This is a genomic window from Citrobacter rodentium NBRC 105723 = DSM 16636 (assembly GCF_021278985.1).
In the GTDB taxonomy this organism is placed as follows: Bacteria; Pseudomonadota; Gammaproteobacteria; order Enterobacterales; family Enterobacteriaceae; genus Citrobacter_A; species Citrobacter_A rodentium.
This window is the reverse complement of the sequence record NZ_CP082833.1, coordinates 1,088,402-1,203,744: the sequence shown is the minus strand read 5'-3', so window position 1 is coordinate 1,203,744 and position 115,343 is coordinate 1,088,402. Positions and strand designations below refer to the sequence as shown.

The window sequence follows — 115,343 nt, the reverse complement described above, 5'->3', positions numbered from 1 at the left end:
GGAATTCAGCGGGACGGCGTCTAACAAGCGGCCCGACATGGTGATTACCCCGCGGCCTGCATGGTTGCCCACCACTCTGCAGCGGCTTCAATCTCGCCCTGCTGATTGACATGGGGATAAGGCAGACCCTTGCGCTTCGCCACTTTGGCTAATACCGGATAGCCGCCCTCAAACAGCAGGCGCTGCTGTTCAGCTTCCGGCAGCATACTGTTTTCACGCAGGTACATACCGGCGTTCTGCCGCTGGCGCTGTGCTTCGTAGAGGATAAGGGCGGAGGCGACCGAGACGTTCAGCGACTGCACCATGCCGATCATCGGAATGATAATATCCCGATCGGCAAGGTCTAACGCTTCCTGAGTAATGCCGGTTTTCTCCTGCCCCATCAGGATACAGGTGGGGCGGGTGTAATCAATTTCGCGGAAATCAACTGCGTTATCAGAAAGATGGGTCGCCAGAACCTGCATACCCCGGCCTTTGAGATGGCTGACCGCATCGCCGATGGTGCGGTGCGTTTTCACCTGCACCCAGCTGTTGCTGCCCGCCGCCGCGGAGGCCATGGTGCGCATACGGCTGCCCGGCCAGACGGCGTGAACTTCATGGACGCCAACGGCATCTGCGGTACGAATGATCGCTGAAACGTTATGCGGTTTATGGACCTGCTCCATGCAGACGGTCAGATCAGGCTGCCGCCTGGCGAGCATTTCGCAGATACGTTCATAACGTTGTTCATTCATAAAACTAGTTTCGGTTACGGGTGACTTTGATCACGTCCGGCATGACGCGGATTTTGCGCATGATATTCGCCAGATGCACACGGTCGCGTGCGGTAAGGCGAATAAAGGCGCTGTAGACGCGACCATCTTTTTCTTCCGTATTCAGGCTCTGAATATTGGAGGTGGTGGTATTAATTGCCGCCGTCAGGTTAGCCAGCGCTCCCTGATGGTTAAACATATCCACTTTGATTTCCGTGATGAATTCCTGCGCCGTCTCTTTATCCCATTCGACAGCCATAAATTTCTCTGGCTCTTTCTGGTAGCCACGGATGTTTCGACAGGATTCATGGTGGATCACCAGCCCTTTGCCCGGACTGACGTGGGCGATGATCGGATCGCCGGGGATCGGACGACAGCATTTGGCGAAGGTGATCAACACGCCGTCAGCGCCCTTGATCGGCAGATGCCCGTGGCCGGTGTTTGTCGGTTGCGCCGCTGGCACAGAGGCGTCGCCCTGCTGTAAATTCTTCGCCACCACCACGCTCATCGCGTTGCCGAGGCCGATTTCCGCCAGCAGATCGTCGAGCGTTGCCAGCTTCATGCGATCAAGCTCGCGCTGGATGCTCTCCTGAGGAATTTCCGCCAGTTTACGGCTACCGCCCAGCGCATGATTGAGCAGGCGGCGTCCCAGGCTGACGGAATCATCGCGTTTAAGGTTTTTCAGCAGTTGGCGAATCTTGGCGCGCGCTTTCGAGCTGACAACAAAGTTCAGCCATGCCGCATTTGGCCGTGCGCCCGGCGCGGTGATAATTTCGACGGTCTGGCCGCTGGTGAGCGGCTGTGACAGCGGGTAGGGTTGTCTGTCGACGCGCGCGCCCACGCAGGCGTGACCGATATCGGTATGCACCGCATAGGCAAAATCGACAGGCGTGGCACCGGCAGGCAGTTCGACAATGCGCCCTTCCGGCGTGAAAACGTAAATCTCATCGGGGAAGAGATCGGATTTAACGCTCTCGATAAATTCAAATGAGCTGCCCGCGCTTTGCTGCAGTTCAAGCAGGCTTTGCATCCAGCGCTGCGCGCGGATCTGCGCGGTGGTGCTGGTTTCGCCATGCTCTTTATACGCCCAGTGCGCAGCGACCCCCATCTCCGCCATCTGATCCATGTCTTCGGTACGGATCTGCACTTCAACGGGCACGCCGTGCGGGCCGATCATCGACGTGTGCAAAGACTGATAGCCGTTCGCTTTGGGGATGGCGATATAGTCCTTCACGCGTCCCGGGCGCGGCTTATACAGGCTGTGCATCTGACCGAGCACGCGATAGCAGGTGTCGGCGTCATGCACGATAACGCGGAAGGCGTAGATATCCATAATCGAGTGGAAGCGCTGCTCTTTAAGCACCATCTTGCAGTAGATGGAATAAAGATGCTTCTCACGGCCGCTCACGCGACAGGGAATCCCCGCCTCCTGAAGCCGCCCTTCGATTTCAGAGAGGATTTTTTGGATCATCTCTTTACGGTTGCCGCGTGCGGCTTTGACCACCTCTTTGATCACCCGGTAGCGGTTCGGATACAGTGCTTCAAAACCCAGCTCTTCCAGCTCGGTCTTGATGTGATGAATACCTAAACGGTGCGCCAGCGGGCTGTATATCTCAAGGGTTTCACGGGCGATGCGTCGACGCTTATCCGGGCGTAAAGATCCCAGCGTGCGCATGTTGTGGGTGCGGTCAGCAAGCTTGATGAGAATGACGCGGATATCCTGCACCATCGCCATTATCATCTTGCGAAAGTTTTCGGCCTGCGCCTCTTTCTTGTCGCGGAATTTGAGCTTATCAAGCTTCGATACCCCTTCAACCAGTTCAGCAACGCTTTTACCAAACAGCTGCTCCATGTCCTGGTAGGTGGCGGGGGTATCTTCAATCACGTCATGCAGCAGCGCGGCCATCAGCGTTTCATAGTCGAGTTTCATCTCGGCCAGAATGCAGGCTACGGCAACAGGGTGCGTGATATAAGGTTCACCGCTTGAACGTGTCTGGCCCTCGTGAGCGTCACGTGCAACAAGATACGCCTGCCGAAGACGTTTGATCTGGTCTTCCGGCAGGTAATGTTGAATCAGCTGATTCAGGCTTTCAAACAGATACAAGGGCGACCCGCTTTGTGATTAACGACGACCTTCAGCAATAGCGGTAACGGCTTGTAATTCAGCGGCTTCCTGCTCTTGCTGTTCCTGGCGTTCACGAACATCGAGGATCTGGCTGTTGATCAGGCCTTCTTCGATTTCGCGCAGCGCGATTACGGTAGTTTTATCGTTTTCTTCCGGTACGAGCGGATCCTTTCCGCCTACCTGCATCTGACGAGCGCGACGCGCGGCGACCAGTACCAGGTCAAAACGGTTACCAATTTTCTCTACAGCGTCCTGAACAGTTACGCGTGCCATACTTAAAATGCTCCACAGGTGAAGAAATGACTGGGCATAATACTGAAAGTGGGTTCAGTCTGCCAACAGTTTGCTGATTAAAGCGTCATGACGCTGCTTTTGGCGGCTCATGCGCAGACGTTCGGCGCGAATGATGGTTTTCAGATCGCCCAGCGCGGTATCGAAATCATCATTCACAATAAGATAATCATATTCGGCGTAATGGCTCATTTCTGCAACAGCCTGCGCCATACGTTTGGCAATAACTTCTTCGCTGTCCTGACCACGACCCCGTAAACGGCGGTCCAGCTCAATCTTCGACGGCGGTAAAATAAAGATGCTGCGCGCATGGGGCATTTTCTGGCGAATCTGCTGGGCGCCCTGCCAGTCGATATCCAGAAAAACGTCCACGCCTGTTGCCAGCACTTGCTCAATGGTCTCGCGCGACGTGCCGTAGTAGTTGCCGAACACTTCCGCGTGCTCAAGGAAGGCGTCCTGCTCGATCATGGTTCTGAATTCGTCGTGGTTAACGAAGTAATAATGTTCGCCGTGAACCTCACCCGGGCGCGGAGCGCGCGTGGTGTGAGAAACAGAAACTTGGGTGTCATACAACGGTTGGGTTTTTAATAAAGCCTGAATCAGGCTGGATTTACCCGCGCCACTGGGGGCTGAAACAATATAAAGCGTGCCTTGAGCCATGAGTATCTTACGTATGTGATTATCTAACAGAACCTACATACGGGCTTATTATACACGTCAGCGCTACGCGACGTAGCTTTTGTCACACTTTTTGCGCCAGTTTGTAGCGATTTGCGAGCCAGTTTCCTGATTTATACGTCATTCACTGCAACAAAGCGACTTTCCCGGAAGCCTGTACGCAAAAGCCGATTTTGCCGCTCGGCCTGGCTGTCGTTACGCGCTATACCTGCCAGCCAACGGACACTGGAGGCGGCAATGAAAGGATGGATAACGATATTGTTCGGGCTGATGTGGCAGACGCAGTGTTGGGCTGCCTGTCCGAACTGGTCATCGGCGAGGGCGCAGGAGGAAATCTCCCGTTTACGACAGCAGATCGCCCGCTGGGATGACGATTACTGGAAAAAGGGGAAAAGCGCCATAGAAGATGGCGTTTATGACCAGCTGCGTACGCGGCTTGGCGACTGGCAACGCTGCTTCGGCGGGGATGCTACGCCAGCGCTTCTGCCTGCCATTGGCGGCACGGTCGCCCATCCTGTCGCCCATACCGGTGTCAAAAAGCTTACGGATAAACGCGCGCTACAGCAGTGGATGGCCGGGCGTGATGATCTTTGGGTGCAGCCAAAGGTTGATGGCGTGGCGGTGACGCTGGTGTATCGCAATGGCAGGTTAACGCGGGCGATAAGCCGCGGCGATGGTCTGAAAGGGGAGGACTGGACGGCTAAAGTGCAGCAGATTGCCGCCGTACCGCAGACGGTGACTGGCGGGCTGGCGAACAGCGTTTTGCAGGGGGAAATTTTCTGGCCGCAGGACAGGCATATCCAGCAAAAAATGGGCGGTAAGAATGCGCGCGCGAAAGTTGCGGGTCTGCTGATGCGCCGGGAGACGACCAGCGAAATCGCCTCGCAGGGGATCTTTATCTGGGCTTGGCCCGACGGGCCGCAAAGCATGGCCGAAAAAGTCACGCAGCTTAGTCAGGCGGGATTTACGCTTACAGAAAGGTTCACTCTGGCGGTAAAAAATGCACAAGAGGTAGAGCGCGCCCGATCGCACTGGTGGTCATCGGGGTTACCTTTTGTCACCGATGGCGTAGTTGTGCGAACGGGCAAGGAACCGGGCGCCCGCTATTGGTTACCGGGGCAAGGGAACTGGTTAGCGGCATGGAAATACCCATCGGTCGCTCAGGTCGCAGAAGTAACGGCTATACGGTTTATGGTCGGTAAGAGCGGAAAAATAGCCGCCGTGGCGACGCTTATGCCGGTCATGCTGGATGACAAACGCGTGCAGCGCGTCAATCTGGGATCGGTGAGGCGCTGGCAGGAGTGGGATATTGCGCCTGGCGATCAGATCCTCATCAGCCTTGCGGGTCAGGGGATTCCGCGGATCGATAAAGTGGTCTGGCGCGGAGTCGATCGCACGAAGCCCGTACCGCCGAAAGATCGGTTTAACGCGTTAACCTGTTTTTACGCTACCGATGCGTGCCAGGAGCAATTTATCTCCCGGCTGGCCTGGGTTGGCTCTCGCGGCGTATTGGATATTGAGGGAACAGGCGAGGCGGGCTGGCGAGCGCTCCATCAACATCATCACTTTGCGCACATCTTTTCATGGCTTGGCCTGACCCTTGAGCAGATCCAGCTCACGCCCGGATTCACAAAGGCCAGAGGGGAAAAGCTGTGGCATCAGTTTAACCTTGCCCGCAAAAAACCTTTCAAACGCTGGCTGCTGGCGATGGGAATACCGCTTACGCAGGCCGCGTTGAATATCAGCGGAGACAGTTCATGGCCGCAGCTTGCGGCGCAGAGCGAAAAGCACTGGCGGCAACTTCCCGGAACCGGAGCGGGCCGCGCGGCGTCGGTTATTGAATGGATAAGGTGCGCAGAGATAGTTGCGCTGAGCCGTTGGTTAGATGCTCAGCGTATCGATGGTTTTGCTTCTCAATGACTTTCATGACGGTAGTAAAACACCGGCAAGCCCAGTTTAAGGCGCAGCGCCAGCAGTCGTGCGACAAAACCAAACATCAGCGTTGAGATGACGACGACGTCATGGCTGGAAACGTACTGCTGCAGAACGATTTAAAGTACGGCGGATGCAAAGGAGACGCCGGCATAAAGCTCTTTCTGGAATACGAGAGGTATACGTTTACAAAACATATCGCGCAGTACGCCGCCGAAGACGCCAGTAATGACGGCAGCAACAACGGCAATGACTGGCCCGTGGCCCATATCCAGCGCAACCTGAGCGCCGATGATTGAAAAGACCACCAGCCCTAAGGCGTCTAAAAGCAGGAATAGCTTACGCAGGTAGGGCATGACCGGCGCCATGATGGTTGTCAACACGGCAGCGGTAGCGACGATGATGACGTATTCAGGATGCTGAACCCAGCCGAGAGGATAGTGGCCGAGCAGGATATCGCGAACGGAACCGCCACCGATGGCTGTTGCGGTTGCAATAATAATTACGCCAAATGTATCCATTCGCCGACGACCCGCTGCCAGCGCGCCTGTCATGGCTTCAGCGGTAATACCGATAAGATACAAAACATGTAACAGCATGACTCCCCCTACGATTAGCGCGCCAGAGAGTAACGATTTGTGCGGGATATCACGATTGAGATTTTCTAAGGCGAGAGGGTTTTAATAAAACCTGCTTATGCGAAACGGCAGGTTATGCCACGTGTAGAATGAATATTACATTTTTTGAACAGAAAAGAGGATGAGAAAAAATAATGGCTAAAGTGGCGCATGATACTCGCGAACAGAAAACGTAGCGCCGCCGGATGCGGCGGGCTACGTTTGCTTAGTTTTACTCGATGTTCTGAATCTGCTCGCGCATCTGCTCGATCAGGACCTTCAGCTCAATCGCCGAATTGGTCACTTCAGCGTTGATCGACTTCGAGGCCAGGGTGTTCGACTCGCGGTTAAATTCCTGCATCATAAAGTCCAGACGGCGGCCTACCGCTTCCTTTTTCTTCAGAATGTTGTAGGTTTCTTTGACGTGCGCTTCCAGGCGGTCCAGCTCTTCCGCCACATCGATGCGCTGCGCCATCAGCACCAGTTCCTGCTCAAGACGGTTGTTTTCCAGCTGGACCTGCGCATCTTCCAGCTTGGCGACCAGTCGTTCACGCTGCCATTGCAGGATTTCCGGCATATGGGCGCGGACCTTCGCCACCTCGGTGCTAACGCCTTCCAGACGCTGTTCGATCAGGCTCTTCAGCGCCTGCCCTTCCGTTTCCCTGGCGACGATAAAGTCGTCCAGCGTGCCGTCCAGCGCGGTGAGGATATCTGCGGCAATCGCGTCAAGATCCTGCTCCTGCGCCGCCATTACGCCGGGCCAGCGCAGGATATCAACCGGATTGATTTCCCCTTCATCGCTCTGCATTTTGACCCAGTTTGCGGCGCTTACGAGCTGCTTTGCGAGTTTCTCATTCAGAATGAGTTCACTCTGTGCGCTGACGTCCGGCTCAAAACGCAGCGTACATTCGATTTTACCGCGCGTCAGGCGCGTACGAATACGCTCACGAACTACAGGTTCAAGGCTACGGAACTGTTCCGGCAGACGAAAGTAAGTTTCCAGATAACGCTGGTTTACCGAGCGCATTTCCCATGTGGCGCTACCCCATTCACCCTTGATTTCACGCCGGGCGTAGGCGGTCATACTGCGGATCATAGACGTTCCTGTTTTTAAAGGAGAGATGGGAGGATTATAGCCATCCCGGCCTTGTCAGGATAGGAATAACCACGGGAAGTCCGTATAATGCGCAGCCACATTCGTTTCAAGCCGGAGATCTCAATATGCGTCCAGCAGGCCGTAGCGCTAATCAGGTGCGTCCCGTAACCCTGACCCGTAACTATACAAAACATGCTGAAGGCTCGGTGCTGGTGGAATTTGGCGATACCAAAGTGCTGTGCACCGCCTCTATTGATGAAGGCGTACCGCGTTTTTTGAAAGGTCAGGGGCAGGGCTGGATCACCGCTGAATATGGCATGCTGCCGCGCGCCACCCATACCCGTAACGCGCGTGAAGCGGCAAAGGGCAAGCAGGGCGGTCGCACAATGGAGATCCAGCGACTGATCGCGCGGGCGCTGCGCGCGGCGGTAGACCTGAAAACGCTGGGTGAATTCACCATCACCCTGGACTGCGACGTGATCCAGGCCGATGGCGGTACGCGTACGGCCTCGATTACCGGCGCCTGCGTTGCGCTGGCGGATGCGCTGAATAAGCTGGTGGCGAGCGGCAAACTAAAAACTAATCCAATGAAAGGCATGGTTGCCGCGGTATCTGTTGGTATCGTCAACGGTGAAGCGCTCTGCGATCTTGAGTATGTGGAAGATTCTGCGGCTGAAACGGATATGAACGTTGTGATGACTGAAGACGGGCGAATCATTGAGGTTCAGGGAACGGCGGAGGGTGAACCGTTCAGCCATGAAGAACTCCTCACTCTGCTGGCGTTGGCCCGGGGGGGGATCGAATCTATTGTCGCGACGCAGAAGGCGGCGTTAGAAAATTGATTTTAAGGCGACCAGTGAGTCGCCTTTTTTTGTCCGTAAATTCCGTAAATGATGAAAGTGAAAAGAGGAGCGAATCCATGAAACCGTATCAGCGCCAGTTTATTGAGTTTGCGCTTAACAAACAGGTTCTCAAGTTTGGCGAATTTACGCTGAAATCCGGGCGCAAAAGCCCCTATTTCTTCAACGCCGGACTGTTTAATACCGGGCGCGATCTGGCACTGTTAGGCCGTTTTTACGCCGAAGCGTTGGTGGATTCCGCAATTGAGTTCGATTTGCTGTTTGGCCCGGCTTACAAAGGCATTCCGATTGCGACCACCACGGCGGTGGCGCTGGCGGAACATCATGACAAAGACCTGCCGTACTGCTTTAACCGTAAGGAAGCGAAAGATCACGGCGAAGGCGGGAATCTGGTAGGCAGCGCGCTGGAAGGCCGCGTTATGCTGGTGGACGATGTGATCACCGCCGGCACCGCGATTCGCGAATCAATGGAAATTATCCAGGCCAACGGCGCGACGCTGGCAGGCGTGCTGATCTCTTTAGATCGTCAGGAGCGTGGACGTGGTGAAATTTCAGCCATCCAGGAAGTGGAACGCGATTACGGTTGCCAGGTAATTTCGATTATCACTCTGAAAGACCTGATTGCCTATCTGGAAGAGAAGCCCGAGATGGCGGAGCATCTGGCTGCGGTGCGGGCATACCGGGAAGCATACGGCGTGTAATATCTTTGCCCGGTGGCGCTGCGCTTAGCGGGCCGGGCAATCTTCAGGCCGGATAAGGCGAAACCGCCATCCGGCGACGACGTTACTGCAATTGCGCGGCAATCAGCGGCCAGCGGGCATCGAAGTCCTCTGTGGGACGGTATTTGAATTCGCTGCGCACAAAGCGTGACAGCATCCCTTCACAGAAGGCCAGCAGCTGGCTTGCCAGCAGCGTTTCATCGGTAACGTATCCTTCGCCTTCGCGCATACGTTTTTCCCGCAGCACCTGACGTAATTGCGCCTCAATGCGTTCAAACAGCTGATTGATTCTGCCCTGCAAACGGTCCTGTTCAAACATCAGCGCGTGGCCGGTAAGGATACGCGTCAGGCCTGGATTGCGTTCGCCGAAGCCCAGAATCAGTAACACGATCAGACGCAGCCGCGCGCTAGTGTCTTTTTCATCTTTCAGTATCAGGTTGATACGGGTGATCAGGCTGTCTTCGATAAACTCAATCAGGCTGTCGAACATGCGAGTCTTGCTGGGAAAGTGGCGATATAACGCCGCTTCGGAAACGCCGACAGAAGCTGCCAGTTTTGCCGTTGTGATGCGTTGGCTTCCATCGCTGGATTCCAGCATCAGCGCCAGAGACTGAAGTATTTCTTCGCGACGGTTCCTTTTCGCAGTTTGTTTTTCTGCCATGTTACAAAATACCCCTGAAAATAAGCACTTGCCAGGCAAGCATCCACGCTATGGCCGCAAACATGGCGTTTGCGGCGATGTTATGACGTTATTGGGATGCGTGAATGCCTTATTTACGACCTGAATGGCCGAAACCACCTTCACCACGATCGGTGGCGTCAAACTCTTCCACCAGATTAAATTCAGCCTGCACAACCGGTACAAAGACCATCTGCGCGATACGTTCACCTGGTTCAATAGTGAAGCTGTCCTGACCGCGGTTCCAGACAGATACCATCAGCTGTCCCTGGTAGTCTGAGTCAATCAGACCAACCAGATTCCCCAGCACGATACCATGCTTATGGCCAAGGCCGGAACGCGGCAGGATAACCGCAGCCAGTGACGGATCGGCGATATGAATAGCCAGCCCGGTCGGCAGCAGCGTGGTTGCGCCCGGCGCCAGCTCTACGGCGTCATCCAGACAGGCTCGCAGGTCAAGTCCGGCGGAACCGGAGGTGGCATACGTCGGCAGCGGGAACTGCTTGCCGACACGCGGGTCCAGAATCTTAACGTCGATTTTTTTCATCATAACGGGTCACGATCTCGTCGAGTAATAATTGGCCCAGGAGCGCTTTCCGCTCAAGCGGTAAGACTTTATCTCCATCCTGCCAGAAAAGGTGTAATGCGTTGCTGTCGCTATTAAATCCTTGAGTTGATAGCGAAACGTCGTTAGCGCAGATCATATCAAGGTTTTTGCGGATACGTTTTTGCCGGGCGTATTCTTCCACATTATTTGTTTCCGCGGCAAACCCAACGACAAAAGGACGATGATCTTTCAGCGCGGCGACCCCGGCGATGATATCGGGGTTTTTAACCATTTTTACTGTTAATTCATCGCCCTGCGTCGCCTGTTTTTTTATTTTTTCACTGGCGACGGCGGCTGCCCGATAGTCGGCGACAGCCGCACAGCCGATAAAAATATGCTGTTGCTGTATGGTGGACTGCACTGCTGCTTCCATTTCCAGCGCGGTCATCACGTCAACGCGCTGCACGAACGGCGGCGTTGGTAAGGTGACGGGACCGGCAACCAGCGTAACGTTCGCCCCGCGTCGCGCTGCGGCGGCGGCAATCGCAAAGCCCATTTTGCCGGAACTGTGATTGGAAATATAACGGACCGGATCGAGCGGCTCACGCGTCGGACCCGCAGTAATCATGATGTTGAGATGTTGCAGAGTGGCGGCGGGTGAGAAATGCGCCGCGGCCATATCGACAATGGTTAACGGATCCAGCATACGGCCCGGCCCCACGTCTCCGCAGGCCTGACTGCCGCTATCCGGCCCCCAGATTAACAGACCGCGGGAGGCAAGCTGTTCCAGATTATGCTGAGTGGCCGCGGCGCGATACATCTGCTGGTTCATTGCTGGCAGGACAGCAACGGGCGCCGGTGTCGCCAGACAAATCGTGGAAACCAGATCGTTGGCCATACCGGCCGCAACCCGCGCGATGAGATCCGCCGTCGCAGGAGCGAGAATCACCAGATCGGCCCATTTCCCCAGTTCAATATGGCCCATTGCGGCTTCCGCCGCTGGATCTAGCAGGCTGTCGGACACGGGATACCCGGAAACCGCCTGCAGGCTGAGTGGGGTGATAAAGGCTTTAGCCGCCTCGGTCATTGCCACACGGACATCGGCGCCGCGTTCGCGCAGGCGACGCACCAGTTCAGGGGTTTTATAGGCGGCAATACCGCCGCTGACGCCGAGAACGATTTTTTTACCGGCCAGGCTCATCATGATCTTTCCTGTTGGATTACACCAGAAGGCGGCCATTTTACCACAATCCGTAAACTGTCGTGCGTTCCCCCATGCCGCACTTTGCGAGGCGCTACGCAGGTGTTGAAATTCCCCGTCGAATCCCCGCTGGCGCTGTGCCACTATGCGCGCTGGCATAAGGAGGTGTTGCTATGGAAAGGGTTGAGCGCGTACTTCCACGGGAAAAATTGTTAGAACAGGGAATCGAGACGCTGACGGATGCCGAGCTGTTGGCGCTCTTTTTACGCACCGGAACGCCGGGAAAAGATGTCTTTACGCTGGCGAAGGAGATCCTCGAACATTTTGGTTCTCTCTATAGCCTGTTGACGGCGGATTATTCGCAGTTCGTTTCGGTGACCGGCATTGGCGTGGCAAAGTATGCGCAGCTAAAGGGCATCGCTGAACTGGCCCGGCGCTTTTACGAAGCAAAAATTAAAGAGGCGAACCCGCTGCTCAGTCCCGAACTGACGCAGAACTTCCTGCAAAGTCAGTTTGCCGGTGAAGAACGGGAAATCTTCATGGTTATTTTTCTTGATACGCAGCATAAGGTTATTAAGCACAGCCGCCTCTTTTCCGGCACGCTGAGCCATGTTGAGGTCCATCCGCGGGAAATTATTCGTGAAGCAATAAAAATCAATGCATCAGCGCTGATCCTTGCGCATAATCACCCGTCAGGCTGTGCAGAGCCGAGTAAAGCGGATAAACTCATCACCGAGCGTGTAATAAAGTGCTGTCAGTTCATGGACATCCGCGTGCTTGATCATCTTGTCATCGGGCGCGGAGAATACGTTTCGTTTGCGGAGCGCGGCTGGATTTGACCTGCTTTGCGCGATCCATCGGGATCTTTGTCTGTTCGGGACTTGAGCACATCGCTGACTCAGCGTATACTACGCCACCTTTGAGAATCTCGGGTTTGGCATTTGGGCCTGGCAATCGAGAGTTCACTTAGACACGACATCATTCGGGTATCCACAGAGACAGCCTGAACGATACGTGTAGAACTGCGATGACCGGGCTGTAAAGCCTGACGAGGCGCCGATACCCCATACGAAGCTCGAGCTAATTTGATTTTTGGAGAATAGACATGTCCCGAGTCTGCCAAGTTACTGGCAAGCGTCCGGTGACCGGTAACAACCGTTCCCACGCACTGAACGCGACTAAACGCCGCTTCCTGCCTAACCTGCACTCTCACCGTTTTTGGGTTGAGAGCGAAAAGCGTTTTGTCACCCTGCGTGTATCTGCTAAAGGTATGCGTGTAATTGATAAGAAAGGCATCGAAACAGTTCTGTCTGAACTGCGTGCCCGTGGCGAAAAGTACTAAGTACTTAAAGAGGAAATAAATCATGGCTAAAGGTATTCGTGAGAAGATCAAGCTGGTTTCTTCTGCTGGTACTGGTCACTTCTATACCACTACGAAGAACAAACGTACTAAGCCGGAAAAACTGGAACTGAAAAAATTCGATCCAGTTGTTCGTCAGCACGTTATCTACAAAGAAGCGAAAATTAAGTAATTCTCGCTTTGCTGTAACGAAAAACCTCGCGTCTGCGGTAATGCCGTTCACTTAAGCGGTGCGGCATTGCGTTTCACCGGATAACGGGTTTTTGATATCTTAACCGCCCTCGGCCTTGATGGTCGGGGGCGTTTTGTTATGAACACCGCTTCCAGAGCCCCCCGCAGATGCTCCAGCCGTTTCGGGATGGTCCCCGGTGACACCGTATTTCCCAGCACTATCATTTCTGTGGCGATAAACTGGAACGCGAACTTAAAGCTGATTTCCGACGCCGCTTTTTTGTGTTTCTCCGTTGCTTTTGTTGCCTCACGCCGTATCAGATTATAAGCCAGCAACATGCCCCACACCTCCTGTTCCAGCAACTCAACCTTCCGGCTTCTCAGTACCAGAGCGTTATTCAGCAGGCTGCTTTTCAGGTTTCTGAACCCGACTTCGATTTCCCATCTTGAGTGATAAAGCTCTGCCACCTCTCTGGCCTTATAACGGTCTGCCTGAAGTGACGTCAGGACCGTTTTTTCCACTCCGTTCAGTTCATAAGTTACCGCCCGCGCATACCAGTATTCCGGCAGCGAAGGATTCTTTTTCCTTGCCTGTGGTGACACTTTCAGTTTCAGAAGCCGGTCTCCGGGACCGTAACTTTCTTCCGTTTCTGCTGCGATATTCTTCCAGGCGGGCAGCAGCCAGTGGCGGTTACAACCCTGCCGGTTCAGCGACAGCAACAGGTCTGCGCTGTAGAACAGCTTGTCAAACAGCGTAATGGAGTTATCCGGAATGGTGACGAGCATTGAGTGGGCCAGCAGGGTTTCGCTCCGTCGGTAAGGCGCGGTCGCGGCATCCAGCAGAATGTGACTACCCAGGTTCATTAAAGCCACCAGACGCATTACCGGGTATGCGCTTTGCCGCTCAGTGGATGTGTTGGCAGAGCCATAATGTTCACGCAGCTCAGGTTCATCAGGTGTCCTGAACTGTGCGCCATAGATGGCAAAAAGTTGCAGGCCATGCCAGTCATCTTTCTGGTAACGCTCAGTTCCCCATGTCTGCGCGGTCTGGCGGAAAAGCCATTCCACCGGTGCAGCACCCACGCGCTGACGCGCCTGGGTGACAGCGCTGCGGGCCAGCAGGTTCATCCCCGCTTCACCATCCGCGCTCAGGTTCAGACGACGAACCACATCGGTAATCGACTCATTACGGAAGAAGGCCATAGCCACGACCATCCAGATAACCATGTCGCCAGGTAAACGACGGCGGCGAACGGTCGCATGTGCAGAAAGAGTCAGGCAGTGTTGTATCCATTCGACGGGAAGATGCTGAGCAAACAGTTGTGCAGAAGGGGGCGGCATCAGCGGATGGTCGCTGAAATCGAGCAGGTCATTGAGAAGTGGCATAAGAAAACGGCTCCCTGTTGTGGAAGCCGTTATAGTGCCGCAGATTAAGGATCGGTCAACCGATCCTTAACTGATCGGCATTAGCGTCTGCGGGGTTTTTTGTTTTCTGGCCGTCCCCATATTAGAGAAACCTGATACACAGCCGGAGACGCTATGCCTGAATTACCTGAAGTAGAAACCAGCCGCCGCGGTATTGAGCCGCATCTGGTCGGGGCGAAGATTCTGCACGCCCATGTGCGTAATGGACGTCTGCGCTGGCCGGTATCAGAAGAGATCTACCGTCTTAGCGACCAACCGGTGCTCAGCGTTCAGCGACGCGCGAAATACCTTCTGCTGGAGCTTCCCGACGGCTGGATCATTATCCATCTTGGAATGTCAGGCAGTTTACGGATCCTTTCGGAAGAACTTCCCGCGGAAAAGCACGACCACGTCGATTTAGTCATGAGTAACGGTAAAGTGCTGCGCTATACCGATCCTCGCCGCTTTGGCGCCTGGCTATGGACGAAAGAGCTGGAAGGACACAACGTGCTGGCGCACCTGGGGCCAGAGCCGCTGAGCGATGATTTCAATGGCGACTATCTGCTGCAGAAGTGCGCGAAGAAGAAAACGGCGATTAAACCCTGGCTGATGGACAATAAACTGGTGGTGGGCGTCGGCAATATCTACGCCAGCGAGTCGCTGTTCGCGGCGGGCATCCATCCCGATCGCCTGGCGTCGTCGCTGTCCCAGGCGGACTGTGAGCTGCTGGTGCGGGTGATTAAAGCCGTTTTACTGCGCTCGATTGAGCAGGGCGGGACCACGCTGAAGGATTTCCTGCAAAGCGACGGCAAGCCGGGCTACTTTGCTCAGGAACTGCAGGTGTATGGTCGTAAAGGCGAGCCGTGCAGGGTCTGCGGAACGCCGATTATTGCGACAAAACACGCCCAGCGCGCGACGTTTTACTGTCGGCGCTGTCAGAAGTAATCGTGACGCCAGGGCCGGATAATGCGTGCGCGTCGCTATCCGGCAAAAGAGGGCTACCTGAGCTTCTCCATCAGCGCCTGATGAATATTGGCGGGCAGGAAATGAGTGACATCGCCTTCGTGACGCGCCACCTCTTTGACCAGCGATGAAGAAATGAAGGACCACTCCTTCGACGGCATTAAGAATACGCTTTCCAGTTCTGGCATCAGATGGCGGTTCATATGCGCCAGCTGCATCTCGTATTCAAAATCCGCGACCGCACGCAGTCCTCTGATGAGGATGTTAGCCTGCTGCTGGCGTGCGAAGCTCGCCATTAAATCGCTAAAGCCCAGCACTTCCACATTGTTCAAATGCGCCGTAGCCTGTCGGGCCAGCGCTACGCGCTCTTCCAGCGAGAACATCGGTTTTTTACCGGGACTGGCGGCAATAGCCAGAATGACATGGTCAAACATCTGCGTGGCGCGCGTGATGATATCTATATGGCCGTTGGTCAACGGATCAAACGTGCCCGGATAAATCGCCCGTTTTTGCATAACCGCCCTCAGTGCGTTTTCGGTGGCAGATAAGGTTCCAGCAGCTGCAGCAAGCGCTGGAGCGCGCCCTGGTTCTGGTACAGCACTTCAACTGCGTGACGACCATAAAAATTACGATAATCGGCATCGGTCAGTAAAGAGGAAACCTCTTTAACGAGGCTGGGGGCGTCTGTCACCGTAATCAGACCGCTGGCCTGCTCCAGACGAGCGCAGATGTCCTTAAAGTTAAAGGTATGCGGCCCCATTAACACCGGAATAGCGTGCGCGGCGGCTTCCAGCGGGTTATGCCCGCCGCGTTCAACCAGCGAGCCTCCGACAAACGCCAGATCCGCAATGCCGTAAAGCAGCATCAGTTCACCCATCGTATCGCCGACGACAACCTGCGTAGTGGCTGAGGGCACCTCTCCGGAAGAACGGGTGGTATAGCTAAGACCGGCTTCGCGTACGAGGTTTATCGCATCCGGGAAACGTTCCGGATGGCGGGGAACAAGGATCAGCAGCAGGTTGGGAAACTGGTGTAACAACGCCTGATGAGCGGCGATAACAATGCTTTCTTCGCCATCGTGGGTGCTGGTGGCGATCCATACCGGACGATGGGGCGCCCACTGACGGCGCAGCGTTACCGCTTTCGCCGCGAGCTGCGGCGTAACGGAAATATCGAACTTAAGGCTGCCGGTAACGGTCACCTGGTTATTCTTCGCGCCCAGCGTCACAAAGCGCTGACCATCTTCTTCATTTTGCGCAGCAATGAGCGTAATACGGCGAAGGATGCGGCGAATAAATTTCCCCAGCTTCGCGTAGCCCTTAGCAGAGCGTTCGGAAAGGCGAGCGTTGGCAATGACCAGCGGGATGTGGCGCTTGTGCAGAGCGGCGATCAGGTTTGGCCAAAGCTCTGTTTCCATAATCAGCACCAGGCGGGGATCGACTCTGTCGAGAAAGCGACCCAGCGCGTCGGGCAGATCATAGGGAAGATAGACGTGCTGTACATCGCTGCCGAAGGCAGACTGGACGCGCTCGGAACCCGTCGGTGTCATGGTGGTGACGGTAATCGGCAGATCGGGATAGCGATGCCGCAACGCGCGCACTAATGGTATTGCCGCCAGCGTTTCACCTACCGAGACGGAATGGAGCATAATTCCGCCGGATTTCAGAGGCTGGCGGTAGAAACCGTAGCGTTCACCCCAGCGTTTACGGTAGGCCGGGGCCTTACGTCCGCGCACCCACAGCCGTATCCAGATTAGTGGCTGTATAAGGTAAAGAATGGCGGTGTAAAGCAATTCGAGCATAGTAAATAGCTGACTTGTGGATGTGCTGGGGATTCTATGTATTTAGCCAGGGCTTTACCATTACTTTTCCTATTTTTGACTTAAATAGCGTTAAGTCTGGCTACTTAACGCGGTCAGACGTACATTTTTTGCATTTTTACGCGTTTTATTGATTTTTGCGGCTGGCTGCCGTCGTCGCCTGCGCGTTGAGTATGCGAGAAAGCGACGGAGTATTAATTATATGATTGATTTTATAAATAAAAAAATGGAATTTGTTTAATATTTATTCGAGTCGGATCGCAGCGAAAGAAGTGTTACACTAGCGAACAAAATGTCAGTGCGGTATCAGTAATCAGGTAGCTGTTGAGCCTGGGGCGGTAGCGTGCTGTTTTCTGCTTACCTTTACCGGACAATCACAATAAACGAGTCGCGTGTGGAAAAGCCTTTTCGAAAAATTCTGGTTATCAAGATGCGTTTCCACGGGGATATGCTACTAACCACTCCCGTTATCAGTACGCTGAAGCAGAATTATCCTGAAGCAAAAATCGATATGCTTCTTTATCAGGACACGATCCCTATTTTGTCTGAAAACCCTGATATTTCTGGCCTTTATGGCATCAGTAATAAGGGGGCGGGGGCCACAGAGAAAATTAAAAATGCGCTTTCGCTGATTAAAATATTACGTGCTAATCAGTACGATTTGGTCATTAACCTTACCGATCAATGGATGGTGGCGCTGATTGTTCGTTGTCTGTCCGCAAGAACGAAAATTTCGCAGCTGTATGGTCACCGACAGCGTGGTTTCTGGAAAAATAGTTTTACCTGCTTAGCGCCAATACAGGGTACGCACATTGTTGAACGGAATTTGTCTGTGCTGGAGCCTTTAGGTATTACTGATTTTTATCAGGATACAACAATGAGCTATAAGCCCGAGCGCTGGCAGAAAATCCGCCAGGAGTTGGATGCGTTTGGCGTTAAGGCGCACTATGTCGTTATCCAGCCGACGGCAAGACAGCTGTTTAAATGCTGGGATAACGACAAGTTTTCTCGCGTGATTGACGCCTTACAGCGTCGCGGTTATCAGGTCGTGCTGACATCGGGGCCGTCTGCGGATGATTTAGCCTGCGTGGAAGAGATTGCGCAGGGGTGTGAAATCCGTCCTGTTACCGGGTTGGCCGGTAAAACCAGTTTTCCTGAACTGGGCGCGTTAATTGATCATGCCGATCTCTTTATTGGCGTGGATTCCGCTCCTGGCCACATTGCCGCGGCAGTAAAAACACCTGTTGTCAGTTTGTTTGGCGCTACCGACCATGTTTTCTGGCGCCCCTGGACGGATAATATTATTCAGTTCTGGGCCGGAGATTATCAGGCCATGCCTGAACGCCATGAACTGGATCGTAACAAGAAATATATGTCGGTTATCCCCGCAGAAGATGTGATTGCCGCCACGGAAAAAATGTTGCCGCAGATTGCGCAACCTGGTGAAATGGAAGCGCCGGTATGATTATCGCTTTTTGCTTATACAAGTTTTTTCCGTTTGGCGGATTACAGCGAGATTTTTTACGTATTGCACAGACCGTAGCCGCGCGCGGTCATCAGGTTCGGGTTTATACCCAGTCATGGGAGGGGGAACATCCTGCGGAATTTGAGATTGTTCAGGTACCCGTAAAATCGCGCACCAACCACGGACGGAATGCCGAATATCATGCCTGGGTGCAGGCGCATTTGCGTGAGCATCCTGTTGATCGGGTTGTTGGTTTTAACAAAATGCCCGGTCTGGATGTCTATTTTGCCGCCGATGTATGTTATGCCGAAAAGGTCGCACGGGAAAAAGGCTTTTTCTATCGTCTGACGTCGCGTTACCGGCATTATGCAGCATTCGAACGCGCCACATTTGAACAGGGCAAAGCCACGCAGCTTATGATGCTGACTGAAAAACAGATTGCTGATTTTCAGAAGCATTACCAGACCGAAGCGGAACGTTTTCATATACTTCCACCGGGAATTTATCCCGACAGAAAATATAGCGCGCAAATCCCCGACGCCCGGGAGATATATCGCCAGAAGAACGGCATCACCGGGCAGCAAAATTTATTGTTGCAGGTCGGTTCTGATTTTACGCGTAAAGGCGTGGACCGTTCGATTATCGCGCTGGCCTCACTGCCTGAGGCGCTGAGGCACAACACGCTGCTGTATATTGTCGGGCAGGATAAACCGCGAAAATTCGAAGCGCTGGCGGAAAAGCTCGGCGTACGAAGCAATGTTCATTTCTTTTCCGGTCGCAATGACGTCGCGGAACTGATGGCTGCCGCAGATTTATTGCTGCATCCTGCTTATCAGGAAGCCGCGGGTATCGTTTTGCTTGAAGCGATTGCCGCCGGATTGCCCGTACTGACTTCGGCGGTATGCGGTTTTGCGCACTATATTGTGGATGCGAACTGCGGCGTCGCCATTGAAGAACCCTGGAAACAGGAAGCGCTGAACGACATTTTACGTAAAGCGTTGACCCAGCCGTCGCTGCGCGCGGCATGGGCAGAGAACGCGCGCCATTACGCGGATACGCAGGATTTGTACAGCCTGCCGGAAAAGGCGGCGGACATCATTACAGGTGGTCTGGATGGTTGAGCTGAAAGAGCCATTAGCGACGTTATGGCGTGGGAAAGATCCCTTTGAGGAAGTCAAAGCCCTGCAGGGTGAAGTTTTCCGGGAGCTGGAAACTCGCCGGACGCTGCGTTTCGAACTGGCGGGGAAAAGCTATTTTCTTAAATGGCATCGCGGCACCTCCCTGAAAGAGATCGTCAAAAATTTACTCTCTCTGCGAATGCCCGTCCTGGGGGCTGACAGGGAGTGGAACGCCATCTATCGGCTTCGCGACTTAGGCGTGGATACTATGCATGGCGTGGGCTTTGGTGAGAAAGGCCTCAATCCGCTGACGAAAACCTCGTTTATTATCACTGAAGATCTTACGCCAACGATCAGCCTGGAAGATTATTGCGCGGACTGGGCGACAAATCCGCCAGCGATACATGTTAAGCGGATGCTTATTGATCGTGTGGCTACCATGGTGCGTAAAATGCACGCGGGCGGTATAAATCATCGTGACTGCTATATTTGCCACTTCCTGCTGCATTTACCCTTCTCAGGGTGCGAAAATGAACTGAAAATCTCGGTTATTGATTTGCATCGGGCGCAAATCCGCAGCAGGGTCCCGCGCCGCTGGCGTGACAAGGATCTGATCGGCTTGTATTTCTCGTCCCTAAATATTGGCTTGACGCAGCGGGATATCTGGCGGTTTTTGCAGGTATACTTTGAGGCGCCGTTAAGAGCGATTGTACGGGATGAAACCAAATTATTAAGTGCAGCTAAAATTAAAGCAAAAAAAATAAAAGAAAGAACAACAAGAAAAGGGCTGTGATTTTTATGAAATTGATGAGAATAGTTAACAGCAAATGAAAATATATTTTATAAACTGGAAAGCTGATTATGAGACTCACATGATTAGCTATTTACATAAACATTACCCGGTCACAAATATAGATGTCCCATCACGATATGTCTGGTGGGGTAAGAAGTTAACAAAGATTGGTATTCAACCTGATTGGCTTGGTAAGAAATTTATTAATAAAACCATTGCAGATTTAAAGCCAACGGATGTCGCTGTCTTTAATGATAGCGTGATAAATAAAGGCCTGACTCCTTACATTATTAAAAATTTGAATTGTAGAAAGGTATTGTTATTGAGGAACACGGTAAGCATTCCTTTTTTGAAGGAGTGGAGTCATATTTTTGATGTTATTTATGATTTTGAAAATCGCGGTCACTTTAATGACAAATTAAAATATATAGGCCAATTCTTTCCTGTTGGTTTGAAAGAAATTGATAAATTTGTTTTGGCGAATAAAAAAACAAAAAAACCTGTATGCTTTTTTTTAGGTAGAGATAAAAAAAGGCTACCGGAAATAATTAAATTGGCAGACAAACTTGCATCCTTAAATTTGCAATTAGACTTTAATGTGGTTAAAGACTATGAAACAAAAGATGACTCTGAATTTCTGATCGACGAGCCATTATCTTATAAAGAAAATTTAGCGCGTGCACTTGCTTCAGATATTATTGTGGATATTACTCAGCAAAACCAGTCGGGTTGGACACTTCGGATTCTTGAAGCATTATATTTTAATAAAAAAATAATTACAAATAATCTCAGTGTGCTGGATTCAGAGGTATTTTCAAGAGATAGATTTTTTGTTACTGGGTATCACTCATGGAGTGATTTTGAATGGTTTTTACACTCATCGATTGCACCGTTGTCACCAGAAGTCCTCTATTCTTATAGCCCTGACCGTATGATTGAAAAAGTTATTGAAGACTTCCAAGCGTTATAATTAATCACATTCAATAGTGACAGTTAATCTGGAAATTTATGAGAATAGCATTTATTGGTGAGGCTGTTTCAGGTTTTGGTGGCATGGAAACAGTTATCCGGGATGTCATTAACCACTTACAAGAAAAACCCTTCGGGCATATGTGTGACATGTTTTTCTTTTGTCGAAATGACAAAATGGATAAAGCATGGTTGAATAATATCAACTTTTCATGCTCTTTCTCAAACACCCGACTCGGTTTTTTGCGTCGCGCAAAGCATATTAATGCATTTAGCCAGTGGCTAAAAGAAACACGGCCTGATGTTGTAATTTGTATTGATGTGTTATCTTGTCTTTTTGCCAGTAAAGCGCGAAAAAAATCGGGTGTGGATTTCACCCTCTTTTCCTGGCCACATTTTTCGCTTGATCATAAAAAACATGCTGAATGTGTGACCTGTGCAGACTACCATCTGGCAATCAGCAGTGGTATTAAACAACAGATTATGGCGCGTGGTGTTCCTGAATCAGCAATAAGCGTAATTTATAATCCTGTGAAGCCTAAGTCAGCTATTATTCCTGCGCCGGAAAAGAACGAACCTGCCAGCTTTATCTATGTTGGGCGTATGAAGTTTGAAGGTCAGAAGCGGGTGAAAGATTTGCTGGAAGGGCTGTCTCAGGTTGAGGGGCAGTGGCATTTACATATGATTGGCGATGGCTCTGATTTTGAGAAATGCAAAGCCTATGGCAGAGAATTAAAGATTGATGAGCATATCACCTGGTACGGCTGGCAGGAAAAACCGTGGGAAGTTGTACAGCAAGAAATTAAAAAGGTTAGCGCTTTATTGCTGACATCCTCTTTTGAGGGATTTCCAATGACGCTGCTTGAAGCGATGTCATATGGCATTCCTTGTATTAGTTCAAATTGTACTTCTGGTCCTGAAGACATAATACAATCTAACGTTAATGGACATATGTATCAACCGGGTAATGTTGAAGAGTTTGTACGATTAGTTAACCAATATATTTCTGGTGATATTATTTTATCTCATGACCGTATTCCATCGACCATTCGGGAATTTTATAGTTCAACCTATTTTGAACGATTAAATAAGATTGTTTTTTCTGCCGTTTCCCGGAGTAAATAATGCAGCAAGTCTACTTTAAAGAGACAGAATTTCTTACCTCGACTATTGATTTCAATCATCAGGATACGGCAGAAAAAGTTGTTCTGGATATAGCCTATGGGGTTGATCAAAATTTTCTGTTCGGTTGTGGTATATCGATTGCCTCTGTTTTAAAAAATAATACAGATAAGACTCTACATTTTCATGTTTTTATTGATGCTTTCAATGAAACCGATCGGCGAATGTTTGATAAACTCGCTGCGCAGTATAAAACACACATAACAATATATCTGATTAATTGTGAACATTTGCGTAGCTTACCGAGCACTAAAAACTGGACCTATGCCATTTATTTCCGATTTGCTATAGCCGATTATTTTATTGGTAAGACGAATAAACTTCTTTATCTGGATGCTGACATTATTTGCCAGGGGGGCATTGATGAATTAGTAAATTTCTCTTTCGCCAGTGATAAAATTGCTGCTGTGGTTACTGAAGGTAAAGCAGACTGGTGGGAAAAACGGGCGTTAAGTCTTGGAACCGAAGGAATCACGAAAGGTTATTTTAACTCCGGACTTATATTGATCAATCTCAATCAGTGGGCTATTGAGTGTATTTCTGCTCGTGCCATAAAAATGTTAAGCGACCCGGATATTGTCGGTAGAATAACCCATCCCGACCAGGATGTTCTTAATATCTTGCTTGCTGATAAATTACATTTTCTGGATATAAAATTTAATACACAGTTTAGTCTGAATTACCAATTAAAAGATAAATTTATAAATCCAGTCAATAACGATACTATATTAATTCATTATATTGGTCCAACAAAACCATGGCATAGTTGGGCAGGTGATTATTTGATATCAAAACCCTTTATCGATGCAAAGCAAGCATCGCCATGGAAAAACACGGCATTATTAAAACCTACAAACAGCAACCAGTTTAGGTATTGTGCTAAACATATGCTTAAAAATAAACGATATATAAAGGGAATGGTTGGCTATTTTTTATATTTTATGAAAAAAATCACAAATAGATAAAAACGGTTAAAAAGTGATAATAGAAGGATAGCCTTGTGGACGATTTTCCCGCAATTGATATTAGTGAATTTAAAGTTTTTGATTATAGCGTTTCTTCTAAAACTTCTACAGAAGTACTGAGTATTGCCTATGGCGTTGATACGAATTACCTCGATGGAGTAGGGGTTTCTATCACTTCAATTCTGATTAATAACCGGCATATCGATATTGATTTTTACATTATCGCTGATGGTTATAACGATACCTATTTACAAAAGATTCATGATCTTGCTGAAATGTATCGTATAAAAATTGTGCTTTATACTATAAATGTAGAAAAAATAGCTTGTTTACCGAGCACTCAGGTTTGGTCCAGGGCGATGTATTTTCGCCTGTTTGCGTTTAAATCACTGAGCACAAAATTGGATCGATTGCTTTATCTGGATGCCGATGTTGTATGCAAAGGTGATATCAGTAAGTTATTGACTGTCAATCTGGATAATGTGGTAGCAGCCGTTGTAAAAGACGTTGAGCCGATGCAGGAGAAAGCCGTTGTTCGTTTATCAGATCCGGAATTAAGAGGAAAGTATTTTAATTCTGGTGTTGTATACGCGAATTTACAGAAATGGGCTGAACACCAACTGACAGAGAAAGCGTTAGCTATATTATTGTGTAAAGACACTATATATAAGTATCCGGACCAGGACGTATTAAATGCTTTGCTGAAAGGCATGACGTTATTCCTGCCTGGAGAATATAACACAATCTATACTATAAAAAGCGAATTGCGTGACAGAACACACCAAAAATATAAGCGCATAATTTCAGAAGATACATTATTAATTCATTACACTGGCGCCACAAAACCCTGGCATAAATGGGCGGTATACCCTTCAGTTGAATACTATAGAAAAGCGGCGAAGTTATCACCGTGGAAGGATGAACCTGGGCGAGATGCTAAAACAATTATTGAATATAAGAAGCGCTATAAGCATCTGCTTGTGCAGAATCATTTCTTATCAGGTATCATCGCTGGAGTCTTATACCTGCGTCGAAAGTACTTTCATAAATAAATTTTTGGTCCGATCATGATAATAAAGAGTAAAATTAAAGATTTTGTTGTTTTTACAAATGAAAATAATTCAAAATATATTAACGTATTAAATGATTTTTTATCTTATGACATGAAGGTCATTAAGATTTTTCGATCAATTGATGATACTAAAGTATTCCTGATCGATACGGACTACGGTAAGTTAATTTTAAAAGTATTTTCGCCCAAAGTAAAAAAAACCGAAAGATTTTTTAAATCGTTAATCAAAGGTGATTATTACGAGCGTCTTTTTTCTCAAACAGAAAAGGTTCGCAGTGAAGGATTGCATTCTTTAAATGACTTCTATCTTCTTGCTGAAAGGAAAACCCTACGCTTTGTCCATACTTATATCATGATTATTGAGTACATTGACGGGGTTGAATTATCCGATATGGAAGATATTGATGATGAACTCCGTAATAAAATTAAAGAGTCGATAAAATCCCTGCATCAGCATGGAATGGTGTCCGGGGATCCGCATCGCGGTAACTTTATTATCGAAAATAATAAAGTCAGGATCATTGATCTATCAGGCAAACGGGCATCCGCGTCACGAAAAGCGAAAGATCGGGTTGATTTAGAGCGGCATTATAATATTCCTAATGATATTAAAGATTTTGGCTATTTGATGTTAATGTATCGTAAAAAGATCAGGGCGCTGATGAGACGGTTGAAGGGAAAACCGGTCAGGTAAGCATTCTTTTTTGTCCGATTCAGGTATATTTTTTTATTCACTATGTTGTTAAATTATAACAGATCTTACGTGGAGTCTTTTTCTCATTCACAGGTTCATCATGAAGAATATCGAATACATTGACAAAAAAGATGTTCAAAAGCTCATTGATAATAAAACATCTGATGATGTAATTATATTCCTTTCTGGCCCTACGTCTAAGAAAACCCCTTTGAGCCTGCTGCGAACGAAAGATGTCATTGCGGTTAATGGCTCGGCGCAATACCTGCTGAGCCATAATATCGTACCTTACATCTATGTGCTGACAGACGTCCGTTTCCTTCTCCAGCGGCGTGATGATTTTTATAAGTTCAGTCAGCGCAGCCGAGTTACGATTGTTAATATTGATGTTTACGAACAGGCCTCTGCGGAAGATAAGCTTTATATATTAAAAAATTGCCTGGTTCTACGTTCTTTTTACAGAAGAGAAAAAGGCGGCCTGTTTAAAAAAATAAAATTCAAATATCTGAAAAAGAGACATGAAGATTTATTGATCTCTATTCCTTTTTCTAAAAAAGGGCGATTGGTCGGTTTTAGTAAAGACATTAGTATTGGTTATTGTTCATGTCATACGATTGCTTATGCAGCCATTCAAATTGCTTATTCTTTGAAATATAAGCGAATAATTTGCTCCGGATTGGATTTAACCGGGAGTTGCTCGCGTTTTTATGATGAGGCAAACAATCCAATGCCATCTGAGCTTAGCCGGGATTTGCTGAAGATATTGCCCTTTTTCCGTTATATGAAAGAGCATGTAAAAGATATTAATATTTATAATTTATCGGATGATACTGCGGTACAATATGACATTATTCCATTTATTGATCCTTCTGAAATAGAAGAACCGGTCATTTATGGTAAAATTATTTAGTTCTTAATTGGTCATTAATTTGTGCCTGTATTTCCGCTAACGATTTTTCGTGTATCTCTGATATAACGTCCGGGTCTATTCTATCATGATCAATAAGATAATATTTACTGTTACGCCTATCTTTTCTATTCCCCCAAAAGGTGCCGCGGCAGTCGAGACATGGATTTATCAGGTTGCGAAGAGGACGACAATACCCACTACCATTGCCTGTATCCGTAATCCCGGATATCCGGAATATGCAAAGATTGATGATGGATGTGATATACACTATATCGGTTTTAGTCGCCTCTATAAAAGAATTTTCCAAAAATGGACGCGTATTGATCCATTGCCCTACTCGCAGCGAATATTGAATATAAAAAATAAAGTTGCTGGTTCGAATGATTCTGTGATTATTATTCATAACAGTATGAAGCTTTATCGACAGATCCGCCAACGAAGCCCAAATGCTAATCTGGTTATGCATATACACAATGCGTTTGAACCTGAGCAACTGGATCGAAATGCAAAGATCATCGTGCCAAGTCAGTTTCTGAAAGATTTTTATGAAAAGCGATTACCGGATGCCGAAGTTCGTATCGTGCCAAATGGATTTTGCTCTTCGACTTATGCAGAAAATAAAACAGATAACCTGCGGCAACAACTTGGTATAGATTCCGCTGATACTGTTTTGTTATTTGCAGGCCGAATTTCCCCCGATAAAGGATGTCTACCTTTACTGCAAGCTTTTGAAAAAATGCAGGAAAAACAAAAGAACCTTAAACTTGTTGTAGTCGGCGATCCTTATGCGAGCAAAAAAGGGGAAAAGGCCAGTTACCAAAAAGTCGTGCTTGAGACAGCTGAAAAAATAGGGCCGCGCTGTATTATGGTGGGTGGGCAGCCCCCTGAAAAAATGCATGAATACTACCGCTTAGCCGATCTTGTCGTTGTGCCTTCGCAGGTCGAAGAGGCTTTTTGTATGGTTGCTGTAGAAGCTATGGCTGCGGGTAAGCCTGTATTAGCCAGTAAAAAGGGCGGAATTTGTGAATTTGTCCTTGATGGTTCGACAGGTTACCATTTGGCAGAGCCTATTACTGTTGACAGCTTAATCGATGATATCGGCCGCGTGCTGGATGATGAAAAACGCGATGAAATAGCCGAAAATGCCAGACGCTATGTTTTTTCAAAGTACAGTTGGGAATCTGTTACTGAATCTTTTGAGAAACAAATATTTTCCTGGTTTGGCTCAGAATAAAAGTTCCTTATAAAAAAGCCCGCAGATAAGTAAGTTATCCGCGGGCTTTTTTATTATTTATTTCTTAACGCTAACAGAAAACCTGTTATTATGCCGAGTAAATCTGCATCGACCTGTTCAAAATTCCCGCGCAGGATATAGAATCCAATAAATGTCAGCAGTAATAATAACTGCCCATTGTATGGACTTATCTCCTTGTTCTTTAATGAACCACTTGCCGTTTCTTTGATAATTGCGCCGTAAACATACAGCAATCCAAGCAGGCCTGAAATACCCGCGGCGAACCAGATACACAGTATCAGGTTATGTGGACCAATTGATTGCTTGAAAGTCCATGACGGATAATCCTGAACGCGTTTATTATATACCTCATGATAGATATCATCGCCATATCCATAGCCTTTAAACGGATTTTCGGTGATGAGTATCCATGCAGTACCCTGCGTGCCGTTTGTATAACGATAAGAGCTATCCGTTTGTTGCAGTTTGAACAGAAGTCGTTCGTGGTCTGCATTATCAGTTTTTTGCGTCACAACAAAAAATGATGTGGCGGCAAACAGGATGGCGCCCAGGGTGAGGAGCTTCCACTGTCGATTACATATTGCCCAGAGAATGGCAACAATAAAAATTGCTAGCCATGCGCCACGCGATAAGGTTCCGAGAATTAAAAAAAGAAAAACAGCACTGAATACAAAGAATATTGCTTTATATGATTTCTTTTTAAATAACCATAAGTTCAGTAGCGCAGGGAATAAAAATACCATTGAGTCAGAAATGCTTCTGTGCTCAAAAGTGGTAAACGGCATTATACCTTTATTATAATCTTGCGCGTACAGAAATAGTTCGACAAGCGAGCGTAAACCTAAACTTGTGAGAAAAGAAAAGAGGATAAGTTTACCAACAGTTTGGCTATCCTCATCTTTTAATAATACAGGGATTAATAAAGTATAAAGTAAAAATCCTTTTAATACCGTATTATTAAACTCTTTAAAACTTATTCGCATATCCGGCGATATTAAAATAGCATAAATTAATATCAATGACAGCGCCAGGATGCTGTAAAACAGATGGTTATTAAAACGGCTGATGTATTTCTTAGGCGCACGCGAGAATTGATATATAACGGTTACAATCATCAGTGCAGAAATCAAATGTTTGTAACGTGTAATACCGTCAAGAAAGAAAGTAGCAATAAAAAGAAATACCAGTGCTCTGTTCCAGTAGGGCTTCCAGTTTTCTCTGTTATTTACATTTAATGATGTCGTTAACATCTTTTCTCCACAATATGGCGAAGCGAAATGGGTTTTTATGGATTAATTTTTTTGAATACATTAATCGCATCTAATTGAGCGAGATCCTTCTCCGGCGACCGACACGCCACCTGATTCTTCCCGTAACCACCAATTAACCCTGGATCCGTAGGGCCATATAACGTCAGGTTTGGTCGATCAAGCGCTGCCGTCAGATGGCTTAATCCCGTATCAACCGAAACCACAAATTTTGCGCCTGCCAGAACGTGCGCGACTTCCTCCAGGCTCATCTTCGGCAGCACTTCAACCTGCGGGAATCCCTCCGCTAATCTTTTTGCCCGCGCTTCTTCATGAGGCGCGCCCCACGGCAACTTAATTTTTATGTCGCTCTCTGCCAGTAAGCCAATCAGCGCTCGCCAGTTTGCTTCCGGCCAGTGTTTATCCTCGCGGGTTGTGGCATGCAAAAATACCGCGTAGGGTTGCGCATCAGCCTTGTCTGAGGTAAGAAAATGCTGCGCGATGGCATAATCGCCCTGAGCGTCAGGCTTTTGATATCCCAGGCTTTTAGCAAACAGTTCCCGGGTACGCTCAACGGCATGTTGCTGCCTGGCAATATGATGGCGGCGGTTGTAGAACAGGCTGGCCAGCGGCTCGCGTGCGCTTTGCCAGTCCATGCCATGCTTAACGCCATGCGCCAGACGCGTCACCAGCGCGGCGCTTTTCACCAGCCCCTGGGCATCAATGACGGCATCGTAACGTTCTGCCTGTACCGCTTCACGAAAGGCTTTGCGTTCCGCTTTAACCGCCGCGGAAAACCAGGCTTTACGCCAGCGACGAATCGCCACCGGAATAACCCGGTTGACTGCGGCATGCCACGAAGGGATTTGCGCAAACCCTTCTTCGACCACCCAGTCGAACTGAATGTCCGGTATGGCCTGCTGCGCATCGGTGAGCGCCGGAAGCGTATGCAATACGTCACCCATTGAGGATGTTTTGACGATCAGAACCCGCATTCGTCAGGCTTCCTCTTGTAATAACAGGCTGTTCAGCTCTTCCAGCACTCGCGCTGGCGTTATGTCGATCAGACTCTGGTGATAACCTTCCGCGGCATCGCCTTTACGTACTTTGTGATAGCCGGTGATCAGGCGAATCACGCGCGCTTTATGCGATAACGGCGGCGTGAAGTCGGGGCTGCTGGGGCCGTACAGCGCGACCAACGGACGGTCCAGCGCCGCGGCGACGTGCATCAGCCCGGAGTCATTGGTGACCACCGCTTTACAGGCGCCAATCAAAATAACCGCCTGATCCAGCTGCGTTTCTCCCGCCAGATTACGGCACCAGGCCTGCTGTTCCGGGCTTAACGCCGCCAGGATTTCATTGCCGGCTTCATGGTCTTTCGCCGATCCGAACAGCACAATCTGATAGCCTTCATCAATAAGCTGCTTCGCCAGTTCCGCGTAGTGATAGTGCGGCCAGCGCTTCGCGGGGCCAAACTCCGCGCCAGGGCAGAAGCCGATCAGCGGACGTTCATCGGAAAGGGAAAACTCACGGCAGGTGAGCGACTTCTCGCCGTCGCTCACCTGAAGCTGCGGCCATAGCAGCGGCTGTGGCAGATCTTTCGCCGAACGCATCACCCCTTTGTCATAGGCCAGCGCCACGTAGCGCTCCACCATCAAAGGCCAGGCCTGTTTATCCAGCATCCTTACGTCGTTCAGCAGACCATAGCGCATCTCGCCGCGCCAGCCGGTGCGCTGCGGAACACCCGCAAAAAAGGGGACAAGGGCGGATTTGAAAGAGTTGGGCAGCACCCAGGCGTGATCGTAACGCTTTTCACGCAGGCTATGGCCGAGCTTGCGGCGCAGGCCAATTTCCAGCGCCCCATGACCGAGAGGCATTGGAATCGCCTCGTTCACTTCCGGCATACGAGACAACAGTGGGCGGCACCAGGCGGGTGCCATCACGTCGATTATCGCCTGGGGATAGCGTGCCTTGAGCGTGCGATAGAGACTTTGCGACATCATCATGTCGCCCACCCAGGACGGGCCGATCACCAAAATTTTCATTCACTTCATCCTTCAAGCTGTCTCTGCGTTGGCTGCCTGCGTTCACTCCGGTCACTTACTTTAGTAAGCTCCCGGAGATTCACTTGGTTGCCGCCTTGATACCGCTCGAATGATTTTGTGAATTTGTATCGCTGTCGCGGTTCAGCCAGGCCATATACTCCGTTACGCCTTCGGCAACGGTCTTAAACGGCTTGTCGTAGCCCGCAGTGCGCAGATTCGTCAGATCCGCCTGAGTAAATGCCTGATAGCGGCCTTTCAGTTTTTCCGGGAACGGGATGTACTCAATCTCGCCTTTTTTATGGAAGGCCAGCGTCGCGTCAGCCACCGCCTGGAAGGATTCCGCGCGACCGGTGCCGAGGTTATAGATACCGGACACGCCGTTTTCCCAGAACCACAGATTTACATCAGCCACATCGCCCACGTAGACGAAGTCACGCTTAAAGTTTTCGCTGCCTTCAAACAGCTTCGGCGTTTCGCCGTTATTCAACTGGGTGTTGAGATGGAAAGCGACGCTCGCCATGCTGCCTTTATGCCCTTCACGCGGCCCGTAGACGTTGAAATAGCGGAAGCCCACGATCTGCGAATCGGCTTCCGGCAGAATCTGACGCACGTATTCGTCAAACAGAAACTTCGAGTAGCCGTAGACATTCAGCGGCTTCTCATATTCACGGGATTCAATAAAGTCGGAGGTGCGACCGCCGTAGGTGGCGGCGGAAGAGGCGTACAGGAACGGGATCTCGCGCTCCAGGCAATAGTGCAGCAGCTCTTTGGAGTACTGATAGTTGTTATCCATCATGTACTTGCCGTCCCACTCGGTGGTGGAGGAGCAAGCGCCTTCGTGGAAAATGGCTTCGATCTCGCCGAACTCTTCACCCGCCATAATCTGGATTAAGAAATCTTCTTTATCCATATAATCGGCAATGTTCAGATCCACCAGGTTAACAAACTTGGTGCCGTCTTTCAGGTTGTCCACCACCAGGATATCGGTGATGCCTTTATCATTCAGGGCCTTAACAATGTTGCTGCCGATAAAGCCCGCGCCGCCGGTAACGATGATCATAACTGTAACCTATGAATTATGGAGTCAGAGACAATCTCAGACACGAATATTTCTATCATATCATTACATAGCCCAGGCTTCAGCCATTCACCGACGGCTCGTGTGGGTACGCGTGATTTATCCTGCATTTTAAAGAAGAGATAATGCGTCATCTCGTATCAACGTCCAGGGTTAGGTAAGATGTGCTGAAATTTGCCCAGTCTGGAGAATCGCAATGCGTGGGGATTTTTACAAACAGTTAACTAACGATCTGGAAACCGCCCGGGCGGAAGGATTGTTTAAAGAAGAGCGCATTATCACGTCTGCTCAGCAGGCAGATATCACCGTGGCGGATGGAAGCCACGTCATCAACTTCTGCGCCAACAACTATCTCGGGCTGGCTAACCATCCGGAACTGATTGCGGCGGCGAAAGCGGGAATGGATTCGCACGGGTTTGGTATGGCTTCCGTACGCTTTATTTGTGGCACCCAGGACAGCCATAAACAGCTGGAGCAAAAGCTGGCTGCGTTCCTCGGTATGGAGGACGCAATCCTCTACTCCTCCTGCTTTGATGCCAACGGCGGCCTGTTCGAAACGCTGCTGGGCGCAGAAGATGCGATTATCTCCGATGCCCTGAACCACGCCTCCATTATCGACGGCGTGCGTTTGTGTAAAGCGAAGCGCTTCCGCTACGCCAACAACGATATGGTTGAACTGGAAGCGCGCCTGAAAGAAGCGCGCGAAGCGGGCGCTCGCCATGTGCTGATCGCCACCGACGGCGTGTTCTCGATGGATGGCGTCATCGCTAACCTGAAAGGCGTCTGCGATCTGGCCGATAAATATGACGCGCTGGTGATGGTCGATGATTCTCACGCGGTCGGCTTCGTGGGCGAGAACGGACGTGGCTCCCATGAATATTGCGAGGTAATGGGCCGCGTCGACATCATCACCGGGACGCTGGGCAAAGCGCTTGGCGGCGCATCCGGCGGTTATACCGCCGCGCGTAAAGAGGTGGTGGAATGGCTGCGTCAGCGTTCCCGCCCCTATCTGTTCTCCAACTCACTGGCGCCAGCCATTGTCGCCGCCTCCATCAAAGTGCTGGAGATGGTGGAATCCGGCGGCGAACTGCGCGACCGGCTATGGGCGAACGCTCGCCAGTTCCGCGAGCAGATGTCTGCGGCAGGCTTTACCCTCGCGGGCGCCGACCACGCGATTATCCCGGTTATGCTGGGTGACGCGGTTATCGCGCAGCAATTTGCCCGTGAACTGCAAAAAGAGGGCATCTACGTAACAGGGTTCTTCTATCCGGTAGTTCCGAAAGGTCAGGCGCGCATCCGTACCCAGATGTCCGCCGCCCATACGCCGGAGCAAATCACGCGCGCGGTTGAGGCGTTCACGCGCATTGGTAAACAACTGGGCGTTATTGCCTGAGGATCGAAGATGAAAGCGTTATCCAAACTGAAAGCGGAAGAGGGCATCTGGATGACCGACGTTCCTGAACCGGAAGTCGGCCACAACGATCTGCTGATTAAAATCCGTAAAACAGCCATCTGCGGCACTGACGTTCACATCTATAACTGGGATGAATGGTCGCAAAAAACCATCCCGGTTCCTATGGTTGTCGGTCACGAGTATGTCGGCGAAGTGGTCGGCATCGGCCAGGAAGTCAAAGGCTTCAAAATCGGCGATCGCGTCTCCGGCGAAGGCCACATCACCTGCGGTCACTGCCGTAACTGTCGCGCCGGTCGCACCCATCTGTGCCGCAACACGACCGGCGTGGGCGTTAACCGTCCGGGCTGCTTCGCTGAATATCTGGTCATCCCGGCGTTCAACGCGTTTAAAATTCCGGACAATATCTCCGACGATCTGGCCTCTATCTTTGACCCGTTCGGCAACGCGGTGCATACCGCCCTGTCGTTCGACCTGGTGGGGGAAGATGTACTGGTTTCCGGCGCAGGTCCTATCGGCATCATGGCGGCGGCGGTGGCGAAGCACGTCGGCGCGCGCAACGTGGTGATCACCGACGTGAACGAATACCGTCTGTCGCTGGCGCGTAAAATGGGCATCACCCGCGCGGTCAACGTGGCGCAGGAAAGCCTGACGGATGTGATGGCGGAACTGGGCATGAGTGAAGGATTCGACGTTGGTCTGGAGATGTCAGGTGCGCCGCCTGCGTTCCGCTCAATGCTGGATACCATGAACCACGGCGGTCGCATAGCCATGCTGGGAATTCCGCCGTCAGACATGTCTGTCGACTGGACGAAAGTGATCTTCAAAGGGCTGTTTATCAAAGGTATTTACGGTCGCGAGATGTTTGAAACCTGGTATAAGATGGCGGCGCTGATCCAGTCTGGTCTGGATCTGTCGCCGATTATCACTCATCGTTACTCTATTGATGATTTCCAGCAGGGCTTTGACGCTATGCGTTCTGGTCAGTCTGGAAAAGTGATCCTGAGCTGGGATTAATCGTAAAAGGCCGGTTTATCCGGCCTTATTTCTCAGCCAATTCTGGAAAGCTGTAAAGAAATGTCATTGACATAAATATTACGTAATTACGCTATCGTCTTATTTTTCTGTTCATCCCGACGCTTTACGCTGAATTCCCCGCCAGCTTTACCAACATTATTTAGCGGCCTTAATCGTTTCTTAACACAAAGGCTGTACAACTGCGGGTAACTTCAGAGGTAATCGGTAATTTATGATGAATAGTGAAAACAGACTCAGCGTCATTATCCCTCTTTATAATGCGGGTAATGATTTTAAAGCCTGCATGGAATCACTCATCGTGCAAACATGGACTGCCCTGGAAATAATTATTGTTAATGATGGTTCAACGGATATTTCTGTTGAAATAGCACAGCATTACGCCGAAAAGTATCCGCACATCCGCCTGCTGCATCAGGCAAACGCCGGCGCGTCGGTTGCCCGTAACCGCGGGATGGATGCCGCCACGGGTCGCTATATCGCCTTTGTCGACGCGGACGATCGCGTCTATCCGCAGATGTACGAAACGCTGATGAATATGGCGCTGACGGACAATCTTGACGTCGCCCAGTGTAATGCCGACTGGACTGAGCGTAAGTCCGGCGTCACCTGGCAGTCTATTCCTGGCGATCGCATTCGCTCAACGGGAGTATTAACAGGGCCAGACTGGTTGCGTATGGCGCTTGCTTCCCGCCGCTGGACGCACGTGGTATGGATGGGCGTCTATCGCCGTGAGGTTATTGAAAATAATAACCTTCGTTTTATTCCGGGATTACATCATCAGGATATCGTCTGGACCACCGAGTTTATGTTTAACGCTCAGCGCGCCCGTTATACTGAAGAGCCGTTATATCAATATTTCCTTCACGATTGCTCTGTCAGCCGCTTAAAAAGGCAGGGGAATAAGCATCTTCACTATCAGCGTCATTACATTAAAATCACCCGCTTATTAGAAAAGCTGAATCGTGATTATGCCGGACGAATTAAAATTTACCCTGAATTTCATCAACAGATTACCTGGGAAGCCTTACGGGTGTGCCATGCGGTGCGTAAAGAGCCGGATGTACTGACGCGTCATCGCATGATTGCCGAAATCTTCACTTCGGGCATGTATAAACGGATGATGATGAACGTGCGCGGCGCGAAGGCTGCCTACCAGGCGCTGTTATGGTCAACGAGACTCTATCGGTGGCGTGATAAAACACGCTCGCATCACCGCATTGCCCGCAAAGCGCTTAATCTGGGTTAACGCTGCGTTTTCCCCAGCCCTGCCACTGATGCTGATACCAGTTTACCAGCGTGCTCTGGCTGATGCCTTCGCTTAAGACGTTAAAGAAGCGGCGGGGGGTAACCGGTTCTGGCGGTTTTTTAGCTTTACACAATTTCACGCCGCGGAACGGATTACGCGGCGCCTCGTTGTTTTTCGGCGGCGGCAGATTCGGCGTGGAGGTATCCACCTGCGGTTCGTTGAGCAGGCTGCTCGGACGCACCAGGGTAATATCGGCTGGCAGGTTATACACCATCTGCTGCAACACGCGCACCGTTGACGGATGCGGATGGCCAATCGCAATGGCGGACCCATTGCTACGGGCAAGTTCTATGGCGCGGTTAAACTGACGGCGAATGTCCGCTTCGTTCTGCGTGTCGTCGAGGAACACTTTGCGTTTAATCACCTTCACGCCGGTGCCCGACGCCGCGCGCATGGCCTGGCTGTTGCCGATGGTCATGCTGTCGAGAAAATAGAGTTCGTAGCGCTCCAGCGCCTGCATCACTTTCTGCATACCAAACAGGCTGGAAGTCATTGCGCTGCCCATATGGTTATTAAGCCCGACGGCGTAGGGAACTTTGCTGACCGCTTCGCGAATAATTCTTTCGATTTCATCACTGCTCATCTCCGGGCGCAGCGTGTCTTTTTCCAGTGGCTGTTTACTGAGCGGGGCCATTGGCAGGTGAATTAACACCTCATGTCCGCTGCTGTGCGCTTTGGCGGCCATTTCGCGGGCGTGGGGCGCATTCGGCAGCACCGCAACGGAGATAGCGTCCGGCATCGCCAGCACCTGATTTTCGTAATGCGGACGATAGCCAAAATCGTCGATCACGATGGCGAGCTTGCCGGCAAAAACAGGGGAAACGAAGGCCAGCAGGCTGGCGAGTGAAAGAACGGTACGACGAAAGTGAGGCAAAACTTATCTTCCCAACCACGGCTGTGGATTGACGGCCTGACCCTGGCGACGAATTTCGAAATAGAGCGACGGTCGGCCCTGACCTCCGCTACTGCCAACCAGCGCAATAGGTTGACCGGCGCGAACCTGCGTCCCCACGCTGACCAGCGCGCTCTGGTTATAGCCGTAAAGACTCATGTCTCCCTTGCCGTGCTCAACGACGACGACCAGCCCGTAGCCCTGCAGCCAGTCCGCCAGAATGACGCGGCCATCGGCAATGGCTTTGACTTCCGTGCCTTCAGACGCACCGATAACCATCCCTTTCCAACGTAGCTCACCTTGCAGCTGTTCGCCATAACGATGCAGCGTAGGCCCACGAACCGGCCAGTAGGCCTGACCGCGCGGCGAACCCAGGCCGCCGGTACGCGACATCAGTGATTTCTCGCTTTCTGTAGGTTTATAGGTGGTGCCTTTGCGGGTAGCCTCTTTCTGCCGGTTGCGCACCGCTTCCGCCTCGCGCGCTTCACGCTCCGCACGTGCTCTGGCCGCTGCTTCCGCGCGCGCAATGCTGCTGCGCAGACGGGATTCGTTCGCCCGCAGTTCGCTCAGCTGCTGCTGGCCCTGCTGGATGGAAGACTCCAGTCCGGCGAGGGTTTTCTTTCGTTCGTTACGCGCCTGCTCCAGCTTCGCCTGCTGGGCGCGCTGTTCATACAACAGCGTCTGCTGCTGGCTCTGCTTCTCTTCCAGTTCGGCACGCTGCGCAGCGACCTGCTCGCGGGTTTCCTTCAGTTCGGTGATGGTTTCCTGCCGCGCCTGGTTCAGATAGCCGAAATAGGCCTGCAAACGCTGGCCGCGCTGGCTCTCTTCACCGCTTAAAATGAGCTGGATACCGGTATGCTCGCCCTGACGAAACGCCGCATCCAGCTGCGCGGCGAGGCTGCGCTCCTGGCTGGCCTTTTGCTGTTCCAGCTTCGCGATAGAGGCGTTCATCTCATCAATCTGCTTGTTAAGCTGAACGAGGGTGTTTTGCGTTTCGCGCAGTTTACGCGCGGCGGCGGAGATTGCCTCTTCCTGCGCCTTCAGTTGCGCAAGCAGGCTGGAACGCTGCTGCTGCTGCTGACGCACAGCGCGTTCTTTGGCGGCGATATCCGCCTGAATGGATTTAAGCTGATCGCGGTCATCCGCGTGGGCGGAAAAGGCGCACAACAATACGCCAGCGCTCACCACGCTGGCGTAAATCAGGGGCCTGACTGAAAACCGCTGTGGTTTCATCACCCCTGTTTTGGTATTCATCGCCTTTCCCCTCATGGGGAGGGATTATTCCACGATGAACAGCGGCTTACCAGTCATCTCTTGCGGGATTTCCATCCCCATCAGCGTCAGCATGGTCGGCGCGATATCGGAAAGCTTGCCGCCTTCCTCCGCTTTGACGTTTTTGTCGCCGACATAAATCAGCGGCACCGGCAGGTTGGTATGCGCGGTATGCGCCTGACCGGTCGCCGGATCGCGCATCTGCTCGGCGTTACCGTGGTCCGCGGTGATCAGCAGCTGGCCGCCAACGGATTCAACCGCTTTCGTCACCTGCGCGATGCAGTGATCCAGCGCTTCAACCGCTTTCACCGCCGCTTCCATCACCCCGGTATGACCGACCATATCACCGTTCGGGTAGTTACAGATGATGGCGTCGTACTTGCCGCTTTCGATTGCCGCCACCAGTTTTTCCGTCAGTTCGGCAGAGCTCATTTCCGGTTGCAGATCGTAGGTCGCCACTTTCGGCGAGTTGATCAGAATACGCTCTTCGCCGGTAAACGGTTCTTCGACGCCGCCGTTGAAGAAGAAGGTCACGTGCGCATATTTTTCCGTTTCGGAGATGCGCAGCTGGGTTTTGTCGTTCTTCGCCATCCACTCGCCGAAGGTGTTCGCCAGCGAGGCAGGCGGGTAAGCCACCGCCGTTTTGATGTCCGCCGCGTATTCGGTCAGCATCACGAAGTTCAGGTTCACCACTTTCTTACGCGCGAAGCCGTCGAAGTCAGCGTTGACGAATGCGCGGGTGATTTCGCGCGCGCGGTCAGCACGGAAGTTCATGAAAATCAGCGTGTCGCCGTCTTCCATCGCGGCGTCAGCCTGGCCTTCAGCGCGAATCACGGTTGCTTTGACGAATTCATCGTTTTCGTCGCGGGCGTAAGCCGCCTGCAGACCTTCAACCGCGCTCGCGTACTGGAATTCGCCTTTCGCCAGCGTCATCAGGTCATAGGCCTGCTCAACGCGGTCCCAGCGGTTGTCGCGGTCCATCGCATAATAACGACCGACGATAGATGCGACGCGGCCTTTGCCCAGCGCGGCAAATTTGTCTTCAAAGGCTTTCAGTGAGGATTCCGCGCTGCGTGGCGGGGTATCGCGACCGTCGAGGAAGGCGTGCAGATAGATTTTTTCCGCGCCGCGCTCAGCGGCCAGTTCCACCATCGCCATGATGTGATCTTCATGACTGTGGACGCCGCCTGCGGAGAGCAGACCCATGATGTGGACGGCTTTACCCGCGTTCTTCGCCTGGTCTACCGCGGCGGTCAGCGTCGGGTTGGCAAAGAAAGCGCGTTCTTTAATTTCTACGTCGAGGCGCGTCAGATCCTGATACACGATACGGCCTGCGCCGAGGTTGACGTGACCCACTTCTGAGTTGCCCATCTGGCGGTCAGGCAGACCCACTTCCAGGCCGGAAGCGTCAATCAGGGTATGCGGACGTTTTGCCCACAGCGCATCCATTACCGGGGTTTTGGCAGTAAAAATGGCGTTGTCCTGGCTGTCTTCACGGTAGCCATAACCATCGAGAATCACCAGTACCATAGGTTTTTTAGAAACCGACATTGCGAAACCTCATACTCAAGAGACAAAAATTTTGCGTAATTTTACTACAGCTGAATCGATAAAATAGCCTCAGAAGATCAAAGAAAGGAGCCGGGTGGTTTATGGATGCGGCGGTTTTGCGCTATTTTTTCCGTAGTGCTCCGCAAAAATGCAATCCAGTGCACGCGCTGGCTGTATTTGCGCCATCGCACAGGTATACTCCTTCCCTGGTTTTTTAATCACTGAGTCGGGAGTTGTTACCCCCCATGCAAGAAATTATGCAATTTGTTGGTCGCCATCCCATACTGAGTATCGCCTGGATTGCGTTACTGGTGGCGGTTTTGTTCACTACGTTTAAGGGCCTGACGTCGAAAGTGAAGGTCATTACGCGCGGCGAAGCAACGCGTCTTATCAATAAGGAAGATGCGATTGTTGTCGATTTACGCCAGCGTGACGATTTCCGCAAAGGGCATATCGCCGGCGCCGTAAACCTGCTGCCGGGCGAAATCAAAGCCAATAACGTGGGCGAGCTGGAAAAGCACAAAGACAAACCGATCATTGTGGTCGACGCTTCGGGTATGCAGTGCCAGGAGGCGGCGAATGCGCTGATCAAGGCGGGCTTTGAAAAAGTCTCCGTACTGAAAGAAGGCGTTGCCGGCTGGAGCGGTGAGAATCTGCCGCTGGTTCGCGGCAAATAATTTACCCGCTGTCACGAAATCCGTAGGGTAAAAAACACTGGAGAGAAGTATGGCCAACATCGAGATCTACACCAAAGCAACCTGCCCGTTTTGCCATCGCGCGAAAGCGCTGTTGAACAGTAAGGGCGTGAGTTTCCAGGAGCTTCCGATCGACGGCGACGCCGTAAAGCGTGAAGAGATGATCAAGCGCAGTGGCCGTACAACGGTTCCGCAGATTTTTATTGATGCACAGCACATTGGCGGCTGTGACGACTTGTATGCGTTGGATGCGCGTGGTGGACTTGATCCCCTGCTGAGCTAACAACAACACAGATTTTGCGCCTGCCTCATTAGACGTAACGCCGCCGATCCGAACAACGACGGCGCGCGGCGGAATGAGGCAGGCTCTCAGGCTGTATTTAAGGACAACACTAAAAGGGTTTTCTACACATGTCAGAACAAAATAACACCGAAATGGCTTTCCAGATCCAACGTATCTACACCAAGGATATCTCCTTCGAAGCGCCGAACGCGCCGCATGTTTTCCAGAAAGACTGGCAGCCAGAGGTTAAACTTGATCTGGATACGGCATCTACCCAACTGGCGGATGACGTATACGAAGTGGTACTGCGTGTCACCGTAACCGCCTCTCTCGGTGAAGAAACGGCGTTCCTGTGCGAAGTTCAGCAGGGCGGTATTTTCTCCATCAGCGGCATTGAAGGCACCCAGATGGCGCATTGCCTGGGCGCATACTGCCCGAACATTCTGTTCCCGTATGCCCGCGAATGCATCACCAGCCTGGTTTCCCGCGGTACGTTCCCGCAACTGAACCTTGCGCCGGTTAACTTTGATGCGCTGTTCATGAACTACTTACAGCAGCAGGCTGGCGAAGGTACTGAAGAACATCAGGATGCCTGATGAACCAACGTAATGCTTCAATGACTGTGATCGGTGCCGGCTCGTACGGCACTGCTCTTGCCATCACCCTGGCGAGAAACGGCCACCAGGTTGTCCTGTGGGGCCACGATCCGCAACATATTGCGACCCTTGAGCACGATCGCTGCAATGTCGCGTTCCTTCCCGATGTGCCTTTTCCCGATACGCTTCATCCTGAAAGCGATTTAGCCACCGCGCTGGCGGCCAGCCGCGATATTCTGGTGGTCGTGCCGAGCCACGTTTTTGGTGAAGTGCTGCGGCAGATTAAACCGCTGATGCGTTCCGACGCGCGGCTGGTATGGGCGACTAAAGGGCTGGAAGCCGAGACGGGGCGTCTGTTACAGGATGTCGCCCGCGAGGCGCTTGGCGATCAAATTCCGCTGGCGGTGATCTCCGGTCCGACGTTTGCCAAAGAGCTGGCTGCGGGGTTACCGACGGCGATATCTCTGGCCTCCACCGACGACACCTTTGCCGACGACCTTCAGCAACTGCTGCACTGCGGCAAAAGCTTCCGCGTCTACAGCAACCCGGACTTCATTGGCGTGCAGCTTGGCGGCGCGGTGAAGAACGTGATTGCGATTGGCGCAGGCATGTCCGACGGCATTGGTTTTGGCGCTAACGCCCGTACCGCGCTTATCACACGAGGACTGGCGGAAATGTCGCGTCTTGGCGCGGCGCTGGGCGCCGATCCGGCCACCTTTATGGGGATGGCGGGGCTTGGCGATCTGGTGCTGACCTGTACCGACAACCAGTCGCGTAACCGTCGCTTTGGCATGATGCTCGGCCAGGGCATGGACGTTCAGGGCGCGCAGGACAAGATTGGCCAGGTGGTTGAAGGCTACCGCAATACCAAAGAAGTTCGCGAGCTGGCGCACCGTTTTGGTGTTGAAATGCCAATAACCGAGGAAATTTATCAAGTATTATATTGCGGAAAAAACGCGCGCGAGGCAGCATTGACCTTATTAGGTCGTGCGCGCAAGGATGAGCGTAACAGCCATTAGTCGCAAGGAAACGTTTTAACCAATGACCCGGCCCGCGAAGAACGGGCCGGTCGTGAGCCTCATTAGCTGGAGTCCGCAATGCCGTGTGAAGAACTGGATATCGTCTGGAACAATATTAAAGCCGAAGCCCGTGCCCTGGCCGACTGTGAGCCAATGCTGGCCAGTTTTTATCACGCGACGCTACTCAAACATGAAAATCTCGGCAGCGCGCTGAGCTATATGCTGGCGAACAAGCTGGCCTCGCCGATTATGCCGGCGATTGCCATCCGCGAAGTGGTGGAAGAAGCCTACGCCGCCGACCCGGAAATGATTGCCTCGGCAGCCTGCGATATTCAGGCGGTGCGCACCCGCGACCCGGCCGTCGATAAATATTCCACCCCGCTTTTATACCTGAAGGGTTTTCATGCCCTGCAGGCCTACCGCATCGGCCATTGGTTGTGGAAAGAAGGCCGCCGCGCGCTGGCTATTTTCCTGCAAAACCAGGTTTCCGTGACCTTCCAGGTCGATATTCATCCGGCGGCAAAAATTGGCCGTGGGATCATGCTCGATCACGCCACCGGCATCGTGGTGGGTGAAACGGCGGTGATTGAAGATGATGTCTCTATTTTGCAGTCGGTCACGCTTGGCGGGACCGGTAAAACCAGCGGCGATCGCCACCCGAAGATTCGCGAAGGGGTGATGATCGGCGCCGGGGCGAAGATCCTCGGGAATATCGAAGTGGGGCGCGGGGCGAAAATCGGCGCGGGCTCCGTGGTGTTACAGCCCGTTCCGCCGCATACCACCGCCGCGGGCGTTCCGGCGCGCATCGTCGGCAAGCCGGACAGCGATAAGCCGTCGATGGATATGGATCAGCATTTTAACGGGATACATCATACGTTCGAATACGGCGACGGAATCTGATTTCGGGCTATCTGGCTTACCGTATTAATAAAAAGCGCTGTTCCGATGGAGTGCAATCCCGGAACAGCGGGGCGAAGCGTTCGCAATAAGGTTAATCAGGCTGCGGACGGAATCAGCGTAATACGATCCAACGGACCGACGATAAACAGATAAGCAATAAGGCCAATGAGGCCCATTGAACCGACGTATAAGATGGCGAAGTCGAACGACTGGGTATTGGCGAGAATCACCCCGATGACCAGCGGCGTAACGATGCTTGCCATATTGCCGCACATGTTAAATACGCCGCCGGCAATACCTAAAACCTCCTTCGGTGAGGTGTCGCTGAGTACGCACCAGCCCAGGTTACCAAACCCTTTAGCAAAAAAAGCCAGGCTCATCGCGGCAATGACCACGAACTCTGAAGTGGTGTAGTTGGCGATCACAATCACACAAGAGAGCAGCATGCCGCAGATGACGGGCAGCTTACGCGCGATGGTAAGACTATAGCCGCGTTTGAGCAGCCAGTCAGAAAAAACGCCGCCGAGCAGGCCGCCAATAAAACCCGCGATGGCAGGAATGCTGGCCACAAAACCGACTTTCAGAATCGACATGCCTTTTGCCTGATACAGGTAAGTCGGGAACCAGGTCAGAAAGAACCAGGTGATCGAGGTGACGCAGAATTGACCGATGTAAACGCCGATCATCATCCGGTTAACACAGACCGTTTTAATCTGCGCGAAGGTTATTTTCTGCGCCTCCTTTTTACTGCCCAGCGCGGGTTCGCCGCCGCCATGACGAATATAGTCAATCTCCTCCTGATTCACTTTCGGATGGCGCAACGGATCTTTGACTTTAATTAACCAGAAAATACCGAGAATCACGCCAATAGCGCCGATGTAATAAAAGACATAATGCCAGCTTAAATTATGCAAAATAATGGTCATCAGCGGGGTGATCACTCCCAGCGAGATATATTGCGCGGCCTGATAAACTGAGGTGACGAAACCACGTTCATTATTGGGAAACCACTGCACGCTTAAGCGGCTATTTGCCGGAAAGGCAGGCGCCTCAATCGCCCCCATTATCAGGCGCAGAATAACCAACACTATTAAGGGGCTGGCATACAGATAGATGGTCCCCTGAAACATGGTTACCAGCGACCAGCCAATCAATGCGCAACCGTAAACCAGGCGTGACCCATAACGATCTAATAGCCAACCGCCGGGCAATTGCATAATGACATAGGCAATACCAAACGCGGAGAAAGCCAGGCCCATGGATTCTGGATCAAAACCTAATTCTTTGCTCATTATTGGGGCAACAACGGATAATGTTGCGCGGTCTGCATAATTAAATACGGTAGCAAGAAATAAAAATATAAGAATAGTGTGACGCACTTTTGTGCGCTTTATTATTGTGTTCATAATCTACTCCTCAGATAAGGGCAGAATGGATTCTGTAAGGTAAGAGGGGCGGGAATAATTCCCGCCTGACCGTTAAGGGCGTTTACCGAACTCACTTGTTAATTGCGTCCAGCGGCGCGCCTGCTCGCTGAGCGTAAAGCCCAGACCATGACGATCGGAAATCCACATACGGCCATCGCGCAGCTCAAGTTGCTCGTTGAACAATGGGTTCAGCCACTCGAAATGCTCCAGCCACGGCTCCAGCGGGTAAGCTGCGGAAAGGTGCAGGTGCACTTCCATTGCAAAGTGCGGCGCCAGTTTACGGCCGTGCTTCGCCGCCAGTTCCATAATCTTCAGGAACGGAGAGATACCGCCGACGCGCGGTGCATCCGGCTGGACGAAATCGCTGGCATTGCCCAGAATCAGCTGCTCATGTTCGCGGAAACTGGTCAGCATCTCCCCGGTGGCGACGGGCGTATCCAGGGCGGCAGCAAGCCGGGCGTGTCCTTCGATATCGTAGGCGTCCAGCGGTTCCTCAATCCAGATGAGATTGAACTGCTCCATTTTGCGCCCCATGCGGATAGCCGTTTCGCGATCCCACTGCTGGTTAGCGTCAACCATTAACGGAAAATCATCCCCCAGCGCTTTACGCACTGCGGTTAAACGGCGAATATCCTCGGCGCAATCAGGTTGTCCGACTTTCAGCTTAATACCGCCAATGCCATTTTCGCGGGAAATCATGACGTTTTTCAGCACCTGATCGAGCGGTGTATGCAGGAAGCCGCCTGAGGTGTTGTAACACTGAACGGAGTCACGGTGTGCGCCTAACAGTTTTGCCAGCGGCAGGCCGGCGCGCTTAGCCTTCATATCCCACAAAGCGATATCGATAGGGGAGATAGCCTGTACCGCCATCCCGCTGCGCCCCACGGAGGCGCCGGCCCACAGCAGTTTGGTGTAGATTTTGTCGATATCATTGGGATCTTCGCCCAGCAGATTATCGGCTATCTCTTTGGCATGAGCATAAATTCCCTGGCCGCCAGCGCGTTTGGAATAGCTGAAACCCACGCCCTCAAAGCCGTCGCGGCTGCGGATTTCAGCAATGATGATCGCTACTTCGGTCAAGGGTTTTTGCCGGCCGGTCAGCACCTTCGCGTCACTGACAGGGGTTGCCAGCGGCAGAAATGCCAGTGACAGCTTCACCCATTCGATCCGATCGCCGCTTTCAGCCGCGGTTCTGGTATTTGCCGCTTTGGCATAGGTTACGGCGTCGGAATTCGCGCTTAAAGTCATGTTACTCTCCTGGTTGCCTGAATTATGTTTGCGCTAACATTTCTATTCCTCAGCGATTCCGGAATCCAGAGAGTTGATGTTAATTTGAACATTTGATCACATATGCCGTTAAAAAAGCGCTATTTCCTGCAAAATTGATCACAATCCAAAACTTTCTGGGAAAATGCACAATAATAAATGATTGCGTTATCATTTTGCTGTCGACAGATATCAGTAAACTGCTGTATTTACGGCATATCTCCAGGGGAAGCTGGCAATAGCCACAGGCATGATGAATAATGTGCCGATAAATCAGCCAATTTTGCAGGGGCATCCGCAGTGAAGAGAACCAAACCACCTCGTGCGCCGACGCTGGAAGATGTAGCTCGTAGCGCTGGACTGTCTTCAATGACGGTCAGCCGGGTGCTGAATTCGCCGCAGCTGGTTCGTCCCAAAACGGTTGAGAAAGTTATGCAGGCGGTTCGCGCTACGGGCTACATTCCCAACGCGCTGGCGGGAGGACTGGCGTCGCGAAGGAGTAAATTAATTGCTGTCGTAGTGCCGCAGATTAACAACAATATGTTTGTCGATACCATCCAGTCGTTGAGCGATGAACTGGCCCGACGCGGGTATCACATATTGCTGTGCGTTGCGGGATATACGGAACAAACGGAAGCGGAGCTGGTGGCGACTCTGCTTTCCCGTCGTCCCGATGGCGTGGTACTCACCGGGATCTATCACACGACGGAACTGAAGAAAGTGATCCTGAACGCGGCTGTTCCGGTGGTGGAAATTTGGGACTTAACGCCCACGCCGCTCGATATGCTGGTCGGTTTTTCCCATGAAAAAGTCGGGCAGGCGACGGGGGAATATCTTCTGCGCAGAGGCTATCGTCGCCCCGGTTTGTTATGGACTGCCGATCGCCGGGCCGCACAGCGTAAGCTGGGGTTATGCAGTGTTCTGCAACGCCACGCAATTACCGCTGTCCCGCAGGTGGATGTGCCCCTTCCGGCATCGCTTTCGTTGGGACGCAGCGGGTTAACACAGCTTTTTGGCGAAGGTGAATTTGACGTCATTGTCTGCAGTTCCGATACCCTGGCGCAGGGGGCGATAATGGAGGCGGAAAGCCGCGGTTTACGCATCCCGCAGGATTTAGCGGTTATCGGCTTTGGCGACCTTGATTTTGCTGCCAGCAATCGTCCGTCAATTACTACCGTCAGCGTTGACAGACGCGCCATCGGTCAGCGCGCCGCCACGCTGCTGGCCGATCGTATTGAACAGAAACCGTGCGCAGAAACCATTGTGGATATGGGCTTTCATTTGATTGAGCGAGAGTCCGCATAAACGGACGCATGTCGCGAAAAGTACTGTCGGATAAGGCCATTACGCCTGCGATCGCAATACCGCTCCGGGATAACCTGACTGCCGCCACGCCTCATATACCACCACCGACACTGCGTTTGACAGGTTCATGCTGCGGCTGTCCGGCATCATCGGGATACGGATTTTCTGCTCTGCGGGCAGAGCATCAAGAATGCTGGCGGGCAGGCCGCGCGTTTCCGGGCCAAACAGCAAATAATCCCCCTGCTGATAGCTCACCACGCTGTGGGCGGGCGTTCCTTTAGTGGTCAGCGCGAATATCCGCTGCGGCTTTTCGGCTGCCAGAAATGCGGCGTAATCGTGATGGCGCGTCACGGCAGTAAATTCATGGTAGTCCAGCCCCGCGCGGCGCAGGCGTTTGTCGTCCCAGGCAAAGCCCATCGGTTCGATGATATGCAGACGAAACCCGGTGTTCGCGCACAGGCGAATAATGTTGCCGGTATTGGGTGGGATTTCTGGTTCGAATAAAACGATGTTTAACATGCTGCCCCCTTAATTGCGGGGGCAGCATAGCACTTTCACTACGCCGCATCACCCTGCGATAGCGGCGCCAGCGCGGCGGGGAGTTTACTTAACTCCTGCACCAGCGAGTCACGACTGATTTCACTGATGGATTTCGCGCCGGTCAGCGTCATCGCCACCTTCATCTCTTTTTCGATCAGGGTGAGCAGATTGGCAACGCCGGCCTGGCCCGCTGTCGCCAGCGCGTACAGATAAGCACGTCCCAGCAGTACGCTGTCTGCGCCCAGCGCAATCATCCGCACCACGTCCAGCCCGTTACGGATGCCGCTATCCGCCAGAATGGCGATGTCGCCTTTCACCGCGTCGGCAATGGCAGGCAGGGCGCGCGCCGAAGCGTACCGCGTCACGAGCGTCTTCCGGATCGAGGATCCCTTTGATCACCATCGGACCGTCCCAGAAGTCGCGGATCCACTCAAGGTCCTTCCATGAAATCGACGGATCGAAATTGTTCGCCAGCCAGCCGATGTAATCTTCCAGTCCGGTCGGCTTGCCGAGATAGGTGGAGATATTGCCTAAATCATGCGGACGTCCGTTAAGGCCCACGTCCCAGGCCCACTGCGGATGGGTTACTGCCTGCCAGTAGCGGCGCAGCGCGGCGTTCGGACCGCTCATCCCCGAATGCGCGTCGCGATAGCGTGCGCCGGGCGTTGGCATATCGACAGTGAAAACCAGCGTTGAGCAGCCTGCCGCTTTCGCACGCTCCAGCGCATTACGCATAAAACCGCGATCGCGCAGTACATACAGCTGGAACCACATCGGGCGGTTGAGGGTCGGCGCCACTTCTTCGATCGGGCAGACGGAAACGGTGGAAAGGGTAAACGGAATGCCTTTCGCATTCGCGGCGGCGGCGGCCTGCACCTCGCCGCGACGGGCGTACATGCCGCACAGACCGACCGGCCCCAGCGCCACCGGCATCGACAGCTTCTCATTGAACAGCGTGGTTTCCAGGCTTAAATCGGTCATGTTCTTCAGAACGCGCTGGCGCAGCGCCACCTCCGACAAATCCTCCACGTTGCGGCGCAGGGTATATTCCGCATAGGCGCCGCCGTCGATGTAGTGGAACAGAAAAGGGGGCAGAATGCGCTGGGCTGTGGCGCGATAATCGCTGGCTGCTGAGATAATCATGCTTTGTTCTCCCTGGAATGCTCATTATGGTTGCCGGGCAGGCGGGTGATACGCGCCTGGCGGGCCTGGTCTTCATCAAATTGTTTAATCGTGGCGTGGACGAAGCTGAGGTGCGCCATCATCGCTTTACGCGCGCCGTCGGCGTCACCGGTAAGAATGGCGTCCATCACCGCCTGGTGCTGCTCCGTCAGCCGGGAAAAAACCGGTGGAACGAGATACATACGCTGGCGGCTCTGTTTGACCGACGAGTGCAGCAGGTCAAAGAACCCGCGCATGGTCTGCAACAGCATCACGTTGTGTGACGCTTCGGCGATGGCAAGATGAAAACGGACGTCGGCCTGCGAGGCGATGTCCGGGTCTTCGCTGAGGGTGGCGTCAAAACAGAGCTTAATTTTCTCTTTGTCGGCCTGAGTGGCGCGCATGGCGGCGTGCCAGGCGGTGCTGGCTTCAATGGCGTGGCGGGCCTCAAGGATGTCGAAGCTGTAGTCCGGGTCGTCCGCCATCAGGGTTTTCAGCGGCTGAACGATGTTTTGCTCCGACCACTCCTCATGCTGCCAGCGGACAAAGGTCCCGCCGCCGCGACGGCTGAGCAGGACGCCTTCGCTCACCAGCTTCGCCAGCGCTTCGCGCAATGAGTTACGTGATACGCCAAGCTGGTGGGCAAGCTGGCGCTCGGCGGGCAGCTTCATACCCGCTTCCAGCTGTTGTTCTTCAATCAGCGCCCGCACGCGAGAGGCTATCTCGTCGGACAGGCGTTTAGGCATCACAATCACGGAATCATCCAGGTTAAGACATAGGCCTGAAGCGTAGTGATCACGCCCACCATACAGGTGAAGATCAGGCTGTGTTTGACGGTGAAACGGAACAGATCCGACTCTTTGCCGACCAGTCCTACCGCCGCGCAGGCGATGGCAATAGACTGCGGTGAAATCATCTTGCCGGTGACTCCGCCGGTGGTGTTGGCGGCAACCATCAGCACATCCGACACGCCGATCTGCTGCGCAGCGGTAGCCTGCAGCGCGGCGAACAGCGCGTTCGACGAGGTATCCGACCCGGTCAGGAAGACTCCCAGCCAGCCGAGGAACGGCGAGAAGAAGGTAAAGGCGCTGCCGGTATGCGCCAGCGCTAACGCCAGCGTCGAGGAGAGCCCGGAATAGTTGGAGATAAACGCGAAAGCCAGCACCATGCCGATGGAGTAAATTGGCAGCGCCAGCTCCTTCAGCGTACTGCCAAAGGTCTGAATCGCGGCGGAAGGCTTCATCTTCAGCCAGACGATGGACAGCAGCGCGGCGAACAGAATGGCGGTGCCGGTCGCCGAGAACCAGTCGAATTTATACACCGCGGCATAGGCAGTCGCTTCGTTGACCACCGGCGGCATACGCGCCACCAGCTTGTCGAGAAACGGAACCGGAATAGTAATCACCCAGTCGTACAACGCGCCGCCCGGCGCGAACAGCGCTTTAAACGGCGGTATGCTCCAGAGGGTCACGGTGGCGGTCAGGAACAGGAATGGCGACCATGCGCGAATGACCTGTCCGGCGGTATAGCGGGTACGCGCCAGGGTCTGATCCACCTGCGATGCGCCCATATCGCCAAAGCGGAAGATGCGTACCGGCTGCCAGCGTTTCAGGAACAGCGTCAGGCAGACCAGCGAAACCAGCGAGGAGATGATATCCGGCAGCTCCGGGCCGATAAAGTTAGAGCTGAGATATTGGGCAATGGCAAACGAGCCGCCCGCCACCATCACCGCAGGCCAGGTTTCTTTAATACCGCGCCAGCCGTCCATAATCGCCATAATCCAGAACAGCACGATAATGGTCAGGAACGGCAGCTGACGACCCACCATCTGGCCGATCTCAAAGCTGTCCAGCCCGGTCACCTGTCCGGCGACCAGAATCGGGATCCCCATCGCGCCAAACGCCACCGGCGCGGTATTGACGATCAGGCACAGCCCGGCGGCATACAGCGGATTAAAGCCCAGTCCGACCAGCAGAGCGGCGGTGATCGCCACCGGCGCGCCGAAACCCGCCGCCCCTTCAAGGAAAGCGCCAAACGAGAAGCCGACGATTAACATCTGCAAACGCTGGTCAGGGGTAATCGACAGAATCGACGAACGGATAATGTCGAACTGCCCGGTTTTTACCGAAATTTTGTAGACAAACACCGCGGCGATGATGATCCAGGCAATCGGCCACAGACCATAGAAGAAGCCATACACCACCGAGGCCAGCGCGCGATCAACCGGCATTTTGTAAAACAGCAGCGCCACGGCCAGGGCGATCGTCACGGTCCACGAGGCGGCAACGTAACCTTTCAGCTTGAGCTTAATCAGCGCGAAGAAGAAAAACAGAATCGGAAGCGATGCGATCAGGCTGGAAAGCCAGATATTCCCGGCCGGATCGTAGTTTTGTTGCCAGAGATTCATTGCAGGTCTCCTGTGGACCACGGACATAATGCAATGAGTCTGTGCTCATCTCGTCGTCACATTATGTGTAAAAGTGGTCCATCCAATATTGTTATGTAAGGATAATGACAATGAATGGTTAAGCAAATGTTATTTATTGGCAACGTTATTGTAGGTTGAATTTAACAAATTGTGAACCAATGGACGAAAAAGAGGGGAATTGGTAGGGCCAGTTGGCGGGACGAGGCGGGCGACAGCGCTGCCGCCCGCGACAGATCAGAATTCAGACTTTGAAAAGCCGGTCATCTCTTTCAGGCCCATTTCCCGGCCTAACGCGGTCATCGGGTGCACCACTACCAGCCCACGCACGCTTTTCTTCAGTCTGCCCATATCCGCCTGCTCTTTTTTGCTGATGGCGCGACGGAACGGCATGTTCATCAGCTTCTGCGCTTCTTTGCTCAGCTTCTGGCTGTGCACTTCACGCAGGCGGGCGATTTCCGTTTCGAGGGTGGTTTTCTCTTTTTCCAGCTCAGCATATTTGTCTGCGGCATCCACCAGCGACAGCTCCGCCTGCTGATGGCGGATAGCGTCAAGGCGATCGCTCAGGCGTTTGATTTCGTTTTTTTCGACTTCTTTCATGGTATGGCTTCTGATAAAAATAACGGGAATATCCTATAGTATGCGCGCTGAGCGGCGTTCATCACAGTAAATCGTGCAAAAATAACCAAATCCGGCGCCTGTTTACTGGCGCGTATGTTTCTTATTTATCTGATATATAAGTCTTTTTAATAAAGTACTTACTGTAACGCCATTTACTGCCCGGAAGCCGGGTTAAGCACGTTTTCCTCAATGCCATAGCCGTTTCGAGCCTAAACTTAAACTGGCGACGGCGTTTGCGTCAGCAATAAAGACACGGAGAAATGATTATGGCGAAAATGGGTGAAAACGTTCCGCTTCTGATCGACAAAGCTGTGGATTTTATGGCCTCCAGCCAGGCGTTCCGCGAGTATTTAAAAAAGCTGCCCCCGCGCAACGTGGTGCCTGCTGAGGTGCCGGAAGAACATGCGCAGATCTATCTGCAACGTCTGGAATACTACCGGCAGTTATATCACCCAAAAATGGTGGACAAAGTATAGGTGGAAAGGCGCTTACTTCTGAAAGGCTTTTTTTAAGCTGATTTTAGAAATCAGCTCAGTCAGGGAAAGGACCATTGTCGAGCGTACCGCTTGCTGGTAGCGCTGAACCTGCATTGCGTACAAACCGGGATCGGAAGCGTCTAACTGCGGCGGCGGCGGTAGCGCCATCACACAGTGCAGTTCGCCGAACGGACCGAGGATTTCATCATCGGTAAAGGCGTACTCGTTACCGTCATGATTCATCTCTTCGCGCAGCGCCATCAGCAGCTCTGCGTCTTCATACTCCGCGCGGTTCAGTACGCCAAGCCCATAGATAAGCTTCAGGCGCACCGACAGATCGCCCAGCGGCCCGTCGCCGTCGAGTAACGGTTCTACTGCGTATTTCACCGCGTAGTCGTCTTTGCGAAAGACCTGAAGCACCAGAATGTTCACCGCCTCCGTCAGTAATTCAACGGCGGCGATCAGGAAGCTCCGTACGGTTTTGCCAGCATTCAGACGCTCAAGCACACGGTTTTCAAAGGCCTGGGTTTCTTCCATTATTGCCTGCATATCTGACAATCTGTAATCGGGGCGCAGGCTGACCTGCGCCGCATTCTGCATCATTTGAAAGCGTTATATGCGTTTACGGCCCCGGTAACGACCTCGCTGTTGGCATCCAGACCGGAAATCTGGGCCAGAGCTGCCTGCGGGCCTTTGTCGGCAATCAGCGCCGCCAGCTCCTGCGCCTGCGGATCGTCCTCGCTACGGAAGCGCATCGCGGCGGCAATCCCTTGTACCAGATTGACATGCGGCAGACCATATTCCAGCGTCCCCAGCAGCGGCTTGATCAGACGATCGCCCGCGCTCAGTTTACGCAGCGGCTGGCGGCCAACGCGCTCAACGTCATCCTTCAGGTACGGGTTTTCAAAACGACCGAGGATTTTCTGGATGTATGCCGCGTGTTTGTCCGCATCAAAACCGTAGCGTTTGATCAGCACCGCGCCGCTCTCTTCCATCGCGCCTTTCACCACCGCGCGGATTTTTTCATCAAGGATTGCGTCACGGATGGTCTGATGGCCGGCTAATTTTCCGAGGTAGGCGGTTATAGCATGCCCGGTGTTCAGCGTGAAGAGTTTACGTTCGACAAATGCCATCAGGTTATCAGTTAATTCCATTCCCGGAATGTCCGGCAGCTCGCCTTTGAATTGCGTTTTATCGACAATCCACTCGCTGAAGGTTTCAACGGTCACCTCCAGCGGATCGTTCGTGGCGGAGGCGGAAGGGGGCACAATGCGGTCCACGGCGGAATCCACAAAGCCGACGTGCGCCTCGACCCACGCTTTATCTTCCTCCGCCAGCGCATTCATGACGTGGCCCTTTAGCTGCGTCGTGCCGCGCACCATATTTTCACAGGCGATGATGTTCAGCGGGGATTCAATTCCCTGCGCTTTACGCTGCGCCAGCGCTTTGGCGATGGCAGGAGCGATGCGCTCCAGCACCACCGGACCGACGGCGGTGGTGACCAGATCCACATGAGCGATCAGTTCAATCACCTCATCGCCCGTGCTGCTTACCGCGTTCACGCCGCTGACGGTATCCACCTGCTCATTTTCACCCACCACGTGAACCTGGTAGCTATGACGGGCATTCAGGGCGTCGAGAACCGCCTGATTTACATCAGCGAACGTCAGTTGTATCCCCGCGTCTGCCAGCAGTTTGCCGATAAAGCCGCGTCCGATATTACCTGCGCCAAAATGTAATGCTTTCATCGTTGTAACCTTCATTAATGTTTTTACCCGAGAGGGCTGGGGTGAGGGACGGCGAAATTTCCCCTCAGCCAAACCCTCTCCCTTGCGGGAGAGGAAGCCATTGCCCGATAAGCGTAACGCCATCGGGCAACGGATATTACTTGTTCAGCAGCGCCAGCACTTCATCCACGCTGGTCGTCTGCGCCAGACGCTCAATGACGGTTTCATCATCCAGCGCGTTGGTCAGGCTGGTAATCACCTGAATATGCTCGTTGTTGCGCGCGGCGATACCGATGACCAGACGGGCGATATCGTCTTCTTCTTCACCGAAGCGCACGCCCTGCGGATACTGACAGAATACCACGCCGGTTTTCAGTACCCGATCTTTCGCTTCAACCGTACCGTGCGGAACCGCGATGGATTCGCCCAGATAGGTCGGCGTCAGTTTTTCACGTTCCAGCATCGCGTCAACGTATTCCGGCTCGACGTAGCCGCCTTTTACCAGCTGTTCACCGGCGAAGCGAATAGCTTCCTCTTTGGTTGCCGCGGTACGGCCAAGGAAGATATTATCGGCACCCAGTCGGAACAGGTGGCTGTCGTTCTCGTCGAAGCTGTCTTTCAGGCTATCGCGTACTTTAGTTTCGTTGACTTCATGACGCTGCGCCGCCACCAGACGCTCGGTCAGACTGGTGTACAGGCCGCTGTCGAGGAAGTTGGTCAGCGAAATATGCTGCGCCTGCGGCACCTGACGCATCGCACGTTCGGTCAGGTCACGATGGGTGATGACCAGGTCAACGTCCGGCGGCAGATTGTTAATGGCGCTGTTGGTCACTGAAATCTGCGTCAGACCGGCATCCTGCACTTTCTTACGCAGGACGCCTGCGCCCATTGCGCTGGAGCCCATACCCGCGTCGCAGGCCACGATGATTTTACGCACGTGGCTCAGGTCGTTAGTGACATCGCCAGCAGACAGCGGAGTACCGCCTTTGGATTCTGCTTTCATGTCCTGCATACGACGGGTTGCCGCTTCAATATCGTCGTCTTCTTTCACTTTGCTGGTTTTCAGCAGAATCGCCGAGACCACAAAGGAGACCGCCATTGCCGCGCAGATCGCCGCAATGTTAGCGAAGTACGCGCCTTTCGGCGTCATCGCCAGCACCGCCAGGATAGAGCCCGGAGAAGCCGGAGAAACCAGGCCGCCGTTGAGGATAGTCAGAGTAAATACGCCGGTCATACCGCCGAGGATCACCGCGAGGATCAGACGCGGGTTCATCAGCACATACGGGAAGTAGATTTCGTGGATACCGCCCAGGAAGTGAATGATTGCCGCACCGCCCGCAGACTGTTTCGCGCTGCCGCGACCGAAGAACATGTACGCCAGCAGAACGCCCATCCCCGGACCCGGGTTGGCTTCAATCAGGAAGAAGATGGATTTGCCTATCTCATGGGACTGCTGGATGCCCAGCGGCGAGAAGATCCCGTGGTTGATGGCGTTATTGAGGAACAGGATTTTCGCCGGTTCCACGAAGATAGACGCCAGTGGCAGCATGTCATGGACAACCATGAAGTTAACGCCAGCCGCCAGGATTTTCGACAGGCCTTCTACCAGCGGACCAATACCGAGGAAGGCCAGGATAGCCAGGATCATCCCGATGATGCCGGCGGAGAAGTTATTCACCAGCATTTCAAAACCGGACTTAATCTTACCGTCTACCCAGTTATCGAATTTTTTGATGCAGTAGCCGCCCAGCGGACCTGCAATCATTGAGCCGAGGAACATCGGCATATCTGCGCCGACAATCACGCCCATGGTGGTGATCGCGCCGACCACGCCGCCGCGCTCGCCGCCCACCAGCTTACCGCCGGTATAACCGATCAGCAGCGGCAGGAGATAGGTAATCATCGGGCCGACCAGCTTCGCCAGCGTCTCGTTTGGCAACCACCCTGTCGGAATAAATAACGCGGTGATAATACCCCACGCGATAAACGCGCCGATATTTGGCATCACCATATTGCTGAGGAATCGACCAAAGCTTTGCACTTTGATCTTAATATCGGATGACATAAAAACACCCCTTCTTATGTTTGCTGACGCGCAGGCCGGAAGCCCAAGGTTTTGTTAATGTGGCGGCAGAGGTAGCCGGACCCTGTAGATACTGCGAAATCTGGCACTGAATCGTTCAACTGTCCAGCGGGTAGCCTTTTACGTGATATTGATCACATAAATGTAGGGGGTAGGGAGGTAGTTGGTGTGATCTGTTTCACTGATTACGGGCGTGAGATGATAGCAAATCGCCTATTTTCACCATAAATGGCAATTTAATGTGATTTATTTCACAATTTTAATTTGTCGATTTGTTGAGTATTTGTGATGTAAATCACAATAAATTTGCATTCAGATTTTCGCTGCTGTGATGCCGGTCTGATTCTGTACCTGCCGAATCGTCCCGCAGTGGTGACGTAAAGCGTCGGCAAAAATAATCATCGGGTTTGATGGCGAAAGTCATCAACCCGCATTATGTTCTAATTATCAGCCAGCACCGTTTTCGGCTGCCCCCTCTGAAAAATTCGATTAGCGTGAAGCCGAGGCAGATATGTTTCTGAATTATTTCGCGTTAGGTGTGCTGGTGTTCGTTTTTCTGGTGATCTTCTATGGCATCATCGCTATTCATGACATTCCCTACTTAATTGCTAAAAAGCGCAACCACCCTCATGCCGACGCCATCCACACAGCCGGATGGGTCAGCCTGTTTACGCTGCATGTGATCTGGCCCTTTTTGTGGATCTGGGCGACGCTGTATCAGCCGGAGCGCGGCTGGGGAATGCAGTCCCATATTAAACCGCCCGGCGCAGCGCCAGACCCGGAAATTGCCGCGCTGTCTGCCCGTGTCGCGCAGCTGGAAAAACAACTGGCCGGGAAAAACATGGCTGACAATTCGACGTTTCCGGAGATTTAATCATGGATTTGTTGATTGTTTTAACCTACGTGGCGCTGGCCTGGGCGGTGTTCAAACTGTTCCGTATTCCGGTGAATCAATGGACGCTGGCGACCGCGGCCTTAGGCGGCGTTTTTCTGGTCAGCGGCCTGATCTTACTGATGAACTATAACCATCCTTACACCTTTACCGCGCAAAAAGCGGTGGTGTCGATTCCCGTTACGCCGCAGGTGACCGGGGTGGTGAGTGAAGTGACCAGTAAAAATAATCAGCTTATCGAAAAGGGAGAAGTGCTGTTTAAAATCGATCCGGTGCGCTATCAGGCGCGGGTCGATCGCCTGCAGGCAGACCTGGTGACGGCGACGCACAACATTAAGGTGTTACAGGCGCAGCTTGCAGAAGCGCAGGCCAATACCACGCGCGTCTCCGCAGAGCGTGACAGGCTGTACAAGGATTATCAGCGCTACCTGAAAGGCAGCCGGGCGCGGGTGAATCCCTTCTCGGAAAGCGATATTGATAACGCCCGGCAAAATTACCTGGCGCAGGACGCGCTGGTAAAAGGGTCGGTGGCTGAACAGACGCAGATCCAGAGTCAGCTGGACAGCATGGTTAACGGCGAGCAGTCGCAAATTGTCAGCCTGCGCGCGCAGCTGGCGGAAGCCCGCTATAACCTTGAACAAACCGTGGTTCGCGCGCCCAGCCGGGGCTATGTCACTCAGGTATTAATTCGTCCGGGAACTTACGCCGCCGCGCTGCCGCTGCGCCCGGTCATGGTGTTTATTCCTGAACAAAAGCGGCAGATTGTCGCCCAGTTCCGTCAGAATTCGCTGCTGCGCCTTGAACGCGGCGATGACGCTGAAGTGGTGTTTAACGCCCTGCCGGGGCAGGTATTCCACGGTAAGCTGGCGGGAATTTTACCGGTCGTCCCCGGCGGCTCTTACCAGGCGCAGGGCGTATTACAGTCGCTGACCGTTGTGCCTGGCACCGACGGCGTGCTGGCGCTTATCGATCTTGAACCCAACGCCGATGTCGATGCCTTACCCGACGGCATCTACGCTCAGGTGGCGGTCTATTCCGACCATTTCTCCCACGTTTCGGTGATGCGCAAAGTGCTGCTGCGGATGACCAGCTGGATGCATTATCTTTATCTGGATCATTGAGAAGGTCGTCACCTGCCATTTACCAGAACCTGAGTCATACTCAGTGTTTTACGTTGGCAAAAAGGACCCGGTATGAAACTCATAGGTAGCTACACCAGCCCGTTTGTACGCAAAATCTCGATTCTGCTGCTGGAGAAGGGCATCACTTTCGAATTTGTTAATGAACTGCCTTACAGCGCAGACAACGGCGTGGCGCAGTACAACCCGTTGGGGAAAGTGCCGGCGCTGGTGACCGACGATGGGGAATACTGGTTCGATTCGCCGATTATCGCCGAATACATCGAGCTGCTGGATATTGCGCCCGCGATGCTGCCGCGCGAGCCGCTGGCTTCGCTTAAGGTACGCCAGCTTGAGGCGCTGGCCGACGGCATTATGGATGCCGGTCTGGTGTCGGTGCGTGAACAGGCGCGTCCTGCCGCACAGCAGTCGGCAGATGAACTGCTGCGTCAGCGCGAAAAAATCAACCGCAGCCTGGATGCGCTGGAAGGCTACCTGGCGGACGGGACGATCAAAGCGGATACGGTGAATCTGGCGACTATCGCTATTGCCTGCGCCATCGGCTATCTCAACTTTCGCCGGGTGTCGCCGGGCTGGTGCGTGGAGCGGCCCAACCTGGTGAAGCTGGTGGAAACCCTGTTTAGCCGCGAAAGCTTTGCCCGTACGGAACCACCAAAGGCTTGATTCGTATTATGTCCGCCTGAGCCAACTCGCGTTACAATCCCCCTTATGTCGACATTCCTCTCCGTTCGCGGAGAGGATCACCAACAGCCGGGCCATCTCATGACAACCGAAACGCGTTCGCTCTACAGCCAGCTTCCCGCCATCGATCGCTTATTGCGAGACAATGCATTTCTTACCCTGCGCGACCAGTACGGGCATACCCGCGTCGTTGACCTGCTGCGCCAGATGCTGGAGGAAGCCAGAGAGACGATACGCGGTACGCAGATGCTGCCCGCATGGTGCGGGAACTGGGCGCAGGAAGTCGCCGCTCGTCTGGAGAAAGAGGCGCAGAGCGCGCTGCGTCCGGTGATTAACCTGACCGGCACGGTGCTGCACACTAATCTTGGCCGCGCATTGCAGGCGGAGGAGGCGGTAGAGGCCGTCGCGCAGGCCATGCGTTCGCCGGTAACGCTGGAGTACGATCTGGACGGCGCGGGGCGTGGTCATCGTGACCGCGCGCTGGCGGAACTGCTGTGCCGCATCACCGGCGCGGAAGACGCCTGCATCGTCAATAACAACGCGGCGGCGGTGCTGCTGATGCTGGCAGCGACGGCGGCGGGAAAAGAGGTGATCGTCTCGCGCGGCGAGCTGGTGGAAATTGGCGGCGCGTTTCGCATTCCGGACGTCATGCGTCAGGCGGGCTGTACGCTTCATGAGGTGGGCACCACTAACCGTACGCACGCCAAAGATTATCGTCAGGCGGTGAACGAAAATACCGGGCTGTTGATGAAGGTGCATACCAGCAACTACAGCATCGAAGGCTTCACCAAAGCGGTAGAGGAGAGCGAACTGGCGCAAATCGGGCGGGAGCGGGATATCCCGGTTGTCGCCGATCTCGGCAGCGGTTCGCTGATCGATCTCAGTCAGTATGGTCTGCCGAAAGAGCCTATGCCGCAGCAGCTGATCGCTGCGGGCGTCAGTCTGGTGAGCTTCTCCGGCGACAAACTGCTGGGCGGTCCGCAGGCCGGAATTATCGTCGGCAAAAAAGAGCTTATTGCGCAGCTGCAAAACCACCCGCTGAAACGCGCGCTGCGGGCGGATAAAATGACGCTCGCCGCGCTGGAAGCGACATTACGCCTGTACCTGCATCCGGAGGCGCTGGCGGAAAAGCTGCCGACCCTGCGGATGCTGGCCCGCCCTCAGGAGGCGATTAACGCGCAGGCGCAGCGGTTACAGACCGCGCTTGCCGGGCGTTACGCGGACGATTTTGCGGTTAATGTTATGCCATGCCTGTCGCAGATCGGCAGTGGATCGCTGCCGGTTGATCGCCTGCCCAGCGCGGCATTAACCTTTACCCCGCACGACGGGCGCGGCAGCCGGCTGGAAGCGCTGGCAAGCCGCTGGCGTGGGCTGTCCGTTCCGGTTATCGGTCGGATTTACGATGGCCGCCTGTGGCTGGATTTGCGCTGTCTTGAAGATGAATCCCGGTTTATGGAGATGTTGCTGAAATGATTATTGCTACCGCCGGACACGTTGACCACGGGAAAACGACGCTGCTACAGGCGATCACCGGCGTGAACGCCGACCGTCTGCCGGAAGAGAAAAAGCGCGGCATGACCATCGATCTGGGCTATGCCTACTGGCCGCAGCCGGATGGTCGGATGCTGGGCTTTATCGACGTTCCCGGGCACGAAAAGTTTCTTTCCAACATGCTGGCGGGTGTGGGCGGCATCGATCATGCGCTGCTGGTGGTGGCCTGCGATGATGGCGTGATGGCGCAGACCCGCGAACACCTGGCGATACTGCAGTTAACCGGTAATCCAACGCTGACGGTGGCCTTAACCAAAGCCGATCGTGTTGATGAAACGCGGGTGCAGGAGGTTGAGCAGCAGGTTCAGGAGGTGCTGCGCGAATATGGCTTTTCCGGGGCGACGCTCATCGTCACCGCCGCTCATGAAGGCCGCGGCATTGAGGCGTTGCGCGACCATCTGCAGCAGCTGCCTGCGCGCCAGCATGCCGCTAATCAGCGATTCCGTCTGGCTATCGACCGGGCGTTTACCGTTAAGGGCGCCGGGCTGGTGGTGACCGGTACGGCGCTCAGCGGTGAAGTTCAGGTCGGGGATACGCTCTGGCTGACGGGCGTCGATAAACCGATGCGCGTGCGCGGACTGCACGCGCAGAACCAGGCGACGGAGCTTGCTCAGGCCGGGCAGCGCATCGCGCTCAACATCACGGGCGACGCCGAAAAAGATCGGCTGAGCCGGGGCGACTGGTTGCTCGCAGCACGGCCGCCAGAACCGTTTACCCGCATCATTGTGGCGCTGGAAAGCCATGTACCGTTATCGCAGTGGCAGCCGCTGCACATTCACCATGCCGCCAGCCATGTTACAGGCCGCGTATCGCTGCTGGAAAATAACTTGGCTGAACTGGTATTCGACACGCCGCTGCGGGTGGCGGATAACGATCGGCTGGTGCTGCGCGATATCTCCGCGCGTATGACGCTTGCGGGCGCGCGCGTGGTTGCTCTCAATCCGCCGCGTCGCGGGAAGCGCAAGCCGGAATATTTACAGTGGCTGGCGTCGCTGGCGGAGGCGAAAGAGGATGGCGATGCGCTTGCCGTACATCTGCAAAGTGGAGCGGTTAACCTTGGCGATTTTGCCTGGGCGCGTCAGCTTAACGCTGACGGTATGCGGCAGCTCGTCGGACAGCATGGCTTTATACAGGCTGGCGACAGCCTGCTGAATGCGCCGGTCGCCGCCCGCTGGCAGCGAAAAATCCTCGACACTCTGGCGACCTATCATGAGCAACATCGTGACGAACCGGGTCCCGGACGCGAGCGTTTGCGCCGCATGGCGCTGCCGATGGAAGATGAAGCGCTGGTGCTGATGCTGATTGAGCGGATGCGCGAAAGCGGCGAGATCCAGAGTCATCACGGCTGGCTGCATCTGCCTGACCATAAAGCGGGTTTCAGCGACGAGCAGGCGGCTGTCTGGCAAAAAGCGGCGCCGCTGTTCGCTGACGATCCGTGGTGGGTGCGCGATCTTGCCCGCGAACTCGCCACCGAGGAACAGGCCATGCGTATGGTGTTGCGGCAGGCGGCACAGCAGGGAATGATTACTGCGATCGTCAAAGATCGGTATTACCGTAACGATCGGATTGTCGCCTTCGCCAGCTTGATCCGCGAACTGGATCAGGAGAGAGGTTCCACCTGCGCGGCAGACTTCCGCGATCGGCTGGGCGTTGGACGAAAACTGGCGATTCAGATTCTGGAATATTTTGACCGGATTGGCTTTACCCGTCGTCGCGGCAACGATCATTTATTGCGCGATGCGTTATTATTTCCGGAAAAGGAATAATACAATTTATTTAAACCAGACATGTATTAACACAATATATACATCGATTCGCAAATGAGAACAGAAAATATTGGCCTGATGTGCTCTTTTATTGTTCAGATGTAGTAAATAACAACCGTGATCATATTTTTTCTAATCATTCATTCGTATGCTGCTACTCCTTTTGGGTTATTTAAGGATTAAGCATATGGCTGCTTCTACATTTTTTATTCCTTCCGTCAATATTATTGGTTCCGGTTCACTGAAAGACGCTATGGATACCATGGCGGAATATGGTTTTCGTCGGACCTTAATTGTGACGGACAGTATGCTGAGCCAGCTGGGTATGGCGGGCGACATTCAGAAAGCGTTGCAGGAACGCGATATTTTCAGCGTGATTTATGATGGTACGCAGCCAAACCCCACCACCGAAAATGTGGTCGAAGGCCTTCAGCTTCTGAAGGAAAATAAATGCGACAGCGTGATTTCGCTGGGCGGCGGTTCGCCTCACGATTGTGCGAAAGGCATTGCGCTGGTGGCGGCAAACGGCGGCGATATTCGCGACTATGAGGGCGTCGATCGCTCTGCGAAACCGCAGCTGCCGATGATCGCCATTAACACTACTGCGGGAACTGCTTCGGAAATGACCCGCTTCTGTATTATCACCGACGTTAAACGCCACATCAAAATGGCGATTGTTGATAAACACGTGACCCCGCTGCTTTCCGTCAACGACGCTTCGCTGATGGTTGGGATGCCGAAATCGCTGACTGCGGCGACGGGGATGGATGCGCTTACCCACGCGATTGAAGCCTATGTCTCCGTGGCGGCGACGCCGATCACCGACGCCTGCGCCCTGAAGGCCATGACTATGATCGCCGAAAACCTGACCGTCGCGGTGGAAGACGGTAGCAACATGCAGGCGCGTGAAGCGATGGCCTATGCGCAGTTCCTGGCGGGGATGGCTTTCAACAACGCTTCCCTGGGTTACGTTCACGCGATGGCGCACCAGCTTGGCGGTTTCTACAACCTGCCGCACGGCGTGTGCAACGCGGTGTTGCTGCCGCATGTTCAGGTGTTCAACAGCCAGGTGGCGGCGGCTCGTCTGCGCGACTGTGCGGCGGCGATGGGCGTTAACGTCGCGGAGATGGGCGAAACCGAAGGAGCAACGGCCTGCATCGAGGCTATTCGTAACCTGGCGCAGCAGGTAAATATTCCTGCGGGTCTGCGCGATCTCGGCGTAAAAGAAGAGGATATTCCGTTGCTGGCGACTAATGCGCTGAAAGATGCCTGCGGTCTGACCAACCCGATCCAGGCGAGCCATGAGGAAATCATGGCGATTTATCACGCCGCGATGTAACGTTCCTGCCCTTCGCTTACCGGGCCTACGGTCTGTCGCCATCCGGTGCCCGTGGCGTTTCGCATATCTGGCCTGCGGTTCGTAGGCCGGATAAGGCGTAGCCGCCATCCGGCAAATTAACCGCGCGCAAGCTTCTGCTTCGCCAGCCAGACTGCGCCCAGCCTGCCCGCCTGGTTACCCAGCTCACAGGGCAAAATCGGCACCTTTAACGCCTCCCACTCCTCGAATCGCTGCAAATATTTATCCATCAGGGCATAGATCTTCTTCTGCTCGCTGATGCCGCCGCCAATCAGTACCGCCTGCGGATCGAACATCGAAATTACGCTGTAAACGCCGCGTGCCAGGAAATGCGCCCATTCTTCTATTGCTTCACGCAAATGAACGTCGCTTTCCATGCGCGCAAACAGTTCTTCACCGCCGGGCATCTCATTTTCCGGCAGCGCCAGCGCCCGGCGGCATGCTTTCATCAGGCCGCTGGCCGAGGCGACTTCATGCATATACTCGCCGTTATTTCCCACCGGAATAACGCCAAATTCGCCCGCCCGGTAGTGCGAACCGCGATAGAGTTCGCCATCCATCACGATGCCGCCTCCAATGCCGGTGCCGATGGTGATGCAGACAAAGCTTTCATAGTCCCGTCCGGCACCGCGCCAGCGCTCGCCCAGCGCCGCGCAGTTAGCGTCGTTTTCCGCCGTGACGGGCAGATCGGTCAGTTCAGCAAACAGTTCGCAAAGGTTCACGTCATCCAGATAATCGAGCGCGCCCGCCTTTGCCGCCTGGCCGGTATGGGTATTGATATGTCCGGGAAAGCTCACGCCGATGGCAACGATTTCGTGCTCTTTCCGGCACGCGTCAACCACCGCTTTCCACTGCTCTTTGAAGCTCTGTTTATCGTCCGGCGTGTCGAATTCACCCGACGTCAGTTCGTTGCCGTTTTCATCTATGACGCCGTGTTTAATATGGGTGCCGCCCACGTCGAAGCCGATAAAAAGCTGCATATTATTTATCCTCACCAGACTCAGAGTTTATAAGTATGGCTCAGCGGCAAAAACGGAACGTAAAGTAAGGTAATCCGTGATACTGCTCGTAAAGTAGTCAACGGCTGGCGAGAAAATCGCCAGTGGCGTCTACCTTTGTTATACACCCGCAGCAAGGAGACGATGATGACTAATAATCCCCCTTCAACACGCATTCAGCCCGGCGAGTATGGTTTTCCGCTAAAGCTGAAAGCCCGTTACGACAATTTCATCGGCGGCGACTGGGTTCCTCCGGCTGACGGTGAGTATTATCAGAATCTCACGCCCGTCACCGGGCAGCCGTTATGCGAAGTGGCGTCCTCCGGCAAAAGAGATATCGACCTGGCGCTTGATGCGGCCCATAAGGCGAAAGATAAGTGGGCGCGTACTTCCGTGCAGGATCGCGCCGCCATGTTGTTTAAAATTGCCGACCGGATGGAGCAAAACCTGGAGCTGCTGGCCACGGCGGAAACCTGGGACAACGGTAAACCGGTGCGTGAAACCAGCGCTGCCGACGTGCCGCTGGCTATCGACCATTTTCGCTATTTTGCCTCCTGTATCCGCGCCCAGGAGGGCGGGATCAGCGAAGTGGACAGCGAAACCGTGGCCTATCATTTCCATGAACCGCTCGGCGTGGTAGGGCAAATTATCCCGTGGAACTTTCCGCTGCTGATGGCGAGCTGGAAGTTAGCGCCAGCGCTGGCGGCGGGAAACTGCGTCATACTCAAACCTGCGCGCCTGACGCCGCTCTCGGTGCTGTTGTTAATGGAGGTGATTGGCGATCTGTTGCCGCCGGGCGTGGTAAACGTGGTAAACGGCGCGGGGGGCGAAATCGGCGAGTATCTGGCGACCTCTAAACGTATTGCGAAAGTCGCCTTCACCGGTTCGACGGAAGTAGGTCAGCAGATTATGCAGTACGCCACGCAAAATATCATTCCGGTCACGCTGGAACTGGGCGGCAAGTCGCCGAATATTTTCTTTGCCGACGTGATGGATGAAGAGGATGCCTTTTTCGACAAGGCGCTGGAGGGCTTCGCTCTGTTTGCTTTTAACCAGGGCGAGGTCTGTACCTGCCCGAGCCGCGCGTTGGTGCAGGAGTCCATTTACGAACGCTTTATGGAGCGCGCGATTCGCCGGGTGGAAAGCATCCGCAGCGGTAACCCGCTCGACAGCATGACGCAGATGGGCGCGCAGGTTTCTCAGGGGCAGATGGAAACCATCCTCAATTATATCGACATCGGTAAGAAAGAGGGGGCGGATATCCTCACCGGCGGACGGCGTAAACAACTGGACGGCGAACTGAAAGACGGCTATTACCTCGAACCCACCATCCTGTTTGGGCAAAATAATATGCGCGTTTTCCAGGAGGAAATTTTTGGTCCGGTGCTGGCGGTGACCACCTTTAAGACGATGGATGACGCGCTGGAGCTTGCCAACGATACGCAGTATGGTCTGGGCGCTGGCGTCTGGAGCCGTAACGGCAACCTGGCGTATAAGATGGGGCGCGGTATTCAGGCCGGACGCGTCTGGACCAACTGCTATCACGCCTATCCCGCCCATGCGGCGTTTGGCGGCTATAAGCAGTCGGGGATTGGCCGTGAAACTCACAAAATGATGCTGGAACACTATCAGCAGACCAAGTGCCTGCTGGTGAGCTACTCCGATAAACCGTTGGGGTTGTTTTAACTGACCATCTTTGCCCGATGGCGCTGCGCTTATCGGGCCTACGCTTTTTTGCCTGATGGCGCTACGCTTACCGGGCCTGCATATCCCGTAGGCCGGATAAGGCGAAGCCGCCATCCGGCAACTCCGCTTTCCAACAACCTGGCGCCGCGCGACTATCGCTCGTTAACCCAGATGCGCATTTCGCCTTCGCCCCGGTTGGCCCAGCTGAACCAGGGAATAAAGGTCAGCGTATGTGGCTGCCAGTCGCCAGGCGCGTTATCGAAATGCCACAGCGCGCGTTGTCCGGCGTCAGGCGCAGTCTGCTTCATCCCTTCAGCCTGTATCAACATCTTATGCGCAAAAAGCCCCTTACCTTCAAATACCCGTAAAGCGCTCTCCTTCGGTAACCACAGATTATGCAGATCCTCGCCGTTGTCGGCCTGCTCAAGACAATAAACCAGCGGTCCTCGTTGCAGGGCGACTTTCCCAGCGACGTGGCGCACCAGCGGGTTGCCGTACACCCGGCGTACGGGCATTGGCAGCGTCAGCCTGAGCGTATCGCCCTCCTGCCAGCTGCGGGTAATATGGATATAACCCTTCCGGATGTCCTGCGCGACCTCCTCTCCATTTAGCGCCACTTTCGCCTGCGGACACCAGTCCGGCAGACGCAGCGCCAGCGTATGATGAATGCTCTGCGGAGAGTCGACAGCGATCGTTACCTGCTCATGCCACGGATAATCGCCGCTGATACGCAGTCTGAGCGTGCCGCCAGCCAGCGGCAATTCCATGCTGTTACCCACATAGAGGTTGATATACAGCGCTTCCGGGCGTGGCGTATAGATGTAATGGCCGATAGACGTCAGCACGCGGGCGATGTTTGGCGGACAGCAGGCACAGCCAAACCAACGCTGGCGCACGGGCTTCACGTGGTCGTAAATATGATTAAAGGACAGCGACTTCGGATGCACTTCCAGCGGGTTAACGTAGAAGAAGTGTTTTCCATCGAGCGCCATGCCGCCGAGGACGGTGTTATACAATGCGCGCTCCATCACGTCGGCGTACTGGCTGTCGGCCTCCATCTCGAGCATCCGCCGGGCGAACATCATCAGGCCGACAGAGGCGCAGCTTTCGGCATACACGGTATCGTTCGGCAGATCGTAATCGCTGCTGAAGGCTTCGCCGCTGCTTTGTGAGCCGATCCCGCCGGTGATATACAACTGGCGCTGGGCCATATTTCGCCACAGGCGCAGGCAATCCTGGCGTTTGCTTTCGTCGTTGTTCAGCCGCGCCAGATGCGCCACGCCGGTCATCAGATAGACAAAGCGCACCGCGTGACCGATCGCCGTTTGCTGTTCTGCAAGCGGCTGGTGCGCCTGGCTGTAGGCTTTATCTTTTACCATCCACGCCGGACCATAGGTATGCCAGTACGAGGTCTTTCCGCGCTTTTCATACTCCTGATCGTAGAAATGCGGCTGCGTTCCGCGTTGTTCAACAAAATAGTTCGCCAGCGCCAGATAACGCGGTTGCTCCGTCACTTCATACAGCCGCATCAGCGCCAGCTCGATTTCCGGATGCCCAGGATAGCCGTGCAGCTGATTTTCGCCGGGACCAAAAACGCTGTCGATATGATCCGCGAGGCGACAAACAATCTCCAGCAGGCGACGTTTGCCGGTGGCCTGAAAAAATGCCACCCCTGCTTCAATCATATGCCCGGCGCAGTAAAGCTCATGACACTCCGCCAGATTGGTCCAGCGCTCCTGCGGCGCTTTGACGGTGAAATAAGTGTTGAGATAGCCATCCTCACACTGGGCAGCGGCTATCAGTTCAATCACCTCATCGGCAGTTTTTTCCAGCGTCGGGTCCGGCTTCTGGCACAGTGACCAGGCGACGGCCTCCAGCCACTTAGCGACATCGCTGTCCTGAAAGACCATTCCGTAAAATTCGCCGGACTGGCGTCCCGCCGCGATGCGGAAATTTTCAATCGCATGGCTGGGATCGGCCTCCGGAACACGGTCGTTGAGGGCATCCCATTGATAAGGGATCACTACGTCCCGAACCAGGCGCTGATATTGTCCGAGGAACGGATCGCTGACCGTCAATTTATGCAGGTCGACTTCCGGTACGTTCATGATGTGCTCCTTATGACTGAACATGACGCTGGCGCAGGTCGGTAGCAATACGCGCCATCATTGGGTTACTGAGTTTGCAAAAACGAATCGACAACGCCAGCAGCAGATGGAACAGGGCTGGCAACAGGGTTTCCATTGCGGTAATGCCGCCGAGCGACTGCGCCGTCTGGTTTTCTGCGCCGGGCTGGTAGGCGACAAAAATAAACAGCAGGCTAATGATCCCGGCGCTGGAGGCCCAGGCCAGTTTGATGAAAAACAGGTTAAAGGCGAAGTTCATGCCGGATGAGCGCACGCCGGTTTTCCACTCGCCATAGTCATCGGCGAATGCCATCAGCGAGAAGTGCAGCGGCAGAGTGAAGCCGAGAATAATGCCGTTGCCGAGGATAATCGCCAGCCACAGCGTCTGGTACGCCGGACCGGTGGGTAAAAACCACATCAGCACCGCCAGCGCCGCCAGGACAAGGTTGGTGATCGAGTAAAGCTTCACGGTGTCAACGCGGCGGGTCAACGGATTCACAATCACCGAGCCGATAATGGAGGCGAAGGTCACCATTGTGAAGAACAGGGAAGTATAGGCGGTGCTCCCTTCCAGCACGTAGGTGATGAAATACATATAGCCGCCGCCGCGAATATTAAAGACGTTGATAAGCAGGAACGACATCAGCAGCATTAGCAGCAGCTGATCGTTTTTGCGCAGCCCGGCCAGATGTTCGCGTAGGGTAAATTTTCCCATCATCTCAAGCGGCACGCGTTCGCGTACCCAGAAGAAACAGCACAGAAACATGACGACCGCCACGGCGCACAGTACGCCGACGCCAGACTGATAACCTAATGCGGCGTTGCCTTTACCAAAGACATCAACCATCCACGGTAATCCGACCGAGACGAGAAAACCTGCCACGCCGCACAGTACAAAGCGCCAGGACTGGCAGGAGATGACCTCGTTATGCCGTGTCGTCATGGTATTGATCAGCGCGCAATAGGGAACGTTGATGGCGGTATAACCGACGGAGAGCAGCAGATAAGTACCAAACGCCCAGGCGATTTTGACGCCCATTCCCGCGTCCGGTACGGTAAACGTCAGTACGCCGATAACGCCAATCGGAATCGCCACCCACAGTTGCCAGGGGCGGAAGCGTCCCCAGCGGCTTTGTGTATGGTCGGCAATGACGCCCATTATCGGGTCGGAAATAGCATCAAATACACGCAGGGCAATAAATAGCGTGCCGACTAACGCAGGCGTCAGACCGAACACGTCGGTATAGAAAAAGGTAAGAAAATTCATGATCAGGCAGGTGATGACGGTGCCGCCTGCGTCACCCAGGCCGTAGCCAATTTTCTCGCGCACGGTGAGCGCATCGTGGATGCGGCTCTGTGCGAGTTCATCACGGGTAATCGGTGTAGAGGTCATAGTTATTCCTCGCTAAATGAGGTTTCGGGCAGTGATTATTTTTTATGACTGATGACCTGTTTAATTCTGCCTGGAAGCAGGGCTGCAACAAGGCAACGAAAGAGTAAAAAAAGATGAGGATTCCGACTCATACGCAAAAGTGTGAGACAGATCCGGTGGCTTTGCTATTTTTAATTAATAATCAAAAGGTAATATAAAAAATATCAGCCTGATAAGCGGGAAATTCCATATCTATGCTTGAATTATCCATGACGCTTCCGATTAAAGTACAGAACGGTGGACTCTTCATTTCCCGGGGCGTTGGTCGTCATCCGGCAAGGACGTTATCGTCATGGGAAATTATTTTTGTTGAAAAGGGCAGGCTCGCAATTCAGGAAGAAGAGCAGGTTTTTTATGTGGAAGCGGGGGAAAGTTTGCTGCTCTGGCCGCAACGTCGTCATGTCGGCGTTGATGATTTTCCTGCCGACTTACGCTTTTACTGGCTGCATTTTGAAGTCAAAGCGCCGGATAACGATCCGCGCTGGCTGATGCATCTTTCGGTGCCACAGCATACCCGCGTCGCCGATCCGCAGGCGCTGATCGCCCTGTTTCGCCAGTTTATGATTGAGCAGGAAAAATTGCAGCGCAGCCCGGCGCTGGAATTTATTGTATTGCTGATATTACAGCAGATGACTCAGCCTGCCCGGCAGGCGGAAAGCGCGGAAGAAGCCGGAGTTTCACTGGCGTGGAAAGCCCGGCAGTTGATCCGCACGCAATATCACCGCCCGCTCTCCACCGCTATTCTTGCCGGAGAATTACACTGTAATGCGGATTATCTTGGCCGCGTTTATCGGCGGGTTTTTCATTTAACGCTAACGGAAGCCATTCATCGTCAACGCGTCCGGGAGGCGGAAAAGTTATTGATTAGCGACGCGCGTTCATTAAAAGAGGTAGCGGAACTGTGCGGTTTTAACGATGTTGGTTATTTTCGGCAAATCTTTCGTAAACACACCGGTCTGACGCCCGCAGTCTGGAAACGACGCTACTGCAAAGTCCATGTCAATTCGTGATCTTCGTCTATTAACTATCTCACCACAGAATAATAATCTATAATTTGTGATAAATATGCGCATTTAACTTGTTATGTCGAGTATTTGCGCGTGTCCGGAATAATTTTCTGATAATTTGTTTTTGGCCGTTAGATCAGAAGGAATATCTCCTTCCTGTAGCGTCTCAGACTGCCTGTCGCCTGTTCAGAAAGGGGAAATAACGTGCCGGGTGTCTATTGAATTTAAATTTATTTTTTTTAAACTTGCGACAGACATTATCGATGAGGAAGGCATCATGTTTAGCTGTCGCTAGTTGAAGATAACGTGAGTATTGGAACGATGGAATACCAGTTACATGGATTTATGATTGGTCGGGAAATATTTTTTGATATAAGTGAATCAAGAATATTCAGGCTTCCGGTAAATAAAATGGACAGCGTCATCTCTTTTGGCGGCGTATTTTTTAATCATACCATGCTGCGTCTGTTTGTTTATCTGTTACTGCATGCCCGAACCCATTATGTGTCAAAAGATGAATTACTCGTCAACGTCTGGGAAAAAAACGAATTAAGCGCTTCCACGCAACGTTTGTCCACGATGGTTAAAAATCTCAACACCAAATTAAATATGCTGGGCTTGCCACAGCATTCTATCGTCAGCGTCAAGGGAAGCGGATACATACTGGCACTGGATAATATCCAGGCACTGTATAGCGTGGTCGATGAAGCAGATTATCAACTATAGATAATCCTCGATTCAGTGCCAGCTTATTCCGTAGTGTGATGTCGCCTGCGGATTATTTCCTGGGCGTTTGCCGCCCAGGTTTTTTTTACCTTCACTACCCGTGCGCCAGCGGGCTTTATGGCGGATCCCCAGAACGCCTCGGGCATCTGACAAAATTTAACCGTTTCCCCTGTTTGATCAAAGCAGCCACGCCGCCGCCTCTGGCACTCTGGACTTTTCATGTTGGCGGAGCGATGAATGAACCGGTTTATTATGGCGGATGCGGCGAAGTGTATCGGCTGTCGTACCTGCGAAGTCGCCTGTGTGGTTGCGCATCAGGAAAATCAGGACTGCGCGACGGTTTCGGCCGGGCAGTTTGCTCCACGCATCCGGGTCGTTAAAGACCATACCTTCACCACGGCGGTCGCCTGTCACCAGTGCGAAGACGCGCCGTGCGCGAACGTCTGTCCGACGCAGGCGATACGCCGCGAGCACGGGCATATCTTTGTGGAACAGGCGCGCTGTATCGGCTGTAAAAGCTGTATGCTGGCCTGCCCGTTTGGCGCGATGAATGTCGCCAGGCCTGGCGCGCGCGTACAGGCGTTGAAGTGCGATCTCTGCTGGCATCGCGAAAGCGGACCCGCCTGCGTGGAGGCGTGTCCAACTGGGGCGATAGCCTGCGTGAATGCGGCTGACATCCAGCGCCAGCGTCTGCGGGCGCAGCCGCTTTAGCCGGATTATGCGGGCGTATTACTGATTTTCCGCCCACGCGCGTTCAACTTCTTCCGCCAGAATCTTCACCCCGGCCTCAATTTTCTCCGGGTCGGGCACATAGTTCATCCGCATGCATTGATGGGTGTGCGGCCAGGGTTTATCCAGTCCCGGGAAGAAGAAGTGCCCCGGCACCATCAGCACGCCGCGCGCCTTCAGGCGCTGGTACAGCAGTTCGGTAGTGATCGGCAGATCCTGAAACCACAGCCACAGGAAAATTGCCCCTTCAGGCTTATGAATCAGGCAGCGATTCTCCGGCAGGTAGCGGCGAATAATGGCAATCGTCTGCTGAACGCGCTGGTAATAAAATGGCTTAATGACCGTTTCCGACAGGCGCAGCAGATCGTTACGCTTAATCATCTCGCTCATCATCGCAGGCCCGATTCCTCCCGGCGCAAGGCTGATGATGCCGTTCATATTAGAAACCGCGGTGATGATTTTTTCGTTGGCGATGATAATGCCGCAGCGCGAGCCCGGCAGCCCCAGCTTGGAGAGGCTCATGCACAGTACGATGTTTGGATTCCACAGCGGGCGCGCTTCACTAAAAATAATGCCCGGGAACGGCACGCCGTAGGCGTTATCAATCACCAGCGGAATATTGTGCTGGTTGGCAAGCCGGTCGAGCTTCATGAGCTCTTCATCGGTAATCACGTTACCCGTCGGGTTCGTTGGACGGGACACGCAAATCATCCCCGTCTCTTCGCCAATGTGCAGATGTTCAAAATCAACGTGATACTTAAACTGGCCTTCCGGCAGCAGTTCAATGTTGGGCCGCGCTGAGACGAACAAATCTTCTTCCAGCCCGGAATCGGCATAGCCGATATATTCCGGCGCGAGAGGGAAAAGCACCTTTTTGGTGCTCCCGTCGGCGCGACGTCCGGCAAAAAGATTGAATAAGTAGAAAAACGCACTCTGGCTGCCGTTTGTCAGCGCAATATTCTGTGGTTCGATATCCCAACCCAGATTCTCACGAAGTAGCGAAGCGAGGGCCGACAGTAGCTCGGTTTTACCCTGCGGACCGTCATAATTGCACAGCGCGTCAGTGGCTTTGCCGCTTTCCAGCATCTCTGCAAGCAGCGTATGGAAATAATCCTGCATCGCCGGGATTTTTGCCGGATTACCGCCGCCCAGCATGATTGCGCCAGGGGTGCGTAAACCGTCGTTGAGGTCCTCCATCAGGCGGGTGATGCCTGAATGGCGGGTAAATTTGTCGCCAAAAAGTGAAAATGTCATAACGGGTGGTCTGTCAAACGCTGTATCAAAGTGACTTACCTTAACGCCAGCTCTGACGGGGTGCAAATCGGGCTTCGACGGCCGTCTTGAGGTTTTATGCTGAAAATTGCTGTGAGAGTGGAGTTTTATCTGGTGAGCGTCCGGCGGCCTGCCTGCCCCGGACGGCGGTTTTTAGCGCTGCCCGGCCCAGACAACCATCACGCTGTCATCACCTGTCGTGCGCACAAAGCCGTAGCCCTGGGATAACGTCAGGGTGGTTTGCTTACCGGCGCCGATTGCCGGATGCCTGGCCCGGAACTGCCCGAGGCGCTGCCAGTGCGCGACGTTACCGGCAAATTTGCCGCTGATGTCCTGCCAGTTCATATCCGAGCGCGTGCCCTGTAGCGGGTCCGAGCCAGTCGGGCCGAAAGGACGCGCGGATTCGTCGCCATAGAAGATTTGCACCGCCCCCGGCGCCAGCAGCAGAAGCTCCGCCGCGTTATCATTTCCTTCGCGGAAAAGTCGGGTATCGTGCGAGGACAGATAGCTCAGCACGTTGAAATTTTGTAATTTCTCCGCCATTTGTTGCCAGACAGGATCGATGTTTGCCAGACAGTCCACCGCTTTTGCCGCCTGCTCCTGATAGTCAAAATTGATCATCGCATCAAAGCCGTGGCGATAGTAGTCGCTTTGCATCACGCCGTGGCCCCAGGCTTCGCCGGTCATCCAGAACGGCTTATCGTCAGGCGCTTTGTCCGGGTTGGCTTTTTTCCATTCGACCAGCGCAGCGCTGGCCTGGGTTTTTAACTGCTGCCATGCCGGAAGTTCAACGTGTTTGGCGGTATCGACGCGGAATCCGTCGATGCCGTAGTCGCGCACCCATTGGCTTAACCAGTGGGTCAGGTAGTCCCGCGGCGTATAGCCATCAATGGCTTTGGCGCGCGTATCTGCTTTGTTCTGATAAAACACCGGCAGGCCGGACGGTACGGTGGATTCAGTTTTCAAATCCGGCAGAAAGGCCAGCGACATGGTCAAATCGTCAAAGCCAGGGCTGTCGTAATCGCCGATATCGGTGCGGATCCACGCTTTTCCCCACCATTTTTCCCACGCCGCTTTGTCGCTGAAGTTGATGTAATCATTAAAGCTGTGCCAGTTTTGTCCTGCGCCGGGTTTCCAGTCGGTCCAGCGTTCGCCAAGGGTCTTTTTCAGTTCATCGCCGGTAAGATAGAGCGCGCCGAAGTTAAACTCCTGCATGTCGGCCAGCGTCGCATAGCCGGTATGGTTCATTACTACGTCAAAGAGGACGCGAATCCCACGCTGATGGGCGCCGTCAACCAGCGCGCGTAAATCCTCCTCGTTGCCCATATTGGCGTCAAGCCGGGTCCAGTCCTGGGTGTAATAGCCGTGATAAGCATAGTGCGGAAAATCGCCTTTGGCGCCGCCGCCGACCCAGCCGTGAATCTGTTCGAACGGCGCGCTGATCCACAGCGCATTGACGCCCAGCTGCTGTAAATAGTCCAGTTTGCTGGTCAGGCCGCGCAGATCGCCGCCGTGGAAGGTGCCGATCTCTTCCATGCCATCTTTATGGCGACCATAGCTGTGGTCGTTGGTGGGATCGCCGTTGACAAAGCGGTCGGTCAGCACAAAGTAGACCGTGGCGTTGTGCCAGTCGAACGGGGCTGGCGCGTTCGTCTCCGCCCGTTCCAGCAGCAGCAGACCGTTGCTGTCCGGCGCGGGCTGTAGGGTGATCCTGCCTTCTTTCACCGTGGCGGTTTGCTGGCTATAGAAGTCCCGCACTACGGCGCCTTCCGGGAAGGTCTGCGCGACCTCCAGGGTCAGCGGCGAGCCATCCCACTTCGGGCACTGGCGAATGACCCTGGCGGCCGGTTCCGCCTCGTTCTGAATAGTAATCATCAGCGTCGGCGTACCGGAACGGGTGTCGATCTCAAGCGTGTAACTGCCGTCTTTGAACAGCCGCCACTGCGGCGGCGCGCCTTCACAGGGCTTCAGCGACAGCATCTGATTGAGTTTTACCGCATCGGCAGGCTGCCAGCACTGTTGGTCAAAATTGAGTAACAAAGGGCGGGTACCCTTCGTTAGCGCTGTCTGGCTGACGAACTTACCGGTACCCCCGGCGGTGAACGGCGGAAAGCCCTGCGATGTCCATGATGAGGCGATCCCCATCGCGGGCAGGAGCGCCAGCGTAACAGCGGCAAGTTTCATCGTGCGGTCCTTTTTGCGGCAATATTGACCAGTGTGCCTGAGAACCCGCCGGGAAAACTCATCCCTGCGCGCTGTTTGCTCAGGATGAGGCGCGCGGATGAGCGATCGCGGGCAAAAAACTGCCGTATTTTGCGATAAGCACCGCATTTTTTTGCATTTAGTACCGTGAGGGATGGTTTCGGCGTGACATGGTTTCGGATTTAGACTATTCCTTGAGGTGCTCTCGACCGTTATTTTTGGTATGATTTGAGATTCACCTCTCAAATTTGTGAACCAGATAAGGTGTTGGAATGATTCAATCCGACCAGGAGACCTAATGATATTGACGCCCATACGACGATATGGGGCAATGATTCTTATGTTACTCACCATCCTTTTTTCAGGTGAGGTGCTGGCGAAGACGCACACGACGACATCGAGTCAAAAGTCCCATGTAACGAAGGTAAGTAATAAAAAGGTAAGCAGTAAACAAGAGTATTCTCGCAATAGTGCAAAGAGTCGTTCACTTCCTGATTTGCGAAAATACCCTTCCGGAACACCGAGAAAAAAAGCGTTTCTCCGGACGGTTATGCCTTATATTACCAGCCAGAATGCTGCGATTACCGCGGAACGTAACTGGCTGATCGCTAAACAGTATCAGAACCAGTGGTCGCCTTCCGAGCGTGCGCGGATGAAAGATATCGCCAAACGCTACAAGGTGAAGTGGTCTGGCAATACGCGGACGATTCCGTGGAACACGCTGCTGGAGCGCGTGGACATTATCCCGACCAGTATGGTGGCGACAATGGCTGCGGCGGAAAGCGGCTGGGGAACCTCTAAGCTTGCGCGCGCCAACAACAATCTGTTCGGCATGAAGTGCGCCAAAGGGCGTTGCACTAATGCGCCGGGCAAGGTGAAAGGGTACTCGCAATTCGGCTCGGTCAAAGAGTCGGTCAGCGCCTATGTCGCCAATCTGAACACGCACCCGGCTTACGCTTCGTTCCGTAAATCGCGCGCCCAGTTGCGCAAGGCGGACCAGGAAGTCACGGCGACGGCGATGATCCATAAGCTGAAGGGTTATTCAACGAAGGGGCAGAGCTACAACAACTATCTGTTCGCGATGTATCAGGATAACCAGCGCTTAATTGCGGCCCATATGTAATATTTGCCCGGCGGCGCGATGCCTACCGGGCACTTTCTAAGTGTCCATGCTCGCTGCGGCTAATCCGGCCTGCATCCCGTCCGCAGGCCCGGAGCAGCAAATAACCTTACATCAACACTTCACTGTTCACATCACGATACTCTTTCGGCGTCGTGCCATACTCTTTTTTGAATACGGAATAGAAGTACTGCAGCGAAGGATAGCCGCACATCTGGGAGATTTCGTTAATCGACAGCGTGGTGGAAATCAGCAGGCTGCGCGCTTTCTCCAGCTTTTCTGCGTGGATCACCGCGTGGATAGTCTCGCCGACCTCCTCTTTAAATCGCTTCTCAAGGTTTGAGCGGGAAATGCCGACGGCATCCAGCACCTGATCAACCTTAATGCCTTTACAGGCGTGGTTGCGGATGAAGTGCATCGCCTGGATAACGGCGGGATCGGTAAGGGAACGATAGTCCGTTGAACGACGCTCGACCACGCGCACCGGCGGCACCAGTATGCGCTGTAGCGGCAGCGCTTCGTTCGCTAACAGCCGGTGCAGCAGCTTCGCTGCCTGATAGCCCATCTGCCGCGCCCCCTGCGCCACCGACGACAGCGCCACGCGGGACAGATAGCGGGTTAATTCTTCGTTATCAATGCCAATCACGCACAGTTTTTCCGGCACCGGGATATGCAGATGTTCGCATACCTGGAGGACGTGGCGGGCGCGCGCGTCGGTCACCGCGATAATGCCGGTCTGCGGCGGCAGGGTTTGCAGCCAGTCCGCCAGCCGATTTTGCGCATGCTGCCACAGCTCTGGCGCGGTTTCCAGCCCCTGATACACCACGCCGCGGTATTTTTCTTCCGCAACCAGCTGGCGAAAAGCGTGCTCGCGTTCCGCCGCCCAGCGTTTCCCGCTGGAGGCCGGCAGTCCGTAAAAGGCGAAGCGGTTAATGCCTTTTTCTTTCAGATGCAGGAAGGCGCTTTCGACGAGGGCGTGATTATCGGTGGCGATATAGTGTACCGGCGGGTAATTTTCCGCCAGATGATAAGAACCGCCCACGCCGACAATCGGCACATCGACATCAATTAATAAGCGGGCAATGTCAGGGTCGTCGTAATCGGCAATAACGCCATCGCCCAGCCACTCTTTAATGTTATCAATTCTGGCGCGAAAATCCTCTTCTATGAATATATCCCATTCAGATTGTGATGCTTGTAAATATTCACCGACGCCCTCTACAACCTGGCGGTCATAGGCTTTATTCGCATTAAATAACAGGGTAATACGGTGACGGTTATCAAACATAAGAACATATCCTGATCAATGTGAACATGGGCTGGTCGATACTATCACTAGCGTGGCGCCATGCGAAATTCATCATAGCTCAATGAGGAAGACAATTATCATTTTTTATCTGGCGGTTATGGTTTTTTGTTTATTTCTCAACCTTCGATCCGGATCGCCTTTTTACCCGGGATGATTTTGGCTTTTTTATGTCCTTTTTTGGGAGCCAGCGCACATTTGGGTATTCTCTCAATGGCGGTGTGAAATAACGTAATTGAGCTCTAAATCGGGAAATTCCAGTATTAAGCCATCGCAATTACTCGCTGTATTACCTGATTACGGAGTTCATTATGCAGGCATATTTTGACCAACTCGACCGTGTTCGTTTCGAAGGCCCTAAGTCCACTAACCCTCTGGCATTCCGTCACTACAACCCGGATGAAATCGTGCTGGGCAAACGGATGGAAGATCATTTGCGTTTCGCCGCCTGCTACTGGCACACCTTCTGCTGGAACGGGGCGGATATGTTTGGCGTCGGCGCGTTTGACCGCCCCTGGCAGCAGCCGGGCGAAGCCCTGGCGCTGGCAAAACGCAAAGCGGACGTGGCGTTTGAATTCTTCCACAAGCTGAACGTTCCGTTCTACTGCTTCCACGATGTCGACGTTTCACCGGAAGGCGCGTCGCTCAAAGAGTATAAAAACAACTTCGCCCAGATGGTCGATGTGCTGGCTGCGAAGCAGGAAGAGAGCGGCGTGAAGCTGCTGTGGGGCACGGCGAACTGTTTCACCAACCCGCGCTACGGCGCAGGCGCGGCGACCAACCCGGACCCGGAAGTCTTTAGCTGGGCGGCGACCCAGGTGGTTACGGCAATGGACGCCACTCACAAACTGGGCGGCGAAAACTACGTGCTGTGGGGCGGTCGTGAAGGCTATGAAACTCTGCTGAACACCGATCTGCGCCAGGAGCGTGAGCAAATTGGCCGCTTCATGCAGATGGTGGTCGAGCACAAGCACAAAACCGGCTTCCAGGGCACGCTGCTGATTGAACCAAAACCGCAGGAACCGACCAAACACCAGTATGATTACGATGCGGCCACCGTTTACGGCTTCCTGAAACAGTTCGGTCTGGAAAAAGAGATCAAGCTGAACATTGAAGCCAACCACGCGACGCTGGCGGGACACTCCTTCCATCATGAAATCGCCACCGCTATCGCGCTGGGCCTGTTTGGTTCCGTCGATGCCAACCGCGGCGACGCGCAGTTAGGCTGGGATACCGACCAGTTCCCGAACAGCGTGGAGGAGAACGCGCTGGTAATGTATGAAATCCTGAAAGCGGGCGGTTTCACCACCGGCGGCCTGAACTTTGACGCGAAAGTCCGTCGTCAGAGCACCGACAAATACGATCTGTTCTATGGTCATATTGGCGCGATGGATACGATGGCGCTGTCGCTGAAAATCGCCGCGCGCATGATTGAAGATGGCGAACTGGATAAACGCGTGGCAAAACGTTACGCCGGCTGGAACAGCGAGCTGGGTCAGCAGATCCTCAAGGGCCAGATGTCGTTAAGCGAACTGGCGCAGTATGCTGAACAGCATAACCTGGCGCCGGTACATCAGAGCGGCCATCAGGAACTGCTGGAAAACCTGGTTAACCACTACCTGTTCAATAAATAATCGCTATCGCCGGGCGGCGCTCTGTTGGCCCGGCCTACGGTTGTTGTAGGCCCGGTGAGCTTCGCGCTGCCGGGCATTTTCATTGAAGGAACCCACCTATGTATATCGGGATCGATCTTGGCACCTCGGGCGTAAAAGCCATTTTGCTCAATGAGCAAGGCGAGGTTGTGGCAGCGCAAACGGAAAAACTCACCGTCTCCCGTCCTCATCCGCTCTGGTCGGAACAGGACCCCGAACAGTGGTGGCTGGCGACAGATCGCGCCGTCAAAGCGCTGGGCAAACAGCATTCGTTAAGCGAGGTAAAAGCGTTAGGCATTGCCGGGCAGATGCACGGCGCAACGCTGCTTGATGATCAGCAGCGCGTTCTGCGTCCCGCCATTCTGTGGAACGACGGACGCTGTGGCGAAGAGTGCGCGCTGCTGGAAGCGCAGGCGCCGCAGTCCCGCGCCATCACCGGCAACCTGATGATGCCCGGCTTTACCGCGCCGAAGCTGCTCTGGGTGAAATGCCATGAGCCGGAGATTTTTCGTCAGGTGGCGAAGGTGCTGCTGCCGAAAGATTATCTGCGTTTGCGTATGACGGGCGAGTTTGCCAGCGATATGTCTGACGCCGCGGGAACCATGTGGCTGGATGTGGAAAAGCGTGACTGGAGCGATGTCATGCTGGAAGCCTGCGGTCTGACCCGCGACCATATGCCTGCGCTGTTTGAGGGGAGTGACATCAGCGGAACCTTACTGCCAGAGATCGCGACGGCGTGGGGAATGCCCGCGGCGCCGGTTGTCGCTGGCGGCGGCGATAACGCGGCGGGCGCCGTTGGCGTCGGCATGATTGACGCGAATCAGGCCATGCTGTCGCTGGGCACCTCTGGCGTCTATTTTGCCGTCAGCGACGGCTTTCTCAGCAAACCGGAAAGCGCGGTACACAGCTTCTGTCATGCGCTGCCGGGCCGCTGGCATCTGATGTCGGTGATGCTGAGCGCCGCCTCCTGCCTGGACTGGGCGGCGAAACTCACCGGACTGGAGACGGTCCCCGCGTTGCTTGACGCCGCGCAGACGGCGGATACCAGCGCCGATCCTGTCTGGTTTTTACCGTACCTGTCCGGGGAGCGCACGCCGCATAACAATCCACAGGCGAAGGGCGTGTTCTTTGGCCTGACGCATCAGCACGGTCCGGCTGAACTGGCGCGCGCGGTGCTGGAAGGGGTGGGCTATGCGCTGGCCGACGGTATGGATGTGGTGCATGCCTGCGGTGTGAAACCGCAGAGCATTACCCTTATCGGCGGCGGGGCGCGCAGCGCGTACTGGCGGCAGATGCTGGCGGATATCAGCGGACTACAGCTTGATTACCGCACCGGCGGCGACGTCGGCCCCGCGCTTGGCGCCGCGCGTCTGGCGCAGATCGCGATGAACCCGGAAAAACCGCTAAGCGACCTGCTGCCGCAGCTTCCGCTGGAGCAAACGCACCGGCCCGATGCGCAGCGCCATGCGGATTATCAGCAGCGTCGTGAGACTTTCCGTCGTCTCTATCAACAACTTCTGCCGCTGATGTCCTGAGTATCCCTCCCGCCCCGGTGGCGGGAGAGATTTTTGCTATTTATATAAATGATTAATTCATAATTTAATTATATGAATTTATTCTGAAATTTCAGCGTGTAGTCCATTTTGTGCTGCCGCCTTCCTGGGGTTATCCCTTATCTTGCTAAGCTGGATAAGGAGATCCCAATGAAAAGCTCAACGTTTATTTCATGGTTGTTACTCTTTTCAGGCACATTGACTTATGTCATCGGTTTCTGGCGGGCCTGCCCGTTACTGAGCGGTAAAGGCTATTTCCTTGGCGTTTTTATAACCGTCTGGTTTGTCGCCTGGGTTTATCTGCGTGAGGTTATGCGGGGAGAGATTGACGAACGCTTTATCTCCGTATGCAAACTGATGGCGCTGGTCATGACCGGATTGCTTTTAGTTGGGGTCATCAATGCGCCGCTGACGCCCGGCGAAAGGGTGCTTTATCCAGTGGCGTTGTGTGTCAGCTTACTGGGGCTTGTTCGTGTGATACGGACTGAGGATCGTTGCAACAAGAGGGAATAACGTTGTTATTATATTGCCTGAGCTATTATTTACTGCGCCGCTATAAACGGCGTTCTGCCTGAAGCAGTATCTTTTCCTGTAAACGCCCGGTCTCTGTCCAGACCGGGCGTTTGCCTGTTAACTCACCAGCCGGCGCGTATCCACCCGCTGCAACAGCATGGAAAGCAGCAAACTTCCGGCCAGCGTGGCGCTGAAAATCCACAGCATATCCAGCGGCGGCCAGCGTTTAATGTCGAGCCCGCTGGTGCGCAGCGCGTGAATAATCAGCGCGTGAAAACCATAAATTCCCAGCGAATGGCGGGAGATCAGGCCCAGTCCGGGAACGGTCTGCCGGTTCAGCGTGTTTTTCACCAGCGTCAGTAGGGAAACGGCGCAGATGAACACCATCGGGCCGCAATAGAGATACCAGGTATCGGCAAAATTCCCGCGCCATTGCAGTTCATGCTGCGTGCCGCGAGAAATGATCATTACGGCGACGATAAACAGCACGCCGCTTAGCACAGTGAAAGCGCGTTTTTGCGTCTCCATCATGCCAATCGCGCGTCCCAGCATCCCGAAGAGCAGGTAATAGAAGGTGTCGCCGTTGATATATAAATTCACCGGCAGCCACTCAACGCCGCCGATTTTTTGTGGGACGGTATTGGGATTGGCGATGATACCCACCACCACTATCAGCGCCAGCAGCATTTTACCGCCGATCTGTTTTACCTGGATCAGCGGAGAAACCAGATAGATGACGGCGATGGCAAAGAAAAACCACAGATGATAGAAAACCGGCTTTTGCAGCAGATTTTTTAACGAGAGCTCCGCGTTAATCGAAGTAAACAGCGTGATATAGGCCATCGCGACGGCGCTGTAGAACAACAGACACAGCTCAATGCGCAGGAAATGACGCTTCTGCGCGCTGCGCTCACCAAAAAAGAGATAGCCTGAAATCATAAAAAATAGCGGTACGCTGACCCGTGATGCCGAATTCAGGATGTTGGCGAGATCCCAGTTAACCGGGCTGACGCTGTGGGCATTGGTAATGTACCAGGTGGTGGTATGGATCATCACCACCATTAAACAGGCGATCCCGCGCAGGTTATCAATCCAGTAAATTTTGGGCTGCATCCGTTCCTCTCATCTGGTTTAAAAAAGGTCAGACCCGCATTTCTTCGGCCTGTCCTGGTGGAAAAATCTGAGATTGTACGCTAAAGCTTGTGATGGTCCGCCGGGATTCGCAAAATGCTTTTGCCATACAGCTTAATAACAACTTAACTTTCCAGTCCATCAGGCGGTAAGAAAATGATAACCAAGCCTCTCTTTCCGGCAATCATCATTGTGATGCTGGCAGGATGCGCCACCACGTCGCCGCCGGTGCAAAAGGCGCAAAAACTCAAAATGAGCCCAACGCGCACGCTGGATATGGAGACGTTGTGTAAAGAGCAGGCGGCGCGACGTTACAACACCGGCGCGCAGAAGATTGCCGTTACTGGCTTCGAGCAATTTCAGGGAAGCTATGAGATGCGCGGTTCTACCTTCCGTAAAGAGAGTTTTGTCTGCTCTTTCGACGCGGAGGGGCAGTTTTTACATCTTTCCATGCGTTAAGCCTGCCTTTTTCCCGTTTCGTACTGTATATCTTGCAGTCAGCGGGTATACTGAGCCCTTCCTTTAAATCCACACGTATCCAGCACGAAATAATATGCAAAAGTTTGATACCAGGACCTTCCAGGGCTTGATCCTGACCTTACAGGATTACTGGGCTCGCCAGGGCTGCACCATCGTTCAACCATTGGACATGGAAGTCGGCGCGGGAACTTCTCATCCCATGACCTGCCTGCGCGCGCTGGGGCCAGAACCGATGGCGACTGCCTACGTGCAGCCTTCTCGTCGTCCGACCGACGGACGCTACGGCGAAAACCCGAACCGTTTACAGCATTACTATCAGTTCCAGGTGGTGATTAAGCCGTCGCCGGACAACATTCAGGAGCTGTATCTCGGGTCGCTGAAAGAGTTGGGAATGGATCCAACCATTCACGACATTCGCTTCGTGGAAGATAACTGGGAAAACCCGACCCTGGGCGCCTGGGGACTGGGCTGGGAAGTGTGGCTGAACGGCATGGAAGTAACGCAGTTCACTTACTTCCAGCAGGTTGGCGGACTGGAGTGTAAGCCGGTTACCGGTGAAATCACCTACGGTCTGGAACGACTGGCGATGTACATTCAGGGCGTGGACAGCGTCTACGACCTGGTCTGGAGCGACGGCCCGCTGGGTAAAACCACCTACGGCGACGTATTCCATCAGAACGAAGTGGAACAATCCACCTATAACTTTGAATACGCGGACGTCGACTTTCTGTTCACCTGCTTTGAGCAGTACGAGAAAGAAGCGCAGCAGCTGCTGGCGCTGGAAAACCCGCTGCCGCTGCCGGCTTACGAGCGTATTCTGAAGGCCGCCCACAGCTTTAACCTGCTGGATGCGCGTAAAGCCATCTCTGTCACCGAGCGTCAGCGCTACATTCTGCGTATTCGTACCCTGACCAAAGCCGTGGCGGAAGCTTACTATGCTTCCCGTGAAGCCCTCGGCTTCCCGATGTGCAATAAAGATAAATAAGAGGCGGCCATGTCTGAGAAAACTTTTCTGGTGGAAATCGGCACTGAAGAGCTGCCGCCAAAAGCCCTGCGCAGCCTGGCGGAGTCCTTTGCTGCAAACGTGACTGCGGAGCTGGATAACGCCGGCCTCGCACACGGCAACGTTGAATGGTTTGCCGCACCGCGTCGCCTGGCGCTGAAAGTGGCGAAACTGGCTGAATCCCAGCCCGATCGCGAAGTGGAAAAGCGTGGTCCGGCAATCGCCCAGGCATTCGATGCTGAAGGCAAGCCGAGCAAAGCGGCGGAAGGCTGGGTGCGTGGCTGCGGGATAACCGTTGACCAGGCCGAGCGTCTGACCACCGACAAAGGCGAATGGCTGCTGTATCGCGCGCATGTGAAAGGCGAGAGCGCCGAAGCGCTACTGCCGAATATGGTTGCCGCTTCGCTGGCGAAACTGCCAATCCCGAAACTGATGCGCTGGGGCGCGTCTGACGTCCATTTTGTGCGTCCGGTTCATACTGTGACCCTGCTGCTGGGCGACAATGTGATCCCGGCGACGATTCTGGGCATTCAGTCCGATCGCGTGATTCGCGGCCATCGCTTTATGGGCGAGCCGCAGTTCACCATCGATAACGCCGACCAGTACCCGCAGATTCTGCTGGAGCGCGGTAAAGTCATTGCGGACTACGAAGCGCGTAAAGCCAAAATCAAAGCGGACGCGATTGAGGCGGCGCGTAAAATAGGTGGTAACGCCGATCTGAGCGAAAGTCTGCTGGAAGAAGTCACCTCGCTGGTGGAATGGCCGGTGGTGCTGACCGCGAAATTCGAAGAAAAATTCCTCGCGGTGCCGTCTGAAGCGCTGGTTTACACCATGAAAGGTGACCAGAAATACTTCCCGGTTTACGCCAACGACGGCAAACTGCTGCCGAACTTTATCTTCGTTGCCAATATCGAATCGAAAGACCCGCAGCAGATTGTCTCCGGTAATGAGAAGGTGGTTCGCCCGCGTCTGGCGGATGCTGAGTTCTTCTTCAATACCGACCGTAAAAAACGTCTGGAAGATCATCTGCCGCGTCTGCAAACCGTGCTGTTCCAGCAGCAGTTGGGAACGCTGCGCGACAAGACCGATCGCATTCAGGCGCTGGCGGGCTGGATTGCCGGTCAGACTGGCGCCGACGTCAACCACGCGACCCGCGCGGGCCTGCTCTCCAAATGCGACCTGATGACCAACATGGTCTTCGAGTTCACCGATACGCAGGGCGTGATGGGCATGCATTACGCGCGTCATGATGGCGAAGCGGAAGATGTGGCCGTGGCGCTGAACGAGCAGTATCAGCCGCGTTTTGCCGGTGATGAACTGCCGTCTAACCCGGTGGCTTGTGCGGTGGCGATCGCCGATAAAATGGACACCCTGGCGGGTATCTTCGGCATTGGGCAGCACCCGAAGGGCGACAAAGACCCGTTTGCGTTGCGTCGTGCGGCACTGGGCGTACTGCGTATTATCGTTGAGAAGAACCTGAATCTGGATCTGCAGACCCTCACCGAAGAAGCGGCGCGTCTGTACGGCGATAAGCTGACTAACGCCAACGTTGTGGATGATGTGATCGACTTTATGCTTGGCCGCTTCCGCGCCTGGTATCAGGACGAAGGTTACAGCGTGGATACCATTCAGGCGGTGCTGGCGCGTCGTCCTACCCGTCCGGCAGACTTTGACGCGCGCATGAAGGCCGTTTCGCACTTCCGCACGCTGGAAGCGGCGTCCGCGCTGGCGGCGGCGAACAAGCGTGTTTCCAACATTCTGGCTAAGTCCGATGAAACGCTGAACGAGCGCGTGAACGCCGCGACGCTGAAAGAGCCGGAAGAGATCGCTCTGGCAATGCAGGTCGTAGTGTTGCGCGACAAGCTGGAGCCGTTCTTTGCCGAAGGCCGTTACCAGGAAGCGCTGGTGGAACTGGCTGAACTGCGCGAACCGGTCGATGCCTTCTTCGAGAAGGTAATGGTAAACGTAGAAGATAAAGAGCTGCGTATTAACCGACTGACCATGCTCGAAAAACTGCGTGAGTTGTTCCTGCGCGTGGCGGATATTTCGCTGCTGCAATAAGCGTTAACCAATAATAAAAAAACCTGCCAACGTGCAGGTTTTTTTATGCGCGAAGAATCCATTAAACGATCCATTAATAATGACTTTATTAATATAAATGATTATTTCATTGAGCGTCTGAGAATATTTTAGGATTAAATTAACGAAGGCCAGAACGCTATTTGCAGTAGAATAGGCGCGGGTGCTTGAGACTGTGTGTCTCAGGTATTCACCAGAAGGCAGACAGAGAAAAGCCCCACCTGACTATAAATCAAAGTGAGGCCACCTCTATGCATGAACACCATAAGGGTAGCCTCTTACCTGTTGAAAATCAACACCGGAGGCTGGCGATGCCGCAAAAATGTATATTATGCAGTTTAATAGTGATATGTCTCACTATATTATTATTTACCTGGATGGTTCGTGATTCATTATGCGAATTACATATCAGACAGGGCAATAATGAACTGGCGGCATTTTTAGCCTGTGAAGTGAAACAGTAAGAGCATCCGGCGGGGTGTATTCCCCGCCATTTTCTGGTGCGAAGCATTCTCAATGCACCCTTTTATTCTTTGTATCAGCGTTTTGTCGGCCCGATAAGCGCAGTGCTATCGGGCACTATCATTACCGCGATTACTGTAACTGTAGTTCCGTCAGGCAGGTCTGACTGTCTTCTCTTGTCGCAATAGCATGAGACGCGGTTTTCCCGTTGTAGCTGACCTCGATAGTCCCTTCAATATTGCGCGGCAGCCAGACGCCGATAAAGCCGTTCTGATAGCTTTTCATCGGTTTCTCAAGCAGCACATCGCCTTTGTTATCCATTACTTTGACATTAAAGGTGGTTTCAGGCATTTCACCCTGGCAGCCGCTCAGGCTGTGGTTAAAGCACGGATGCGTCCGGTGCTGATAAGGCGCGAAGGAGAGATAAAACTTCTCGCCCAGCGGTAGCGACGCCTGCTCGCCGGAAGAGAGCTTCAGCGCCGTACTGGTTACTGAGGCGGACAAGGGCAACGGACGCGCCTGTGGCGTCTGGTCAATGGTATCGACCATCTGCTCGACGGTTTTCCCGGCAAGGCCATGTTCCGCAAGGAAAGCCGTTTCCGGGGAGGCTGCAAAAACAGCGCCGCTGGCAAACATACTCAGCGTCAACAACAGAGGGAGTCTGGACATCGCTTTAATTCCATGTAAAAAACAGGGAAATCACTATAAAGCTTGCCCTAAGGGGAAGGTCAAAGCCGGACGAGGTAAAGAAATGCAAAGGCAGGAGAAAATAAAAAAATCCCCGCCGGCTGGCAGGGATCTTGAATTCTGAGCTTTTAAAGCTTACAGGCTGTTTACGTTACCAGCTGCCGGGCCTTTTGCGCCGCTTTCGATGGTGAAGGACACTTTCTGACCTTCGTCCAGAGATTTGTAGCCATCGTTCTGGATAGCAGAGAAGTGTACGAACACGTCTTTAGAGCCATCGTCAGGAGTGATGAAGCCGAAGCCTTTGTCAGCGTTGAACCATTTTACGATACCAGTCATTTTACCGGACATAGTGTATTACCTTTTAAAAAATAAGTGTGCCTTTCGGCGATATGGCGTGCTTTACAGATTTTTTAAGCGTTAAGGAAATGCGCACTACGAGGGGTATCAACGATAACTCTTGAAGGGGACTGCCTTACTAAACTGCTTTAATGGTCTGTACGTCAAACCGTTGAACGCATTAACTCATGTAACGCCGTGTGATGCAACTGTTATTTTGATAATTTTTTTAGCGACCGGAAAACGGTCCTGGATCAGGACCGTTCACAAAGACGCAACTTACTCCATCAACTGCTTGCTGAGCGCCGGGTTCGCCTGAATCAGACGCATCAGCTTTAACTCGGTACTCGAAGGCTTCACGCGTTTCGATTCCCATTCTTTAACCATTGCAACAGAAACGCCTAACGCTCTGGCGAAATCATCAATTTTTAGTCCACTGCCCCGTCTGCACTGTTCGATGTCGGTACAGGGACTGGCTTTTTGCGTCAGGGTCGTTTTTGGCAATTCATCTTTAAAAACAATTTGTTCCAGGCTGCTCAGCAGCTCAAACATAGGATCTTTATATTCCATTGAGAACTCCTGTAAATCACACAGCGGGATCGTGAATTTCATCGAAGCCAGTTAAGAATAGTCATAAAAACGGAAGTTTGGGGAAGGTCACACTTTCCCGGTAACAGAAGATTCGTTTCAGCGTGGCGTCAAAAGAATTTTTAGTCTGCTAACGATTTGAAAAAGAGACAAATAAGCGGCGAATAAAAAAAATTGTAAATATGACAAATTTATTAATTTCACCCCGGCAGAGTCCTCCCTGCCGGGGTAAAAATCAGGCCTTTTGCGCGGCGTTGCCTGGCTCTTCCGGCGCGGTGAATGACGCGGCGAGATGCCGTTTACCCGCCCAGTATTTCACCATCAGCGCGAAAGCGGAAACCAGCGCGGGGATCGCCAGGAAGGTGAAGATAGTTTCAAAGGAGAGCTGCGCCTGCATCAGGAATGCGCCGCTAAATGCGCCAAGAATGCCGCCGAAACGACCCAGGCCCAGCATCCATGCCACGCCGGTCGCGCGGCCTTGCGTCGGATAGAACCCGGCGGCAAGCGCAGGCATTGATGATTGCGCGCCATTCATAATCGTCCCGGCGATGAAAACCATCCCCCCCATTAACACTAGGCTACTGGTCGAAAAACCGACCAGGCAGACGAAAATACCGGTCAGCAACCAGCCTACGGCCACCACTTTGTTCGGGTTGAACTTGTCCATCAGCGCGCCCAGCACCAGCACGCCGATCCCGCCGCCCAGCGGGAACAGGGCGGTAATAATCGAGGCCTGGCGCAGCGTCGCGCCGGTTTCGCGGATCAGCAGCGGCAGCCAACTGGTCAGCAGGTAAAAAATCAGCAGCCCCATAAAGTAGGTGAGGCAAAGCATGACCGTACCGAGCGCATAGCGCGGCGAGAAGATCACCCCCAGCGCGGATTTCTCTTTCACCTGGCCGGTTTCATGCAGCACAAAACGGGTGGCTTCCGGCACCGGCGCGATACGGCGCAGGATCTCGCCAATCTGCTGTTGCGATCGGTTTTTTACCACCAGATAGCGGGCGGATTCCGGCAGCAGGAAAATCAGCACAACCGCCAGCGCCAGCGGCATCACGCCACCGAGGATCAGCACGCTCTGCCAGCCGTAATGCGGAATCAGCCAGGCGGAGATAAATCCTCCCATCGACGAGCCAATCGGGAAGCCGACGAACATCAGGTTCACCATCAGGGCGCGACGGCGTTCAGGGGCATATTCGCTCATTAAGGTGGCGGCATTCGGCATCGCTGCCCCCAGCCCCAGTCCGGTTAAAAAGCGCAGGGCGGTGAGCTGATTGAGCGTGCTGGCGAAAGCGGTGAGCAGGCTGAATCCGCCGAAAACGAGAATCGACATGATCAGCACTTTTTTGCGTCCAATCCGGTCAGCCATCGGGCCTGCGGTCAGCGCGCCGACGGCAAGGCCAACCAGGGCGGCGCTCATCACCGGGCCGAGCGCGGATTTTTCCACGCCCCATTCCTGAACGAGGTCAGAGGCGATAAAGCCAATAATGGCGGTGTCGAATCCGTCCATCGCGACGGTCACAAAGCACAGCACAAGAATCATCCACTGGTATTTCGAAAATGGATGATCGTTGATAAACGCCTGAATATCAGTTGTTCTGTTGGTCATGCGGTTATTCCTGCAAAAGCAAGGCGGGGGACAGAGGCTTTTTATTTTCTCCACCGCAAGCGTGAAAAAGGTATGTGCGATTATCGAACGTTTATTCGTTAATCGTTCATTTAATCAAAACATTGAAGTGTCTGTCCGGCAATCGTCCCTTCGTGGTTAACGTGCGATAATCGGTCGAAATAGCTCTGCACAGGCGCTGAAATTGCTAAAAGTAAAGAAAAATCATAAAGATAACTGGAAGAAGGGCCGTTTATTTCCTGACGCTAAATGTGATGCAATTAACAATAAGATAACAAACACAATTTTTCCGTTTCCTGACGTGAATTTCCGCTACAAGTTTATGTATTAGGGGTATCCTGAGAGGCTGACCTGGACTATTCTTGTCAGCGTCAGATACGTGTGTTGCGTTGTGCGCATTTTTGGGTGAAAGGAGTATTAAAATGGCGACAGGTAAGTCCTGCTCTCGCTGGTTTGCGCCTCTGGCGGCGTTATTAATGATAGTTAGCCTGAGTGGGTGTTTTGATAAAGAAGGCGATCAGCGCAAAGCGTTTATCGACTTTCTGCAGAATACGGTGATGCGTAGCGGTGAACGTTTACCGACACTGACTGCCGATCAGAAAAAACAGTTTGGACCGTTTGTTTCTGACTACGCGATTTTGTACGGCTATTCGCAGCAGGTGAATCAGGCGATGGATTCCGGCCTGCGCCCGGTCGTTGATAGCGTGAACGCCATCCGCGTGCCGCAGGATTATGTCACGCAGCGTGGGCCGCTGCGCGATCTGAACGGCTCTCTTGGCGTGCTGGGCCAACAGTTGCAGAACGCGAAGCAACAGGCTGACGCGGCGCACGGTGCGCTGAAACAGGCCGATGATCTGAAGCCGGTATTTGATCAGGCGTATCAGAAGGTGATGACCACGCCTGCGCAAGCGCTGCAGCCGCTGATTCCGGCCGCGCAGATTTTCACCCAGCAGCTGGTGCAGGTGGGGGATTTCGTGGCGCAGCAGGATACGCAGGTGAGTTTTGTGGCGAACGGCATTCAGTTCCCGACCTCGCAGCAGGCAAGCCAGTACAATACCCTGATTGGGCCGCTGGCTTCGCAGCATCAGGCTTTCAACCAGGCCTGGACGGCGGCGGTTAACGCCGTTCAGTGATGGTAAAAAGGCCCGACGGCGGCAGCGCCGGTCGGGCCTGTGTTCTTCCGCGCCGGGTAAAGCGATACGCTAAGCTATCCCGCCACTTGTGGATTCACGCAGTTCTTCTCAACCTTCCCCTGTAGCGCATCAATCAGATTATCCACCGCGCAGGCCGCCATGTTGTAGCGCGTCTCATGGGTCGCGGAACCGATGTGCGGCACCGCCACGACGTTAGCCAGCGAAAGGAGCGGCGAGTCAACGGGCAGCGGCTCTTGCTCGAACACATCCAGACCGGCGGCGTGAATGACGCCGTTTCGCAGGGCGGCAATCAGCGCGTTTTCATCGACCACCGGACCGCGCCCGGCATTAATGAAAATGGCTGAATGCTTCATTTTAGCGAACTGTTCAGCGCCAAACAGATGATGCGTTTCGTCCGTCAGCGGCAGGATCAGGCAGACAAAATCCGCCTCCTGTAGCAGCGTGTCGAGGTCGCAATAGCGGGCGCTGAAACGCTCCTCCGCCTCCGGATGGCGACGACGGGCATTGTAGAGAATCGGCATACTGAAGCCGAAGTGGGCGCGCTGGGCCAGCGCCAGGCCGATACGCCCCATGCCGACAATGCCCAGCGTTTTATGGTGTACGTCGGTGCCGAACCAGTCCGGGCCAATGCTGTCGGTCCATTCGCCTGCCTTCACACGTTCAGCCACCTCCACCACGCGGCGGGCGGTTGCCAGCACCAGTGCCATCATCGTGTCGGCGACGGTTTCCGTCAGCACGGTTGGGGTATGCATCAGCAATATCTTGCGGGCGTTCAGCGCATCGACGTCGAAATTGTCGTAGCCGACGGAGATGGTTGAGGTGGCGCGCAGCTTCGGCATTTTCTCCAGCAGCGCGCTGTCGACGGTTTGCGTGGAGCCCAGCAGGCCCTCCGCGTCGGCGAACGCCCGGGCGTGTTGTTCGACCGTCTCCGGACTCAGGTCGGGTACCTGGGTGATGGTGAAATGCTCTGTCAGGCGGTGCAGTAAATCGTCAGGTAACGGTTTGTAGAGAATAATGGACGGCTTCATACGACTCTCCATGATGTGAATATACGCGTGGCGTGCGCCAGTCGGTAACGGTGATTCAGTCAGAGTTAGCCATAGGAAGACGAAAAGCGCCACCCCCATAAAAATGTACGAGGCGCATATTGCCGCATCGCAGTGCCGGGGGTAGCGCTTCGCGTAGGCCGGATAAGGCGTAGCCGCCATCCGGCAAAAACGCCAGTGGTAAGAATTTGTAGGCCGGATAAGGCATAGCCGCCATCCGGCAATGGTTTACTGAACCGGACTTAAGGTGATTTCGACGCGGCGGTTCTGGGCTTTACCTTCCGCGGTGCTGTTGCTGGCGATGGGGTTTGCCGGACCCATACCGCTGGTGCGGATACGGCCTGCTTCCACGCCCTGGGTAATCAACGCGCTGGCCACGCTGTCGGCACGCTGTTGCGACAGGCGCATATTCAGATCCTGCCCGCCGGTGCTGTCGGTATACCCGATAACGTTGACGGCGGTTTTAGGGTATTCCTTCAGCACCATCGCCACGCCGGTCAGGGTGTTTGCGCCCGCCGGCTTCAGCGTTGCGCTGCTGCTGTCAAAGGTCACATTGTTCGGCATATTGAGAATGATGTTATCGCCGCTGCGCGTTACGCTCACGCCGGTTCCCTGCATTTTGTCGCGCAGTTTCGCTTCCTGCACGTCCATGTAGTAACCGGCGCCGCCGCCGAGGGCCGCACCGGCCGCTGCGCCAATCAGCGCGCCTTTGCCGCGATCTTTCTTTGAGGAAGAGAGCGCCCCGATACCCGCGCCGACCAGTGAGCCAATACCCGCGCCGATGCCGGATTTACCCGCTTCGCGTTCACCGGTGTACGGGTTGGTGGTGCAGCCAGATACCGCCAGCGCGCCGCTGACGAGGGCGGCAATGACTAAAACACGTTTCTTCATCTTAATTCCTTAATGATTTTCTTTTTTTATGTCACAGCGAATGTGGCGTCAGATTATGCCGCGGGAAGATGAAGAAAATTCCAGGGATCTCTCTGAAATTTGTAAGTAACATTGAACAGAGAAATACATCAGTCCATTTTCAGGAGCGCCTACTTTGACGTCGTACAAACCGGTACTCACCGCCGCCCACTGGGGACCTGTCCTCGTTGAAACTGACGGAGAGAGGGTTATCTCCTCCCGCGGCGCGCTTTCAACTGCGCATCCCAACTCGCTGCAAAGCGCGGTGCGCGACCAGGTGCACAGCAACGCCCGGGTGCGTTATCCGATGGTGCGCAAAGGTTTTCTGGCTTCGCCGGAAAAGCCGCAGGGGGTACGCGGGCAGGATGAGTTTGTGCGGGTGAGCTGGGACGAGGCGCTGGATCTGATTGATCGCCAGCATAAACGTATTCGCGATACCTATGGCCCATCGTCAATTTTTGCCGGCTCCTATGGCTGGCGCTCCAACGGCGTACTGCATAAGGCCGCCACCTTGCTCCAGCGCTATATGGCGCTGGCGGGCGGCTATACCGGCCATCTGGGCGATTATTCCACCGGCGCGGCGCAGGCCATCATGCCGTATGTGGTAGGCGGCAGCGAGGTATACCAGCAGCAGACCAGCTGGCCGGTCGTGCTGGAACACAGCGATGTGGTGGTGCTGTGGAGCGCCAATCCGCTGAATACGCTGAAAATTGCCTGGAACGCCTCGGATGAGCAGGGCATTTCCTGGTTTGACGCGCTGCGCGGCAGCGGAAAACGGCTGATCTGCATCGATCCGATGCGATCGGAAACCGTGGATTTCTTTGGCGATAAGATGGAGTGGATTGCGCCGCATATGGGCACCGATGTGGCCATGATGCTCGGTATCGCTCATACGCTGGTGGAAAACCGCTGGCATGATGAGGCGTTTCTCGCGCGCTTTACCACTGGCTATGAGATCTTCGCCGATTATCTTACCGGTGTGAGCGACGGCGTTGCCAAAACTGCCGAGTGGGCTGCGGAAATATGCGGCGTGCCGGCGGCGAAAATCCGTGAGCTGGCAGACATTTTCCATAATCACACCACCATGCTGATGGCCGGGTGGGGGATGCAGCGCCAGCAGTACGGCGAGCAAAAGCACTGGATGATCGTCACGCTCGCCGCGATGCTCGGGCAAATTGGCGTTCCCGGCGGCGGGTTCGGGCTTTCTTACCACTTCGCCAACGGCGGTAACCCGACGCGACGCTCAGCGGTGCTGGCCTCGATGCAGGGAAGTTTACCGGGCGGGACCGACGCGGTAGAAAAAATTCCGGTCGCGCGCATTGTCGAAGCGCTGGAAAACCCCGGCGCGCCTTATCAGCATAACGGTATGGATCGCCGCTTCCCGGATATCCGCTTTATCTGGTGGGCTGGCGGCGCAAACTTTACGCATCATCAGGACACCAACCGCCTGATTCGCGCCTGGCAAAAGCCGGAGCTGGTGGTGATCTCAGAATGCTACTGGACCGCAGCCGCTAAACATGCCGACATCGTGCTGCCTGCCACCACCTCTTTTGAACGCAACGATCTCACCATGACCGGGGACTACAGCAATCAGCACCTGGTGCCGATGAAGCAGGTGGTGGCGCCGCAGTATGAAGCGCGTAACGATTTCGACGTCTTTGCCGAACTGAGCGAACGCTGGGAGCGCGGCGGTCGGCTGCGTTTTACCGAAGGGAAAAGCGAACTGGCGTGGCTGGAAACGTTTTACAATATTGCCGCTCAGCGCGGAGCCAGCCAGCAGGTGACGCTGCCGCCGTTTGCGGCCTTCTGGGAAGCCAACCAGCTTATTGAAATGCCGGAAAACCCGGACAATGCCCGGTTTGTCCGCTTTGCCGATTTCCGTCGCGACCCCGAGGCGCATCCGTTGAAAACCGATAGCGGCAAAATCGAAATTTACTCGCAGCGCATCGCCGGCTATGGCTACGCGGATTGTCCCGGCCACCCGAGCTGGCTTGCGCCGGACGAGTGGCACGGCAATGCGCAGGAGGGGCAGCTCCAGGTGCTGTCGGCGCATCCGGCCCATCGCCTGCACAGTCAGCTCAACTACAGCCATCTGCGTGAACGCTACGCGGTGGCGAACCGTGAACCGGTCACGCTTCATCCTGAGGACGCGCGGGCGCGCGGCATTCGCGATGGCGACACGGTGCGTATCTGGAATCATCGCGGGCAGATCCTTGCCGGCGCGGTGGTCACTGACGGCATTAAGCCTGGCGTGATGTGCATCCACGAAGGAGCATGGCCGGATCCGGAGCCTGCCGCCGGGGGCATCTGCAAAAACGGCGCGGTGAACGTACTGACCAACGATTTGCCCACTTCTCGTCTGGGCAATGGCTGTGCGGGGAACACCGCGCTGGCGTGGCTGGAGAAATATCGCGGACCGGCGCTGACGCTTACTGCGTTTGATCCGCCCGCCAGCTCATAATCCAGGTCGGATGATGCGTTTCTTCCTGCCATGCGCTGTCTTCAATACGAAAGCCCTGCGCATGGTAGAAGTGCACCGCATTGAGGTTTTTTTGATACACCTCGAGGCTGAGCTGGCTAAAACGCTGCTGGACGTGCTGCACCAGCGCTTTGCCGATCCCACGGCGCAGCGCGTCTGGGGCGACAAACAGCGCGCCTAAAAAGCGATTTTCGAGCACGTTGATAAAGCCTTTCACCTCCTCCTGTTCTTCCCAGACCCAGGTTCTGGCGGCAGGCAGATAGCTGTCGCGTACGATCGCTTCACTCGCGTACCAGTAGTATTCAGGAATAAACGGGTGGGCATAAATAGTGCTTTCCAGCCAGAGCGCCAGAATCGACAACTTATCAGCGCTGCGGGATTCGCGAATCATGTTTTTCTCCCGGATGGCAAAAACAGCTGGTGATATGGTCATTGACCAGCCCGCACGCCTGCATGAAGGAGTAGCAAATCGTCGTGCCGACGAACTTAAAACCGCGCTTTTTTAACGCTTTCGACAGCGCGTCTGAAGCGGGCGTTGAGGTGGGGATGTCGCTCAGCGCGGCGGCTGAGGTAATCTGCGGTTGATGATCGACAAATGACCAGATGAATTCAGCAAAGGGTTCGCCATTTTGCTCCATCGCCAGATAAGCGCGGGCGTTGCCGATAATGGCCTCGATTTTTCCCGATGGCGAATGATTCCCGGATCGAGCAGCAGCCGTTCGACATCCTCTGCCTGCATTGCCGCAACGCGAACGGGGTCGAACTGATGGAAGTTCGCACGGTAGTTCTCGCGTTTTTTCAGCACCGTAATCCACGAAAGCCCGGCCTGTTGTCCTTCCAGACAGATCATTTCAAACAGCTTCTTACCGTCGGTTTCGGGTACACCCCACTCGTTATCATGATAGGCAATATAAAGCGGGTCCTGACTGACCCATCCACAACGTTGCATACTTTCCCTCGCTCTTTGAATTGCCATAAAAATTTCGTTCCGATCGCCTTGACGCACCAGCGAAAAAGACAATATTTAATACAGGGCTTTTGGCCCGTTAACCTTCTGACAATGACAATAAAATCGCCGATTTCGGCTCTTCCCTGGAGTCGCATTGATGATGACAAAAAATAACAGTGGTCGCCGGAAAACGTTTTTTCTGGCGAGCGTCGTGGCCTGTTCGCTTTACATCAACACAGCCTGTGCATGGCAACAAGAATATATCGCTGATACCGCATCCGGACATACGGCTGAACGCTATACATGGGACAGCGATCACCAACCACGTTATGACGATATCCTTGCGGAACGGATCAGATTAACACAGAGCGTGCCGGGATTCGCCGTCAGCTTTGCCGACGCCACGCCGACAGAGGCGACCAGCGGCATGAGCCTGGGCTGGAATTTTCCGCTCTCCGCGCGCGTGACCACCGGACCGGTTGCCGCACTGCATTATGACGGCACCACCACCTCCATTTATAACGAATTTGGCGACAGCGTAACCAGTTCTGCGGCAGATCCGTTATGGCACGCCAGCGTCAGTACGCTGGGCTGGCGGGTGAATTCGCAATTTGGCGATGTCAGACCGTGGGCGCAGGTCAGCTATAACCAGCAGTATGGCGATAATATCTGGAAAGCGCAGTCAGGGCTAAGCCGTATGGCGGCCACCACCCAGGACAACAGCTGGCTCGACGTGACCGTTGGCGCGGATATGCTGTTTAATCAGCATCTGGCCGCGTATGCGGCGCTCTCTCAGGCGGAAAATACGGCGAACGATACAGACTTCCTCTATACGATGGGCGTTAGCGCCAGGTTTTAACTTCGCTTTTACAAATTAAACGCAGTGATAACAGCGATTGTGTTGATAGTGGGCGCTAACTGACCTTTTAAAAAATCACGCCGCGTACGCGTTGTCTCGTCATTTATTCCCTGTTGCAGGCATTTCATTCCGTTCTGATGGCACTTCATGCCGTTTTCCCCCCGCGTAAGATGCATTTCGTTATGGTTGTCGGCAGAGAATTTCCCATTTTGTTTATGCAGGAATACTGCCATGAAAACTTCATCGTATCAGCGTACCCGTTGGTTAACCCTTATCGGCACCATTATTACCCAGTTTGCCTTAGGTTCTGTCTATACCTGGAGCCTGTTCAACGGCGTTCTTTCCGAGAAGCTGGGCGAACCTGTCAGCCAGGTGGCATTCTCCTTCGGCCTGTTAAGCCTGGGCCTGGCGATCTCCTCTTCCGTCGCCGGGAAATTACAGGAACGTTTTGGCGTTAAGCGCGTGACGATGGCGTCGGGGATTCTGCTTGGGCTGGGCTTCTTCCTCACCGCGCACTCGAATAACCTGATGATGCTATGGCTGAGCGCTGGCGTCCTGGTGGGTCTGGCGGACGGCGCGGGCTACCTGTTAACGCTGTCGAACTGCGTGAAATGGTTTCCGGAGCGTAAAGGACTGATCTCCGCCTTCGCTATCGGCTCTTATGGTCTGGGCAGCCTGGGCTTTAAATTTATCGACAGCCAGCTGCTGGCGACCGTCGGGCTGGAAAAAACCTTTGTGATTTGGGGTGCGATTGTCCTGGTGATGATCGTTTCTGGTGCGATGCTGATGAAAGACGCGCCGAATCAGGAGGTGAAAACGGCCAATGGCGTGGTGGAAAATGATTACACCCTCGCGCAGTCGATGCGTAAACCGCAGTACTGGATGCTGGCGGTGATGTTCCTGACGGCGTGCATGAGCGGGCTGTATGTGATTGGCGTGGCGAAAGATATTGCGCAGGGGCTGGCGCATCTTGATGTCGCCTCTGCGGCGAATGCGGTTACGGTGATTTCCATCGCCAACCTCTCCGGTCGTCTGGTGTTGGGTATCCTGTCTGACAAAATTGCCCGCATTCGCGTTATTACTATTGGTCAGGTGGTATCGCTGGTGGGCATGGCCGCTCTGTTGTTTGCGCCGCTGAACGCGCTGACCTTCTTTGCCGCTATCGCCTGCGTCGCCTTTAACTTCGGCGGCACCATCACGGTGTTCCCGTCGCTGGTGAGCGAGTTCTTCGGCCTGAACAATCTGGCGAAAAACTACGGCGTCATTTACCTGGGCTTCGGAATTGGCAGCATTTGCGGTTCGATTATCGCCTCGCTGTTCGGCGGCTTCTATGTGACCTTCTGCGTTATCTTCGCGCTGCTGGTGATCTCTCTGGCGCTGTCCACTACCATCCGCCAGCCGAAACGCGAAGCGATGAAAATGGCCCATGCCTGACAGGCGCTAAGTGCTGCCAAAGGCCAGCGTATTCGCTTAATGCCGTTCACTTAAGCGGTGCGGCATTGCGTTTCACCGGATAACGGGTTTTTGATATCTTAACCGCCCTCGGCCTTGATGGTCGGGGGCGTTTTGTTATGAACACCGCTTCCAGAGCCCCCCGCAGATGCTCCAGCCGTTTCGGGATGGTCCCCGGTGACACCGTATTTCCCAGCACTATCATTTCTGTGGCGATAAACTGGAACGCGAACTTAAAGCTGATTTCCGACGCCGCTTTTTTGTGTTTCTCCGTTGCTTTTGTTGCCTCACGCCGTATCAGATTATAAGCCAGCAACATGCCCCACACCTCCTGTTCCAGCAACTCAACCTTCCGGCTTCTCAGTACCAGAGCGTTATTCAGCAGGCTGCTTTTCAGGTTTCTGAACCCGACTTCGATTTCCCATCTTGAGTGATAAAGCTCTGCCACCTCTCTGGCCTTATAACGGTCTGCCTGAAGTGACGTCAGGACCGTTTTTTCCACTCCGTTCAGTTCATAAGTTACCGCCCGCGCATACCAGTATTCCGGCAGCGAAGGATTCTTTTTCCTTGCCTGTGGTGACACTTTCAGTTTCAGAAGCCGGTCTCCGGGACCGTAACTTTCTTCCGTTTCTGCTGCGATATTCTTCCAGGCGGGCAGCAGCCAGTGGCGGTTACAACCCTGCCGGTTCAGCGACAGCAACAGGTCTGCGCTGTAGAACAGCTTGTCAAACAGCGTAATGGAGTTATCCGGAATGGTGACGAGCATTGAGTGGGCCAGCAGGGTTTCGCTCCGTCGGTAAGGCGCGGTCGCGGCATCCAGCAGAATGTGACTACCCAGGTTCATTAAAGCCACCAGACGCATTACCGGGTATGCGCTTTGCCGCTCAGTGGATGTGTTGGCAGAGCCATAATGTTCACGCAGCTCAGGTTCATCAGGTGTCCTGAACTGTGCGCCATAGATGGCAAAAAGTTGCAGGCCATGCCAGTCATCTTTCTGGTAACGCTCAGTTCCCCATGTCTGCGCGGTCTGGCGGAAAAGCCATTCCACCGGTGCAGCACCCACGCGCTGACGCGCCTGGGTGACAGCGCTGCGGGCCAGCAGGTTCATCCCCGCTTCACCATCCGCGCTCAGGTTCAGACGACGAACCACATCGGTAATCGACTCATTACGGAAGAAGGCCATAGCCACGACCATCCAGATAACCATGTCGCCAGGTAAACGACGGCGGCGAACGGTCGCATGTGCAGAAAGAGTCAGGCAGTGTTGTATCCATTCGACGGGAAGATGCTGAGCAAACAGTTGTGCAGAAGGGGGCGGCATCAGCGGATGGTCGCTGAAATCGAGCAGGTCATTGAGAAGTGGCATAAGAAAACGGCTCCCTGTTGTGGAAGCCGTTATAGTGCCGCAGATTAAGGATCGGTCAACCGATCCTTAACTGATCGGCATTAAGCGTATTCGCTGGCCTTTTCGTATGTTTGCCGGGCATATACTCCGCTTTCATACTTGATTTTTTGTAAAAATCTCCTTTGATCACAATATCTGCTGCCACTTTTCCGCTTCCTTGTGGTCTACTTAGCCGCGCGCGTAGATCTTTCCTTTCTGACTACCTTCGCAATTTGTTCTGTCCGGCTGTTTAGCTGAGGTACAGGCTGTGTTTACCCTCGTTTCCCAGAGCTTGCTTGCATGAAATACATTAAGTCGATAACGCAGCAAAAGCTAAGCATTTTGCTTGCTGTCTATATCGGTCTGTTTATGAATGGCGCGGTCTATTTTCGTCGGTTTGACGGATATGCGCAGGATTTTACCGTATGGAATGGCGTCGCCGCGGTGGTGGAACTGGCTGGCACGGTGCTGGCGACCTTCTTCTTTTTACGTCTCTTTTCGCTGTTTGGCCGGACGGTCTGGCGGGTTCTGGCGTCGCTGCTGGTGCTCATTTCGGCAGGCGCAAGCTACTACATGACCTTTATGAATGTCATGATTGGTTACGGTATTGTAGCCTCGGTGATGACCACGGATATCGACCTGTCAAAAGAGGTCGTCGGCTGGACGCTTATCCTGTGGGTGGCTGGCGTGAGCCTCATCCCGCTGGTGATGATCTGGCTGAATCGCTCGACGGATACCTTCTGGCGTCAGCTTTGTACGCCGAAAGTCCGCTGGCGCAGCGCGCTTACCGTGCTGATGGCGGCTCTGCTGGTGTGGGCGCCGATTCGTCTCCTGGAAGTACACCAGAAGCGCGCCGATCGCATCGCCGGGGTGGATATGCCGAGCTACGGCGGCGTGCTGGCGAACTCTTATCTGCCGACCAACTGGCTTGCTGCGCTGGGTCTGTATGCCTGGGCGCAGGTTGATGAATCTTCTGATAATAAGTCGCTGATTAACCCGGCGAAGAAGTTTACCTATACCCCGACGCAAAACCTTGATGACACCTGGGTGATTTTTATTATTGGCGAAACCACCCGTTGGGATCATATGGGAATGCTCGGCTATGAGCGTGATACCACGCCGAAGCTGGCGAAAGAGAAGAATCTGGTGATGTACCGCGGCTACTCCTGCGATACCGCCACCAAACTGTCGCTGCGCTGCATGTTCGTGCGTCAGGGGGGGGCAGAAGATAACCCTCAGCGCACGCTGAAAGAGCAGAACGTTTTCGCGGTGCTTAAGCAGTTAGGCTTTAGCTCCGATCTGTATGCGATGCAGAGCGAGATGTGGTTCTACAGCAATACGATGGCCGACAACATTGCCTATCGCGAACAAATTGCCGCCGAGCCGCGCAACCGCGGTAAAGCCGTAGATGATATGCTGCTGGTGAATGAAGTTGACCGCTCGCTGGAGAATAACTCGCAGGGCAAGCATCTTATCGTGCTGCATACCAAAGGTTCCCACTATAACTATACCCAGCGTTATCCGCGCGCATTCGCGCAGTGGCAACCGGAGTGCTATGCCATCGATCGTAAGTGCCCGAAGGATCTGATGATCAACTCTTACGATAACTCTATTACTTACGTTGACCATTTTATTGATACGGTGATTGATCGGGTTCGCGATAAGAAAGCAATTGTGTTCTATGCGGCGGATCATGGTGAGTCGATCAACGAGCGTGAGCACCTGCACGGCACGCCGCGTAAAATGGCGCCGCCGGAGCAGTTCCGCGTGCCGATGATGGTCTGGATGTCGGATAAATATTTAGAGAATCCGGCAAACGCTCAGGCGTTTGCGCATCTGAAGAAAGAGGCGGAAATGAAGGTGCCGCGCCGTCACGTTGAGTTGTACGACACTATTATGGGCTGTCTCGGCTATACCTCGCCGGACGGCGGGATTAATGAGCACAATAACTGGTGTCATATTCCTGATGGACAGAAAGCCGCCGCGCAGTAAGCGGGTTGCCGACTTTCTCACCGATCGAATGGCATTTTGCGACTAAGGGATTGACGGGCGCGCGCCTGAGCAGTAAGATGCGCCCGCATTCGGTGATTGGCGCAGCCTGGTAGCGCACTTCGTTCGGGACGAAGGGGTCGGAGGTTCGAATCCTCTATCACCGACCAAATTTAAAACCCTGCTCAACGAGCTGGGTTTTTTGCTTTGGGGGGCGTAGGCCTGATAAGCGAAGCGCCATCAGGCGTTTAACAGAGGCATCGCCGGATGGCGGCGCAAACGCCTTATCCGGCCTACAGCGAAGCACCATCAGGCGTTTAACCGCATGGAGCCAGGGCATCGCCGGATGGCGGCGCAAACGCCTTATCCGGCCTACAGCGAAGCGCCATCAGGCATTTAACCGCATGGAGCCATGGCATCGCCGGATGGCGGCGCAAACGCCTTATCCGGCCTACAGCGAAGCGCCATCAGGCATTTCATTATTGCTGGCAAAATCGTGCCCCACTTCTCACTATTTGTTAACGTTTTTGTGACATATTCCATTGTCTTTTTTTATCACTGCATAAATCTTTTTTTGGTGTTACTTATGGCTGACGTCAGCATTTTCCGCTGTGCGTTTTAACGTTCATGGTATTTATCGCTCAGATATGCAGCGTTTCGTCAGAAATTTTGTCCAGAAAGCACAAAACTTAATCACCAGATGTTGCGAAATATTAAGAGGGTTATTCTGGCTTCCTGCGTGTAGCATAAATTTCTCTGCTGAAAATAGCGCCCTGCACTTTTTTTAATCTTTGTTTGTTAATTCTCACCGTTGTCGTAAATCGCGGTTAGCTGTATTGACGTTTTCACATTCTGTTGACAGATTGTAGGGCATGAGGGGCATTTCATGGAGAATCCGCGCTGCTACTCAGTCGTTTATGTGAACGGAATCCCCACCTCGTCACGCCGACCCGGCCGGCCAAAAATAAAAAAGGCCAGGCGGCGCTAACCCACTGCAAAGGGTAAAACAACAACATCACATTTGGAGCAGAAGAATGAGTATTTCCTTGAAGAAGTCAGGGATGCTGAAGCTTGGTCTGAGCCTGGTGGCTATGACCGTTGCAGCAAGCGTACAGGCTAAAACCCTGGTGTATTGCTCAGAAGGTTCTCCTGAGGGCTTTAACCCGCAGCTGTTTACCTCTGGCACCACCTATGACGCCAGTTCCGTACCTATCTATAACCGCCTGGTGGAGTTTAAAACCGGCACCACCGAAGTGATCCCGGGCCTCGCTGAGAAGTGGGAAATCAGCGAAGACGGTAAAACCTATACCTTCCATCTGCGCCAGGGCGTGAAGTGGCATTCCGGTAAAGAGTTTAAACCGACGCGCGACCTGAACGCCGATGACGTCGTGTTCTCTTTCGATCGACAGAAAAACACGCAAAACCCATACCATAAAGTCTCCGGCGGCAGCTATGAATACTTTGAAGGGATGGGGCTGACGGATCTGATAAGCGAAGTGAAGAAAGTGGACGACATGACCGTCCAGTTCGTGCTGACCCGTCCGGAAGCGCCGTTCCTCGCCGATCTGGCGATGGACTTCGCCTCTATTCTCTCGAAAGAGTATGCCGACAACATGCTGAAAGCTGGTACGCCGGAAAAAGTGGATCTGAACCCCATCGGCACCGGTCCGTTCCAGTTGCAGCAGTACCAGAAAGACTCCCGCATTCGCTATAAAGCATTTGATGGCTACTGGGGCACTAAGCCGAAGATTGACGTTCTGGTTTTCTCCATCACCCCTGACGCCTCCGTGCGTTACGCCAAGTTGCAGAAGAATGAATGCCAGGTGATGCCGTATCCGAACCCGGCGGACATCGCGCGCATGAAGCAGGACAAAAATATCAACCTGATGGAGCAGGCGGGCCTGAATGTCGGCTATCTCGCGTTCAACACCGAGAAGAAACCGTTCGATGATGTGAAAGTGCGTCAGGCGCTGACTTACGCGGTGAACAAAGAAGCGATCATCAAAGCCGTTTACCAGGGCGCTGGCGTTGCTGCCAAAAACCTGATTCCGCCAACCATGTGGGGCTATAACGACGACATCAAAGATTACACCTACGATCCGGAAAAAGCCAAAGCGCTGCTGAAAGAGGCGGGTCAGGATAAAGGCTTTACCGTTGAGCTGTGGGCGATGCCGGTGCAGCGTCCGTACAACCCGAACGCGCGCCGTATGGCGGAGATGATTCAGGCGGACTGGGCGAAGATCGGCGTGCAGGCCAAAATTGTCACCTACGAGTGGGGCGAGTACCTGAAGCGCGCCAAAGCGGGTGAACATCAGGCGGTGATGATGGGCTGGACCGGCGACAACGGGGATCCGGATAACTTCTTCGCCACCCTGTTCAGCTGCGCCGCCGCGAAAGATGGCTCCAACTACTCTCGCTGGTGCTACAAACCGTTTGAAGATCTGATTCAACCGGCGCGCGCGACCGACGACCACAACAAGCGTATTGAACTCTACAAACAGGCGCAGGTGGTGATGAACGAGCAGGCTCCGGCCCTGATCATCGCCCACTCCACCGTTTACGAGCCTGTACGGAAAGAGGTCAAAGGCTATGTGGTGGATCCGTTAGGCAAACACCACTTCGAAAACGTCTCTGTCGAATAATTAAAAGCGACGCAAGGCGGCGCTGCGCTTGCCCTGGCCTACGGTATGTAGGCCGGGTAAGCGTAGCGCCACCCGGCAGCAGTGCTTTATTCCCTCTCTGAAAGGGGGGAATAAGATTTGTGAGCAATACAGACGCACGGTTCCAGGCCATGCGTCATGAGAGAGAATCCGGGTTATGTTGCAGTTCATTCTCCGACGTCTGGGACTCGTCATCCCGACGTTTATCGGTATCACCCTTCTCACCTTCACGTTTGTCCATATGATCCCCGGCGATCCGGTGATGATCATGGCAGGTGAGCGCGGTATCTCCCCTGAGCGCCATGCGCAGCTGCTGGCTGAACTCGGCCTTGATAAGCCGATGTGGCAGCAGTACCTCCATTATATCTGGGGGGTGATGCATGGTGATTTAGGCATCTCGCTGAAAAGCCGCTTGCCGGTGTGGGACGAGTTCGTACCGCGCTTTAAAGCGACGCTCGAACTGGGCGTCTGCGCAATGCTTTTCGCCACCGCGGTCGGTATTCCGGTCGGCGTGCTGGCGGCCGTTAAGCGCGGCTCCATTTTCGATCATACCGCTGTTGGCCTGGCGCTGACCGGCTACTCCATGCCGATCTTCTGGTGGGGGATGATGCTGATCATGCTGGTTTCCGTGCACTGGAACCTGACGCCGGTTTCCGGGCGGGTGAGCGATATGGTGTTTCTTGATGACAGCAATCCGCTGACCGGTTTTATGCTGATCGACACCGCCATCTGGGGTGAAGAGGGCAACTTTATTGATGCGCTGGCGCATATGGTACTGCCTGCGATGGTGCTCGGCACCATTCCGCTGGCGGTGATTGTGCGTATGACCCGCTCCTCAATGCTGGAAGTGCTGGGTGAAGATTATATTCGCACCGCGCGCGCCAAAGGGCTGACGCGGATGCGCGTCATCATCGTCCATGCGCTGCGTAACGCCATGTTGCCGGTGGTGACGGTGATCGGCCTGCAGGTCGGCACGCTGCTGGCGGGAGCCATTCTGACCGAAACCATTTTCTCATGGCCTGGCCTCGGGCGCTGGCTGATTGACGCGCTGCAACGTCGTGATTATCCGGTTGTGCAGGGCGGGGTGCTGCTGGTGGCGACAATGATTATTCTCGTCAACCTGCTGGTCGATCTGCTGTACGGCGTGGTGAACCCGCGTATTCGTCATAAGAAGTAAGGGGCCATCATGTCACAGGTTACTGAAAATAAAGTTATTGCCGCACCGGTGCCGATGACCCCGTTGCAGGAGTTCTGGCACTATTTCAAACGCAACAAAGGCGCGGTTGTCGGACTGGTGTATGTCGTCATCATGATTCTGATTGCGGTATTTGCTAACGTTCTCGCGCCGTATAACCCGGCGGAGCAGTTCCGCGATGCGCTGCTCGCGCCGCCAGCCTGGCAGGAGGGCGGCAGCCTGGCGCATCTGCTGGGCACCGACGACGTGGGCCGCGACGTGCTGTCGCGCCTTATGTACGGCGCGCGCCTGTCGCTGCTGGTCGGCTGTCTGGTGGTGGTGCTGTCGCTGGTGATGGGCATCGTGCTGGGTCTGATTGCCGGTTACTTTGGCGGTATCGTTGATAACGTCATTATGCGCGTAGTCGATATCATGCTGGCGTTGCCGAGCCTGCTGCTGGCGCTGGTGCTGGTGGCGGTATTTGGTCCCTCGATCGGCAACGCCGCGCTGGCGCTGACCTTCGTGGCGCTACCGCACTACGTGCGTCTCACCCGCGCCGCGGTGCTGGTGGAAGTGAATCGCGACTATGTGACCGCTTCCCGCGTGGCAGGGGCCGGAGCGATGCGTCAGATGTTCATTAACATTTTCCCGAACTGTCTTGCGCCGCTGATCGTTCAGGCGTCGCTGGGCTTCTCTAACGCCATTCTTGATATGGCGGCACTGGGCTTTCTGGGCATGGGCGCGCAACCGCCAACGCCGGAGTGGGGCACGATGCTCTCCGACGTGTTGCAGTTCGCGCAAAGCGCCTGGTGGGTCGTGACCTTCCCCGGTCTGGCGATCCTGCTGACGGTGCTGGCATTTAACCTGATGGGTGACGGTCTGCGTGACGCGCTCGATCCCAGGCTGAAGCAGTAAGAGGTTCGAAATGGCGTTATTAAATGTAGATCAATTATCGGTGCACTTCGGCGACGAAGGCAGCGAATTCCGCGCCGTAGACCGTATCAGCTACAGCGTGAATCAGGGCGAAGTGGTCGGTATCGTCGGCGAGTCCGGCTCCGGTAAGTCGGTCAGTTCGCTGGCGATTATGGGGCTGATTGACTATCCGGGGCGGGTAAAGGCAGAGAATCTGATTTTTAACGATCAGGATCTGAAGCGCATCTCCGGTAAAGAGCGACGTAACCTGGTCGGCGCCGAAGTGGCGATGATTTTCCAGGACCCGATGACCAGCCTGAACCCGTGCTATACCGTCGGTTTCCAGATTATGGAAGCGATCAAGGTGCATCAGGGGGGCAATAAACAGACTCGTCGTCAGCGGGCCATTGACCTGTTGACCCAGGTAGGCATCCCGGATCCGGCGTCGCGTCTGGACGTCTATCCGCACCAGCTTTCCGGTGGAATGAGCCAGCGCGTGATGATCGCGATGGCGATTGCCTGTCGGCCAAAACTGCTGATTGCCGATGAGCCGACGACAGCGCTGGACGTCACCATCCAGGCGCAAATTATTGAGCTGCTGCTGGAGCTACAGCAGAAAGAGAACATGGCGCTGGTGCTGATCACCCACGATCTGGCGCTGGTGGCGGAAGCGGCGCATAAGATCATCGTGATGTACGCAGGGCAGGTGGTGGAGACGGGCGACGCGCACGATATTTTCCGCGCGCCGCGTCATCCGTACACCCAGGCGCTGCTGCGGGCGCTGCCGGAGTTTGCTCAGGACAAAGCGCGGCTGGCCTCATTGCCGGGCGTGGTGCCGGGCAAATATGACCGTCCGTCGGGCTGTCTGCTCAATCCGCGTTGCCCCTATGCCACCGACAGATGCCGCGTGGAAGAGCCGGCGCTGAACCAACTGGGCGGCGGTCGTCAGTCAAAATGTCACTATCCACTCGATGATGCCGGGAGGCCCACACTATGAGTACGCACGAGGCCACCTTGCAACAGCCGCTGTTGCGGGCCATCGATCTGAAAAAACACTATCCGGTGAAGAAGGGGCTGTTTTCTGCTGAACGGCTGGTAAAAGCGCTGGACGGCGTGTCGTTCACCCTGGAACGCGGGAAAACGCTGGCGGTAGTCGGCGAGTCCGGCTGCGGGAAATCGACGCTTGGCCGCCTGCTGACGATGATCGAAACGCCGACCGGCGGCGAGCTCTATTATCAGGGGCAGGATCTGCTGAAGCACGATCCGCAGGCGCAGAAGCTGCGTCGGCAGAAGATTCAGATTGTGTTTCAGAACCCGTATGGTTCGCTGAACCCGCGCAAGAAAGTGGGGCAGATTCTGGAGGAACCGCTGCTGATCAACACTTCGCTCAGCAAGCAGCAGCGTCGCGAGAAAGCGTTGGCGATGATGGCGAAAGTGGGGCTAAAAACCGAGCACTACGACCGCTATCCGCACATGTTCTCCGGCGGTCAGCGTCAGCGTATCGCCATCGCCCGTGGTCTGATGCTCGACCCGGACGTGGTGATTGCCGATGAACCGGTTTCCGCGCTCGATGTCTCCGTGCGCGCGCAGGTGCTGAACCTGATGATGGATTTGCAGCAGGATCTGGGGCTCTCCTACGTCTTTATCTCCCACGATCTGTCGGTGGTTGAGCACATTGCCGATGAAGTGATGGTGATGTATCTGGGCCGCTGCGTGGAGAAGGGGACGAAGGAGCAGATCTTCAGTAACCCGCGCCATCCGTACACCCAGGCGCTGCTCTCCGCCACGCCGCGTCTCAACCCGGACGATCGCCGCGAGCGCATCAAGCTGACCGGCGAGCTGCCAAGCCCGCTCAATCCGCCGCCGGGCTGCGCGTTTAATGCCCGTTGTCGTCGTCGCTTCGGCCCCTGCACGCAGCTGCAGCCGCAGCTTAAGGACTACGACGGTCAGCTGGTCGCCTGTTTTGCCGTCGATCAGGATGAGAATGCGCAGAAGCCGCTGATTTAACCTTCCCACCATGCCGGATGGCGGCTGCGCCTTATCCGGCTTACACCCGGAATCCAGGCCCGGTAAGCGTCAGCGCTACCGGGCTTTTCTCTGTTATTCAATCAGTTTTAACAGCGGTGACAGGCACAGCAGCACCCCGTACAGCAGAATCAGCCAGCTTTTCAGGCCGCGCAGTTTCTCCAGTTGCCCAACCTTATAAATCAGGAAGCACGGGATCAGACAGGAGACAATACCGTACAGCGGGCTGCCGAGCTGGAAAAAGACCAGCACCGACACGCGGAACGAAACCCAGATAGCCAGCGTGGCGACGATAAAGACGCAGATCCCCAGCGTGATAACGCGTGAAGGAATGCGCTCAACGTTGACGATACGGCCCAGCAGATTGAGCACTATCCCTTTCATCGCCTCATGGAAACCCAGATAGATGCCGAAAAAGGCGGTCAGCACGGCAAAGATATTCAGCACCGTCGAAGTGATATGAATCACCGGACCGGGAATGACCTGAGCGGCCAGCGCCAGCGCGGAAATATTTTGCTCGAACGCCGAGACCGCTTCCTCATGGCTGATGGAAAAGGTAAATGAGAAAGAGAAAAACAGAATCACCGCGATCAGCGTGATGTAGCTGATGCGGTGGCTGCGAATCGCCATTCGGGTCGCCAGCACCCGATCGGCTTCACGCTTGCGATAGGCGATATTCATCGGATTCAGCACCTGGATAAACACCGCCGAAAAGAAGCAGAACGGAATGGTCAGCAACACGTCGCGAAAGAACACCGGTGCGGGTGGAAAAGCGCTGATATTGGCAAAATTCCAGTGCGGGATCATCGCCATGCCAAACACCACGATAATGCCGACTTTCACCACGACCATCGGTCCCGAAATCTTAAACAGCAGCTTCTCGCCGCCCGAGGCGATAGCGACCAGCGCAGCGAAGATGGCCGTTTTATACAGCAGCGACTGCGAGAGATCGGCCTGCGTCAGGCCAAAGGTGCGGAGATAAGAGGCGCTGTCGAAAACCACGGAAAGCGAGTAGATGAAGATGCCGTGGATAATCATCAAAAAGTAGATAACGCCGAGAAAAACGCCCCAGTTTTTGCCGAGATAATGACTGATGACGTCGGTGTAGTCATGACAGGTTTCGCTTTCGGAAAGCGTCCTGAGATAGATATCCTGCACGATCCAGGTCGCCGGGTAAGCGATAAGCGACGCGGTAATAAATACCCAAATCCCTTTTAGTCCAATTTGTACCGGCATCAGGACCGTACCTGCGCCGATCGCCATGCCAATGCATAGCAGAACCCAGCCGAAATCGTAGCGGGTAAAAGGTAGACTGCGTGAGGTCGATTCGCTCGCGCTGTTGTGGTGAGAAAGTGGTGTGTCGTGCTGCATGAAGTCCCCTGCCAGAAATAGCCTCCACGGCGTCATGGCCGCAAGGGGACGCAATTCTACAGAAGCGCAGGAGACACTGCCAGCCGATTGAGGATTTGCGAGACGCCACGCAGTGTGAAACACGGGCGGATGTGCAGGCAGACCGCTTGCCGTAGAATCCGCAGCAAGCCGGGGCAACCCGGTGAGGCGCAACGTTGCGGGGGCTTGATCCCTGGCGGCGTTGAGTTGCTGGATAAAGAGAAAACCCCCGCACGTTGTTCGGTAAAAACCTGGCAACAAAACGGGGGCTAATCTTGAACCTCAACAATTCAAGGATAGCCGCGAACGGTTGCCATTGCAACACAGGCGGCTATATGACGCTGATTCAGTTAGGCATTGCCTTCTGGCACGATTTAGCGGCTCCAGCCATCGCGGGTATAATCGCGGGAATGGTTGTGAACTGGTTACGTAGCAGGAAGTAATCCCCTGACGGGCGTCTGCCTGCCGCAGTGGCAACATGCGCCCGAACCAGGCCGCAGGGATATCCTTGCGGCCTTTTTCGTTTACTGCGGATACGGCACCCAGTCGCCGCCGTTCAGACGAACGTACGGTTTATCCTGATACTGGATCACCACCGCGTTGGCGTTTTCCGACACCGCCGCGGTTTGCGGCAGGTTGCTGGTCAGCTTCGTCCAGTCGACCGGGTCTTCGGCGAAGATCTTCCCGTCGAGTACGCGCACCACCAGCTCCGAAACCGCCAGATAGCTGCTCGGTTGGTCAATTTCAATCGGCGCGCCCTTATGCGGCGCCTTCATGCCGAAGAATTTCACCCCGGCCGGGACGTTGGTGATCGACGGGCTGGGGATATCGCGCAGGCCGGAAACCTGCATTCTGTCGCCCTTCAGCGCGCCGCCGTGTTCCGGCACCACCACCACCATGACTTTACGTCCGGACTTCTCCAGTTGCGTAAAGAACGCTTCCAGTTCATCAAAGAATTTCTGCGCGCGCGCTTTATAATCCGCCGTCTTGCTGACGCCCGGATAGTGGTTGCCGTCGTGCAGCGGCAGGGTGTTATAGAAGGTCGCGCTACGTGTACCTTTGTCTTTTTCGGTGGTTTCCAGCCAGCGATTCAGTACCGCGGTATCGTCATACACCGGCGATCCATCAAAGCCCAGCAGCGGAACCGGTAAACCGCTCTGATCCATCAGTTCAGCCTGCATACCGCCGTTTTCCCGTACTTCTTTCAGGAAGCCGCCGAACTCGCCGTTATGCCCCATCATCAGATGTTCAGTGAAACCAAGTTTCTTCAGATTATCAAACAGATAACATTCGTTACCGGCTGGCTGGTACAGATTGGTATGCGACGGCTGACCGCAGCTGGCGCGCAGCAGACGAATCGCCGCCGGGCCGCTGTAAGAGGTCGCAGAGTTAAAGTGCTTAAACTGAATATCAAAATGCGACCACAGCGGATGTGACATCAGCCCCGCGGCTTCAATATCGGACCATGAGAGCGAACAGATATTGATCACCAGCAGCTCAAACGGCTGAGCATCTTCCGGTAGCGCCGCCGGGAAAGACGTTTTGCGTTTCGCTTCGGCGTTATAGAACGTATTCAGCCAGGCGTTGAGGTTGGCCGAGGTCGGCGGCGCCGTTTGCGCAGGTATATCGCCGACGACCGGCGCGCCTTCCGCAGTGGCGATTGTCGCCGCTGCCGTGCCGCCGGTGGTGGTGACCGTATTTGTCGGCTGTCCGGCAGGCCACAGCGAGAAGCTCGGCCCTGCCAGCGTCAGGATGTTCAGCCAGACCAGAATAGCGACCACGAAGACGGTCACGCGGATCCACTGCGATAAAAACAGCCACGCCACCAGCAGGACGAAGACGGCGCCAATCATCTGCCAGTTGATAAACCGGGTGACCAGATCGAGCAGGTAGTCGCTACTGAATGCCGCCACCTGCGAACCCTGGCTTAACATACTTTCCGGTCCCGGCAGCCAGGTATCGTGCCAGAACAGGCCAAAGCCGATCGGAATCGCGACCCAGTGGCGCAGGCGATGCAGTTTGTAGCGCGGTATCGGCATCAGCAAAAACGCCATAAACACCAGGTTCAGCAGCGGGTGGAAATTCAGATAGCCAGCCCACAGCAGGCCGAACTTCACCAGAAAATAGAAGTTCCAGCCTGAAAGCCCGCGCCAGTACTGCCAGAGAGGTGAAGACGGCGAGGCGTGTTGAGTATGTTGAGTCATTTTTTATTCGCTCTGGAAATCACCGTGCGGCGCAAGGTTCCGGCCGGTTTAACATAACGAGGTTTAGCAAAGATCAGTCGGACGATATTGCCGATTCGGCGCAGGGAATGGCGCGCCAGATAACCCAACGGAAAGAAGATCAGCGCGCATACGACGATGATCTGCAGAATATCGCTGATGCTCATCATGGCGCAGGCTCCCTTTCATCGTCCAGTAAGCGTATCGGTTGCGGAATACGGCGCCACACTCTGCCGTCGTGTTCGGCATTCAGAACCGGCTTCGCCTCCTGGGTCAGCGGCAGCGGCTGTCCCCACATTTCAGGCGACAGCAGGCGCATCTGCACCAGTTCGGCGCTAATCTGGTTGTCTTCAAACCAGACCATGCGGTTAGAGAAAAGATCGCCCGTCGGCAGCGGGAAAATGTGGTTCAACGCGGTGTCGAGATCGTTTACCCGGCAGAAGGATAAAAACAGCACCAGCCGGTTGCCGCCGATGGTGACGATATCGCCGGTACGGTGCGGACGGCAGAGCGTTAACGCTTGTTCGACGCGGATACCCGGCACCGGGCGCAGCGCCACCATCACCCCTTTGCCGTCGGCGGGCAGCAGGGTGTTGCTCATCATATTATTCACCGCGTCGCAGAACACGTCCCATTTCTGAAAGCCGCGCAGCTTCATCGGCTGGGTCATCGACAGCAGGGTGGTGATATCTTCCGGAACGTAGCGGCTGAACTTCTGACCCTGCACGCTCTCAATCAGCGTCAGGCAGCGGGACAGCGGGGCGTTCCACGGAATGACCATATTGGCGCCGCAGCCTAACAGCAGCCGCTCGTCGGTAGCGCGCAGGCTGGCGATATTTTCCCGCACCAGAATTTTCAGCGCGCTGCCGCGCTGGCGGCGCAGGGTATGAATACTGCGCGCCAAAGGCTCAATCTGGCTGTTTTGCTGAAGCGAGAAGACCAGCGTCGCCGCCTGGGCGGTGCGGGCTTCATTGAATAACGCGTCGTTGTTGTCGAATAACTGCCAGTGCTCCGACAGCGGCGGCGCGCCTTCGAGGACGGCCAGGTTGCTGAGGATGCGTTTTTCATCGCTGCGGGGCTGGATTTCAGCCTCTTCTTTCTGCGCCAGCGCCCACTTTCCGTCACGATGGTGAACGGTGAGCTGCTGGCGGGCGCTGACTCCTTTCTCATTGCACCAGAATGCAATGTCCAGCAGATGCTGGTCGCCCTGATAACGCATACTGGCCAGTCCGAACAATGATCGGTATTCACCCATTAATAATGAGAACTGTTTATCATTATTATTTCCAGGGTTAATTACCAGAACGGAACAGTGATGAAAACGCGTCCACTTATTCATTTTATCCAGCCACCGCCGCAAACGTTCCGCCGGGATATTTTGCCATGCATTATTTGCGCACAGAAGGATGAATAAGTAATGGGTAGGATCAATCGTACAGACTAAATCGCGGGACATAAAGTATAGTCCCTTCTCTGAATTTGGCATAGAAAATAGCTGGATTTTTTCCGGGCCCTGAGATTCTTCTAATTTGAATGTTTTTCCGGGATCGCCGCCCATGCAAATGCCCGCGACTTTTGCCGTCCCGGTTTGAAAAGCGATGGTTTGATTCGCCAGACCAACCGCATCTTCAATGCGATCGGTATTAACCCACCAGACGCCGCCAGCTGGCATATGGCGAAGTTCATCCCATAATGATGAGATACCAAGTGAAAATACGGGCTCCACAGCGTTCCTCGGGTCGCTATTTGTCTGTTTATCAGTTTACTAGCGAAAGCACAGAAATAAACCTAACATTGAAATTAAAACGCATCAGCTTTAGCATGTGAATCAATTCTGCTGGCAGGATGCGTTGCAAAAACGGCCGTTTCGATTCCATGACACGTATTTGTTGAACAATGAAAACACAAAAAATACGCGTTACCTGACGACATTGATTTTCGATGGGAAGGAAGCAGAATGCAAACAGAAAAAATGTCTGAAGCGCGGCGAGTATATTCAAAGAGATAAACAAATGTCTGACAACGAACCCGACACTCAGTCTGATTCAGCTTTAGGCTATACCTTTCAAAACGACTTCCTGGCTCTGAGCCAGGCTTTTTCATTGCCTGAATTTGATTACACCGATATATCCCAACGTGAACAGCTGGCCGCCGCGATTAAACGTTGGCCACTGCTGGCTGAATTTGCGCAACAACAATAAGGGAGTCGTGGATGGCTATTCTGGGGCTTCAGGGCATTCGCGGCGGGGTAGGCACCACGTCTATCACTGCGGCGCTGGCCTGGTCATTGCAGTTATTGGGGGAAAACGTCCTGGTCGTGGACGCCTGCTCCGATAATTTGCTGCGCCTGTCGTTCAACGTTGATTTCGCGCATCGCGACGGCTGGGCCAGAGCGCTGCTCGACGGCCGTGACTGGCGCGAGGGCGGGATGCGCTATACCTCGCAGCTGGATCTCCTGCCGTTTGGTCAGCTGACGGCGGAGGAACGCGACGATCCGGAACGCTGGCAGGCGCAGTTGGGCGAGATGGTGCCGGGCCTGCGCGCGCTGCAAGAGAGCGGACGCTATTCATGGATTTTACTCGATCTGCCTCACGGCGCGGCGCAGCTGACCCGCCAGTTAGTGAAGGCCTGCGATCGCACG

The 115,343-nt window shown here is 54.0% G+C and carries 106 protein-coding genes, 1 tRNA gene and 3 pseudogenes (2 of these 110 running past the window's edge); 59 read left to right on the top strand and 51 right to left on the bottom strand.

Annotation, left to right across the window (positions count from 1 at the left end):
• The 5 genes in view from recG to gmk are tightly spaced (at most 54 nt apart) and all read right to left on the bottom strand, a layout consistent with a single transcriptional unit that may run on beyond the window.
• A protein-coding gene (gene recG / locus K7R23_RS05670; protein WP_012908110.1) for an ATP-dependent DNA helicase RecG crosses the window boundary here: on the bottom strand, positions 1–39 show its start. It extends 2,043 nt beyond the left edge of the window; the window shows 39 of its 2,082 coding nt (coding positions 1–39); it begins with the start codon at positions 37–39; the stop codon falls past the left edge of the window.
• A 5-nt stretch (positions 40–44) separates the two neighbouring features.
• Positions 45–734 carry a tRNA (guanosine(18)-2'-O)-methyltransferase TrmH gene (trmH, locus tag K7R23_RS05665; protein WP_012908111.1) on the bottom strand — a complete coding sequence of 230 codons (690 nt, stop codon included), beginning with the start codon at positions 732–734 and terminating at the stop codon, positions 45–47.
• Between the two features lie 4 nt (positions 735–738).
• Positions 739–2,856 carry a bifunctional GTP diphosphokinase/guanosine-3',5'-bis pyrophosphate 3'-pyrophosphohydrolase gene (spoT, locus tag K7R23_RS05660; RefSeq protein WP_012908112.1) on the bottom strand — a complete coding sequence of 706 codons (2,118 nt, stop codon included), beginning with the start codon at positions 2,854–2,856 and terminating at the stop codon, positions 739–741.
• Between the two features lie 18 nt (positions 2,857–2,874).
• Positions 2,875–3,150 carry a DNA-directed RNA polymerase subunit omega gene (gene rpoZ, locus K7R23_RS05655; RefSeq protein ID WP_012908113.1) on the bottom strand — a complete coding sequence of 92 codons (276 nt, stop codon included), beginning with the start codon at positions 3,148–3,150 and terminating at the stop codon, positions 2,875–2,877.
• A gap of 54 nt (positions 3,151–3,204) precedes the next feature.
• Positions 3,205–3,828: a guanylate kinase gene (gmk, locus tag K7R23_RS05650; protein WP_012908114.1), complete on the bottom strand. Its 624-nt coding sequence runs from the start codon at positions 3,826–3,828 to the stop codon at positions 3,205–3,207.
• 255 nt (positions 3,829–4,083) lie between these two features.
• Between gmk and ligB the strand changes: the two genes are divergently transcribed.
• The gene (gene ligB, locus K7R23_RS05645) at positions 4,084–5,766 is read left to right on the top strand and encodes an NAD-dependent DNA ligase LigB (protein ID WP_012908115.1); all 1,683 of its coding nucleotides are present in this window, start codon (positions 4,084–4,086) and stop codon (positions 5,764–5,766) included.
• Here ligB and K7R23_RS05640 read toward each other — a convergent pair.
• Positions 5,760–6,377, bottom strand: a pseudogene (locus tag K7R23_RS05640) (trimeric intracellular cation channel family protein). The gene ligB and the pseudogene K7R23_RS05640 sit on opposite strands and share 7 nt — an antisense overlap.
• A 250-nt stretch (positions 6,378–6,627) precedes the next feature.
• Positions 6,628–7,491 (bottom strand): YicC/YloC family endoribonuclease, encoded by an 864-nt coding sequence (locus tag K7R23_RS05635; protein WP_012908116.1) that lies wholly within the window; start codon positions 7,489–7,491, stop codon positions 6,628–6,630.
• Positions 7,492–7,616: 125 nt separating this feature from the next.
• On the opposite strand from K7R23_RS05635, the gene rph reads away from it, so the two are divergent.
• Both rph and pyrE read left to right on the top strand, forming a co-directional pair.
• On the top strand, positions 7,617–8,333 hold the full coding sequence (rph, locus tag K7R23_RS05630; RefSeq protein WP_003024054.1) for a ribonuclease PH: 717 nt from the start codon (positions 7,617–7,619) through the stop codon (positions 8,331–8,333).
• A gap of 77 nt (positions 8,334–8,410) precedes the next feature.
• Positions 8,411–9,052, top strand: coding sequence for an orotate phosphoribosyltransferase (pyrE, locus tag K7R23_RS05625; RefSeq protein WP_012908117.1), 642 nt, complete (start codon positions 8,411–8,413; stop codon positions 9,050–9,052).
• A gap of 82 nt (positions 9,053–9,134) precedes the next feature.
• On the opposite strand, the gene slmA is transcribed toward pyrE, so the two are convergent.
• The 3 genes from slmA to coaBC form a co-directional block, all read right to left on the bottom strand.
• On the bottom strand, positions 9,135–9,731 hold the full coding sequence (gene slmA, locus K7R23_RS05620; RefSeq protein ID WP_012908118.1) for a nucleoid occlusion factor SlmA: 597 nt from the start codon (positions 9,729–9,731) through the stop codon (positions 9,135–9,137).
• Between the two features lie 109 nt (positions 9,732–9,840).
• Entirely contained in the window at positions 9,841–10,299 is a 459-nt protein-coding gene (gene dut, locus K7R23_RS05615) for a dUTP diphosphatase (RefSeq protein ID WP_012908119.1), read from the bottom strand.
• Positions 10,277–11,497 (bottom strand): bifunctional phosphopantothenoylcysteine decarboxylase/phosphopantothenate--cysteine ligase CoaBC, encoded by a 1,221-nt coding sequence (gene coaBC / locus K7R23_RS05610; RefSeq protein ID WP_012908120.1) that lies wholly within the window; start codon positions 11,495–11,497, stop codon positions 10,277–10,279. The genes dut and coaBC overlap by 23 nt, the downstream gene beginning before the upstream one ends.
• Positions 11,498–11,670: 173 nt before the next feature.
• Between coaBC and radC the strand changes: the two genes are divergently transcribed.
• The 3 genes from radC (at position 11,671) to rpmG (ending at position 13,029) form a co-directional block, all read left to right on the top strand.
• Positions 11,671–12,336: a RadC family protein gene (gene radC, locus K7R23_RS05605; protein ID WP_012908121.1), complete on the top strand. Its 666-nt coding sequence runs from the start codon at positions 11,671–11,673 to the stop codon at positions 12,334–12,336.
• Positions 12,337–12,602: 266 nt separating this feature from the next.
• On the top strand, positions 12,603–12,839 hold the full coding sequence (gene rpmB, locus K7R23_RS05600) for a 50S ribosomal protein L28 (protein WP_003024071.1): 237 nt from the start codon (positions 12,603–12,605) through the stop codon (positions 12,837–12,839).
• A gap of 22 nt (positions 12,840–12,861) precedes the next feature.
• On the top strand, positions 12,862–13,029 hold the full coding sequence (gene rpmG / locus K7R23_RS05595; RefSeq protein WP_001051798.1) for a 50S ribosomal protein L33: 168 nt from the start codon (positions 12,862–12,864) through the stop codon (positions 13,027–13,029).
• 47 nt (positions 13,030–13,076) lie between these two features.
• On the opposite strand, the gene K7R23_RS05590 is transcribed toward rpmG, so the two are convergent.
• Positions 13,077–14,414, bottom strand: a complete 1,338-nt coding sequence (locus K7R23_RS05590; RefSeq protein ID WP_012908122.1) for an IS4-like element ISCro3 family transposase — start codon at positions 14,412–14,414, stop codon at positions 13,077–13,079.
• Positions 14,415–14,567: 153 nt separating this feature from the next.
• Here K7R23_RS05590 and mutM point away from each other — a divergent pair, with 153 nt between their 5' ends.
• The gene (gene mutM, locus K7R23_RS05585) at positions 14,568–15,377 is read left to right on the top strand and encodes a bifunctional DNA-formamidopyrimidine glycosylase/DNA-(apurinic or apyrimidinic site) lyase (RefSeq protein ID WP_012908123.1); all 810 of its coding nucleotides are present in this window, start codon (positions 14,568–14,570) and stop codon (positions 15,375–15,377) included.
• Positions 15,378–15,430: 53 nt separating this feature from the next.
• Here mutM and coaD read toward each other — a convergent pair whose 3' ends face one another.
• Positions 15,431–15,910, bottom strand: a complete 480-nt coding sequence (gene coaD / locus K7R23_RS05580) for a pantetheine-phosphate adenylyltransferase (RefSeq protein ID WP_012908124.1) — start codon at positions 15,908–15,910, stop codon at positions 15,431–15,433.
• A gap of 8 nt (positions 15,911–15,918) precedes the next feature.
• A complete protein-coding gene (gene waaA, locus K7R23_RS05575) occupies positions 15,919–17,196 on the bottom strand; it encodes a lipid IV(A) 3-deoxy-D-manno-octulosonic acid transferase (protein WP_012908125.1) in 1,278 nt (425 codons plus the stop codon).
• Between the two features lie 412 nt (positions 17,197–17,608).
• Between waaA and rfaQ the strand changes: the two genes are divergently transcribed.
• From rfaQ to K7R23_RS05525, 10 genes are all read left to right on the top strand, one after another.
• Positions 17,609–18,679 (top strand): lipopolysaccharide core heptosyltransferase RfaQ, encoded by a 1,071-nt coding sequence (rfaQ, locus tag K7R23_RS05570; RefSeq protein ID WP_071820666.1) that lies wholly within the window; start codon positions 17,609–17,611, stop codon positions 18,677–18,679.
• Positions 18,676–19,800: a glycosyltransferase family 4 protein gene (locus K7R23_RS05565; RefSeq protein ID WP_012908128.1), complete on the top strand. Its 1,125-nt coding sequence runs from the start codon at positions 18,676–18,678 to the stop codon at positions 19,798–19,800. The genes rfaQ and K7R23_RS05565 overlap by 4 nt, the downstream gene beginning before the upstream one ends.
• Complete coding sequence (gene rfaP / locus K7R23_RS05560; RefSeq protein WP_012908129.1) at positions 19,793–20,590, top strand: lipopolysaccharide core heptose(I) kinase RfaP; 798 nt, start codon at positions 19,793–19,795, stop codon at positions 20,588–20,590. Before K7R23_RS05565 ends, rfaP begins: the two co-directional genes overlap by 8 nt.
• A gap of 34 nt (positions 20,591–20,624) precedes the next feature.
• Positions 20,625–21,560 (top strand): WaaS/CpsH family glycosyltransferase, encoded by a 936-nt coding sequence (locus K7R23_RS05555; protein WP_012908130.1) that lies wholly within the window; start codon positions 20,625–20,627, stop codon positions 21,558–21,560.
• Positions 21,561–21,598: 38 nt separating this feature from the next.
• Positions 21,599–22,684 carry a lipopolysaccharide 1,6-galactosyltransferase gene (gene waaB / locus K7R23_RS05550; RefSeq protein ID WP_012908131.1) on the top strand — a complete coding sequence of 362 codons (1,086 nt, stop codon included), beginning with the start codon at positions 21,599–21,601 and terminating at the stop codon, positions 22,682–22,684.
• Positions 22,684–23,706 carry a lipopolysaccharide 3-alpha-galactosyltransferase gene (gene waaO / locus K7R23_RS05545; protein ID WP_012908132.1) on the top strand — a complete coding sequence of 341 codons (1,023 nt, stop codon included), beginning with the start codon at positions 22,684–22,686 and terminating at the stop codon, positions 23,704–23,706. The genes waaB and waaO overlap by 1 nt, the downstream gene beginning before the upstream one ends.
• Positions 23,707–23,741: 35 nt before the next feature.
• Positions 23,742–24,758, top strand: a complete 1,017-nt coding sequence (locus tag K7R23_RS05540; protein WP_012908133.1) for a glycosyltransferase family 8 protein — start codon at positions 23,742–23,744, stop codon at positions 24,756–24,758.
• Between the two features lie 15 nt (positions 24,759–24,773).
• Complete coding sequence (gene rfaY, locus K7R23_RS05535; protein WP_012908134.1) at positions 24,774–25,472, top strand: lipopolysaccharide core heptose(II) kinase RfaY; 699 nt, start codon at positions 24,774–24,776, stop codon at positions 25,470–25,472.
• A 100-nt stretch (positions 25,473–25,572) separates the two neighbouring features.
• Positions 25,573–26,382, top strand: a complete 810-nt coding sequence (gene waaZ, locus K7R23_RS05530) for a 3-deoxy-D-manno-oct-2-ulosonate III transferase WaaZ (RefSeq protein ID WP_012908135.1) — start codon at positions 25,573–25,575, stop codon at positions 26,380–26,382.
• An 85-nt stretch (positions 26,383–26,467) separates the two neighbouring features.
• Positions 26,468–27,616 carry a lipopolysaccharide N-acetylglucosaminyltransferase gene (locus tag K7R23_RS05525; RefSeq protein WP_012908136.1) on the top strand — a complete coding sequence of 383 codons (1,149 nt, stop codon included), beginning with the start codon at positions 26,468–26,470 and terminating at the stop codon, positions 27,614–27,616.
• A gap of 53 nt (positions 27,617–27,669) precedes the next feature.
• Here K7R23_RS05525 and rfaL read toward each other — a convergent pair whose 3' ends face one another.
• From rfaL to rfaD, 4 genes are all read right to left on the bottom strand, one after another.
• Positions 27,670–28,887, bottom strand: coding sequence for an O-antigen ligase RfaL (gene rfaL, locus K7R23_RS05520; RefSeq protein ID WP_012908137.1), 1,218 nt, complete (start codon positions 28,885–28,887; stop codon positions 27,670–27,672).
• Between the two features lie 35 nt (positions 28,888–28,922).
• Complete coding sequence (gene rfaC, locus K7R23_RS05515) at positions 28,923–29,879, bottom strand: lipopolysaccharide heptosyltransferase RfaC (RefSeq protein ID WP_012908138.1); 957 nt, start codon at positions 29,877–29,879, stop codon at positions 28,923–28,925.
• Positions 29,880–29,882: 3 nt separating this feature from the next.
• Positions 29,883–30,929, bottom strand: a complete 1,047-nt coding sequence (rfaF, locus tag K7R23_RS05510; protein WP_012908139.1) for an ADP-heptose--LPS heptosyltransferase RfaF — start codon at positions 30,927–30,929, stop codon at positions 29,883–29,885.
• A gap of 79 nt (positions 30,930–31,008) precedes the next feature.
• Entirely contained in the window at positions 31,009–31,989 is a 981-nt protein-coding gene (rfaD, locus tag K7R23_RS05505) for an ADP-glyceromanno-heptose 6-epimerase (RefSeq protein WP_012908140.1), read from the bottom strand.
• A 214-nt stretch (positions 31,990–32,203) separates the two neighbouring features.
• Between rfaD and kbl the strand changes: the two genes are divergently transcribed.
• The 3 genes from kbl to K7R23_RS05490 all read left to right on the top strand — a co-directional run bounded on the left by kbl (position 32,204) and on the right by K7R23_RS05490 (position 35,702).
• Positions 32,204–33,400, top strand: coding sequence for a glycine C-acetyltransferase (kbl, locus tag K7R23_RS05500; RefSeq protein ID WP_012908141.1), 1,197 nt, complete (start codon positions 32,204–32,206; stop codon positions 33,398–33,400).
• A 9-nt stretch (positions 33,401–33,409) separates the two neighbouring features.
• On the top strand, positions 33,410–34,435 hold the full coding sequence (gene tdh / locus K7R23_RS05495) for an L-threonine 3-dehydrogenase (protein WP_012908142.1): 1,026 nt from the start codon (positions 33,410–33,412) through the stop codon (positions 34,433–34,435).
• A gap of 232 nt (positions 34,436–34,667) precedes the next feature.
• Positions 34,668–35,702, top strand: coding sequence for a glycosyltransferase (locus K7R23_RS05490; RefSeq protein ID WP_012908143.1), 1,035 nt, complete (start codon positions 34,668–34,670; stop codon positions 35,700–35,702).
• Here K7R23_RS05490 and K7R23_RS05485 read toward each other — a convergent pair.
• The 3 genes from K7R23_RS05485 to gpmM are packed head-to-tail and all read right to left on the bottom strand — an operon-like array spanning position 35,689 to position 39,477.
• A complete protein-coding gene (locus K7R23_RS05485) occupies positions 35,689–36,636 on the bottom strand; it encodes a divergent polysaccharide deacetylase family protein (protein ID WP_024133008.1) in 948 nt (315 codons plus the stop codon). The two genes, K7R23_RS05490 and K7R23_RS05485, sit on opposite strands and share 14 nt — an antisense overlap.
• Before the next feature lie 3 nt (positions 36,637–36,639).
• Positions 36,640–37,923, bottom strand: a complete 1,284-nt coding sequence (gene envC / locus K7R23_RS05480) for a murein hydrolase activator EnvC (protein WP_024133009.1) — start codon at positions 37,921–37,923, stop codon at positions 36,640–36,642.
• 9 nt (positions 37,924–37,932) lie between these two features.
• Positions 37,933–39,477, bottom strand: coding sequence for a 2,3-bisphosphoglycerate-independent phosphoglycerate mutase (gene gpmM / locus K7R23_RS05475; protein WP_012908146.1), 1,545 nt, complete (start codon positions 39,475–39,477; stop codon positions 37,933–37,935).
• A 245-nt stretch (positions 39,478–39,722) separates the two neighbouring features.
• Between gpmM and K7R23_RS05470 the strand changes: the two genes are divergently transcribed.
• From K7R23_RS05470 to cysE, 5 genes are all read left to right on the top strand, one after another.
• Entirely contained in the window at positions 39,723–40,154 is a 432-nt protein-coding gene (locus K7R23_RS05470) for a rhodanese-like domain-containing protein (RefSeq protein WP_012908147.1), read from the top strand.
• A 49-nt stretch (positions 40,155–40,203) separates the two neighbouring features.
• Positions 40,204–40,455 carry a glutaredoxin 3 gene (gene grxC / locus K7R23_RS05465; protein ID WP_012908148.1) on the top strand — a complete coding sequence of 84 codons (252 nt, stop codon included), beginning with the start codon at positions 40,204–40,206 and terminating at the stop codon, positions 40,453–40,455.
• A 128-nt stretch (positions 40,456–40,583) separates the two neighbouring features.
• The gene (gene secB, locus K7R23_RS05460; RefSeq protein ID WP_012908149.1) at positions 40,584–41,051 is read left to right on the top strand and encodes a protein-export chaperone SecB; all 468 of its coding nucleotides are present in this window, start codon (positions 40,584–40,586) and stop codon (positions 41,049–41,051) included.
• A complete protein-coding gene (gene gpsA, locus K7R23_RS05455) occupies positions 41,051–42,070 on the top strand; it encodes an NAD(P)H-dependent glycerol-3-phosphate dehydrogenase (protein WP_012908150.1) in 1,020 nt (339 codons plus the stop codon). The genes secB and gpsA overlap by 1 nt, the downstream gene beginning before the upstream one ends.
• Before the next feature lie 78 nt (positions 42,071–42,148).
• Positions 42,149–42,970, top strand: coding sequence for a serine O-acetyltransferase (cysE, locus tag K7R23_RS05450; RefSeq protein ID WP_012908151.1), 822 nt, complete (start codon positions 42,149–42,151; stop codon positions 42,968–42,970).
• A gap of 95 nt (positions 42,971–43,065) precedes the next feature.
• On the opposite strand, the gene K7R23_RS05445 is transcribed toward cysE, so the two are convergent.
• Together K7R23_RS05445 and K7R23_RS05440 are read right to left on the bottom strand one after the other, a co-directional pair.
• Entirely contained in the window at positions 43,066–44,376 is a 1,311-nt protein-coding gene (locus K7R23_RS05445) for an MFS transporter (RefSeq protein ID WP_012908152.1), read from the bottom strand.
• 72 nt (positions 44,377–44,448) lie between these two features.
• Complete coding sequence (locus K7R23_RS05440; protein ID WP_012908153.1) at positions 44,449–45,645, bottom strand: L-talarate/galactarate dehydratase; 1,197 nt, start codon at positions 45,643–45,645, stop codon at positions 44,449–44,451.
• 318 nt (positions 45,646–45,963) lie between these two features.
• Here K7R23_RS05440 and K7R23_RS05435 point away from each other — a divergent pair, with 318 nt between their 5' ends.
• Positions 45,964–46,968: a LacI family DNA-binding transcriptional regulator gene (locus K7R23_RS05435; RefSeq protein ID WP_012908154.1), complete on the top strand. Its 1,005-nt coding sequence runs from the start codon at positions 45,964–45,966 to the stop codon at positions 46,966–46,968.
• 39 nt (positions 46,969–47,007) lie between these two features.
• Here K7R23_RS05435 and trmL read toward each other — a convergent pair whose 3' ends face one another.
• The 5 genes and pseudogenes from trmL to K7R23_RS05410 form a co-directional block, all read right to left on the bottom strand.
• Positions 47,008–47,487: a tRNA (uridine(34)/cytosine(34)/5-carboxymethylaminomethyluridine(34)-2'-O)-methyltransferase TrmL gene (gene trmL / locus K7R23_RS05430; RefSeq protein ID WP_012908155.1), complete on the bottom strand. Its 480-nt coding sequence runs from the start codon at positions 47,485–47,487 to the stop codon at positions 47,008–47,010.
• A gap of 38 nt (positions 47,488–47,525) precedes the next feature.
• Positions 47,526–48,651: pseudogene (gene lldD / locus K7R23_RS05425) on the bottom strand (FMN-dependent L-lactate dehydrogenase LldD).
• Complete coding sequence (gene lldR / locus K7R23_RS05420; protein ID WP_012908156.1) at positions 48,648–49,424, bottom strand: transcriptional regulator LldR; 777 nt, start codon at positions 49,422–49,424, stop codon at positions 48,648–48,650. The pseudogene lldD and the gene lldR overlap by 4 nt, the downstream one beginning before the upstream one ends.
• Positions 49,421–51,076 carry an L-lactate permease gene (gene lldP / locus K7R23_RS05415; RefSeq protein WP_043013316.1) on the bottom strand — a complete coding sequence of 552 codons (1,656 nt, stop codon included), beginning with the start codon at positions 51,074–51,076 and terminating at the stop codon, positions 49,421–49,423. Before lldP ends, lldR begins: the two co-directional genes overlap by 4 nt.
• A 255-nt stretch (positions 51,077–51,331) precedes the next feature.
• Entirely contained in the window at positions 51,332–51,694 is a 363-nt protein-coding gene (locus K7R23_RS05410) for a YibL family ribosome-associated protein (RefSeq protein ID WP_012908158.1), read from the bottom strand.
• 287 nt (positions 51,695–51,981) lie between these two features.
• Between K7R23_RS05410 and K7R23_RS05405 the strand changes: the two genes are divergently transcribed.
• Positions 51,982–52,191 (top strand): hypothetical protein, encoded by a 210-nt coding sequence (locus K7R23_RS05405; protein WP_024133010.1) that lies wholly within the window; start codon positions 51,982–51,984, stop codon positions 52,189–52,191.
• Positions 52,192–52,203: 12 nt separating this feature from the next.
• Here K7R23_RS05405 and mtlR read toward each other — a convergent pair whose 3' ends face one another.
• The 3 genes from mtlR to mtlA form a co-directional block, all read right to left on the bottom strand.
• Entirely contained in the window at positions 52,204–52,794 is a 591-nt protein-coding gene (gene mtlR, locus K7R23_RS05400; protein WP_024133011.1) for a mannitol operon repressor MtlR, read from the bottom strand.
• Positions 52,791–53,939, bottom strand: coding sequence for a mannitol-1-phosphate 5-dehydrogenase (mtlD, locus tag K7R23_RS05395; RefSeq protein WP_012908161.1), 1,149 nt, complete (start codon positions 53,937–53,939; stop codon positions 52,791–52,793). Before mtlD ends, mtlR begins: the two co-directional genes overlap by 4 nt.
• A gap of 136 nt (positions 53,940–54,075) precedes the next feature.
• Positions 54,076–55,983: a PTS mannitol transporter subunit IICBA gene (gene mtlA, locus K7R23_RS05390; protein WP_012908162.1), complete on the bottom strand. Its 1,908-nt coding sequence runs from the start codon at positions 55,981–55,983 to the stop codon at positions 54,076–54,078.
• Between the two features lie 529 nt (positions 55,984–56,512).
• Between mtlA and K7R23_RS05385 the strand changes: the two genes are divergently transcribed.
• From K7R23_RS05385 to yiaY, 6 genes are all read left to right on the top strand, one after another.
• A complete protein-coding gene (locus K7R23_RS05385) occupies positions 56,513–56,875 on the top strand; it encodes a DUF3302 domain-containing protein (RefSeq protein ID WP_012908163.1) in 363 nt (120 codons plus the stop codon).
• Between the two features lie 2 nt (positions 56,876–56,877).
• Positions 56,878–58,014 carry an HlyD family secretion protein gene (locus K7R23_RS05380; protein WP_012908164.1) on the top strand — a complete coding sequence of 379 codons (1,137 nt, stop codon included), beginning with the start codon at positions 56,878–56,880 and terminating at the stop codon, positions 58,012–58,014.
• A gap of 72 nt (positions 58,015–58,086) precedes the next feature.
• Positions 58,087–58,695, top strand: a complete 609-nt coding sequence (locus tag K7R23_RS05375) for a glutathione S-transferase (RefSeq protein WP_012908165.1) — start codon at positions 58,087–58,089, stop codon at positions 58,693–58,695.
• Positions 58,696–58,794: 99 nt separating this feature from the next.
• A complete protein-coding gene (selA, locus tag K7R23_RS05370) occupies positions 58,795–60,186 on the top strand; it encodes an L-seryl-tRNA(Sec) selenium transferase (RefSeq protein WP_012908166.1) in 1,392 nt (463 codons plus the stop codon).
• Complete coding sequence (gene selB, locus K7R23_RS05365; RefSeq protein ID WP_012908167.1) at positions 60,183–62,030, top strand: selenocysteine-specific translation elongation factor; 1,848 nt, start codon at positions 60,183–60,185, stop codon at positions 62,028–62,030. The genes selA and selB overlap by 4 nt, the downstream gene beginning before the upstream one ends.
• 187 nt (positions 62,031–62,217) lie before the next feature.
• Positions 62,218–63,369 (top strand): L-threonine dehydrogenase, encoded by a 1,152-nt coding sequence (gene yiaY, locus K7R23_RS05360; protein ID WP_012908168.1) that lies wholly within the window; start codon positions 62,218–62,220, stop codon positions 63,367–63,369.
• Positions 63,370–63,485: 116 nt separating this feature from the next.
• On the opposite strand, the gene K7R23_RS05355 is transcribed toward yiaY, so the two are convergent.
• Positions 63,486–64,367, bottom strand: coding sequence for an ROK family protein (locus K7R23_RS05355; protein ID WP_012908169.1), 882 nt, complete (start codon positions 64,365–64,367; stop codon positions 63,486–63,488).
• 165 nt (positions 64,368–64,532) lie between these two features.
• On the opposite strand from K7R23_RS05355, the gene aldB reads away from it, so the two are divergent.
• A complete protein-coding gene (aldB, locus tag K7R23_RS05350) occupies positions 64,533–66,071 on the top strand; it encodes an aldehyde dehydrogenase AldB (protein ID WP_012908170.1) in 1,539 nt (512 codons plus the stop codon).
• A gap of 152 nt (positions 66,072–66,223) precedes the next feature.
• Here aldB and K7R23_RS05345 read toward each other — a convergent pair whose 3' ends face one another.
• Together K7R23_RS05345 and K7R23_RS05340 are read right to left on the bottom strand one after the other, a co-directional pair.
• Positions 66,224–68,179, bottom strand: a complete 1,956-nt coding sequence (locus K7R23_RS05345) for a glycoside hydrolase family 127 protein (RefSeq protein ID WP_012908171.1) — start codon at positions 68,177–68,179, stop codon at positions 66,224–66,226.
• 10 nt (positions 68,180–68,189) lie between these two features.
• Positions 68,190–69,590: an MFS transporter gene (locus tag K7R23_RS05340; RefSeq protein WP_012908172.1), complete on the bottom strand. Its 1,401-nt coding sequence runs from the start codon at positions 69,588–69,590 to the stop codon at positions 68,190–68,192.
• 233 nt (positions 69,591–69,823) lie between these two features.
• Between K7R23_RS05340 and K7R23_RS05335 the strand changes: the two genes are divergently transcribed.
• From K7R23_RS05335 to K7R23_RS05325, 3 genes are all read left to right on the top strand, one after another.
• Positions 69,824–70,639, top strand: coding sequence for a helix-turn-helix domain-containing protein (locus K7R23_RS05335; RefSeq protein WP_012908173.1), 816 nt, complete (start codon positions 69,824–69,826; stop codon positions 70,637–70,639).
• Between the two features lie 303 nt (positions 70,640–70,942).
• A complete protein-coding gene (locus K7R23_RS05330; protein ID WP_231851585.1) occupies positions 70,943–71,362 on the top strand; it encodes a winged helix-turn-helix domain-containing protein in 420 nt (139 codons plus the stop codon).
• Between the two features lie 237 nt (positions 71,363–71,599).
• A complete protein-coding gene (locus K7R23_RS05325) occupies positions 71,600–72,073 on the top strand; it encodes a 4Fe-4S dicluster domain-containing protein (RefSeq protein WP_024133012.1) in 474 nt (157 codons plus the stop codon).
• Between the two features lie 18 nt (positions 72,074–72,091).
• Here the strand turns inward: K7R23_RS05325 and avtA are convergent, their stop codons facing one another.
• The gene (gene avtA, locus K7R23_RS05320) at positions 72,092–73,345 is read right to left on the bottom strand and encodes a valine--pyruvate transaminase (RefSeq protein ID WP_012908177.1); all 1,254 of its coding nucleotides are present in this window, start codon (positions 73,343–73,345) and stop codon (positions 72,092–72,094) included.
• Positions 73,346–73,516: 171 nt separating this feature from the next.
• A complete protein-coding gene (locus K7R23_RS05315) occupies positions 73,517–75,547 on the bottom strand; it encodes an alpha-amylase (protein WP_012908178.1) in 2,031 nt (676 codons plus the stop codon).
• 316 nt (positions 75,548–75,863) lie between these two features.
• Between K7R23_RS05315 and K7R23_RS05310 the strand changes: the two genes are divergently transcribed.
• The gene (locus K7R23_RS05310) at positions 75,864–76,688 is read left to right on the top strand and encodes a protein bax (protein ID WP_012908179.1); all 825 of its coding nucleotides are present in this window, start codon (positions 75,864–75,866) and stop codon (positions 76,686–76,688) included.
• Positions 76,689–76,794: 106 nt separating this feature from the next.
• Here K7R23_RS05310 and xylR read toward each other — a convergent pair whose 3' ends face one another.
• A complete protein-coding gene (gene xylR / locus K7R23_RS05305; RefSeq protein WP_012908180.1) occupies positions 76,795–77,973 on the bottom strand; it encodes a D-xylose utilization transcriptional activator XylR in 1,179 nt (392 codons plus the stop codon).
• A 329-nt stretch (positions 77,974–78,302) separates the two neighbouring features.
• On the opposite strand from xylR, the gene xylA reads away from it, so the two are divergent.
• The 3 genes from xylA (at position 78,303) to yiaB (ending at position 81,709) form a co-directional block, all read left to right on the top strand.
• Positions 78,303–79,625: a xylose isomerase gene (gene xylA / locus K7R23_RS05300; protein ID WP_012908181.1), complete on the top strand. Its 1,323-nt coding sequence runs from the start codon at positions 78,303–78,305 to the stop codon at positions 79,623–79,625.
• Positions 79,626–79,723: 98 nt separating this feature from the next.
• A complete protein-coding gene (gene xylB, locus K7R23_RS05295) occupies positions 79,724–81,178 on the top strand; it encodes a xylulokinase (protein WP_012908182.1) in 1,455 nt (484 codons plus the stop codon).
• A gap of 168 nt (positions 81,179–81,346) precedes the next feature.
• A complete protein-coding gene (gene yiaB / locus K7R23_RS05290) occupies positions 81,347–81,709 on the top strand; it encodes an inner membrane protein YiaB (protein WP_012908183.1) in 363 nt (120 codons plus the stop codon).
• A gap of 117 nt (positions 81,710–81,826) precedes the next feature.
• Here yiaB and K7R23_RS05285 read toward each other — a convergent pair whose 3' ends face one another.
• A complete protein-coding gene (locus K7R23_RS05285; protein WP_012908184.1) occupies positions 81,827–82,822 on the bottom strand; it encodes an acyltransferase in 996 nt (331 codons plus the stop codon).
• A gap of 174 nt (positions 82,823–82,996) precedes the next feature.
• On the opposite strand from K7R23_RS05285, the gene K7R23_RS05280 reads away from it, so the two are divergent.
• The 4 genes from K7R23_RS05280 (at position 82,997) to hokA (ending at position 86,866) form a co-directional block, all read left to right on the top strand.
• The gene (locus K7R23_RS05280; protein ID WP_012908185.1) at positions 82,997–83,299 is read left to right on the top strand and encodes a YsaB family lipoprotein; all 303 of its coding nucleotides are present in this window, start codon (positions 82,997–82,999) and stop codon (positions 83,297–83,299) included.
• 94 nt (positions 83,300–83,393) lie between these two features.
• On the top strand, positions 83,394–84,305 hold the full coding sequence (gene glyQ, locus K7R23_RS05275) for a glycine--tRNA ligase subunit alpha (RefSeq protein ID WP_001168551.1): 912 nt from the start codon (positions 83,394–83,396) through the stop codon (positions 84,303–84,305).
• Positions 84,306–84,314: 9 nt separating this feature from the next.
• Positions 84,315–86,384, top strand: coding sequence for a glycine--tRNA ligase subunit beta (gene glyS, locus K7R23_RS05270; protein WP_012908186.1), 2,070 nt, complete (start codon positions 84,315–84,317; stop codon positions 86,382–86,384).
• Between the two features lie 329 nt (positions 86,385–86,713).
• Positions 86,714–86,866, top strand: coding sequence for a type I toxin-antitoxin system toxin HokA (gene hokA / locus K7R23_RS05265; RefSeq protein ID WP_012908187.1), 153 nt, complete (start codon positions 86,714–86,716; stop codon positions 86,864–86,866).
• Positions 86,867–86,996: 130 nt separating this feature from the next.
• On the opposite strand, the gene cueP is transcribed toward hokA, so the two are convergent.
• The 4 genes from cueP to K7R23_RS05245 all read right to left on the bottom strand — a co-directional run bounded on the left by cueP (position 86,997) and on the right by K7R23_RS05245 (position 90,081).
• On the bottom strand, positions 86,997–87,533 hold the full coding sequence (cueP, locus tag K7R23_RS05260; protein WP_012908188.1) for a copper-binding periplasmic metallochaperone CueP: 537 nt from the start codon (positions 87,531–87,533) through the stop codon (positions 86,997–86,999).
• 153 nt (positions 87,534–87,686) lie between these two features.
• A complete protein-coding gene (gene cspE, locus K7R23_RS05255; protein WP_012908189.1) occupies positions 87,687–87,899 on the bottom strand; it encodes a transcription antiterminator/RNA stability regulator CspE in 213 nt (70 codons plus the stop codon).
• Between the two features lie 267 nt (positions 87,900–88,166).
• Positions 88,167–88,457 (bottom strand): HTH-type transcriptional regulator, encoded by a 291-nt coding sequence (locus K7R23_RS05250; RefSeq protein WP_024133013.1) that lies wholly within the window; start codon positions 88,455–88,457, stop codon positions 88,167–88,169.
• A gap of 253 nt (positions 88,458–88,710) precedes the next feature.
• On the bottom strand, positions 88,711–90,081 hold the full coding sequence (locus tag K7R23_RS05245; RefSeq protein WP_012908191.1) for an MFS transporter: 1,371 nt from the start codon (positions 90,079–90,081) through the stop codon (positions 88,711–88,713).
• 440 nt (positions 90,082–90,521) lie between these two features.
• On the opposite strand from K7R23_RS05245, the gene K7R23_RS05240 reads away from it, so the two are divergent.
• Positions 90,522–91,232 carry a DUF3053 domain-containing protein gene (locus K7R23_RS05240; RefSeq protein ID WP_012908192.1) on the top strand — a complete coding sequence of 237 codons (711 nt, stop codon included), beginning with the start codon at positions 90,522–90,524 and terminating at the stop codon, positions 91,230–91,232.
• Between the two features lie 74 nt (positions 91,233–91,306).
• Here K7R23_RS05240 and ghrB read toward each other — a convergent pair whose 3' ends face one another.
• A complete protein-coding gene (ghrB, locus tag K7R23_RS05235; protein ID WP_012908193.1) occupies positions 91,307–92,281 on the bottom strand; it encodes a glyoxylate/hydroxypyruvate reductase GhrB in 975 nt (324 codons plus the stop codon).
• 246 nt (positions 92,282–92,527) lie between these two features.
• Positions 92,528–93,190, bottom strand: a complete 663-nt coding sequence (locus K7R23_RS05230) for an OmpA family lipoprotein (protein ID WP_012908195.1) — start codon at positions 93,188–93,190, stop codon at positions 92,528–92,530.
• Between the two features lie 154 nt (positions 93,191–93,344).
• On the opposite strand from K7R23_RS05230, the gene K7R23_RS05225 reads away from it, so the two are divergent.
• Positions 93,345–95,669, top strand: coding sequence for a molybdopterin guanine dinucleotide-containing S/N-oxide reductase (locus K7R23_RS05225; protein WP_024133014.1), 2,325 nt, complete (start codon positions 93,345–93,347; stop codon positions 95,667–95,669).
• Here K7R23_RS05225 and K7R23_RS05220 read toward each other — a convergent pair.
• Together K7R23_RS05220 and tag are read right to left on the bottom strand one after the other, a co-directional pair.
• Complete coding sequence (locus tag K7R23_RS05220) at positions 95,638–96,078, bottom strand: N-acetyltransferase (protein ID WP_012908197.1); 441 nt, start codon at positions 96,076–96,078, stop codon at positions 95,638–95,640. The two genes, K7R23_RS05225 and K7R23_RS05220, sit on opposite strands and share 32 nt — an antisense overlap.
• Positions 96,053–96,636: pseudogene (tag, locus tag K7R23_RS05215) on the bottom strand (DNA-3-methyladenine glycosylase I). The gene K7R23_RS05220 and the pseudogene tag overlap by 26 nt, the downstream one beginning before the upstream one ends.
• 157 nt (positions 96,637–96,793) lie before the next feature.
• On the opposite strand from tag, the gene K7R23_RS05210 reads away from it, so the two are divergent.
• Positions 96,794–97,495, top strand: coding sequence for an autotransporter domain-containing protein (locus K7R23_RS05210; RefSeq protein ID WP_012908198.1), 702 nt, complete (start codon positions 96,794–96,796; stop codon positions 97,493–97,495).
• Between the two features lie 8 nt (positions 97,496–97,503).
• Here K7R23_RS05210 and K7R23_RS05205 read toward each other — a convergent pair whose 3' ends face one another.
• Positions 97,504–97,728: a hypothetical protein gene (locus K7R23_RS05205; protein ID WP_148222116.1), complete on the bottom strand. Its 225-nt coding sequence runs from the start codon at positions 97,726–97,728 to the stop codon at positions 97,504–97,506.
• Between K7R23_RS05205 and K7R23_RS05200 the strand changes: the two genes are divergently transcribed.
• On the top strand, positions 97,727–98,929 hold the full coding sequence (locus K7R23_RS05200) for an L-lactate MFS transporter (RefSeq protein ID WP_012908199.1): 1,203 nt from the start codon (positions 97,727–97,729) through the stop codon (positions 98,927–98,929). The genes K7R23_RS05205 and K7R23_RS05200 overlap by 2 nt on opposite strands.
• A 46-nt stretch (positions 98,930–98,975) precedes the next feature.
• On the opposite strand, the gene K7R23_RS05195 is transcribed toward K7R23_RS05200, so the two are convergent.
• Positions 98,976–100,313 carry an IS4-like element ISCro3 family transposase gene (locus K7R23_RS05195; RefSeq protein ID WP_012908122.1) on the bottom strand — a complete coding sequence of 446 codons (1,338 nt, stop codon included), beginning with the start codon at positions 100,311–100,313 and terminating at the stop codon, positions 98,976–98,978.
• A 318-nt stretch (positions 100,314–100,631) separates the two neighbouring features.
• On the opposite strand from K7R23_RS05195, the gene eptB reads away from it, so the two are divergent.
• From eptB to dppF, 7 genes are all read left to right on the top strand, one after another.
• A complete protein-coding gene (eptB, locus tag K7R23_RS05190) occupies positions 100,632–102,323 on the top strand; it encodes a kdo(2)-lipid A phosphoethanolamine 7''-transferase (RefSeq protein WP_012908200.1) in 1,692 nt (563 codons plus the stop codon).
• A gap of 90 nt (positions 102,324–102,413) precedes the next feature.
• A tRNA-Pro gene (locus K7R23_RS05185) sits at positions 102,414–102,490 on the top strand.
• 864 nt (positions 102,491–103,354) lie between these two features.
• The gene (dppA, locus tag K7R23_RS05180; RefSeq protein ID WP_024133016.1) at positions 103,355–104,962 is read left to right on the top strand and encodes a dipeptide ABC transporter periplasmic-binding protein DppA; all 1,608 of its coding nucleotides are present in this window, start codon (positions 103,355–103,357) and stop codon (positions 104,960–104,962) included.
• A gap of 175 nt (positions 104,963–105,137) precedes the next feature.
• Positions 105,138–106,157 carry a dipeptide ABC transporter permease DppB gene (gene dppB, locus K7R23_RS05175; RefSeq protein WP_012908202.1) on the top strand — a complete coding sequence of 340 codons (1,020 nt, stop codon included), beginning with the start codon at positions 105,138–105,140 and terminating at the stop codon, positions 106,155–106,157.
• 9 nt (positions 106,158–106,166) lie between these two features.
• A complete protein-coding gene (gene dppC, locus K7R23_RS05170; protein ID WP_012908203.1) occupies positions 106,167–107,069 on the top strand; it encodes a dipeptide ABC transporter permease DppC in 903 nt (300 codons plus the stop codon).
• A 10-nt stretch (positions 107,070–107,079) separates the two neighbouring features.
• Positions 107,080–108,063, top strand: a complete 984-nt coding sequence (gene dppD / locus K7R23_RS05165) for a dipeptide ABC transporter ATP-binding protein (protein WP_012908204.1) — start codon at positions 107,080–107,082, stop codon at positions 108,061–108,063.
• Positions 108,060–109,073 carry a dipeptide ABC transporter ATP-binding subunit DppF gene (gene dppF / locus K7R23_RS05160; RefSeq protein ID WP_012908205.1) on the top strand — a complete coding sequence of 338 codons (1,014 nt, stop codon included), beginning with the start codon at positions 108,060–108,062 and terminating at the stop codon, positions 109,071–109,073. The genes dppD and dppF overlap by 4 nt, the downstream gene beginning before the upstream one ends.
• A 93-nt stretch (positions 109,074–109,166) precedes the next feature.
• On the opposite strand, the gene K7R23_RS05155 is transcribed toward dppF, so the two are convergent.
• The gene (locus tag K7R23_RS05155; protein WP_012908206.1) at positions 109,167–110,462 is read right to left on the bottom strand and encodes an SLC5/6 family protein; all 1,296 of its coding nucleotides are present in this window, start codon (positions 110,460–110,462) and stop codon (positions 109,167–109,169) included.
• Positions 110,463–110,815: 353 nt separating this feature from the next.
• Here K7R23_RS05155 and K7R23_RS05150 point away from each other — a divergent pair, with 353 nt between their 5' ends.
• The gene (locus K7R23_RS05150; protein ID WP_012908207.1) at positions 110,816–110,923 is read left to right on the top strand and encodes a type I toxin-antitoxin system toxin Ldr family protein; all 108 of its coding nucleotides are present in this window, start codon (positions 110,816–110,818) and stop codon (positions 110,921–110,923) included.
• An 81-nt stretch (positions 110,924–111,004) separates the two neighbouring features.
• Here the strand turns inward: K7R23_RS05150 and bcsG are convergent, their stop codons facing one another.
• Genes bcsG through bcsE form a run of 3 tightly spaced genes read right to left on the bottom strand, consistent with a single transcriptional unit; the run spans position 111,005 to position 114,428 of the window.
• On the bottom strand, positions 111,005–112,684 hold the full coding sequence (gene bcsG / locus K7R23_RS05145; protein WP_012908208.1) for a cellulose biosynthesis protein BcsG: 1,680 nt from the start codon (positions 112,682–112,684) through the stop codon (positions 111,005–111,007).
• Positions 112,681–112,872 (bottom strand): cellulose biosynthesis protein BcsF, encoded by a 192-nt coding sequence (bcsF, locus tag K7R23_RS05140; RefSeq protein WP_012908209.1) that lies wholly within the window; start codon positions 112,870–112,872, stop codon positions 112,681–112,683. The genes bcsG and bcsF overlap by 4 nt, the downstream gene beginning before the upstream one ends.
• Positions 112,869–114,428, bottom strand: coding sequence for a cellulose biosynthesis c-di-GMP-binding protein BcsE (gene bcsE / locus K7R23_RS05135; RefSeq protein ID WP_012908210.1), 1,560 nt, complete (start codon positions 114,426–114,428; stop codon positions 112,869–112,871). Before bcsE ends, bcsF begins: the two co-directional genes overlap by 4 nt.
• 286 nt (positions 114,429–114,714) lie before the next feature.
• Here bcsE and bcsR point away from each other — a divergent pair, with 286 nt between their 5' ends.
• Complete coding sequence (gene bcsR / locus K7R23_RS05130; protein WP_012908211.1) at positions 114,715–114,903, top strand: cellulose biosynthesis protein BcsR; 189 nt, start codon at positions 114,715–114,717, stop codon at positions 114,901–114,903.
• A gap of 11 nt (positions 114,904–114,914) precedes the next feature.
• A protein-coding gene (gene bcsQ, locus K7R23_RS05125; protein ID WP_012908212.1) for a cellulose biosynthesis protein BcsQ crosses the window boundary here: on the top strand, positions 114,915–115,343 show its 5' portion. 339 nt of this gene lie beyond the right edge of the window; only the first 429 of its 768 coding nucleotides appear in the window; it begins with the start codon at positions 114,915–114,917; its stop codon lies off the right edge, out of view.

Bases quoted from the DNA above. Each gene is read 5' to 3' on its own strand.
- trmH (WP_012908111.1), bottom strand. From the start codon at position 734: ATGAATGAACAACGTTATGAACGTATCTGCGAAATGCTCGCCAGGCGG.
- rpoZ (WP_012908113.1), bottom strand. From the start codon at position 3,150: ATGGCACGCGTAACTGTTCAGGACGCTGTAGAGAAAATTGGTAACCGT.
- gmk (WP_012908114.1), bottom strand. From the start codon at position 3,828: ATGGCTCAAGGCACGCTTTATATTGTTTCAGCCCCCAGTGGCGCGGGT.
- ligB (WP_012908115.1), top strand. From the start codon at position 4,084: ATGAAAGGATGGATAACGATATTGTTCGGGCTGATGTGGCAGACGCAG.
- K7R23_RS05635 (WP_012908116.1), bottom strand. From the start codon at position 7,491: ATGATCCGCAGTATGACCGCCTACGCCCGGCGTGAAATCAAGGGTGAA.
- rph (WP_003024054.1), top strand. From the start codon at position 7,617: ATGCGTCCAGCAGGCCGTAGCGCTAATCAGGTGCGTCCCGTAACCCTG.
- pyrE (WP_012908117.1), top strand. From the start codon at position 8,411: ATGAAACCGTATCAGCGCCAGTTTATTGAGTTTGCGCTTAACAAACAG.
- slmA (WP_012908118.1), bottom strand. From the start codon at position 9,731: ATGGCAGAAAAACAAACTGCGAAAAGGAACCGTCGCGAAGAAATACTT.
- dut (WP_012908119.1), bottom strand. From the start codon at position 10,299: ATGATGAAAAAAATCGACGTTAAGATTCTGGACCCGCGTGTCGGCAAG.
- coaBC (WP_012908120.1), bottom strand. From the start codon at position 11,497: ATGAGCCTGGCCGGTAAAAAAATCGTTCTCGGCGTCAGCGGCGGTATT.
- radC (WP_012908121.1), top strand. From the start codon at position 11,671: ATGGAAAGGGTTGAGCGCGTACTTCCACGGGAAAAATTGTTAGAACAG.
- rpmB (WP_003024071.1), top strand. From the start codon at position 12,603: ATGTCCCGAGTCTGCCAAGTTACTGGCAAGCGTCCGGTGACCGGTAAC.
- rpmG (WP_001051798.1), top strand. From the start codon at position 12,862: ATGGCTAAAGGTATTCGTGAGAAGATCAAGCTGGTTTCTTCTGCTGGT.
- K7R23_RS05590 (WP_012908122.1), bottom strand. From the start codon at position 14,414: ATGCCACTTCTCAATGACCTGCTCGATTTCAGCGACCATCCGCTGATG.
- mutM (WP_012908123.1), top strand. From the start codon at position 14,568: ATGCCTGAATTACCTGAAGTAGAAACCAGCCGCCGCGGTATTGAGCCG.
- coaD (WP_012908124.1), bottom strand. From the start codon at position 15,910: ATGCAAAAACGGGCGATTTATCCGGGCACGTTTGATCCGTTGACCAAC.
- waaA (WP_012908125.1), bottom strand. From the start codon at position 17,196: ATGCTCGAATTGCTTTACACCGCCATTCTTTACCTTATACAGCCACTA.
- K7R23_RS05565 (WP_012908128.1), top strand. From the start codon at position 18,676: ATGATTATCGCTTTTTGCTTATACAAGTTTTTTCCGTTTGGCGGATTA.
- rfaP (WP_012908129.1), top strand. From the start codon at position 19,793: ATGGTTGAGCTGAAAGAGCCATTAGCGACGTTATGGCGTGGGAAAGAT.
- K7R23_RS05555 (WP_012908130.1), top strand. From the start codon at position 20,625: ATGAAAATATATTTTATAAACTGGAAAGCTGATTATGAGACTCACATG.
- waaB (WP_012908131.1), top strand. From the start codon at position 21,599: ATGAGAATAGCATTTATTGGTGAGGCTGTTTCAGGTTTTGGTGGCATG.
- waaO (WP_012908132.1), top strand. From the start codon at position 22,684: ATGCAGCAAGTCTACTTTAAAGAGACAGAATTTCTTACCTCGACTATT.
- rfaY (WP_012908134.1), top strand. From the start codon at position 24,774: ATGATAATAAAGAGTAAAATTAAAGATTTTGTTGTTTTTACAAATGAA.
- waaZ (WP_012908135.1), top strand. From the start codon at position 25,573: ATGAAGAATATCGAATACATTGACAAAAAAGATGTTCAAAAGCTCATT.
- K7R23_RS05525 (WP_012908136.1), top strand. From the start codon at position 26,468: ATGATCAATAAGATAATATTTACTGTTACGCCTATCTTTTCTATTCCC.
- rfaL (WP_012908137.1), bottom strand. From the start codon at position 28,887: ATGTTAACGACATCATTAAATGTAAATAACAGAGAAAACTGGAAGCCC.
- rfaC (WP_012908138.1), bottom strand. From the start codon at position 29,879: ATGCGGGTTCTGATCGTCAAAACATCCTCAATGGGTGACGTATTGCAT.
- rfaF (WP_012908139.1), bottom strand. From the start codon at position 30,929: ATGAAAATTTTGGTGATCGGCCCGTCCTGGGTGGGCGACATGATGATG.
- rfaD (WP_012908140.1), bottom strand. From the start codon at position 31,989: ATGATCATCGTTACCGGCGGCGCGGGCTTTATCGGCAGCAACATTGTT.
- kbl (WP_012908141.1), top strand. From the start codon at position 32,204: ATGCGTGGGGATTTTTACAAACAGTTAACTAACGATCTGGAAACCGCC.
- tdh (WP_012908142.1), top strand. From the start codon at position 33,410: ATGAAAGCGTTATCCAAACTGAAAGCGGAAGAGGGCATCTGGATGACC.
- K7R23_RS05490 (WP_012908143.1), top strand. From the start codon at position 34,668: ATGATGAATAGTGAAAACAGACTCAGCGTCATTATCCCTCTTTATAAT.
- envC (WP_024133009.1), bottom strand. From the start codon at position 37,923: ATGAGGGGAAAGGCGATGAATACCAAAACAGGGGTGATGAAACCACAG.
- gpmM (WP_012908146.1), bottom strand. From the start codon at position 39,477: ATGTCGGTTTCTAAAAAACCTATGGTACTGGTGATTCTCGATGGTTAT.
- K7R23_RS05470 (WP_012908147.1), top strand. From the start codon at position 39,723: ATGCAAGAAATTATGCAATTTGTTGGTCGCCATCCCATACTGAGTATC.
- grxC (WP_012908148.1), top strand. From the start codon at position 40,204: ATGGCCAACATCGAGATCTACACCAAAGCAACCTGCCCGTTTTGCCAT.
- secB (WP_012908149.1), top strand. From the start codon at position 40,584: ATGTCAGAACAAAATAACACCGAAATGGCTTTCCAGATCCAACGTATC.
- gpsA (WP_012908150.1), top strand. From the start codon at position 41,051: ATGAACCAACGTAATGCTTCAATGACTGTGATCGGTGCCGGCTCGTAC.
- cysE (WP_012908151.1), top strand. From the start codon at position 42,149: ATGCCGTGTGAAGAACTGGATATCGTCTGGAACAATATTAAAGCCGAA.
- K7R23_RS05445 (WP_012908152.1), bottom strand. From the start codon at position 44,376: ATGAACACAATAATAAAGCGCACAAAAGTGCGTCACACTATTCTTATA.
- K7R23_RS05440 (WP_012908153.1), bottom strand. From the start codon at position 45,645: ATGACTTTAAGCGCGAATTCCGACGCCGTAACCTATGCCAAAGCGGCA.
- trmL (WP_012908155.1), bottom strand. From the start codon at position 47,487: ATGTTAAACATCGTTTTATTCGAACCAGAAATCCCACCCAATACCGGC.
- lldP (WP_043013316.1), bottom strand. From the start codon at position 51,076: ATGAATCTCTGGCAACAAAACTACGATCCGGCCGGGAATATCTGGCTT.
- K7R23_RS05410 (WP_012908158.1), bottom strand. From the start codon at position 51,694: ATGAAAGAAGTCGAAAAAAACGAAATCAAACGCCTGAGCGATCGCCTT.
- K7R23_RS05405 (WP_024133010.1), top strand. From the start codon at position 51,982: ATGGCGAAAATGGGTGAAAACGTTCCGCTTCTGATCGACAAAGCTGTG.
- mtlR (WP_024133011.1), bottom strand. From the start codon at position 52,794: ATGATGCAGAATGCGGCGCAGGTCAGCCTGCGCCCCGATTACAGATTG.
- mtlD (WP_012908161.1), bottom strand. From the start codon at position 53,939: ATGAAAGCATTACATTTTGGCGCAGGTAATATCGGACGCGGCTTTATC.
- mtlA (WP_012908162.1), bottom strand. From the start codon at position 55,983: ATGTCATCCGATATTAAGATCAAAGTGCAAAGCTTTGGTCGATTCCTC.
- K7R23_RS05385 (WP_012908163.1), top strand. From the start codon at position 56,513: ATGTTTCTGAATTATTTCGCGTTAGGTGTGCTGGTGTTCGTTTTTCTG.
- K7R23_RS05380 (WP_012908164.1), top strand. From the start codon at position 56,878: ATGGATTTGTTGATTGTTTTAACCTACGTGGCGCTGGCCTGGGCGGTG.
- K7R23_RS05375 (WP_012908165.1), top strand. From the start codon at position 58,087: ATGAAACTCATAGGTAGCTACACCAGCCCGTTTGTACGCAAAATCTCG.
- selA (WP_012908166.1), top strand. From the start codon at position 58,795: ATGACAACCGAAACGCGTTCGCTCTACAGCCAGCTTCCCGCCATCGAT.
- selB (WP_012908167.1), top strand. From the start codon at position 60,183: ATGATTATTGCTACCGCCGGACACGTTGACCACGGGAAAACGACGCTG.
- yiaY (WP_012908168.1), top strand. From the start codon at position 62,218: ATGGCTGCTTCTACATTTTTTATTCCTTCCGTCAATATTATTGGTTCC.
- K7R23_RS05355 (WP_012908169.1), bottom strand. From the start codon at position 64,367: ATGCAGCTTTTTATCGGCTTCGACGTGGGCGGCACCCATATTAAACAC.
- aldB (WP_012908170.1), top strand. From the start codon at position 64,533: ATGACTAATAATCCCCCTTCAACACGCATTCAGCCCGGCGAGTATGGT.
- K7R23_RS05345 (WP_012908171.1), bottom strand. From the start codon at position 68,179: ATGAACGTACCGGAAGTCGACCTGCATAAATTGACGGTCAGCGATCCG.
- K7R23_RS05340 (WP_012908172.1), bottom strand. From the start codon at position 69,590: ATGACCTCTACACCGATTACCCGTGATGAACTCGCACAGAGCCGCATC.
- K7R23_RS05335 (WP_012908173.1), top strand. From the start codon at position 69,824: ATGCTTGAATTATCCATGACGCTTCCGATTAAAGTACAGAACGGTGGA.
- K7R23_RS05325 (WP_024133012.1), top strand. From the start codon at position 71,600: ATGAACCGGTTTATTATGGCGGATGCGGCGAAGTGTATCGGCTGTCGT.
- avtA (WP_012908177.1), bottom strand. From the start codon at position 73,345: ATGACATTTTCACTTTTTGGCGACAAATTTACCCGCCATTCAGGCATC.
- K7R23_RS05315 (WP_012908178.1), bottom strand. From the start codon at position 75,547: ATGAAACTTGCCGCTGTTACGCTGGCGCTCCTGCCCGCGATGGGGATC.
- K7R23_RS05310 (WP_012908179.1), top strand. From the start codon at position 75,864: ATGATATTGACGCCCATACGACGATATGGGGCAATGATTCTTATGTTA.
- xylR (WP_012908180.1), bottom strand. From the start codon at position 77,973: ATGTTTGATAACCGTCACCGTATTACCCTGTTATTTAATGCGAATAAA.
- xylA (WP_012908181.1), top strand. From the start codon at position 78,303: ATGCAGGCATATTTTGACCAACTCGACCGTGTTCGTTTCGAAGGCCCT.
- xylB (WP_012908182.1), top strand. From the start codon at position 79,724: ATGTATATCGGGATCGATCTTGGCACCTCGGGCGTAAAAGCCATTTTG.
- yiaB (WP_012908183.1), top strand. From the start codon at position 81,347: ATGAAAAGCTCAACGTTTATTTCATGGTTGTTACTCTTTTCAGGCACA.
- K7R23_RS05285 (WP_012908184.1), bottom strand. From the start codon at position 82,822: ATGCAGCCCAAAATTTACTGGATTGATAACCTGCGCGGGATCGCCTGT.
- K7R23_RS05280 (WP_012908185.1), top strand. From the start codon at position 82,997: ATGATAACCAAGCCTCTCTTTCCGGCAATCATCATTGTGATGCTGGCA.
- glyQ (WP_001168551.1), top strand. From the start codon at position 83,394: ATGCAAAAGTTTGATACCAGGACCTTCCAGGGCTTGATCCTGACCTTA.
- glyS (WP_012908186.1), top strand. From the start codon at position 84,315: ATGTCTGAGAAAACTTTTCTGGTGGAAATCGGCACTGAAGAGCTGCCG.
- hokA (WP_012908187.1), top strand. From the start codon at position 86,714: ATGCCGCAAAAATGTATATTATGCAGTTTAATAGTGATATGTCTCACT.
- cueP (WP_012908188.1), bottom strand. From the start codon at position 87,533: ATGTCCAGACTCCCTCTGTTGTTGACGCTGAGTATGTTTGCCAGCGGC.
- cspE (WP_012908189.1), bottom strand. From the start codon at position 87,899: ATGTCCGGTAAAATGACTGGTATCGTAAAATGGTTCAACGCTGACAAA.
- K7R23_RS05250 (WP_024133013.1), bottom strand. From the start codon at position 88,457: ATGGAATATAAAGATCCTATGTTTGAGCTGCTGAGCAGCCTGGAACAA.
- K7R23_RS05245 (WP_012908191.1), bottom strand. From the start codon at position 90,081: ATGACCAACAGAACAACTGATATTCAGGCGTTTATCAACGATCATCCA.
- K7R23_RS05240 (WP_012908192.1), top strand. From the start codon at position 90,522: ATGGCGACAGGTAAGTCCTGCTCTCGCTGGTTTGCGCCTCTGGCGGCG.
- ghrB (WP_012908193.1), bottom strand. From the start codon at position 92,281: ATGAAGCCGTCCATTATTCTCTACAAACCGTTACCTGACGATTTACTG.
- K7R23_RS05230 (WP_012908195.1), bottom strand. From the start codon at position 93,190: ATGAAGAAACGTGTTTTAGTCATTGCCGCCCTCGTCAGCGGCGCGCTG.
- K7R23_RS05220 (WP_012908197.1), bottom strand. From the start codon at position 96,078: ATGATTCGCGAATCCCGCAGCGCTGATAAGTTGTCGATTCTGGCGCTC.
- K7R23_RS05210 (WP_012908198.1), top strand. From the start codon at position 96,794: ATGATGACAAAAAATAACAGTGGTCGCCGGAAAACGTTTTTTCTGGCG.
- K7R23_RS05200 (WP_012908199.1), top strand. From the start codon at position 97,727: ATGAAAACTTCATCGTATCAGCGTACCCGTTGGTTAACCCTTATCGGC.
- K7R23_RS05205 (WP_148222116.1), bottom strand. From the start codon at position 97,728: ATGGCAGTATTCCTGCATAAACAAAATGGGAAATTCTCTGCCGACAAC.
- K7R23_RS05195 (WP_012908122.1), bottom strand. From the start codon at position 100,313: ATGCCACTTCTCAATGACCTGCTCGATTTCAGCGACCATCCGCTGATG.
- eptB (WP_012908200.1), top strand. From the start codon at position 100,632: ATGAAATACATTAAGTCGATAACGCAGCAAAAGCTAAGCATTTTGCTT.
- dppA (WP_024133016.1), top strand. From the start codon at position 103,355: ATGAGTATTTCCTTGAAGAAGTCAGGGATGCTGAAGCTTGGTCTGAGC.
- dppB (WP_012908202.1), top strand. From the start codon at position 105,138: ATGTTGCAGTTCATTCTCCGACGTCTGGGACTCGTCATCCCGACGTTT.
- dppC (WP_012908203.1), top strand. From the start codon at position 106,167: ATGTCACAGGTTACTGAAAATAAAGTTATTGCCGCACCGGTGCCGATG.
- dppD (WP_012908204.1), top strand. From the start codon at position 107,080: ATGGCGTTATTAAATGTAGATCAATTATCGGTGCACTTCGGCGACGAA.
- dppF (WP_012908205.1), top strand. From the start codon at position 108,060: ATGAGTACGCACGAGGCCACCTTGCAACAGCCGCTGTTGCGGGCCATC.
- K7R23_RS05155 (WP_012908206.1), bottom strand. From the start codon at position 110,462: ATGCAGCACGACACACCACTTTCTCACCACAACAGCGCGAGCGAATCG.
- K7R23_RS05150 (WP_012908207.1), top strand. From the start codon at position 110,816: ATGACGCTGATTCAGTTAGGCATTGCCTTCTGGCACGATTTAGCGGCT.
- bcsG (WP_012908208.1), bottom strand. From the start codon at position 112,684: ATGACTCAACATACTCAACACGCCTCGCCGTCTTCACCTCTCTGGCAG.
- bcsF (WP_012908209.1), bottom strand. From the start codon at position 112,872: ATGATGAGCATCAGCGATATTCTGCAGATCATCGTCGTATGCGCGCTG.
- bcsR (WP_012908211.1), top strand. From the start codon at position 114,715: ATGTCTGACAACGAACCCGACACTCAGTCTGATTCAGCTTTAGGCTAT.